This is a genomic window from Flavobacterium sp. GT3R68 (assembly GCF_007109225.1).
Classification (GTDB): Bacteria; Bacteroidota; Bacteroidia; order Flavobacteriales; family Flavobacteriaceae; genus Flavobacterium.
In genome coordinates, this window is sequence record NZ_VJZK01000002.1 from 1 (window position 1) to 115,343 (window position 115,343).

The 115,343-nt window shown below is 37.8% G+C and carries 99 protein-coding genes, 3 tRNA genes and 1 pseudogene (1 of these 103 running past the window's edge); 58 read left to right on the plus strand and 45 right to left on the minus strand.

Going from position 1 to position 115,343, the window contains the following annotated elements; genetic code table 11:
- Window positions 1-4,826, minus strand: a pseudogene (locus FNW07_RS04345) (hypothetical protein); the annotation flags it as partial.
- Between the two features lie 160 nt (window positions 4,827-4,986).
- Here FNW07_RS04345 and folE point away from each other — a divergent pair.
- The 6 genes from folE (at window position 4,987) to FNW07_RS04375 (ending at window position 10,286) form a co-directional block, all read left to right on the plus strand.
- A complete protein-coding gene (folE, locus tag FNW07_RS04350) occupies window positions 4,987-5,658 on the plus strand; it encodes a GTP cyclohydrolase I FolE (RefSeq protein WP_126743748.1) in 672 nt (223 codons plus the stop codon).
- A gap of 127 nt (window positions 5,659-5,785) precedes the next feature.
- On the plus strand, window positions 5,786-7,261 hold the full coding sequence (gene cysS, locus FNW07_RS04355) for a cysteine--tRNA ligase (RefSeq protein WP_126743749.1): 1,476 nt from the start codon (window positions 5,786-5,788) through the stop codon (window positions 7,259-7,261).
- A gap of 84 nt (window positions 7,262-7,345) precedes the next feature.
- On the plus strand, window positions 7,346-7,600 hold the full coding sequence (yidD, locus tag FNW07_RS04360) for a membrane protein insertion efficiency factor YidD (RefSeq protein ID WP_126743838.1): 255 nt from the start codon (window positions 7,346-7,348) through the stop codon (window positions 7,598-7,600).
- A 79-nt stretch (window positions 7,601-7,679) separates the two neighbouring features.
- Window positions 7,680-8,588, plus strand: coding sequence for a prolipoprotein diacylglyceryl transferase (lgt, locus tag FNW07_RS04365; RefSeq protein WP_126743750.1), 909 nt, complete (start codon window positions 7,680-7,682; stop codon window positions 8,586-8,588).
- A 204-nt stretch (window positions 8,589-8,792) separates the two neighbouring features.
- The gene (locus FNW07_RS04370) at window positions 8,793-9,686 is read left to right on the plus strand and encodes a DUF808 domain-containing protein (RefSeq protein ID WP_126743751.1); all 894 of its coding nucleotides are present in this window, start codon (window positions 8,793-8,795) and stop codon (window positions 9,684-9,686) included.
- 222 nt (window positions 9,687-9,908) lie between these two features.
- Window positions 9,909-10,286, plus strand: coding sequence for a hypothetical protein (locus FNW07_RS04375; protein WP_126743752.1), 378 nt, complete (start codon window positions 9,909-9,911; stop codon window positions 10,284-10,286).
- 134 nt (window positions 10,287-10,420) lie between these two features.
- Here FNW07_RS04375 and secDF read toward each other — a convergent pair whose 3' ends face one another.
- The 7 genes from secDF to FNW07_RS04410 form a co-directional block, all read right to left on the minus strand.
- Entirely contained in the window at window positions 10,421-13,411 is a 2,991-nt protein-coding gene (secDF, locus tag FNW07_RS04380; RefSeq protein WP_126743753.1) for a protein translocase subunit SecDF, read from the minus strand.
- Window positions 13,412-13,636: 225 nt separating this feature from the next.
- Window positions 13,637-14,572, minus strand: coding sequence for a malate dehydrogenase (locus FNW07_RS04385; RefSeq protein WP_126743754.1), 936 nt, complete (start codon window positions 14,570-14,572; stop codon window positions 13,637-13,639).
- 49 nt (window positions 14,573-14,621) lie between these two features.
- The gene (gene gyrB / locus FNW07_RS04390) at window positions 14,622-16,562 is read right to left on the minus strand and encodes a DNA topoisomerase (ATP-hydrolyzing) subunit B (RefSeq protein ID WP_126743755.1); all 1,941 of its coding nucleotides are present in this window, start codon (window positions 16,560-16,562) and stop codon (window positions 14,622-14,624) included.
- Window positions 16,563-16,748: 186 nt separating this feature from the next.
- Window positions 16,749-18,365 (minus strand): asparagine synthase B, encoded by a 1,617-nt coding sequence (asnB, locus tag FNW07_RS04395; protein WP_126743756.1) that lies wholly within the window; start codon window positions 18,363-18,365, stop codon window positions 16,749-16,751.
- 174 nt (window positions 18,366-18,539) lie between these two features.
- The gene (locus tag FNW07_RS04400) at window positions 18,540-18,989 is read right to left on the minus strand and encodes a hypothetical protein (RefSeq protein ID WP_126743757.1); all 450 of its coding nucleotides are present in this window, start codon (window positions 18,987-18,989) and stop codon (window positions 18,540-18,542) included.
- A gap of 72 nt (window positions 18,990-19,061) precedes the next feature.
- Entirely contained in the window at window positions 19,062-20,816 is a 1,755-nt protein-coding gene (locus FNW07_RS04405) for a TonB-dependent receptor (RefSeq protein WP_126743758.1), read from the minus strand.
- 38 nt (window positions 20,817-20,854) lie between these two features.
- Window positions 20,855-23,869, minus strand: coding sequence for a tetratricopeptide repeat protein (locus FNW07_RS04410; RefSeq protein ID WP_126743759.1), 3,015 nt, complete (start codon window positions 23,867-23,869; stop codon window positions 20,855-20,857).
- A gap of 175 nt (window positions 23,870-24,044) precedes the next feature.
- Here FNW07_RS04410 and FNW07_RS04415 point away from each other — a divergent pair, with 175 nt between their 5' ends.
- A complete protein-coding gene (locus tag FNW07_RS04415) occupies window positions 24,045-24,728 on the plus strand; it encodes a cell division ATP-binding protein FtsE (protein WP_126743760.1) in 684 nt (227 codons plus the stop codon).
- Window positions 24,729-24,762: 34 nt separating this feature from the next.
- On the opposite strand, the gene FNW07_RS04420 is transcribed toward FNW07_RS04415, so the two are convergent.
- Both FNW07_RS04420 and FNW07_RS04425 read right to left on the minus strand, forming a co-directional pair.
- Complete coding sequence (locus FNW07_RS04420; protein WP_126743761.1) at window positions 24,763-25,575, minus strand: 2OG-Fe(II) oxygenase; 813 nt, start codon at window positions 25,573-25,575, stop codon at window positions 24,763-24,765.
- A complete protein-coding gene (locus FNW07_RS04425) occupies window positions 25,568-26,698 on the minus strand; it encodes a hypothetical protein (protein ID WP_126743762.1) in 1,131 nt (376 codons plus the stop codon). Before FNW07_RS04425 ends, FNW07_RS04420 begins: the two co-directional genes overlap by 8 nt.
- Window positions 26,699-26,772: 74 nt before the next feature.
- On the opposite strand from FNW07_RS04425, the gene FNW07_RS04430 reads away from it, so the two are divergent.
- On the plus strand, window positions 26,773-27,636 hold the full coding sequence (locus tag FNW07_RS04430) for a hypothetical protein (RefSeq protein ID WP_126743763.1): 864 nt from the start codon (window positions 26,773-26,775) through the stop codon (window positions 27,634-27,636).
- Between the two features lies 1 nt (window position 27,637).
- A complete protein-coding gene (locus tag FNW07_RS04435; protein ID WP_126743764.1) occupies window positions 27,638-28,582 on the plus strand; it encodes a glycosyltransferase family A protein in 945 nt (314 codons plus the stop codon).
- Here the strand turns inward: FNW07_RS04435 and FNW07_RS04440 are convergent.
- Window positions 28,575-28,973: an FdtA/QdtA family cupin domain-containing protein gene (locus FNW07_RS04440; protein WP_126743765.1), complete on the minus strand. Its 399-nt coding sequence runs from the start codon at window positions 28,971-28,973 to the stop codon at window positions 28,575-28,577. The two genes, FNW07_RS04435 and FNW07_RS04440, sit on opposite strands and share 8 nt — an antisense overlap.
- 4 nt (window positions 28,974-28,977) lie before the next feature.
- A complete protein-coding gene (locus FNW07_RS04445) occupies window positions 28,978-30,078 on the minus strand; it encodes a glycosyltransferase (protein ID WP_158626843.1) in 1,101 nt (366 codons plus the stop codon).
- Window positions 30,079-30,115: 37 nt separating this feature from the next.
- Here FNW07_RS04445 and FNW07_RS04450 point away from each other — a divergent pair, with 37 nt between their 5' ends.
- A complete protein-coding gene (locus FNW07_RS04450) occupies window positions 30,116-31,255 on the plus strand; it encodes a glycosyltransferase (protein WP_126743767.1) in 1,140 nt (379 codons plus the stop codon).
- On the opposite strand, the gene FNW07_RS04455 is transcribed toward FNW07_RS04450, so the two are convergent.
- Genes FNW07_RS04455 through FNW07_RS04470 form a run of 4 tightly spaced genes read right to left on the minus strand, consistent with a single transcriptional unit; the run spans window position 31,248 to window position 35,165 of the window.
- Window positions 31,248-32,510 (minus strand): O-antigen translocase, encoded by a 1,263-nt coding sequence (locus tag FNW07_RS04455; protein ID WP_158626844.1) that lies wholly within the window; start codon window positions 32,508-32,510, stop codon window positions 31,248-31,250. The two genes, FNW07_RS04450 and FNW07_RS04455, sit on opposite strands and share 8 nt — an antisense overlap.
- A gap of 11 nt (window positions 32,511-32,521) precedes the next feature.
- Window positions 32,522-33,091, minus strand: a complete 570-nt coding sequence (locus tag FNW07_RS04460; RefSeq protein ID WP_126743769.1) for an acyltransferase — start codon at window positions 33,089-33,091, stop codon at window positions 32,522-32,524.
- Entirely contained in the window at window positions 33,091-34,191 is a 1,101-nt protein-coding gene (locus FNW07_RS04465) for a DegT/DnrJ/EryC1/StrS aminotransferase family protein (RefSeq protein WP_126743770.1), read from the minus strand. The genes FNW07_RS04460 and FNW07_RS04465 overlap by 1 nt, the downstream gene beginning before the upstream one ends.
- Complete coding sequence (locus FNW07_RS04470) at window positions 34,188-35,165, minus strand: GNAT family N-acetyltransferase (protein WP_126743771.1); 978 nt, start codon at window positions 35,163-35,165, stop codon at window positions 34,188-34,190. Before FNW07_RS04470 ends, FNW07_RS04465 begins: the two co-directional genes overlap by 4 nt.
- 254 nt (window positions 35,166-35,419) lie before the next feature.
- On the opposite strand from FNW07_RS04470, the gene FNW07_RS04475 reads away from it, so the two are divergent.
- A complete protein-coding gene (locus FNW07_RS04475) occupies window positions 35,420-37,096 on the plus strand; it encodes a gliding motility-associated C-terminal domain-containing protein (protein ID WP_255512726.1) in 1,677 nt (558 codons plus the stop codon).
- Between the two features lie 15 nt (window positions 37,097-37,111).
- On the opposite strand, the gene FNW07_RS04480 is transcribed toward FNW07_RS04475, so the two are convergent.
- On the minus strand, window positions 37,112-37,705 hold the full coding sequence (locus FNW07_RS04480) for a trimeric intracellular cation channel family protein (RefSeq protein ID WP_126743773.1): 594 nt from the start codon (window positions 37,703-37,705) through the stop codon (window positions 37,112-37,114).
- The gene (locus FNW07_RS04485; RefSeq protein WP_126743774.1) at window positions 37,705-38,448 is read right to left on the minus strand and encodes an RDD family protein; all 744 of its coding nucleotides are present in this window, start codon (window positions 38,446-38,448) and stop codon (window positions 37,705-37,707) included. The genes FNW07_RS04480 and FNW07_RS04485 overlap by 1 nt, the downstream gene beginning before the upstream one ends.
- A 21-nt stretch (window positions 38,449-38,469) precedes the next feature.
- Here FNW07_RS04485 and FNW07_RS04490 point away from each other — a divergent pair, with 21 nt between their 5' ends.
- The 18 genes from FNW07_RS04490 (at window position 38,470) to FNW07_RS04575 (ending at window position 61,865) form a co-directional block, all read left to right on the plus strand.
- Window positions 38,470-39,432 carry a stage II sporulation protein M gene (locus tag FNW07_RS04490; protein ID WP_126743775.1) on the plus strand — a complete coding sequence of 321 codons (963 nt, stop codon included), beginning with the start codon at window positions 38,470-38,472 and terminating at the stop codon, window positions 39,430-39,432.
- Window positions 39,433-40,188, plus strand: a complete 756-nt coding sequence (locus FNW07_RS04495) for a DUF4129 domain-containing protein (RefSeq protein ID WP_126743776.1) — start codon at window positions 39,433-39,435, stop codon at window positions 40,186-40,188. It begins immediately after the preceding gene.
- Window positions 40,181-41,371 (plus strand): DUF4350 domain-containing protein, encoded by a 1,191-nt coding sequence (locus FNW07_RS04500; protein ID WP_126743777.1) that lies wholly within the window; start codon window positions 40,181-40,183, stop codon window positions 41,369-41,371. The genes FNW07_RS04495 and FNW07_RS04500 overlap by 8 nt, the downstream gene beginning before the upstream one ends.
- Before the next feature lie 16 nt (window positions 41,372-41,387).
- The gene (locus FNW07_RS04505; protein WP_126743778.1) at window positions 41,388-42,395 is read left to right on the plus strand and encodes a MoxR family ATPase; all 1,008 of its coding nucleotides are present in this window, start codon (window positions 41,388-41,390) and stop codon (window positions 42,393-42,395) included.
- Window positions 42,396-42,417: 22 nt separating this feature from the next.
- Window positions 42,418-43,749, plus strand: a complete 1,332-nt coding sequence (locus FNW07_RS04510; protein ID WP_126743779.1) for a DUF58 domain-containing protein — start codon at window positions 42,418-42,420, stop codon at window positions 43,747-43,749.
- 74 nt (window positions 43,750-43,823) lie between these two features.
- Complete coding sequence (locus tag FNW07_RS04515) at window positions 43,824-44,609, plus strand: RNA methyltransferase (protein ID WP_126743780.1); 786 nt, start codon at window positions 43,824-43,826, stop codon at window positions 44,607-44,609.
- A gap of 116 nt (window positions 44,610-44,725) precedes the next feature.
- Window positions 44,726-46,945, plus strand: a complete 2,220-nt coding sequence (locus FNW07_RS04520) for a bifunctional (p)ppGpp synthetase/guanosine-3',5'-bis(diphosphate) 3'-pyrophosphohydrolase (protein WP_126743781.1) — start codon at window positions 44,726-44,728, stop codon at window positions 46,943-46,945.
- 123 nt (window positions 46,946-47,068) lie between these two features.
- On the plus strand, window positions 47,069-47,545 hold the full coding sequence (locus tag FNW07_RS04525; RefSeq protein WP_126743782.1) for a Fur family transcriptional regulator: 477 nt from the start codon (window positions 47,069-47,071) through the stop codon (window positions 47,543-47,545).
- 32 nt (window positions 47,546-47,577) lie between these two features.
- The gene (locus FNW07_RS04530; RefSeq protein ID WP_126743783.1) at window positions 47,578-48,849 is read left to right on the plus strand and encodes an adenylosuccinate synthase; all 1,272 of its coding nucleotides are present in this window, start codon (window positions 47,578-47,580) and stop codon (window positions 48,847-48,849) included.
- A gap of 66 nt (window positions 48,850-48,915) precedes the next feature.
- On the plus strand, window positions 48,916-50,055 hold the full coding sequence (gene nhaA / locus FNW07_RS04535) for a Na+/H+ antiporter NhaA (protein ID WP_126743784.1): 1,140 nt from the start codon (window positions 48,916-48,918) through the stop codon (window positions 50,053-50,055).
- An 85-nt stretch (window positions 50,056-50,140) separates the two neighbouring features.
- A complete protein-coding gene (locus tag FNW07_RS04540) occupies window positions 50,141-51,793 on the plus strand; it encodes an OstA-like protein (protein ID WP_126743785.1) in 1,653 nt (550 codons plus the stop codon).
- 11 nt (window positions 51,794-51,804) lie between these two features.
- Window positions 51,805-52,992, plus strand: coding sequence for an aspartate aminotransferase family protein (locus FNW07_RS04545; protein ID WP_126743786.1), 1,188 nt, complete (start codon window positions 51,805-51,807; stop codon window positions 52,990-52,992).
- 317 nt (window positions 52,993-53,309) lie between these two features.
- The gene (locus FNW07_RS04550) at window positions 53,310-54,704 is read left to right on the plus strand and encodes a tetratricopeptide repeat protein (protein WP_126743787.1); all 1,395 of its coding nucleotides are present in this window, start codon (window positions 53,310-53,312) and stop codon (window positions 54,702-54,704) included.
- Between the two features lie 69 nt (window positions 54,705-54,773).
- Window positions 54,774-55,523: a shikimate dehydrogenase gene (locus FNW07_RS04555; protein WP_126743788.1), complete on the plus strand. Its 750-nt coding sequence runs from the start codon at window positions 54,774-54,776 to the stop codon at window positions 55,521-55,523.
- 144 nt (window positions 55,524-55,667) lie between these two features.
- Window positions 55,668-57,650: a DUF349 domain-containing protein gene (locus tag FNW07_RS04560; protein ID WP_126743789.1), complete on the plus strand. Its 1,983-nt coding sequence runs from the start codon at window positions 55,668-55,670 to the stop codon at window positions 57,648-57,650.
- A 136-nt stretch (window positions 57,651-57,786) separates the two neighbouring features.
- Window positions 57,787-59,151 carry an oxygen-independent coproporphyrinogen III oxidase gene (hemN, locus tag FNW07_RS04565; protein WP_126743790.1) on the plus strand — a complete coding sequence of 455 codons (1,365 nt, stop codon included), beginning with the start codon at window positions 57,787-57,789 and terminating at the stop codon, window positions 59,149-59,151.
- An 89-nt stretch (window positions 59,152-59,240) separates the two neighbouring features.
- Entirely contained in the window at window positions 59,241-59,921 is a 681-nt protein-coding gene (locus FNW07_RS04570; RefSeq protein WP_126743791.1) for a Crp/Fnr family transcriptional regulator, read from the plus strand.
- A 129-nt stretch (window positions 59,922-60,050) separates the two neighbouring features.
- Window positions 60,051-61,865: a hypothetical protein gene (locus FNW07_RS04575; RefSeq protein WP_126743792.1), complete on the plus strand. Its 1,815-nt coding sequence runs from the start codon at window positions 60,051-60,053 to the stop codon at window positions 61,863-61,865.
- A 51-nt stretch (window positions 61,866-61,916) separates the two neighbouring features.
- On the opposite strand, the gene FNW07_RS04580 is transcribed toward FNW07_RS04575, so the two are convergent.
- The 4 genes from FNW07_RS04580 to def all read right to left on the minus strand — a co-directional run bounded on the left by FNW07_RS04580 (window position 61,917) and on the right by def (window position 65,314).
- Window positions 61,917-63,362: an APC family permease gene (locus tag FNW07_RS04580; protein WP_126743793.1), complete on the minus strand. Its 1,446-nt coding sequence runs from the start codon at window positions 63,360-63,362 to the stop codon at window positions 61,917-61,919.
- A gap of 30 nt (window positions 63,363-63,392) precedes the next feature.
- The gene (mazG, locus tag FNW07_RS04585) at window positions 63,393-64,166 is read right to left on the minus strand and encodes a nucleoside triphosphate pyrophosphohydrolase (RefSeq protein ID WP_126743794.1); all 774 of its coding nucleotides are present in this window, start codon (window positions 64,164-64,166) and stop codon (window positions 63,393-63,395) included.
- Window positions 64,167-64,248: 82 nt separating this feature from the next.
- The gene (locus FNW07_RS04590) at window positions 64,249-64,686 is read right to left on the minus strand and encodes a DUF5606 domain-containing protein (protein ID WP_126743795.1); all 438 of its coding nucleotides are present in this window, start codon (window positions 64,684-64,686) and stop codon (window positions 64,249-64,251) included.
- 40 nt (window positions 64,687-64,726) lie between these two features.
- Window positions 64,727-65,314, minus strand: coding sequence for a peptide deformylase (gene def / locus FNW07_RS04595; RefSeq protein ID WP_126743796.1), 588 nt, complete (start codon window positions 65,312-65,314; stop codon window positions 64,727-64,729).
- Between the two features lie 194 nt (window positions 65,315-65,508).
- Between def and FNW07_RS04600 the strand changes: the two genes are divergently transcribed.
- Window positions 65,509-67,719, plus strand: coding sequence for an FUSC family membrane protein (locus FNW07_RS04600; RefSeq protein WP_126743797.1), 2,211 nt, complete (start codon window positions 65,509-65,511; stop codon window positions 67,717-67,719).
- 4 nt (window positions 67,720-67,723) lie between these two features.
- Here FNW07_RS04600 and FNW07_RS04605 read toward each other — a convergent pair whose 3' ends face one another.
- The 3 genes from FNW07_RS04605 to FNW07_RS04615 all read right to left on the minus strand — a co-directional run bounded on the left by FNW07_RS04605 (window position 67,724) and on the right by FNW07_RS04615 (window position 70,454).
- Window positions 67,724-69,220, minus strand: a complete 1,497-nt coding sequence (locus FNW07_RS04605; RefSeq protein WP_126743798.1) for a malate:quinone oxidoreductase — start codon at window positions 69,218-69,220, stop codon at window positions 67,724-67,726.
- A gap of 62 nt (window positions 69,221-69,282) precedes the next feature.
- Window positions 69,283-69,699 carry a Holliday junction resolvase RuvX gene (ruvX, locus tag FNW07_RS04610; protein WP_126743799.1) on the minus strand — a complete coding sequence of 139 codons (417 nt, stop codon included), beginning with the start codon at window positions 69,697-69,699 and terminating at the stop codon, window positions 69,283-69,285.
- Window positions 69,700-69,710: 11 nt separating this feature from the next.
- A complete protein-coding gene (locus FNW07_RS04615; protein WP_126743800.1) occupies window positions 69,711-70,454 on the minus strand; it encodes a class I SAM-dependent methyltransferase in 744 nt (247 codons plus the stop codon).
- Between the two features lie 116 nt (window positions 70,455-70,570).
- On the opposite strand from FNW07_RS04615, the gene FNW07_RS04620 reads away from it, so the two are divergent.
- Window positions 70,571-70,924 carry a hypothetical protein gene (locus tag FNW07_RS04620; RefSeq protein ID WP_126743801.1) on the plus strand — a complete coding sequence of 118 codons (354 nt, stop codon included), beginning with the start codon at window positions 70,571-70,573 and terminating at the stop codon, window positions 70,922-70,924.
- A 4-nt stretch (window positions 70,925-70,928) separates the two neighbouring features.
- On the opposite strand, the gene FNW07_RS04625 is transcribed toward FNW07_RS04620, so the two are convergent.
- The gene (locus FNW07_RS04625) at window positions 70,929-72,200 is read right to left on the minus strand and encodes an acyltransferase family protein (protein ID WP_126743802.1); all 1,272 of its coding nucleotides are present in this window, start codon (window positions 72,198-72,200) and stop codon (window positions 70,929-70,931) included.
- 315 nt (window positions 72,201-72,515) lie between these two features.
- On the opposite strand from FNW07_RS04625, the gene FNW07_RS04630 reads away from it, so the two are divergent.
- Window positions 72,516-73,331 (plus strand): 2,3,4,5-tetrahydropyridine-2,6-dicarboxylate N-succinyltransferase, encoded by an 816-nt coding sequence (locus tag FNW07_RS04630; protein WP_126743839.1) that lies wholly within the window; start codon window positions 72,516-72,518, stop codon window positions 73,329-73,331.
- A 75-nt stretch (window positions 73,332-73,406) separates the two neighbouring features.
- Here the strand turns inward: FNW07_RS04630 and FNW07_RS04635 are convergent, their stop codons facing one another.
- Complete coding sequence (locus FNW07_RS04635; protein WP_126743840.1) at window positions 73,407-74,159, minus strand: glycosyltransferase family 2 protein; 753 nt, start codon at window positions 74,157-74,159, stop codon at window positions 73,407-73,409.
- Window positions 74,160-74,287: 128 nt separating this feature from the next.
- On the opposite strand from FNW07_RS04635, the gene FNW07_RS04640 reads away from it, so the two are divergent.
- Window positions 74,288-75,367 carry a glycosyltransferase family 9 protein gene (locus FNW07_RS04640; protein WP_126743803.1) on the plus strand — a complete coding sequence of 360 codons (1,080 nt, stop codon included), beginning with the start codon at window positions 74,288-74,290 and terminating at the stop codon, window positions 75,365-75,367.
- On the opposite strand, the gene FNW07_RS04645 is transcribed toward FNW07_RS04640, so the two are convergent.
- The 3 genes from FNW07_RS04645 to FNW07_RS04655 all read right to left on the minus strand — a co-directional run bounded on the left by FNW07_RS04645 (window position 75,364) and on the right by FNW07_RS04655 (window position 77,869).
- On the minus strand, window positions 75,364-76,176 hold the full coding sequence (locus FNW07_RS04645; protein WP_126743804.1) for a glycosyltransferase family 2 protein: 813 nt from the start codon (window positions 76,174-76,176) through the stop codon (window positions 75,364-75,366). The genes FNW07_RS04640 and FNW07_RS04645 overlap by 4 nt on opposite strands.
- 62 nt (window positions 76,177-76,238) lie before the next feature.
- The gene (locus FNW07_RS04650; protein ID WP_126743805.1) at window positions 76,239-77,000 is read right to left on the minus strand and encodes a lipopolysaccharide kinase InaA family protein; all 762 of its coding nucleotides are present in this window, start codon (window positions 76,998-77,000) and stop codon (window positions 76,239-76,241) included.
- Window positions 77,001-77,014: 14 nt separating this feature from the next.
- The gene (locus FNW07_RS04655; RefSeq protein ID WP_126743806.1) at window positions 77,015-77,869 is read right to left on the minus strand and encodes a hypothetical protein; all 855 of its coding nucleotides are present in this window, start codon (window positions 77,867-77,869) and stop codon (window positions 77,015-77,017) included.
- 59 nt (window positions 77,870-77,928) lie between these two features.
- On the opposite strand from FNW07_RS04655, the gene FNW07_RS04660 reads away from it, so the two are divergent.
- Together FNW07_RS04660 and FNW07_RS04665 are read left to right on the plus strand one after the other, a co-directional pair.
- Window positions 77,929-78,726: a glycosyltransferase family 2 protein gene (locus FNW07_RS04660; RefSeq protein ID WP_126743807.1), complete on the plus strand. Its 798-nt coding sequence runs from the start codon at window positions 77,929-77,931 to the stop codon at window positions 78,724-78,726.
- Window positions 78,727-79,650, plus strand: a complete 924-nt coding sequence (locus FNW07_RS04665; protein WP_126743808.1) for a glycosyltransferase family 2 protein — start codon at window positions 78,727-78,729, stop codon at window positions 79,648-79,650. It abuts the gene before it with no gap.
- Window positions 79,651-79,658: 8 nt separating this feature from the next.
- On the opposite strand, the gene FNW07_RS04670 is transcribed toward FNW07_RS04665, so the two are convergent.
- A complete protein-coding gene (locus FNW07_RS04670) occupies window positions 79,659-80,624 on the minus strand; it encodes a glycosyltransferase (RefSeq protein WP_126743809.1) in 966 nt (321 codons plus the stop codon).
- 156 nt (window positions 80,625-80,780) lie between these two features.
- Here FNW07_RS04670 and FNW07_RS04675 point away from each other — a divergent pair, with 156 nt between their 5' ends.
- The 5 genes from FNW07_RS04675 to FNW07_RS04695 are packed head-to-tail and all read left to right on the plus strand — an operon-like array spanning window position 80,781 to window position 85,066.
- Complete coding sequence (locus FNW07_RS04675; protein WP_126743810.1) at window positions 80,781-81,341, plus strand: L-threonylcarbamoyladenylate synthase; 561 nt, start codon at window positions 80,781-80,783, stop codon at window positions 81,339-81,341.
- 36 nt (window positions 81,342-81,377) lie between these two features.
- The gene (locus tag FNW07_RS04680; protein WP_126743811.1) at window positions 81,378-81,761 is read left to right on the plus strand and encodes a GxxExxY protein; all 384 of its coding nucleotides are present in this window, start codon (window positions 81,378-81,380) and stop codon (window positions 81,759-81,761) included.
- Between the two features lie 23 nt (window positions 81,762-81,784).
- Window positions 81,785-83,203, plus strand: a complete 1,419-nt coding sequence (locus tag FNW07_RS04685) for a CCA tRNA nucleotidyltransferase (RefSeq protein ID WP_126743812.1) — start codon at window positions 81,785-81,787, stop codon at window positions 83,201-83,203.
- Between the two features lie 12 nt (window positions 83,204-83,215).
- Window positions 83,216-84,238 (plus strand): COX15/CtaA family protein, encoded by a 1,023-nt coding sequence (locus FNW07_RS04690; RefSeq protein WP_185964618.1) that lies wholly within the window; start codon window positions 83,216-83,218, stop codon window positions 84,236-84,238.
- A gap of 54 nt (window positions 84,239-84,292) precedes the next feature.
- Window positions 84,293-85,066: a CDP-alcohol phosphatidyltransferase family protein gene (locus FNW07_RS04695; RefSeq protein WP_126743814.1), complete on the plus strand. Its 774-nt coding sequence runs from the start codon at window positions 84,293-84,295 to the stop codon at window positions 85,064-85,066.
- A 93-nt stretch (window positions 85,067-85,159) separates the two neighbouring features.
- Here the strand turns inward: FNW07_RS04695 and FNW07_RS04700 are convergent, their stop codons facing one another.
- The 8 genes from FNW07_RS04700 to FNW07_RS04735 form a co-directional block, all read right to left on the minus strand.
- Window positions 85,160-85,915 (minus strand): LytTR family DNA-binding domain-containing protein, encoded by a 756-nt coding sequence (locus tag FNW07_RS04700; RefSeq protein ID WP_126743815.1) that lies wholly within the window; start codon window positions 85,913-85,915, stop codon window positions 85,160-85,162.
- A 40-nt stretch (window positions 85,916-85,955) separates the two neighbouring features.
- Window positions 85,956-87,443 (minus strand): glycosyltransferase family 39 protein, encoded by a 1,488-nt coding sequence (locus FNW07_RS04705; RefSeq protein WP_126743816.1) that lies wholly within the window; start codon window positions 87,441-87,443, stop codon window positions 85,956-85,958.
- A 95-nt stretch (window positions 87,444-87,538) separates the two neighbouring features.
- Window positions 87,539-87,895, minus strand: a complete 357-nt coding sequence (locus tag FNW07_RS04710) for a 2TM domain-containing protein (protein ID WP_370511490.1) — start codon at window positions 87,893-87,895, stop codon at window positions 87,539-87,541.
- Between the two features lie 70 nt (window positions 87,896-87,965).
- On the minus strand, window positions 87,966-88,313 hold the full coding sequence (locus FNW07_RS04715) for a 2TM domain-containing protein (protein ID WP_126743817.1): 348 nt from the start codon (window positions 88,311-88,313) through the stop codon (window positions 87,966-87,968).
- Window positions 88,314-88,348: 35 nt separating this feature from the next.
- Window positions 88,349-88,654: a 2TM domain-containing protein gene (locus FNW07_RS04720; protein WP_126743818.1), complete on the minus strand. Its 306-nt coding sequence runs from the start codon at window positions 88,652-88,654 to the stop codon at window positions 88,349-88,351.
- A gap of 2 nt (window positions 88,655-88,656) precedes the next feature.
- Window positions 88,657-89,985: a 2TM domain-containing protein gene (locus tag FNW07_RS04725; protein ID WP_126743819.1), complete on the minus strand. Its 1,329-nt coding sequence runs from the start codon at window positions 89,983-89,985 to the stop codon at window positions 88,657-88,659.
- Window positions 89,986-90,056: 71 nt separating this feature from the next.
- Window positions 90,057-90,704: a hypothetical protein gene (locus tag FNW07_RS04730; protein ID WP_126743820.1), complete on the minus strand. Its 648-nt coding sequence runs from the start codon at window positions 90,702-90,704 to the stop codon at window positions 90,057-90,059.
- Between the two features lie 130 nt (window positions 90,705-90,834).
- Entirely contained in the window at window positions 90,835-92,988 is a 2,154-nt protein-coding gene (locus FNW07_RS04735; RefSeq protein ID WP_126743841.1) for a carboxypeptidase-like regulatory domain-containing protein, read from the minus strand.
- Between the two features lie 192 nt (window positions 92,989-93,180).
- Here FNW07_RS04735 and FNW07_RS04740 point away from each other — a divergent pair, with 192 nt between their 5' ends.
- The 16 genes from FNW07_RS04740 (at window position 93,181) to FNW07_RS04815 (ending at window position 108,980) form a co-directional block, all read left to right on the plus strand.
- Window positions 93,181-93,636 (plus strand): YciI family protein, encoded by a 456-nt coding sequence (locus FNW07_RS04740; RefSeq protein ID WP_126743821.1) that lies wholly within the window; start codon window positions 93,181-93,183, stop codon window positions 93,634-93,636.
- A gap of 301 nt (window positions 93,637-93,937) precedes the next feature.
- Entirely contained in the window at window positions 93,938-94,648 is a 711-nt protein-coding gene (locus FNW07_RS04745) for an alpha/beta fold hydrolase (RefSeq protein ID WP_221931744.1), read from the plus strand.
- A gap of 3 nt (window positions 94,649-94,651) precedes the next feature.
- Window positions 94,652-95,002, plus strand: a complete 351-nt coding sequence (locus tag FNW07_RS04750) for an MmcQ/YjbR family DNA-binding protein (RefSeq protein ID WP_126743823.1) — start codon at window positions 94,652-94,654, stop codon at window positions 95,000-95,002.
- A gap of 259 nt (window positions 95,003-95,261) precedes the next feature.
- Window positions 95,262-96,425, plus strand: a complete 1,164-nt coding sequence (locus FNW07_RS04755) for a T9SS type A sorting domain-containing protein (RefSeq protein WP_126743824.1) — start codon at window positions 95,262-95,264, stop codon at window positions 96,423-96,425.
- A 264-nt stretch (window positions 96,426-96,689) separates the two neighbouring features.
- Window positions 96,690-97,085, plus strand: a complete 396-nt coding sequence (locus FNW07_RS04760; RefSeq protein WP_126743825.1) for a hypothetical protein — start codon at window positions 96,690-96,692, stop codon at window positions 97,083-97,085.
- 63 nt (window positions 97,086-97,148) lie between these two features.
- The gene (locus tag FNW07_RS04765) at window positions 97,149-97,409 is read left to right on the plus strand and encodes a hypothetical protein (protein ID WP_126743826.1); all 261 of its coding nucleotides are present in this window, start codon (window positions 97,149-97,151) and stop codon (window positions 97,407-97,409) included.
- A 1-nt stretch (window position 97,410) separates the two neighbouring features.
- Window positions 97,411-97,800, plus strand: a complete 390-nt coding sequence (locus FNW07_RS04770; protein ID WP_126743827.1) for a VOC family protein — start codon at window positions 97,411-97,413, stop codon at window positions 97,798-97,800.
- A 114-nt stretch (window positions 97,801-97,914) separates the two neighbouring features.
- Window positions 97,915-98,523, plus strand: coding sequence for an HPP family protein (locus tag FNW07_RS04775; protein ID WP_126743828.1), 609 nt, complete (start codon window positions 97,915-97,917; stop codon window positions 98,521-98,523).
- Between the two features lie 97 nt (window positions 98,524-98,620).
- Window positions 98,621-99,163 carry a hypothetical protein gene (locus FNW07_RS04780; protein WP_126743829.1) on the plus strand — a complete coding sequence of 181 codons (543 nt, stop codon included), beginning with the start codon at window positions 98,621-98,623 and terminating at the stop codon, window positions 99,161-99,163.
- Window positions 99,164-99,251: 88 nt separating this feature from the next.
- Window positions 99,252-100,310: a nucleoid-associated protein gene (locus FNW07_RS04785; protein WP_126743830.1), complete on the plus strand. Its 1,059-nt coding sequence runs from the start codon at window positions 99,252-99,254 to the stop codon at window positions 100,308-100,310.
- 222 nt (window positions 100,311-100,532) lie between these two features.
- A complete protein-coding gene (locus FNW07_RS04790; RefSeq protein WP_126743831.1) occupies window positions 100,533-100,772 on the plus strand; it encodes a hypothetical protein in 240 nt (79 codons plus the stop codon).
- A 97-nt stretch (window positions 100,773-100,869) separates the two neighbouring features.
- Window positions 100,870-101,766 carry an ABC transporter ATP-binding protein gene (locus tag FNW07_RS04795; protein ID WP_126743832.1) on the plus strand — a complete coding sequence of 299 codons (897 nt, stop codon included), beginning with the start codon at window positions 100,870-100,872 and terminating at the stop codon, window positions 101,764-101,766.
- A 21-nt stretch (window positions 101,767-101,787) separates the two neighbouring features.
- The gene (locus tag FNW07_RS04800) at window positions 101,788-102,627 is read left to right on the plus strand and encodes an ABC transporter permease (protein WP_126743833.1); all 840 of its coding nucleotides are present in this window, start codon (window positions 101,788-101,790) and stop codon (window positions 102,625-102,627) included.
- A 16-nt stretch (window positions 102,628-102,643) separates the two neighbouring features.
- The gene (locus tag FNW07_RS04805) at window positions 102,644-104,947 is read left to right on the plus strand and encodes a T9SS type B sorting domain-containing protein (protein WP_126743834.1); all 2,304 of its coding nucleotides are present in this window, start codon (window positions 102,644-102,646) and stop codon (window positions 104,945-104,947) included.
- Between the two features lie 30 nt (window positions 104,948-104,977).
- Complete coding sequence (locus tag FNW07_RS04810) at window positions 104,978-108,373, plus strand: T9SS type B sorting domain-containing protein (protein WP_126743835.1); 3,396 nt, start codon at window positions 104,978-104,980, stop codon at window positions 108,371-108,373.
- 52 nt (window positions 108,374-108,425) lie between these two features.
- Entirely contained in the window at window positions 108,426-108,980 is a 555-nt protein-coding gene (locus FNW07_RS04815; RefSeq protein ID WP_126743836.1) for a hypothetical protein, read from the plus strand.
- 103 nt (window positions 108,981-109,083) lie between these two features.
- Here FNW07_RS04815 and typA read toward each other — a convergent pair whose 3' ends face one another.
- The 6 genes from typA to proS all read right to left on the minus strand — a co-directional run bounded on the left by typA (window position 109,084) and on the right by proS (window position 113,375).
- Entirely contained in the window at window positions 109,084-110,880 is a 1,797-nt protein-coding gene (typA, locus tag FNW07_RS04820; RefSeq protein WP_144265611.1) for a translational GTPase TypA, read from the minus strand.
- Between the two features lie 218 nt (window positions 110,881-111,098).
- A complete protein-coding gene (gene rpsT, locus FNW07_RS04825) occupies window positions 111,099-111,350 on the minus strand; it encodes a 30S ribosomal protein S20 (RefSeq protein WP_144265612.1) in 252 nt (83 codons plus the stop codon).
- Window positions 111,351-111,508: 158 nt separating this feature from the next.
- Window positions 111,509-111,580: transfer RNA gene (locus tag FNW07_RS04830), tRNA-Glu, on the minus strand.
- A gap of 46 nt (window positions 111,581-111,626) precedes the next feature.
- Window positions 111,627-111,698 (minus strand) — tRNA-Glu (locus tag FNW07_RS04835).
- A 48-nt stretch (window positions 111,699-111,746) separates the two neighbouring features.
- A tRNA-Glu gene (locus tag FNW07_RS04840) sits at window positions 111,747-111,818 on the minus strand.
- A 78-nt stretch (window positions 111,819-111,896) separates the two neighbouring features.
- The gene (proS, locus tag FNW07_RS04845; protein ID WP_126745206.1) at window positions 111,897-113,375 is read right to left on the minus strand and encodes a proline--tRNA ligase; all 1,479 of its coding nucleotides are present in this window, start codon (window positions 113,373-113,375) and stop codon (window positions 111,897-111,899) included.
- Between the two features lie 99 nt (window positions 113,376-113,474).
- Between proS and FNW07_RS04850 the strand changes: the two genes are divergently transcribed.
- Window positions 113,475-114,431 (plus strand): hypothetical protein, encoded by a 957-nt coding sequence (locus FNW07_RS04850; RefSeq protein WP_126745205.1) that lies wholly within the window; start codon window positions 113,475-113,477, stop codon window positions 114,429-114,431.
- A gap of 83 nt (window positions 114,432-114,514) precedes the next feature.
- Window positions 114,515-115,343: the 5' portion of an OmpP1/FadL family transporter gene (locus FNW07_RS04855; RefSeq protein WP_126745204.1), read on the plus strand. It continues 665 nt past the right edge of the window; 829 of the gene's 1,494 nt are visible here — the first part of the coding sequence; it begins with the start codon at window positions 114,515-114,517; the stop codon falls past the right edge of the window.

Consider the following 115,343-nt stretch of genomic DNA (forward strand, 5'->3'; position numbering starts at 1 on the left):
GAACCTCCTGCAATTTGATTGCTCGCACTCTCCAGATCGAATACAGAGAAACCATCGCTGTTCGGATCACAAACTTCCAGTGGCCTAGGTATTACAGCGGTTGGGCCCTGGGTTACGTTCAACACCAATGAAGTAGTATCATAACATCCTGTGGTGCTATTCTCTACCCTTACATATACTGTTTGCGGATTACTGGTATTGGTATATGGAATGGATAGAGGGTTCACGCCATTTTGCGCTTCCGCTAAAGTCTCATAATAGCGCACTATAACATTTGGTGCACCTGCCGAGATCGACCCGTCATTGTCGGACAGAGTGAATTCAGTTAAGTTTGACGCACCATTGCTGCACTCATTCATTGGGCTTGGGGCAACTACCGTTGGCAATGAATTGACAACCAAAAGGAATGAACTTACAGAGAAGCATCCTGTGGTGGTGTTTTCCAATCTGATCCATATTTGCTGGGGAGTACTTGTATTGGGATAAAGCACTGTTGTATCAATTGGACCTGTTGCAGTTTGCGCATCCGATTGTGTGGTATAATAGGTAACCGATACTCCCGTTTGTCCATTTATTATCTCGCCAGTCTTGGTTGGCAAATCAAAGTTCTCTACTCCAACTGCAGGATTACTGGCATCACATAATTCATAATTACTGATAAAAGAATTTGGGATTGGGCTTGGATTCACTACTAACTGAAGTTGCGTGAATGAAGGACATTGTGGGGCCGCACTGTCAAATACTCGCACATATATCGTTTGGGTGTTCGGATTGATATTCAGATAAGGACCTGCGGGTATTTGGGCACTGGTAGGGGTTTCATGGTACGTCACGCTAAGACCAGGTTGCCCGGCAGTAATCTCATTGTCTTTAGTGGATAATAAAAAACTGGCAAATCCATCATTATTATCATCACAAGCCGGTAAAGGCGTTGGATCTGTAATTGTTGGGGCGCTCACAACCGATACCGTTGCGCTTCCGCTTTGGTTTTGAGAACAGGTCAGTGTTCCCGCGGTCGTGGCTACACTTACTAAGTTATAAACCGTCTGAAGCGTTAAGTTTCCGGTAGCTATTATCGAGTTTCCAGATCCATCTAAAGTGGTTGTGAGGTTTGATCCATTATTGATAGTATAGGTAACAACTGCATTTGGAGTTCCATTGAAAGTAATACTGGTACCGCTGCCTGAACATACGGTCGTCGTCACTGCGGATATACTTACTGTCGGTAGTGGGTTCACCGTAACGCTTCCTGGCGCGCTCCCGCTGGTACAGTTTGTTGTCGTATTGGTAATAATCACATTGTAGATACCTGCTACCGGAGTAGTGAAACTCGCCACATCACCAGGGGCAGTCGCTCCTGCAGGTACACTCCAAGCATAAGAATAGGCACCCGCAGTTCCAGGGGTAGCCGTTACTGTCGCACTCGTGCCCGCACAGATCACAGGGCTGTTTACGGTGACCGTTGGTAAAGGGTTTATCGTAACTGTTCCTGATGCGCTATCGCTGATACAGGCGGTGGCCGTATTGGTGATAATTACACTATAATTTCCGGCAGTTGTTGTGGTGAAACTTGCCACATCGCCAGGGACGCTAGCTCCTGATGGTACACTCCAGGCATAGGAATAGGTACCCGCAGTTCCAGGGTTAGCCGTTACTGTCGCACTGGCTCCTGCACAAATCACAGGGCTGTTCACCGTGACCGTTGGTAATGGGTTTACCGTCACTGTTCCTGGCGCACTCGCGCTGACACAATTGTTGGTGGTATTGGTGATGACAACACTGTAAGTTCCGGCAATCTGAGTGATGAAACTCCCCACATCGCCGGGGGCGCTCGCTCCTGTTGGTACATTCCACGCATAGGAATAGGCTCCAGGGGTTCCAGGGGTAGCCGTTACTGTCGCATTCGCGCCAGCACAAACCACAGGGCTGTTCACCGTGACCGTCGGTAATGGGCTTATCGTCACTGTTCCTGGCGCGCTCGCGCTGATACAGTTTGTGGCCGTATTGGTAATGATAACACTATAATTTCCTGCAGTTGTTGTGGTGAAACTTGCTACATCACCAGGGGCTGTCGCTCCTGCCGGTACATTCCACGCATAGGAATAGGCTCCAGGGGTTCCAGGGGTAGCCGTTACCGTAGCGCTGGCTCCGGAACAAACCACAGGACTGTTCACCGATACCGTTGGTAATGGATTTACCGTCACCAAAAAACTACCTTCATCTGTACAAACCGGCGTAGTATTACTTTGGACGAAAACAAAAATTTGCTGAGTAGTCGTTATTGCTGTAAGTTCCGGTATCATTGTTGCCAGATTTCCGCCTGTAGCCGAATGATAACTGCTTCCAGTTGGAAGATAGGGAAGAATGTATTGGCCACATACCGAAACATCGCTAACCACCGGTGGAGCTACAGGTGGTAAAGGTATTAAATTGAATTGTTTTACACGGGTACATGCCGCACCATTTATATCTACGATACTCATATAAATCGTTTGTCCTGAGCTATTAAAAGCTGTAGGATTTGGTATTGGATTTGACTCAGCTTGTGCTTCACTATAAGACAAATGATAATTTATTATATAATCCGCAGGATTTAAACTTCCTCCAAGGACAATGCCCGTATTAGTTGTCAAATCAAAGGTAGCATCACATTGTGTTTTATCTACCGGAGCATTGGTTAAGTCGTTTGCGACTACTACCGTAACATTTTTTTTAATCACTTCTGGCGCACCAGCACACCTGCTATAAACAGCTTGAGCAGTATAAGTTGTCGTTACCGTCGGAGTTACGGTAATATTGGTATTCGTACTTATTGGCGTAGCTCCTTGCAACCATTGGAACGTTACCGCTGAAGGTCCCGACGGTGTAAAACGCCAGGCCTCATTAGTAGCTGACCAGTTTCCGGTATTTCTGCCAGGGGGTGCATACGCCAGGGTTCCGGCAGCATTCTGAATACCGATAAGTCCAACACCGCCCTGCCACGGATTACAAGGTGTCCTGTTTTGCACATAGACTTCAATTATATTGGATATTTCATAAAGTACCATTTGATAGTTTTGTAAACCCACGCCTTGATTACAATTATATTGGCCCAGACGATAAAAATTTACTATTAATTTTCGACACGGTGCATTTCCATACAGAACATAATTTATAGATACTCCAGCGGGAGATGGCCCCAACAAAGGATTGGTGTCCTGTAAAACGCCATAAATAGAATTCTTCCATGGAAAGCCCGGATTGGGTATGGATTGGTTAAATGACCACCCTGAAGTTCCATTTGGGATAACATTTGCAAAAGTGATCAGCCCGTTAGACCCGACATTGGCTTTCGTATAGTTAACACCAAAAAAACAGAAATCAAATGGCAAAGTGATATTTGGTGACCAAACATCGTCCGTATTTACAGAAATAGGAACCCAATTTGGAGGAGTAGGATTAGTTGGATCAGGGTCAATAAATGCAGCCTGGGGACAATATGGGATAGAGGTTACAGTATATTGCGTTGTCGTTCCCAAATCCTGAAATGATGCGGAAAGATCTCTTGATTCTCCAACATTACAGATTTTAGCTGGTTGGAGTAAATTGACATTCCCCGCTAAAACTGTAGCGCAGCCGTTTGTCTTTACCTCTGCCTGCGCGCTGCCGGTCAAATTAACCATACATCCGGTAGGGACACTACTGATTGATTGTAATGTGAAGGTCGTCGTAGTTTGAATTACCGGCGTCGCAAAAGTTGCTACCCCCGAAGCACCTATAGCTACATTAGTGCCCACGCCACTTGATGACAGAATAGAAACAGTTGTATTTGGTGTACCGGTAACAGTCATCGTGGCACTGTATCCAGCACAAACGATAGCTCCTGAAATGGTGGCCGTAGGAAGCGCGATGACGTTAATGGTTTTTGTTAAATTCGGATTATTGAAACATAAAAGACCCGCGCTTTGAACCCCCACCAAATTATATGTAATAGGTCCTAAAGCCGAAGTGTTTATATTTATACTTATACTATTCCCTATAATAGTGGTTACAGTTTGGCTTGCACCCCCATTAATATTATAAGTAAAAGTGTACGGTGCAACACCATTAGCTCCTGTGAAGGTTAACATCGCCGACCCACTATTTAAACAAGCAGAAGCAGCGCCAGTCATAGTTGCAGTAGGCGAAATTACCTTGACCTCTGCACTCATAGAAACAGCATTTGCACAAGTTCCGCTCTGAACACCTATTAAATTATAAGTAAATGTACCTAAGACTGAAGTAGGAGCATTTACAGTAACACTGTTACCTGAAGTGGTCGTGATACTTTGGTTTGCACCACCATTAATGTTGTAAATAAATGTATAAGGTGCTGTGCCGTTATTCCCTGTGAAAGTTATTACCGGAGCAGCTCCGTTTAAACAAGCTGTCGCATTGCCACTAACAAAGCCTGTGGGTGCCAAAGGTTGTGCTATAACTACACCCGTAACCGATACCGTTTGACTCGCACTATCTGTAATTGATAAATTATAAGTTCCCGGAGAAAGATTTATAAATATACCCGTCGCATTAGTAGCCGAACTGGTTCCTGAAATTGAATAGGATAAATAAGGAGCCGTTCCCCCTGATCCTGTGATTACAAAACTTCCGTCACTTGTATTGTAACACGAAGGATTAGTTCGAACATAATTAAGCACTAAAGGGGCTCTTAACCTCTTATCTGCAGCTGGTCCGTTAAAACCGACGCCTATTTCTGCACGCTTAAAAACTCCATTGGTAATAAGATTTTCAGCATTTAGGTTATCACAAAATAAACTTAAAAGTAACAGTAGGTAAATCTTTTTCATTATGGGCGTAAATTTAAGCTGGGAAAATTACATAAATATACTGTAAATTTATCGTAAAATTAAAAATTTAACACCGGCATATAATCCTATTGTAATATTAATTACCTTTGCAACACGAATACAACACCTATCATAACACCTATTCATAACACCAAAATTAATGACAAATAGCAACGATTTTCAAGACGAAATTGGAGATAACCATATCGCAACTAACGCGAAAAACCCAGTAAGGAATGATGCATTTGATATTTCTGACGAACAAAAAATTGAGCGCATCAAGAAAGACGTTGAGAACATTCTGAATACTCTTGGAATGGATTTGACTGACGACAGTATGAAAGGAACGCCGAATCGAGTTGCCAAGATGTTTGTCAAAGAAATTTTTGGAGGTCTTAACCCAGCCAAAAAACCAAGTTCTTCTACTTTCGACAATAACTACAAGTATGGAGAAATGCTGGTAGAAAAAAACATCACTCTTTATTCTACCTGTGAACACCATTTACTTCCTATTATTGGTAAAGCGCATGTTGCTTATATTTCCAATGGTAGAGTTATCGGTCTTTCTAAAATGAACCGATTGGTAGAATTTTATGCCAAAAGACCTCAGGTTCAGGAACGATTGACGATGCAGATCGTACAGGAACTTCAAAATGCTCTTGGTACCGAAGATGTAGCCTGCGTAATTGATGCGAAACATCTGTGCGTGAATTCAAGGGGAATAAAAGATATTGAAAGCAGCACCGTTACTTCTGAATTTGGAGGTAAATTTAAAAACGAACAGACACGCAGAGAATTCTTGGATTATATTAAATTAGACACCAAGTTCTAAAACAAAAGGAATTCCAGCTAGCCCTGATAGCAGCGGTATCCCACACTTTTTCAGTGTGGATATAGCGAATAGCAGGAATCAGCTCCTGATTGCCACGTTCCTCGCAATGACTAACAAAATACTATTTATGCCATTATTCAAAACCCAAACCCTAAAAATATACAATTCTCTTTCGGGAGAAAAAGAAGTTTTCACGCCAATCCATGAAGGAAATGTGGGAATGTATGTTTGCGGCCCTACGGTTTACAGCAATGTGCATTTGGGAAATGTGCGGACATTTATGTCTTTTGACGTAATTTTCAGATACCTGAAACATTTGGGATACAAAGTGCGTTATGTGCGAAACATTACCGATGTGGGTCATATTGTGGATGATGTGGATGAAGGGGAAGATAAAATTGCCAAAAAAGCCCGTGTTGAACAGTTGGAACCGATGGAAATTGTACAACGTTATACGGTAGATTTTCATCACATTCTTAAGGAATTTAATTTTTTATCCCCAAGTATCGAGCCAACTGCGACCGGTCATATCATTGAACAGATAGAGATTGTTAAGAAAATCATCGACAACGGTATCGGTTATGAGGCGAATGGTTCGGTTTATTTTGATGTGGTAAAATTTAATGAGACCAATCATTACGGGAAATTAAGCGGTCGGAACATTGAAGACATGCTGGCCAATACCCGTGATCTTGACGGACAATCAGACAAACGAAATTCACAGGATTTTGCCCTTTGGAAGAAAGCAGAACCACAACATATTATGCGCTGGCCTTCGCCCTGGAGTGAGGGATTTCCAGGCTGGCATTTGGAATGTACGGCTATGAGCACTAAATATTTAGGCAATCATTTTGATATTCACGGTGGTGGGATGGATTTGAAATTCCCACATCATGAATGTGAAATTGCCCAAAATGAAGCTTGTACCGGTCAGACTCCCGTAAATTATTGGATGCATGCCAACATGCTTACGCTGAATGGCAAGAAAATGGCCAAGTCAACCGGAAATAATATTTTGCCCGGGGAAATCCTTTCCGGTGAAAACGATATATTGAGTAAGGCATTCTCGCCGAGCGTGACCCGATTTTTTATGCTGCAGGCCCATTACAGAAGTATCCTTGATTTTTCTGATGATGCGATTGTTGCTGCAGAGAAAGGACATAACCGTTTGATGGAAGCCATGCAAGGGCTACTTGAAATTGAAGCAGGGGCTGCTTCTACTTTAGATATTGAGACCTGGAAAAAAGCCTGTTACGATGCAATGAATGACGATTTCAACAGTCCGATTTTAATAGCACATTTGTTTGAAGGCGTTCGTTATATCAATTTACTAAAAGACAATTCGGCCACACTATCTGCAGCGGATTTAAAAGTTTTCACAGCTACAATGCAGGCGTTTGTATTTGATGTGTTGGGCCTTTTGGAAAAAGAAAATGAGAACCAAAACGGAAAACTGGAAGGTGTCGTTAATATGCTTATCGGCATGCGAAATGAGGCAAGAGCCAATAAAGATTTTGCGATGTCGGACCAGATTCGGGATCAATTGATTACTTTGGGCATTCAGCTAAAAGATGGTAAAGAAGGAACTTCCTTTTCGCTATGATTTCATTGTTAAGAGCTGCGTTATACCAGAATTTAAATCTTTTGCGTTTTGACTTTTAAACAAATAACCATATTTCCATTAGTAATGCTTGTCCGTTTTTACCAGACAGCCATCTCCCCTTTTACGCCTTCCGCGTGTCGGTTTGAACCAACCTGTTCTACCTATATGATACAGGCACTGCAGAAACATGGACTGTTCTATGGAGGGTTTCTCGCCATCAAACGGATCTTAAGCTGTCATCCTTGGGGAAAAACCGGTTATGACCCTGTTCCAACCTCACGCCAACCCTCTCCAAAGGAAAGGGAGGCAGAAGCTAAGAAATGCAGTCATAAACATTAACTTCAATTTGTGCTACAGTTCTGTAGTAAATTTTCTATTTTTACCCTATCGTTGTTTAATAACATAACACCCGCTTATCATGGTTTGGAATCCTTCAGAAGGTATAGATTTAGGTTTTTTTGTAGTTCGGTATTACAGTTTGATGTTTGTGGTGGCCTTTGGATTGGGCTGGTACATCATGAAAAAAATATTTGAACGTGAGAACGAGCCTATCGAAAAATTAGATTCGTTGTTTATATGGACTGTTGTGGCTACTTTACTCGGAGCCCGATTAGGACATGTATTTTTTTACGATTGGGAATATTTCAGAAACCATTTGGGTGAGATTTTATTGCCGTTCCGATTTTCGCCGGAATTTGAATTCACCGGTTTCCAGGGACTTGCCAGTCACGGTGCAGCCATTGGAATCATCCTTGCGATGTACTTTTTTAGTAAAAACGTTATGAAAAGACCGCTGTTATGGGTATTGGACCGGGTTGTTATACCGGTTGCCAGCGGCGCTATATTTGTCCGGTTAGGGAACTTCTTTAATTCTGAAATTGTAGGTAAACAAACGGATTCTGCCTTTGGCGTAAAGTTCATCAGAGATCATTTCAGTCCACGTGATGCCGTTAACGCCACTAAAATAGCCAATCCAAACGAAGCCTATCATGCGATTGCCACCAACCCGCAATATGCTGATTTGCTTCAGATGGTCCCAGCCAAACATCCGGCGCAATTATATGAAGCACTTTGTTATGTCTTTGTATTTGCCATTTTATTTTACCTCTATTGGAAAACCAATGCCAGAAACAAAAAAGGATACCTTTTGGGAGTATTTTTAGTATTGTTATGGAGCGTTCGATTTGTAGTGGAGTTCGTAAAGGAAAGCCAGGGTGGTTTTGAAAGCAATTTAGGCCTTTTTACCACTGGACAGTGGCTAAGCATACCTTTTATCATTATAGGGTTATTTTTCATCTTTAAAGCCAGGAAAATGATTCAGGTATAGTGTTTAGAAACCCTTTATATTATAAAAATAAAACCACTTCTTTAAGGAGTGGTTTTATTTTTCGTGGGCAGTGATTTCACGCTACAAAATCAGTTTTACAAATTGAGTAAAAAAAAGATTAAATTCGTATAAATAAAAAATCCAAATTCGTTGGTATAAATTTGTAACAATTTTAAAATTGAAGCAGTTTCTAAAACAATCAAAATGGCATCAGGTTTTTTCGCACTATTAGATGATATCGCAGCAATTATGGATGATGTTGCAGTAATGAGTAAAGTTGCAGCAAAAAAAACGGCTGGTATTTTAGGCGATGATTTAGCCGTAAATGCCGAAAAGGCTTCCGGATTTATTTCGTCAAGAGAACTTCCCGTATTGTGGGCAATTGCAAAAGGTTCCTTCATCAATAAAGTAATCATATTACCCATCGCATTTCTGCTAAGCGCATTTTTACCTGGGGCTGTTGTAATCATCTTGGTACTTGGAGGACTTTATTTAGCCTATGAAGGTGTCGAAAAAATATATGAATACTTCTTTCCTCATGAGCATCCACAAAACAAAATTTCAATGGAACCGCTGACCGAAGAAGAAATTTTAACTTTTGAAAAGGGAAAAATAAAATCAGCAATAGTAACTGATTTTATTTTATCAGTAGAGATCGTAATTATTGCATTGGGCACCGTTACCGGAAAACCCATTTCATCCCAGATTATCGTTATTTCCATCATTGCAACCATAGCAACCGTGGGCGTTTACGGCATTGTAGCCCTAATTGTCAGAATGGACGAAGTAGGTTTAAAACTGATTCAACACAGTCCCAAAGAACGTAGTTTCACAAAAACCTTGGGCAATATTCTGGTACAAGCGTTGCCAAAGGTCATAAAAAGTTTATCGGTTATAGGTACTATCGCCCTGATATTAGTGGCTGGCGGAATATTTGTACATAATATCCGTTTTTTACATGATGTATTCCCCCAATTACCCTCCATCGTTACAGAATTTTGTATCGGACTTATAATTGGAGTACTTGTTTTGGGAATCGTAAACCTGTTCAAAAAGATAATTGGAAAAAGTAAGCAAACGAAAATTCGCACACCTTAGCTGCATAAATATTTAAAAACTATGAAACATAAGTCGAAAGTCTGGTGTTTTTTTTATGCCGTACCATTATTTAGGAGCAACACATTTGTTGTTTTTCATTACGGCTTTTTTATGCAAACAATTAGTATTATTTACCATAATACAGTGGTGGCACAATCACAAACTTAACCCAAAACTGACTGTTTACTTTGCATATGGTTTACCTTTAAGAAAAGTAAAATTATGTCAGATAAAAACAAGAAGCAGTTTGGTGTTTGGATGGATTCGCATAATGCGACCATCGTAGGGAAAGAAGATAATGATAATGGCGAATTTATCATTATTGGACACGTAAATAATGCAGGACCGGATAGTAATTCCAGTGAGAAAACGTCCAACAATCAGGAGATCGGCCTAACTCAGAAGTACTTCAAGGAAATCGCCAGTAAAATGCCAAATATTGATGAAATCCACATTACCGGAACAGGACAGATCCAAGAGCAGTTCATGAAGTTTCTGGCGGAAACCCCACAATATAAAAACGCATCAGCAACCGAAAGTACTTCCAATAAAATGAGCGATGAAAATCTTGCAAGTTTTATTATGAAACATTTCAATTAATAATTTGCATATAATCACTAAAGACCGTTGATCATGTCAACGGTCTTTTTTATTAGAACAACTAACCAGTTCGCTTGTAGGCAAAAAAAAAGCCCGATTTACATCGGGCATTTTTTATATATGATTAGCAGTAATTATGCTGCAGTATTGTGCTCTTCTTCAATTCTTTTGTGTTCTGCATCAGAGATGGTATCCACAAGAACCGGAGTTGCAATAAATAATGAAGAGTAAGTTCCTACTACAATACCTATTAACATCGCAAAGATAAATCCTCTGATAGATTCACCACCGAAGATGAACATAATCAACAATACTAATATCATCGTTAATGATGTATTGATGGTTCTTGACATGGTAGAGTTAATCGATTTATTTACAATTTGATTAAAACTTCCTTTTTCTTTACCACCCAAGTATTCACGAACCCTGTCAAATACAATTACGGTATCATTCATAGAGTATCCGATTACGGTTAGGATCGCCGCGATAAAGTGCTGATCGATTTCCATTCCGAATGGCATGTATTTCCATAACAAAGAGTAAATCCCTAATACAAAGATAACGTCATGCGCTACCGCTGCAATCGCACCTAAGCTGTATTGCCATTTTCTGAAACTTATGAATAAGTAAAGACATACAATTAACATCGCACCAATAACAGCCCAATACGAGTTTGTCTTGATATCATCCGCTACTGTTGGCCCTACTTTTGAAGCTTGAAGAATTCCATATTGCTTGCCATCAGCACTGTTTACAAATTTCTCATAAGTCATATCTGCAGAGAAATGTCTCTTCAGGTTAGCAAACAAAATCTTGTTTATTTCAAGATCAGCTTCAGATCCTGATTGTTCAACTTTATATTTAGTAGTAATTTTTAACTGATTGTCTTTACCAAAGATTTTAACTTCAGCACTTCCGTCAAAAGCTTTTACTAATTCATGTTTCACCATTTCGGCAGAAACCGGTTTTTCAAAACGTACCTGGAAAGTTCTTCCTCCAACGAAATCTACACCTTGATTCAGTCCGTTAGTAGATAATGAAATAATACTTGCAATAACTACGAAACTTGAGAATGCATACGTCCATTTTTTGGCCCCCAAGAAATCATAATGGAAATTCGTGAAGAAGTTTTTAGAAAACTTAGTTACGAAAGTTAATTTATTTCCTCTGCTAACACTCCAGTCCAATAAGATTCTGGTAATGAAAATAGAAGTAAACAATGATGTTACGATACCAATTAATAAGGTAGTAGCAAAACCTTGGATTGGTCCTGTACCAAAAATCAATAAAACGGCTCCTGTCAAAACGTGTGTTACGTTGGCATCCACAATAGAACGCATCGCACCTTTCCAACCGAAGGAAGCATTAATGGCTTCATCGATATTTTTTCCGGCGCGTAATTCCTCTTTTGCCCTTTCATAGATAATGATATTCGCATCGACGGCAGTTCCCATTGTTAAAACGATACCGGCAATACCTGGCAAAGTCAATACAGCACCTAAGCTTGCTAAAATACCAAATAAGAATAAAAGGTTGACAGCCAAAGCGATGTTTGCATACAAACCAGCTTTACCGTAGTACACCATCATCCAAAGCGATACGATCAATAATCCAATAATTGCAGAAGTAGTTCCGTTATCAATAGCTTCCTGACCTAAGGATGGCCCTACCACTTCTGATTGTACAATTTCTGCAGAAGCAGGTAATTTACCCGCTCTTAATACGTTTGCTAAATCTTTAGTTTCTGTTACATCAAAAACACCTGAGATTTCAGATCTTCCACCAGAAATTGGTCCGCTGGACACTCCCGGAGCTGAATATACCACATCATCCAAAACGATAGCAATGTTGCTTTTTTGAGTAAATGCCCTTCCGGTTAATTCTTCCCAAGCTTTTGCTCCCTGACCGCTCATTTGCATCGTTACCGATGGTTTCCCTAATTGGTCAAATGAATCTTTTGCATCAGTTACAACCCCACCGCTCATAGCGGCCTGATTGTCTCTGTTTCCTTTTAAGGCATACAGTTCAACTGTTTCAACTTCTTTTTTAGTTTTCTCATCTGTAGTCACAGAAGGTTTACCCCATACAAATTTGGCGTAACGCTGATCAGCAGCCAATAATGCTCTGATATCCTGTCTTTTTAAATACCCGTTGATTGCTGCTGTATCTTTTGGAGCTACAACACCTAAAACCGGTCCGCCACCCTGAGCGACGAATTTTTCCAATAATGGACCTAAATCTTTTGATGAAGCAGCAGCTGTACTGTCTTGTGATTTATCTGTTAATAAGTTACTAAGTGAATCCGATACTGGTTTTGCAGTTTCTTTTACAGCAGAAGCTGATTTTTCAGTTACTTTCAACGCATTGTTAGCAGCCATTAAGAAATTACCAACTTCGTCAATTTTATATGTTTCCCAAAATTCCAATTGGGCAGTACTTTGTAATAATTTTTTAATACGATCTACATCTTTCGCACCTGGAAGTTCCACTAAGATTCTACCAGATTCTCCAATTTTTTGGATGTTTGGTTGTGTTACCCCAAATTTATCGATACGTTTTCTTAATACTTCAAAAGCACTACCGATAGACTCATCAACTTTTCTTCTGATTACTTTTTTAACCTCATTATCAGACATTTTGAAGTTCACTTCATCCCCTAATATTTTATTAGAGAAAACATCCGGTGAAGCTAATTTCAATGACCCGGCTGAAGCCTTGTCAAATTCGTCGAAAAATGCGTCTAAATAATCCTGGTTTCCTGTTCTGTTTTTAGTAGCTTCAGTTAAAGCCTGATTGAAGACAGGGTTTTTAGAGTTGTTCGCTAAGCCTTTAACGATATCTTTTACAGAAATTTGAAGCTGTACGTTAATACCGCCTTCCAAGTCAAGACCTTTATTGATTTTTTTGTCTTTTACTTCATTATAAGTAAAGTCAGTAAATCCAAGATTAAATACTTTTTCTTTCCCGATGGAATCTAAATATTTTAATTCTTTGTTTGAATCTCCCTTTGCAAATGATTTTGCATCACTTTCTACTTTTTGAGAAACGAAAGTGAAAGAAAGTTGGTAAATACTTACCAATGCAAATAAAATTGCGAAAAATTTAATAAGTCCTCTATTCTGCATTATTACTAAAATTAATTAATTTTTGTTTCTGTATTTTGTCAAAATCATCAATAAACATCTCAAGCTCTTCATTTTACTTAAAAATAAAAAAAAAATTGAGACATCATCATTTTTTTCAACCGAGCAAATATATAATTTACCAAAAGATTAACCAATTTATTTATTGATTAATCTCAAAAAAAAGACTGCAAAGTTTGCAGTCTTCTTTATATATTGTTTAAAAGCTTACGCTAAAACCGATTTCAGGTCAGCATTCATATTGCGTACTGCATCTGCACTTTTTGCAAACAACGCTTTCTCATTCTCATTCAGGTCGATAGTCAGAATTTCTTCGATACCATTTTTCCCAATGATACATGGTACACCGATGCAAATATCATTTTGTCCATATTCACCATCTAACATAACCGAACAGGCAATCATTTTCTTTTGGTCATTCAAAATACTATCTACCAAATAAGCCACAGAAGCACCGGGTGCGTACCATGCTGAAGTTCCTAAAAGACCTGTCAATGTTGCTCCACCTACCATCGTATCAGCAGCTACTTTGTCCAATTCCGTTTGTGAAAGAAATTCCGAAACCGGAATACCATTATAAGAAGCCAAACGCGTTAATGGAATCATAGTCGTATCACCATGTCCTCCGATAACCATAGCAGAAATATCATTTGATGGTTTATCCAATGCTTTTGAAAGGTAGAATTTAAAGCGAGAACTGTCTAATGCCCCACCCATTCCGATAATTCTGTTTTTTGGCAAACCTGTTGACTTTAAAGCCAGGTAAGTCATCGTATCCATAGGATTCGAAACTACCACTACAATAGTATCTGGAGAGTGAACCAATACATTTTCGACCACTGTTTTCACAATCCCGGCATTGATTCCGATTAATTCTTCACGTGTCATTCCCGGTTTTCTAGGAATTCCAGATGTAATTACAACCACATCGCTGTTAGCTGTTTTAGAATAATCATTCGTAATTCCGGTAACTTTGGTATTGAATCCAGTATTGGTAGCGCATTGCATGATATCCATCGCTTTACCTTCGGCAAAACCTTCCTTAATATCTAATAATACCACTTCACTTGCAATCCCTCTGTATGAAATTGCGTCTGCACAGGTGGCACCTACATTCCCAGCACCTACTATTGTAACTTTCATATTAATATTTTATTTGTTGGTTGATTTCATTTTATAATTATGCGCAATATTATGCATCAATATTAGCATATACGGCATTCTTCTCGATAAATTCTCTACGTGGTGGCACCTCATCACCCATTAACATTGAGAAAACGCGATCTGCTTCCGCTAAGCTATCAATGGTTACCTGACGTAAAGTTCTGAAACTCGGATCCATTGTAGTTTCCCATAATTGTTCCGCATTCATCTCTCCAAGACCTTTATAACGCTGAATAGCGGCACTTCCGCCCATTCTTTCATTAGCCTGGTCACGCTGAACATCATTCCACGCATATTCCTTTTTATTTCCTTTTTTCACTAAATACAAAGGTGGCGCAGCGATATATACGTGTCCTTCCTCGATTAATTCTTTCATGAAACGAAAGAAGAACGTTAAAATCAAAGTAGAAATGTGGCTACCATCGACATCGGCATCACACATAATAATCACTTTATGGTATCTTAGTTTTTCTATGTTCAATGCTTTACTGTCTTCGGCAGTACCTATGGTTACTCCAAGAGCTGTAAATATATTTCTGATCTCTTCGTTTTCAAAAACTTTATGAACCATTGCTTTTTCCACATTCAGAATCTTACCACGCAATGGTAAAATCGCCTGAAATGCTCTGTCACGGCCTTGTTTTGCCGTTCCACCCGCCGAATCTCCCTCGACAAGATATACTTCACATTTAGCCGGATCCTGTTCCGAACAATCTGATAATTTTCCAGGTAATCCACCACCACCCATAACAGTTTTACGCTGCACCATTTCACGTGCTTTCTTCGCTGCATGACGGGCCTGAGCTGCAAGAATTACTTTTTGAACGATGATTCGGGCATCATTTGGATTTTCTTCCAAATAAGCTTCAATCATATCACCAACCGCTTGACTTACCGGCGAAACAACTTCTCTGTTACCTAATTTGGTTTTGGTTTGTCCCTCAAATTGAGGTTCGGCCACTTTTACCGAAATAATCGCTGTTAATCCCTCGCGGAAGTCATCCCCGGCAATTTCAAACTTCAGCTTATCCAACATTCCGGAAGCATCTGCATATTTCTTTAAAGATCTGGTAAGACCAGTTCTGAAACCCTGCAAGTGTGTTCCTCCCTCGTGGGTATTGATATTATTTACATAAGAAAAAATATTCTCGGTATAACTGGTGTTGTAAATTAACGCCACCTCAACCGGAATTTCTCCTTTTTCAGAATCCATCGAAATTACGTGAGAGATAATAGGCTCGCGGTTCCCATCCAGATAACGGATATATTCTTTCAGACCTTCATCAGAATGGAAAATTTCAGAAATGAAATTCCCGTCCTTATCCAATTCTCTTTTATCGGTAAAAGTAATTGTGATTCCTTTGTTCAGGAACGAAAGTTCACGCATACGAGCTGACAAGGTATCATAAGAAAACTCGGTCGTTTGTGTAAAAATAGTATTATCAGGATAAAAAGTAACAATCGTTCCTCTTTTATCGGTAGTTCCAATTTGTTTTACAGGATAAAGTGCTTTTCCTCTTTCATATTCCTGCTCATATACTTTACCGTCTCTGTGAACCGTAGCTCTCAAATGATTGGACAATGCATTCACAACAGAAACCCCGACACCGTGCAATCCTCCGGAAACTTTATAGGAATCCTTATCAAATTTACCACCGGCACCAATTTTGGTCATTACAACCTCCAGCGCCGAAACGCCTTCTTTTTTGTGCATATCAACCGGGATTCCACGTCCGTTATCCTCAACAGATACAGAACCATCCTCATTTATATCAACCCGAATGGTGTCACAATGACCACCCATCGCCTCATCGATAGAGTTATCCACCACCTCATAAACCAAGTGATGCAAACCTCTTACCCCTACATCTCCAATATACATCGAAGGACGCATCCTTACGTGCTCCATTCCTTCTAACGCCTGAATACTATCTGCTGAATAATTATTCTTCTTGATATCTTCGCTCATATAAATTTATTCTAAAAAATGTAATTTTTCTCTAACAGGCAAATATATAAAAACGAGAATGATTAACTACGGAAAACACTATATTTAGGAGTGAAGTTATTAACATTTTGTTGATTAATTCAAACAAAAAAACGCTCCCCTCACAGCGAACGTTTTTTCACAACAACCGGCACACTATCCATCAGTTTATGCCGTAATGTTGGCTTTTGCAATTTCTACATCAGCCTGAAGGTGAGCGGCATTGGCCCTACCGCTTGGGTCTTGGTTTTCCTGCCATTTTGGAATCCATTTTCGCACGGTCTGAGCCGCACTTAGTTGTGGGTAATATTTATGAAAAATGGCTCTGTAATAATAGGCTTCTTTCGTTGTTGGCGTATTGTACTGAAATATTTCACCAGCCGCTTCCAGCTGCGCATCAGTCACTTGCATCGTACAGTATTCGATTAACTGGTCAATCCAATTATATCCTACTCCATCCGAAAACTGTTCTTTTTGTCTCCACAATACCTCTTTTGGTAAATACGGTTGTTCCGGGGTATCGAACGCTTTTCGAAGGATGTATTTTTCAATCCCTTCGTACGTTTTAGGCTGTTTTTCTTCCGGCTTAATCTGCATGGACATTTCAAGAAATGCTTTGTCTAAAAACGGTACTCTGGCTTCCAATCCGTGCGCCATGGTTGATTTATCTGCCCGCAATAAATCGGCAGTAAATAACTTCTGAACTCTTTCAATGGTTTCTTTCTGGAATTCCTCCGTGGAAGGTGCGTTCCTGAAATACAGATACCCGCCAAATATTTCATCAGCTCCTTCACCTGACAATACTACTTTTATACCTTTTTCAGCAATGGCTTTTGATAAAAAATACATCGGTGTACTTGCTCTTACCGATGTCACATCATATGTCTCCAGATGCCAGATTAATTTATCCAGGATTTCAATTCCCTGTTCGATGCTAAAATGGATTTCGTGGTGTTCTGTCCCTAAAAATTCGGCTACTTTTCTTGCTGCGGCAGCATCCGGTGCATTTTCATCCAAACCTATCGAAAACGAATGCAGCTTTTTACCGCTTTCGGACAATAATCTGGAAGCGATCGACGATGTCAAAGACGAATCCAGCCCTCCTGATAACAAAACGCCAATGGGCACATCACTCATTAATCTTTTTCGGGTAGCTTCAGTCAAAGTTTCCCGTATTAAGTCCAAATCCAGTTCCTGAAGGGCTTTCGTATGATCTTCATAAACGGGCGTGTAATATTTTACAAAACCTGTTTTCTGTGTATAAAAATGTCCCGGGGGAAAAGTCGAAAAAGTCTGGCATTGATCGGCAATAGGTTTCATTTCTGAAGCAAAATAGATACGTCCTCTTTCATCAAGTCCGTAGTACATCGGCTTCACTCCCATTGGGTCCCGACCGGCAATGTAATCATCCCCATTGATAACGACGAATGCAAAATCGCCATCCAATTTATCACAGAAATCATAACCGAATTCCTCATACAGATGAACGATTACCTCCGAATCCGATTTGGTTCTGAAAGTATGGTGATTCAAAACCGTATCCCGCAATTCCTGATGGTTGTAGATTTCGCCATTATGAACCACGTAGGCATTTTTAGACCCTTTGATAGGCTGGCGCCCGGAATGTAAATCGATTATTGATAAACGCTCATGGCTAAGGATATGTCCATTTTCGGTAATAAGCATATCACTTTCATCGGGGCCGCGATGCGACATTCTTTTAGAAAGTGTTTTGGCTGTTTTTTCATTTTTTCCTTTTCCTATAATGGCTAAAATCCCACACATACATGTTCTGCTTTAAAAGATTACTATATAGCAAAGATGTGGTTTTACCTTTTCATCGGAAAGCATAAATAGTAATTTGGTTTATATCTATAACCAAAAGTGTAGTTTTATAAGTAAACAGAAATTTAAAAGAAGTAAAACAAAGAGATTAGGTTACATTTCATAAGAAAGCATTTAGGAAATACTTTCAATCAGATACTTTGTGGTATTGATTTCAAAAGAAAATCCAACTTCTGTACCCATTAATTTATTTCCCAAAGGAGATTGAGGTGATAAAGCAATCACATTGATTCCGTCAATATTGATTTTGGGCAAAGCAAGACTAACATATAAATAGATACCATTGGCCTGAACCAGACTTCCCAGAGCAATTTTATTTGAAGCACTTGCTGGGTCAATTTTATCCAAAACTGCTTTTTGGTCTATTGCTTCCTTAAGTTTATGATTGAGTTTTTCCTGCTCGATATGCATCATCGACAAAGCCGTTTCATGCTTGTCTCCTGCCGAACCTTTGGAATCGTTTTTCGAATCTTCGGTAAGTGAAGCAATCATGTCCCGAAAGACATCAATTTTGTCCTGAACTTGTTGCAAATAGTATTGGTGTATCTTTTGTTTGAATGTCATGTTTTTATAGCTAAAAAAGAAACCTATAAGAATTGCTCCTACAGGTTCTCTTTACAAAATTATTATTTTTTATTAGAAATTAAATTTATAACTCGCTCCTACCAAGAATTGGAAGCCCTGAACCGGATAATTCATCCATTTTTCATAGCTTTGATTAGCAATGTTGTTCAATTTTAAGAATCCTGTCAGTCTTTCATTGTATTTAAATCCCAGATGAGCATTGGCATCAAAATAGCCTTTTAAGGTTGTTGGCGTTATCGGCACAAGCGGAAGGATATCCGTGTTCATCTGCATATCTTTTCTTTCGCCTACATAAAACACATTCACACCGGCATACCATTTTTTGGTGATGTTCACATCTAAACTGGAAGCCAATTTTATCTCCGGCAAGTTCCAAGCTTCTTCCTGGAAATCATTTTTATAACTATTGAAAGTTCCGTTGATCCCAAAAGAAACATTTTTAGAGAAATCCGCTTTCAGTTCGCCATAAAAACTCATGGTTTTCATATCATCATACACTACATCAAACGAATTTCCGAATCCATAATCTTCATTTGCCGGGTTTTCAGAATAGTTGTGACTTTTGAATAAGGCTTTGTTTTTTTCACTCTTATAAGACCCGCGAAGATTATAGCTGACACTATTAGCCAATTTTCCTTTTAAACCTGCAAAAACATCATATTGTTTGTCGGTTGGTGCAATGTTTAATGTTGGCGATACGAATGGATTTTCATTGGTGAAATCACGATATGAGTTTTGCTCCAGGCCTCCTTCTGCTCCAGCATAAAAAATCATCAGATTCCCCACCACTTTCAAAGAGGCATTAATCTGCGGATAAATGAAAAAATTATTTTCTTTACGTTCCATATCCAGACTATAAAAAATAGCTGCGCCCAGATTTACAGACCAGTCATTTTTGTTCATGACGATACTCGGGTGGACACCCAAATTCGTATAACCATATTTTAGCGCCGTTGCTTCCGAATAATCTTTTTCGAAGGAACCGCCCAAATAATCGGCGATGAAATTCATTTTTATTTTTTCTTCCATCACATCAAATTGAAATGAAGGCTTAACATAAAACCTGTTTTCAGCAGAGCCGCGGTCATCCCAAAAACGGTTGTATTTCATACTCGCTTCACTGAAAACACTTTCTGTAAAATTTAATTTGGTACCTGCATAAAAATTATGAAACATATGTTGCGGGTCGATACTGTCAATTAATGCGTTCCTGTCTTCAGGTATCAGGCTTGCGCCAAAATCAACGGGCAATCCATACCAATTATACACCTGATTTTGGTACCCTAAGTCGACAGTCCATGACAATTTCTGCTGCTGATTTCCATAAGTCAAATCCAGAGAAGTATTATAGAATTTATCATCCAATTCTACATCTTTAATTCCGCCTTGAGAAGAAAGATGACGAAGGTTTCCGCCCACATATTCATTACCACTGATATTTTCGGTTACAAAAAGTTCCGCGTTTACGGTCGCATAATTTCCAAAACCTAATGTCGCGTAGTTCTTGAATATTTTTTCTTCAGGAGATTTATCCACATTCGCTGCTCTTCCTTTAGAAGGTGTAAAAGTCGAAGCTACCGGAAAAGAGAAAATATTGTATTTGATTACTTCTTTCTTGGTGTTGTCCTCATCTTCCAAAGAAGGCGTTTCCTTTACTTTAAATGCATCCGATATGGTCGGCGTATACGGTTTTACCACGTTGACTACTTCCGTCCCGATGTTTTCATCTTTCTTTTGGGCCCAAGTGATCTGCAAACCTGCAAGCAATAGTATGAACGTTATTTTATATTGGATCTTAAATGTCATATGATGGAATTTAATAATGAGAAAAATAAAATCTCTAATTAGTTTTGAATAGACGAATTTGTTTTGGACTCTTCTGACTTGATTTTATCCAATTCCTTTTGGGCTTCTTCCACAACATCGGGATAAGCTGAGAAATTCTTGATTACACTTTCCAAGATGTAAGTTGCCTGAAAACTGTCTTTCAATCCGTAGAAATTTTTTGCCATTACGACCAAACCTTTGGCACCGAAATATTTGTATCCGGAATAATCTTTGGTTAATTTTTGAACTGCCGTATTGGAAGCTTCATATTTTCCGTCTTTATTTTTAAAATAAGCATCATAATAGAGCGCTTCAGCAGCCAGTTCCCCTTTGGCAATCATTAATAATTTGGCATAAGCAGTTCGTGCTTTTGTCTCGTCATTCGATTTGATAGCGGAACGGGCAACAATAATCTGCGCATCACTTTTTACTTTATCATCTGTTTTAGGATTGGCCAGAACCTTATCGGCATAGACCACAGCATTTGGATAATCTTTTAGTTCGTAATATGATTTCATCAGATTTGCTTGTGCAAAAGTAACGTTCTGCGGGAAATCCGCTTCGGTTTCCAAGCGTTTCAGAACCGGAATAGCTTTTTGTGAATTATCAGCTTTCAAATGGATCTGTGCCAAACGCACCAATGACTGCTCGGTAAATTCGTTTCTGGGTTTTGCAATGACAAACTCATAATTGGGAACCGAATTGCTTTCCAATCCGTCCGCATAATACGATTGTGCCAAGTAGAAATTGGCTTTCAAAGCATGAATCCCGTTTGGAAATTTAGAAACATACCCGCTAAAAGCTGATATGGATTGTTTGGTATTGTTCTGCAGGTATTGTTTTTCAGCTGCCTCATAGGTATCATTATCCAGATCGGCGTCCGAAACCTCAACGAAATCCAATGTTCTTACCCAATTCGCATATTCATCCACTCTTCCGTTGTCTACATATATAATACGTGCGGTCGCAACTGCTTCCAATGCTTCCGGGGATTTAGGATAATCGGCAGCAACTTTTTTAAATTTGGATAAAGCCAAGTCGTCTTTTTCACCATTATAATAAATCAATCCCTGGCGTAAAATCGCTTTTGAAGCATACGAACCGCTTTTGAATTCACGGATTAATTGATCATATGTTTGGATGGCCAAATCATTTTTCTTTTCGGTTACATACGTATTTCCAAGTTCAAACAACGCATCATCACGGTATTGTGATTTTGGATATAGGGTAACGAACTTATTCAGATCTTCTATTTTCTTATCATTTTTGGCAACAAAACCATAACTGATTGCTTTTTGGAATTGCGCATAATCAGCATCGACACTTCGCAGTTCGATCGCTTTATTGTAGGCATCCATTGCCGGCCAGTACTTTGTAGTTACAAAGCGGCTGTCCCCCAATCGCAGATAGGAATCATTCAGACGGATTTTGTCATCTTTCACCAAATCAATGTGTTTCTGGAAATAATCCCCCGCCTGATCGTATTCCTTTTGCTTGAAATAACTGTACGCAATATTGTAATTGATGTTTTTAAATTCAGGAGTGTTTTTTGCTTCAGCGTACCCCGTGAACTGTTTAAAACTCAACAAAGCCTCATTGAAATTATCCAGCACATATTCGGTTTCCCCTTTCCAAAAGGTAGCCCGGGCAGTAAATTTCGCATCTTTCGGTTCCGCGATTGATTTTTTGAACATCGCCAGTGCTTCCTGGTAACTACCATCGGTATACAATTCCAATCCTCTGTAAAAAGTTACTTTCTGATACACGGCGCGATTGGCAAAGTTTTTATTCTTTTCCAATAATTCCAATGCGCCTTTATAGTTTTTGGACGTAATAAAGGAATTGATCAATAGCGTTTCAATTTCGGTTTTACTTGGTGAATTAGGATATTTTTCGAGGAAAGAAGACAATACATCCGGAACACTCTGATAGGAGTTTCCGATTTCATAACTTAGTTTGGCGTAATTCAAATGGGCATCTTCCTGGATCTTTGCATCAAAAGACATCTCGGAAGCATTTTTGAACGCATTTAAGGCCTGTTGTTTTTTGTCGGTTTTCAGATAACTTTCCCCTAAGTGATAATAGGCATTTTGGGCAACGAAATCGTTTCCGGTGATAATTTTACTAAACTGCGCAATGGCATTTTCAAAATCATTCTGCTTGTAATAGGCATATCCTAATTGATAGAAATCGGTGTTGCTCCAGCGTCCTTTTTTACCTTTGTATTCCTTTAAATAAGGGATTGCCTTGTCGTATTGTTTAAGGTTGAAATAACTTTCACCGATAATTTTATTCAGTTCTGATTTTTCCAAAGCATTGGATTTTGGCATTGCCGCCAGACCCAAATCAATCGCTTTTTGGAAATTCCCCAATTTGAAATTCATATCTGCCTGAAAATAGGACAGCTTCTCTTTGTATTTCTCTTCACCGGCAACCTCATCAAAATACTTGGTCGCCTTTTTATAATCGTCGCCTTCATACGCCATAAAACCAAGATAATACTTGGCTTGTGAACCATAGGTCGGTGAATTCAATACTTTGTTGAAATACGGAGTGGCTTCTTTCTTTTGGTTGGAACTAAAAAAAGCATAACCTTTCTGAAAATTGAACTTGTCAATATCGTCATTACTCAGCGTACTTTCATCCACTTTATCAAAATACTGCAGTGCCTGAGGGTATTTTCCCTGCTCAAAATAATAATGCGCCACTTCAATATAAGCTTGATTTTGCTTGGTACTGGTAGGATAATCGGATACAAAACTTTCCATTTTGGCATCGGCATTGGCCTGATTCAGTCGAATGGCACAATTGGCGCTGTAGTAGGCACAATCAGATTGCACTTCTGTGTTTTTGGATTCCGATTTTACCTTTTCGAAAATAATCTGCGCAGATTGGTATTGGTTGTTGTTGTATAAAGCGAGTGCTCTGTCGTAATCTTCTAAATCATGAGTGTGAATCGCCGATTTTTGTGCTGACATGGTCGTTACTCCAATAAAAAATAACCATAATAATAACCAAGACTGTTTGCGCATAGTTGTTCTGTTTTAGTAGATTCAAATATATCATATTCTGTAGTGTATAACGGCGCACTTTTGGTTTTTATTATGAACATAATAGTAAACAAATGGAAAAATTCTTATAATTGATAATTGTCAATTGCAATTCGGGTAAATCTTATTACTTTTACCCGATAAACAAATTTCAGATATGTCACAGCCAGTCCTATTTTTAAGAAATGTAACGATTTACCAGGAAAATAAAGTCATTTTATCCAACATTAACTTGGAGGTTAACCATGGTGAATTCATTTATATTATCGGAAAAACAGGTTCTGGAAAAAGTAGTTTTATGAAAACGCTTTATGCGGATTTGCCTTTGACAGAAGGACAGGCCAGCATAGTGGATTTTGATTTGGCAGCCTTGAAAGAGAGTAATATTCCATATTTGAGAAGAAAAATCGGGATTGTATTTCAGGATTTTAAATTACTACCGGACCGAAGCGTGAATGAGAACATGCTTTTTGTATTGAAAGCCACCGGATGGACTGACAAAGCTGAAATGCAGGTGAAAATTGATGAAGTTCTGGACAAGGTCGACATGAAAATATTTGCTTCAAAAATGCCGCATCAATTATCAGGAGGAGAACAACAGCGTGTGGCGATTGCCCGCGCGTTATTGAATGACCCGGAACTGATTCTTGCTGATGAACCTACCGGAAACCTGGATCCACAAACCAGTGCCGAAGTATTGGAAGTACTACGAAAAATCAATGCGAACGGGAAAACGGTTATTATGGCTACCCATGATTATGCGCTATTGATGAAATTCCCATCGAAGACTTTGAAGTGTGAGGATAATACCATTTTTGAGGTAGTACAGAGAACGGTTTAAATTAGGTCTGAAGTTTTAGCAGATAAACATTCAGTTATTTTTTATAAACATGAGGATTTTCTTTTATTCCTTTTGTGAATACCTTGCGTACAATCATTCTGAGCCAAGCGTCCATCTGCAAAACCATATCCGTGATTTTATGCTCCGGTCGCCCCCGAAATGAAGTCACATGAAAATTATCAGATGCCAATAAAGCCGTTTTGGAAAAATAATAATTAGAAATGCACCGACGGAAACCGGCGTAGGTTACCGGCGATACCGAATGCAAGGACTGGTTGTGAGTTGCCATAATAACCAATCGGTTAAACTTACTGTGAATTGTAATTTGTTTATTTTTTATCCCATTTGGCCAGAGCTCCAGATTCCCACCGTTTTCTTCTTCCCAATCTGGTGTCACATAATACAGTAAATTTAAAACCCGCCAACGTTCCCTGTCTTTGTCATGAGAATTATCCAAATGCGGATTCAGGTATTGTTTTTTCCCCATCATAGAAATACCCCCAGCATATAGAAATTCATCCGCCATAGGATTTTGTATGTCGCAAATTTCTCCAATAAGATTCACTATTTTATCATCCTGAAAAGCATAAATAATCTCTTCCAGTAGAGGATGATACGAATTCATTTGGGCGCTCACATACTTCGTTTCCCTAATATTTTTCTTTAAAACCATTTCTTCAGGTTTGGGAAAAACTTCATGGATTTTGGCTGCCAATTCATTTGGTAGTAAATCATCAATAAAAAAATACCCAATAGCCTCTTTGGATTTTGTAAATTCTGCTTTATAATATCCTTTTCTTTGATTAATTTTTTTTAAAATCAAAAGTGAAATTGCTGTTCTATCCATTTTCCTGAAATATTATATTTGCAATCGACTTCGCATTGGTCTGGTCGTTGAGAATTCGGTTCAAAACATTGATTTTATTTTCTAAATCTAAATATGGCTGGTTTTTTAACTGATTTATTAAATCAATAAATTCGGACTCTGTTTCTGCAATATGACATAAATTTTGAACATCTTTATCATCAACAATATTGGCGTTAATAATGCAAAAGCGACTCTTATAAAGCGAATTGATTAATTTTAATTTTGTCCCCGATTGCTGAAAAGAAAGCATGACATTCATATGGGCATCTACCAATAATTTGTGTAAATGATCCTGGTTTTTGATTGAAATATAAGAAACATTTGGGGCTTGCCTTATCTGTTTTTCTACATAACCATCACCACAACCGGAAGCGATAACCAGGTTATAATCCGGTATTTTTTTAAATACTTTAATCAGGAAATCCACAGCCCTTTTATTATCCGACATTCGTAAATCGCCATGATACAAAGCATAATTTCCAAATGGGGAAAGTTCTGATACAGTCTCATTTCCATGAAAAACAGGAATATAAAATGATTCCTTAAAATTCTGCATTACATAGTCGTTCTCGAAATGAGAAAGTGTAATGATAGTATCAAATTTACGCATGACTTTTTCATACTTCCTGTATTTCCTGCCTTCTAAACCGAATATGAATTTTCTAAATAGCGATTTTTCACTATTTGAAATACCGCCGAAGTAATTGTGTTCAATGTTGTGCAAGCGTAGGACCTTAGTATGATTTTCAAGCTGGTCCGCATTTACTAAATAGGAGGTTTTTAAACCTTCAAACAGAATTGGTGCAGCTGATTTTTTAAGATTCGCCAGAAGCTGTTCATTATTTCTCGTCGCTACGGATAAAGGTTTTTTATCAAAAATTAAAAAAGGATTAACCAATGTTTTATAAAAATAAACCTTTGTGGTAATCGCTTCTAATTCCGGAAATTGCTTTGGAATATTTGAGACAAAGCAATGCAGGTATATTTCAACACCTAATTCGTGTAATGCCTTTACCTTATAAAAAACATCAATAACGCCTCCATAAACCGGAGGAAAAGGATTGTCGAAACTGATGATATGCAGTGTTTTTTGTTTGGTCATAATAAGACTCAAAAATACTCCTTTTTGAATTTAATATAAGAAAAATAAAGTATTTTTGAAGAAAATAAAACGTGATGCTGAAAGAAGTTTTAAAAAATTTCCTGAAAAAATATTTTTACATTCTGAGAATCTGGGACAAACTTTCTCCCGCTGTTCAGATATCACAAGTTCAACAATTTCAGTATTACCAAAACTGTAAACGGAATAATACACTTCCCCTATTTAAAGATACCGGATTTAAGGTTTTTTCCCAATTTGAAGAGGATGGAAAATTGCTTTTCATATTTTCTGTTGTTGGAATGGGGTCCAAAACTTTTGTTGATTTAGGCTCACATGATGGTGTTAACAGTAATTGCGCCAATCTGAGTATTCATTTTGGCTGGAAAGGATTGTTCGTTGACGGAGATAAGAAAGTAATCGAGAGAGGCCAGCATTTTTATAAAAGATACCCAGATCCATGGTGCTACAAACCTAAATTCCTGCATAGTTTCATTACCGCAGAAAATGTAAATGACATTATTAGAAACGAAAATATCACAGGCGAAATCGAACTGCTATCCATTGATATCGACGGAAATGATTACTGGATTTGGAAAGCATTAGAAATTATCCAGCCAAAAGTCGTTATCATTGAGAGTCAGGTTGCCTTTGGAAACCATAACTTAATTGTTCCTTATGACGGAAAATTACCGGCAAATGTAAAAACGGACTACTACAGTGGTGCATCTAATTCTGCCTTATATAATCTGGCAAAAATAAAAGGCTATCGTTTGGTGGGTTCCAATGAATATGGAAATAATCTCTTTTTTATTAAGAACGGAATTGCCGAAAATGAGATTCCGGAAGTCACCGTTGAATCTACTTTGAATCATCCTTTTGCAACTGAAAAATTACTTGGCGCCGAACTTTTAGGGAAACTAACCTTCACCCAGGAATAATATGCCGTTTTTCTCAATAGTCATTCCGCTGTACAATAAAGAAACGTTTGTGGAAAACACTTTAAAAAGTATTTTATCGCAGTCATTCTCTGACTATGAAATCATTATTATTGACGATTGCTCTACTGACGGAAGTTTAGCGATTGCAAAAAAGTTCGAAGATGAGAAAATCCGGATTATTAAACATTCAATCAACAAAGGACTTTCTGCTTCCCGAAATACAGGAATCGAGCACGCAAAAGCAGATTATATTGCTTTCCTAGATGCCGATGACCTTTGGAAGCCTTTCTTTTTGGAAAAAATATCTGAATTGATTCAGAAGTTTCCGAATGCCGGAATGTATGGAACGGATTATGAAGAGTTTTATTCAGAGGATCTTGTTTTAGATACTCAAAAGAATCTCGAAGGCTTTAAGAAAAATGAAATGAAAATTGTTGATGATTTTTTTATTTCGAATTCCCATCAGCTGATTTTCTGTTTCAGCAGTGTTGTCATTAAAAAAGAAGTGTTCAAAGCGGTTGGTCTTTTTGATGAATCCATTACTTTGGGCGAGGATGTAGATTTCAATATTCGTGCAAATTTTGAGTATCCCCTTGCCTATTACAATGGGGTTTGTGCGCGATACACTATTTTCTCGGAGAACCAGATTACCAACTCCAATATCAATACTAAGACCATTACCGATTTCAATAAATATGAAATCCTAGCGAAGAAAAAACCTTCGGTCAAACAGTATCTTGATGTGAACAGGTACTTTCTTGCGATGGATTATAAAGTAGCCGGAAACAAATCCGTTTACAGGAAAATGGCATCGGAAATAGATCAAAATAACCTCAGTAAAAAACAAGTAGTATTGCTTAAAGCTCCCATTCTTTTTGTAAAATGGGTTCGAAAAATAAAACAATTATTTTTACAAAAAGGCGTGCGGTTAACCAGTTTTAGCTGATTTTCATAAAACGAAGAAATGCATCAAATTCCCTGATGTAATCGGCTTCGTTAAAAACATCCGAAGCAACAACCAGACAAACGGCACCGGACGAAAAATTTTCCAGTTCCCGCCATACATTTGACTTAATCAACAATCCTTTATCTGGTTTGTTTAACCTCACGATCTGTTCTTCGTTTCCATCCTTCAGCACGACATCAAAACTTCCCGAAAGTGGAATTAACAATTCCCACTGCTCCTTATGGGCATGTCCTCCGCGTTTGGCATTGCTGGGAACATCGAAGAGATAATACACCCTTTTAATATCAAAAGGAACGATATTATTTTCAATTACGGCAATATTACCGCGGGTATCTTCTATTTTAGGGATTGTGATAATTTCTATGTTCATAAAGCTAACTTACGTTAATTTTCAAATAATCCAACCATTGCTTTCCTATTTTATCCAATGAAAAAGATTCGACACTTTGACTGGCGTTGGCTTTGCAATGGTGATACAGCTCGTGGTCTTCTGCCAATAAATCCATAGCTTCGGTAAGTTTGATAAAGTTTTGATCTTCAACCAAAAGACCATTTTCCCGATCTCTAATAATTTCGCTTGGACCCGTAAAACAATCGAAAGAAACTACCGGCGTTCCGACAGATAGACATTCAATCAACACATTTGGAAAGCCTTCATTTTTACTGCATAATGCCAAAAAAAGGGCATTCTTATAATATGGAAATGGATTTGCAACAAAACCTCCGAATTCCACCCAGTCATCCATACCTAATTGGGATACCAGATTGATGTACTTTTCTTTATTCTTCCCTTCGCCTAACAGAAGGAGTTTGATATTATTATCGCGCAAGCGGGACTTTGAATAAGCGACGATCAGTTTGTCAAATTGCTTGATGTCATCCATCCGGCCTACCGCCAGAATATAATTTTTACCGGCAACTTCATTCTGATTTACTAATCCATTAATAGCTTTAAAATCTATCGGATTATAAATACAGTCGACTTTTTTGGCTAAATCTCTTTTGAGAATAGCTTTTCTAATCGCTTCAGAAACCGTCACGCAAGTTCTGTTTTTGTATATCAAACGGGATAAAAAGGCTGATTTAGGGAAATAATATTCCAACAAGCCATGATGGACCGTATAAATGGTGTTTTTTGGATAGACTGTTTTGGAAAGCAGGAATTCCAATATAAAATTCTGCCGCATTCTGAAGTCAATCACAATATCAAATCGATTTTGCCTGATAAACTTCCTCATGACAAAAAACCGCTTTAGTTTTCTGGTAATAAAAAAAGAATTGGGTTTTACTTTTCCCAAATTCATTAATGTCCCGGCATAATCATAAGTAACCCAATCGGTAAAAATGACGCTGTGAACCTCTAAACCTGCCTTTTGAAAATAAATCGACAATAAAGCATGTACTTTTTCAGCACCACCGCCGGACAAGCAGTCACTTACCAAGGCAATTTTATACTTCCGATTTTGTTTTATCATTATTGTTTGGTTATTTTCGTAACAAATATAAACATTCATGCGGATTTTACTTCTTGGCGAATACAGTCGTTTGCATAATTCCCTGAAAGAAGGCCTGGTTCATCTGGGGCATGAAGTGGTGATTGTTGGAAATGGCGATGGGTTCAAGGATTATCCGGTCGATTTCAACATTGATGCCAAATGGTCCAAATCCAAACTGATCAATATTCCACGACAGCTCATTTATCGATTGTTCAAATATGATTTCGCGAAATTGGAGTACGGCATCCGTTTTTATTTTTTACTTCCAAAGCTTACAAACTTCGATATTGTTCAACTGATTAGTGAGACGCCGTTCCAGACTAATTTAAAACTGGAGCTTTCTCTTTTGAAGAAAATCAAAGCCCAGAATCGAAAATTATTTACACTTTCTTCAGGCGCTGATACGATGTTTCTTCAGGCTTTACTGGATAAAAGATTCCGATATTCAATGCTGGATCCGTATCTGAATGACCATTCGTTATTTGAAGAGTATCGTCATCTGTTACAGTATTCGGATAAAAACCATAAAAAACACCATGCGCAGGTTTATGCATTAATTGATGGTGTAATTGCCACCGATATCGATTATGTTATTCCGCTGCAAGGAAATCCAAAGTTCTTGGGATTGGTTCCAAATCCTATAAATGTGGACAAAATCCCATATACATCATCTGTTATTTCAGATAAAATCGTCATATTTCATGGTATCAACCGATGGAATTACCATAAGAAAGGCAACGGCATTTTTGAAGAAGCATTAGCTATTATTAAGGCGAAATTTCCGGATAACGTAATAATCACAACTGTAGAGAATGTTCCCTATAGACAATACATTAAATGCTACGATGACGCTCATATTTTAATGGATCAGGTCTATGCTTATGATCAGGGATACAATGCCTTGGAAGCGATGGCGAAAGGAAAAGTGGTTTTTACCGGTGCCGAAAAAGAATTCATGAATCACTATCATCTAATTGATCGGGTGGCAATAAATGCAATACCCGATGTGAATGAAATTGTACAAGAATTGACATTTCTGATTGAAAATCCTGAAGAGATTGCTGCTATTGGAAAACGAGCACGAGCCTTTGTGGAAAAAGAACATGATTATATTAAAATAGCAGAGAAGTATCTGATGGTTTGGAAAGCTACTTAACGGATTTAAACATTTTTCTAAACATCATTAGGATTAATGCAAATGAAATTAAATTAGCAAAGAAATAAGCTTGTAAAGCACCTTCAAAAGAGAACAATCTTACTAAATAAAAGGAAAGAAAGAAATAAGAGAAATTGAAAACTATTTCAATTATAAAATATTTTTTCATCATAGTCTTAACTAAAATTTGGAAACCAAAAGCTAATGTCAACATCCTGAAAAAATCGCCTAAAAGCTGCCAGATTAAAACATTTTCCATCTTTGAAAATTCGTCCGTAAAAGCTACATGAAGAATAATCCCTTTAAATAAAAATATTGCAATTAACATAATTAAAAATAAAGGAACAAAGACTTTAATGTACGATTTCAATTCTTCTTTAAATTCAGTTTCCGTATTCAAAGACGCTAATTTCGGCATATAGTACAAGGACAGCCCTGAATTGACAATGATCATATAAAAACCCGATAATCTGTTTACAGCATCCCAAATTCCCGCCTCTTCTATTGAATATTCTTTAACGATAATGTTTCGGATCAACATCAGTGTTAATGGTCCTAAAACAGCACTCAACAAAGCCATTACAGAAAATTTCTTTATAACATTCAGATAATTTTTATCAATGATCTTTTGCAAATCAAAGCGGAAGTAACTTTTATCCTTTCGTATAAATAAAAAAGTTACTATTAACATTATGAATTCTCCAAAAGCAATGGATAAAAGCCCTCCATAAATATGTTGTTTCCAAATTAAAAAGGCTGTTAAACCAAAAATTAAAACATTGGAAATAATTTGAATGAAAATAATTTTTTTAAATTTTTCTAATCCGTTATAAATAGCAATCCAAAAAGTATTAATGATTATTAAAGGCAATAACAACGCTAAAACCTGTATAGGAATTACAAATCCATCATCGAAAAATAAAAACTCGGAAATAGGTCTTGAAAAAAATAAAACCAATAACCCCAAAAGCATGGAAATGATTAAAAATACCCAAAAAAAAGTCGAATAAATAATGGACAATTCTTTCTTGTCATTTTTATTTTCAACAAATAATTTCACAGCAGAATTATTTATTCCTAAAGTAGCCATCGATTTTAGCATGGTTGAGAAATTTCTGAAACTTCCCAAAAAAGCCATTCCTGAAGTACCCAAAAATATTGAAACGATCTTAGTTGAAATTATTCCTAAAATAAAACTCACCGCAACTGATATAGAGTTTAGTGATAATACTTTTAGTAATGTATTTTGTTTCAATATTTTCAATATTATAAATTTCGAATTACTACAGCGGGGTTTCCTGCGGCAATTACATTTTCCGGAATACTTTTAGTCACAACAGAACCATATCCAATTACTGAATTTTTCCCGATTGTAACCCCTTTTAATATTGAGACGTTAGAACCTAAAAACACATTTTCATGAATATGAACTTCATCTGTTTTAGGATTTCCACTATTTCTTTTATCAAAGGCTAAGTGATGACCGTCGTTATCAATTATAGAACAATTTACCCCAATTAAAACATGATCACCGATAGTAATTTTAGAAAAAGCTACAACTGAAAAAGCGTTATTGATTGCTACATTATTACCAATAATAATTTCACTATATTCTTCTCTGGCTTCAAAATAAGTATAATGAGAATAATAATTTGGCGAAGTACTAACTCCTATCTGAACATTGTTCCCAAATGTAATTTTTCCTTTTCCAGTCAACAATAACGGATGATAGGAGTTTGGAAGTCCAGAAACTCTTTTACAATCGGACAACCATTGGTACTTTTTAATTCGGAAAGTGACGAAACAAAAAATTTTTATTCTATCGATAATACTCATTAATATGCATTTAAGATTTTTATAACAAAATCGACTTCGTCCATCATCATTACCGGGCTTATAGGAATACTAATTACTTCGCGGTGAATTTTCTCGGTAATTGGAAAGGACAATTTATTCCAAGCAGATAGAGCATTTTGCTTATGCGGGGGAATTGGGTAATGGATCAAAGTTTCTATTCCGCTTTCTTTCAAATAATGCTGTAAATTATCTCTATTTTCTGTTCGAATTACAAACAAATGAAAAACATGATGGGATCCGCCATTAAATTCAGGAAGGACAATTTTTGGATTCACAATTTCACTCAGATAGCGATTTGCGATTACTTTTCTTTTTTCATTGTCCAAATATAAATCCGGCAATTTGACATTCAAAAAAGCAGCCTGAATCTCATCCAAACGACTGTTAAATCCTATAAATTCATTGTGGTATTTTGCTTCCGAGCCATAATTCCGAAGCGAAGCTACCAGCTGTGCCAATGCATCGTCATTAGTTGTCACAGCACCGCCATCACCCAAAGCACCTAAATTTTTTCCCGGATAAAAGCTGAAACCTGAAGCGTCGCTAAGATTCCCAGCTTTAAAACCTTGCGTATTTTGTGCTCCATGTGCCTGAGCGGCATCTTCGATAAGCAGCAGATTATTTTTTTTGGTAATGGATGAAATCGCACTCATGTCGGCAAGTTGCCCATAAAGGTGCACTGCCAAAATCGCTTTGGTCCTGGTTGTTATGGATGCCGCAATTAAATTCGGATCAATGTTATATGATTCTAATTTTGGCTCGACCAAAACCGGGACCAAATCCGCCTGAAGAATCGCTAAAATACTGGCTATATATGTGTTCGCAGGAACGATGATTTCATCTCCTTTTTCCAACCTTCCTAATTGAATGTAAGCTTTAAAAATAAGAGTCAGCGCATCCAGCCCGTTCCCAACTCCGATACAATGTCTGCTTCCGCAAAAGTCTGCAAAATTCTCCTCAAACAATGTTACTTCCTTACCCAAAATATACCAGCCTTTATCCATCACTTCTTTCAGTTTCTGCTGAAAAAATTCCTCATACGGCTTATTGATTTTATGTATATCTAAAAATCGTATCATATAATTACAGTATCTAATTTGGAGAAATTAGCAGTTTCAACTTCATAAAAATCGTGAACAATCGTGCTGGCGCCATAACTTTCTTTCCAAAAAACCAAACCTTCATTTAGTTTCCGTCCCAGTTCTTCATTTGAAATCCCGAAATCAAAAAAACGCTTGTCCTTAAACACATCAGTAATCAGATGATTGTATAAAAAATCCAGAGAACCCAATTCATTTTTATTGCCCTGACCGGAAATATATTGCGGATGTGCTACATTCTTTGACACAAAAACGGTAGTTCCTGCTACGATTTTATCGTTGTGATAGACATTGAAATGCCGGATATTCTCAGGGAAAGTCTTTCGCAAATTTTCAATTTCGCTAATAGTGTGAACCGGATTCACCTGATGTTTATTCGCTAAATTGGGAATCAATATTTCTTTCCAGAATGGTTTTAAATCGGCCTCTTCTTTTACGATCAGCGAATTTTTTATTCCATGACGGATACTTTCTTTTCTTGTTTTCGAAAAAGCCAATTTGTTTCGCAAATCCAAAACCGACAAGGAATCTCGCCGTATTAATTTGGCTTCCGCCAAAAAAAGAGCATACTCGAGTTCTTCTGCTGGTTTGTCGTGATAAATCGACGGCATGGTTTTGATGTGGATTTTTGTCTTTTTATTTTCATGCAAAAAAGATAAAATAGCCCGGAAAACCGAAATAACAATCGTCAGTTTCGCCTTTTCGTGGTATATCAGTCCACCATACGTCAAGCCCTGATGCGAGAAAATTTCATTGCCACTGCAATTTGCGGGAAATACGGCTATCCATTTTTCACCTTCGGTAACCACTAACGAATAGTCCTCAAAACGATCCTTATGATACTCCATAAAATCACGGTTAAATAAAAATGTGGCATTTTTGGCATTGCTGACGAAAGCATTCCAATTACTGTAATCATTCGTATTGTATCGATTTATGGTGTACTTTTTCAAGATTGGATTTTAACATTGGAAAATTAAACAATTATTCGGTACCAATATTATTTTTTTAGAAATTTAGATTTACAAAAAATAAATGAGTATTTTTAAATCCATATAACTCGAAACCAGTGGTACAAAAATTACGATTCCTCTTTTTTGTCCTTTTTTTAAGCCTGGCCACTACGGTCTCTGGCCAGGATATTTCGTTATATCAGCAATTTAATGGACGGTATGATTTCGTTTTTTTTGGCAATACTTTAAACCAAATGGAAAATGGCCTTGGTGGTGACTGTACAATTAACACCGGTTCTTCAGCAACATTGAATTTAAATCCGGGCGATGTCATTGAAAAGGCCTACCTGTATTGGGCAGGTTCCGGCACCGGAGATTTTGATGTCAAATTAAATACTGAACAAATTATTGCCGAACGGACCTTTGCGGTTACCCAAAGCACATCGGGTTTACCATTTTTCAGTGCTTTTGCGGATGTGACCCAAAAGGTTCAGCTAGCTCACGATTCCGGAAATATGAATTATGATTTCAGCGATTTGGATCTTACGGCAGTAATCGGGAATTATTGTGGAAATGCAACCAACTTTGGAGGTTGGGCAATTATTGTGGTTTATAAAAATCCTTCACTGCCCTTAAACCAGCTGAATGTATATGATGGACTGCAATATGTTCCCGACAGCATCAACATTACGCTTTCCAACCTGAATGTTATTGACAATGTCGATGCCAAAATAGGATTTTTAGCCTGGGAAGGTGATCAATTTCTGAGTATTGACGAAACCTTGCGAATCAATGGAAATCCTATTGGTAATCCGCCGTTAAATCCAGTCAATAATGCCTTCAACGGAACCAATAGTTTTACGGGATCCACCACGCTATACAATATGGATTTGGACGTGTATAATGTCCAAAACAATATTAATATTGGAGATACTTCGGCACTTATCCAGCTTTCGTCGGGCAGAGATTTCGTGATGATCAACTCGATAGTCACGAAATTCAACAGTCAGCTGCCTGATGCAACAGTTGTTATTGACAATGTTGGCAATTATCAGTGTGATTCCCGTGAAATTACGGTGGATTATACTGTTTTCAACGTCAACAGTACGGATCCGCTTCCTGCATCAACACCAATTGCAGTCTATGCGGACGGTATTTTGATAAAAATGCTGAATACTTCCGTAATACTGGACGTCGGCGAAAGCGAAATTGGTCAAATCATATTACTGATTCCAGATGGTATTCCTCTCAATTTTGATTTGCAGTTTGTAGTCGATGACAATGGTACCGGCGTTGGGATTGTTACTGAACTCAATGAAAACAACAATTCCGATTCCAGTCCTGTTTCGTTATGGGTTTCACCAACATTTAATGTATTGGAGAATAAAGAAGGCTGTAATTTAGGTTTCGGCCGGGCAGTTTTTGATTTTTCAGCTTATGAAGGCGCAGTAAAAATCGACCAAACCGATGTGGTTCGATTTTACACCACTCTTGAAGATGCCGAAAATGAAGTCAACCCTATTTTAAATCCGACAAATTTCACAGTATTTTCAACCCCGGTTCCAATTTTCGTACGTATTGACAACGAACATTGCTTTAGCATTACCTCTTTTTTATTAATTGTAAAAAATTGTCCGCCCGTAGTTTACAATTTTGTTTCAGCAGATAATGATTCCCAAGGTTATAATAATAGCTTTCATGTTGATGGATTATATACTATTTTCCTGAACTTCAAAACTTCAATCTACAACCGCTGGGGCGTTTTAGTCTGGACGGGCGACCACAGTGCGCCGGAATGGGACGGATATGCCTCCAAAGGACTTGTCTTAGACAATAATCAGATGCCGGCCGGAACGTATTATTATGTCATAGAATTAAATGACCCCGAGAATCCAAAGCCCCTGACAGGCTTTTTGTATTTGACCAGATAGTCCAGAAGTTTTACTTTAGAATGCAGGTAAATACCACTTGTATTTTACGGCCAATAATCTCAGGATGATGATAACAAGCGAGGTAATCAGATACAAAACATCATTGTCAAAATTCAATTGTTTTAAGGTAAAAAAGACAACTCCGCCGATAATGCAAATCGTCGCGTAAATCTCCTTGCGGAATATCACCGGGATTTCAGTACATAAAATATCGCGGATTTCACCCCCAAAACAAGCGGTCATGGTGCCTAAGGCTACGCAAATTACCGGATGCAGCTGAATACTGATTCCTATCTCCAGACCCACCAAGGTAAAAACACCTAATCCTATCGTATCAAACAGGAACAGCGAAGTGCGGAATTTATCCAGTTTTTTCCTGAAAAGTAACGCCAGGAAAAACCCAATCAATATTACATAGACATAATTCAAATCGCGCATCCATCCTACTGGTGTGCGTCCGACCATGACATCACGAAGGGTTCCGCCTCCAACGGCAGTTACAAAAGCAATGATAAACACCCCGAACGGATCCATTTTTTTATTCATTGCGGTCAAAACGCCGGAAATCGCAAATGCCATTGTGCCTAAAATGTCTAACAGATAAAACATTACATGTTCTGGGTATAAAAATTATAGTCTTTTAAAATGGTCCTGATAAATTCAACGTCAGTCGCGGATCGGTTTTTTATTCCGGTAACGGATTCAATCTTATCCCGCAATTTTTTGACTGTATCATAATCGCCTTTGGCACGGGCACGCTGAAAGTTATCTTTAATAATTCGCATGTCATTATCAGAAAGTTTAATCACTAAGGGATAAACAGGTACGTATTCACTACCGATTTCTTCAAGAATCGTACTGTTAATGGTAACATTACTTTTTAAAGTTATTACCGCTGTTCCAGCAGTCATATCACCCAAACGTTGATTTTTTTTATTAGAGATCACCGTAATTAGCCCTATTAATCCATACATCATGGTGATATCAATCAGCCTGAAAAACCAACGTATCAGATAATCTCCGAAACTTGCCTGATATCCGTCAATTTTAACCACTTTAATTTTGATTATTTTTTTACCAAAACTTTGTCCTTCAAAAAGGCTTTCCAGAGTAATAGAGTAAATCATTATTGGAAAAAAAAACAAAAGTATTATAGCCATTACGGACCATTGATCCATACCATTCATTGCCCCGTTGATGCCAATCCAGTAGAAAAAAACCCCGTAAACTATTAGGCAGTAAGAAATTTTAATCGCCAAATCGATGAAATAGGCTGCTAATCGTTCTCCAACCGAAGCAGCCGTGAAATTTATATTGACATTTTGTGTCGTATTTATCGATAATTCTGACATATTTTATATTTTAGCCATCCCATGAGAGAAGTTGCCTTCATTAAACAAAATAAAGAAAAATGGCTTGCCTTTGAAGCAGCAATTTTCGGTAAAGCTAAAAAAAATCCTGATGAAATGGCCGATTTGTACATTCATTTGGTCAATGATTTAGCATACGCGCAATCTTATTATCCTAAAAGCAAGACAGTTGTCTACTTAAATTATTTAGCATCACAAATATATCAGAAGATTTACAAGACAAAAAGGGCTGAAACCAATCGTCTTTCCTTTTTCTTTAAAACCGAAGTTCCGCTGATTGTTTATCAATATCGCCGCTATTTGTTGTATGCATTCGTTTTATTTTTTGCCACCGTGGCGTTAGGCGTGATTTCCGCTAAATATGACAACAATTTCGTCCGACTGATTTTAGGGGATAACTATGTCAATCAGACTTTACAAAATATAAAAGATGGAAATCCGGTCGCTGTTTATAAATCCGGAAGCAATTGGGGAAGTTTTATAGGCATTACCACAAACAATTTGTATGTCGGCGCACGATGTTATATCTACGGCATCTTTGGTGGAGTTGGTACTTTTTACATTTTTTTACAAAATTCGCTCATGTTGGGGTCGTTCCAATATTTCTTTTTCGAACAAGGGGTTTTCTGGCAAAGTGTCCGCGGAATCTGGATTCACGGTTCGATGGAAATATTTGCCATTGTAATAGAATCAGCCGCCGGATTTATTCTTGGGGCATCGATATTATTTCCCAAAACATATTCAAGGATGAATTCATTTAAAATTGGATTCAAAAACAGTCTGAAGATTTTTTTGAGCACCTTTCCTTTTACAATAGCGGCAGGATTCCTCGAGGGTTTTATTACCCGATATTCCATTGACATGCCCAATTGGCTCAGCAGTCTGATTATTTTATCTACCTTGGCGGCTATCTCGTTTTACTACTTGGTATATCCATTTATTGTTAACAAAAAACAAGCCCGGTAAGTGAACAGACTCCTAATAATCCTTCTCTTTTTCTGTTATTCGCACATTGACGCGCAGGATACTTTGGCTACAGCCAAAAATGAAATTACGACACAAGTGAATGTAATTGCCATTGATACCAGCGGCATCGAGCTTCAGTCATTCCCTAAAGATTTCAAGAAAAAATACACGGACTCTGCTTTTATTTATGAATATAAAACACCTGAAAAAAATGCCTGGGACCGTTTCAAGGAATGGTTAGCTAATATTATCAGAAGCATATTTAATTTAGGCAGTGATCACATCTCAATGGGATTTGTAGAAATATTATTGAAAGTAATTGCCGGGCTGATCGTAATTTTTGTTATTTATTTAATCGTCAAAGCAATCCTGAATAAAGAAGGAAAATGGATTTTCTCCAGAAATTCCAAGAAATTAATCAATTACGACGAAATAGAGAAAAACCTGCATTTGGTGGATTTCGAGAAATTGATTGCAAAGACTTTACAATCCGGAGAAAGAAGGTTAAGCATCCGATACTATTATCTTTGGTTACTGAAAAAAATGGCCGAAAAACATTTGATTGTATGGGACATCGAAAAGACCAATTCGGATTATCTCTATGAAATCAATAGCCAGGCCAAAAAAGACGAATTTGCCTATCTCTCCTATCTCTATAATTACATTTGGTACGGCGAATTTGATATGGATGAGGAAACCTTCACCAAAGCAAAAAAATCTTTCGAAAGCAGCATAAAATTACTTAGCAATGAATAGAACCGTCAAAATATACATTTCGATTTTGGTGCTGGTACTCATTGTTATTTTTGCAATCGATTATGACAAACCCAAACCAATTGACTGGAGGCCATCCTATTCCATCATGGATAAGATTCCGTTGGGATTGTATGTCTTCAATGAAGAAATGGATGCTCTTCTCAAAAACCAGAAAATCCACAAACTGAATGTGACGCCGTACGAGTATTTTTCGCCGCTATACGATTACGACACTTTGGTGAATGATTATAAAACAAAAGGTGCTTTCCTGAATATTTCAGAGTTCTCGGAGGTTGACGATCAATCTATTAAGGAGATTTGTTATTTTGTCAGCCATGGAAATAATGCTTTTTTAAGCGCCAAAATATTTCCGAGTGAACTATTGGACAGCCTGAAAATAAAAATGGATTCTGAATACAAAATGAGCGACAGTATATTTAATTGGACTGCCAATTCTCATTTGGGAAGCCAGAAATACAAAATGACGGAAGGTGCCGGTAATAATTATTTTTCAAAAATAGACACATTAAACACTACGGTTTTAGGGTTTCAAAATGGAGACAGCACACGGGTTAATTTTATAAAAGTAAATTTCAATAACGGTGCTTTTTATCTTCATACACAGCCTGCCGCTTTTACCAATTTTCATTTACTGAAAAGCAATCACCACCAATACGCCGAAAAAGTATTATCCTATATTCCAAAAGGTGATGTTTACTGGTATAGCAAAAGTGAAACGATTTCCCAATCCCCAATGCGCTATGTATTGAGTCAGCCTGCGCTGAAATGGGCCTGGTACACATTTTTGGGCGGAATGCTGATCTTTATGGTTTTTAATGCCAAACGAAAACAGCGCATTGTCCCAGTAAATACTCCATTATCCAACACTACAGTCGATTTTACAAAAACCATCGGTAATTTATACTATCAGGAAGGCGATCACGACAATATCATTGACAAGAAAATCATTTATTTCCTTGAAAAAATCAGAAATGAATACCTGATGGATACCAACCGATTGGATAATGATTTTGTAAAGAAATTGCATCAGAAATCAGGCAAAGATCTATTGGATATACAGAAAGCCGTTGCCTTGATTAATGCCTATCGCAAAAGCAGGCATGGCAGCCTAGAAGAAGATTTGATCCAAATCAATAATGCCATTGAAAAAATTATAAATTAGCACAAAATAATACATTATGGAAGAGCTTAATATTGAAGAAACTGTCACAGAAAACGTAAATTTTCAGACCCGGATAAATCTGGAACCGCTTTTGGTAAGTATCAACGCCATCAAGCAGGAACTCGGAACTGTAATTGTGGGCCAGCATAAGATGATTGATCAATTGTTGGTTGCCATACTCTCAAACGGACATGTGTTGCTGGAAGGTGTCCCGGGCGTAGCAAAAACCATTACGGCAAAATTATTATCCAAAACCTTAAATATTGGTTTTAGCAGAATTCAATTCACACCGGATCTGATGCCATCCGATATTTTAGGAACTTCCATTTATGATTTGAAAAAATCCGAATTCGAATTCAAAAAAGGACCTATTTTTTCAAATTTGATTCTTATCGACGAAATCAACCGTGCCCCTGCAAAAACCCAGGCGGCGCTTTTTGAAGTAATGGAAGAGCGCCAAATCACCATTGATGGTTCACAGTATATCCTGGACGCGCCTTTTTTGGTTATTGCCACTCAGAACCCAATTGAACAGGAAGGAACGTACCGTTTACCGGAAGCCCAATTGGATCGTTTTTTATTTAAAATTTCTATTGACTATCCGAAATTGGATGAGGAAATTGCCATCATACAAAGGGAACATCTTCTGCAGAACCATGGAAAATTGGAAAACATCAAAACCATACTTTCTTCTGTGGAAATTCAACAATATCAGGCATTGGTAAAGCAAATTATCGTAGAACCGCAGTTGGTTGAATACATTGCCAAAATAGTCATCAATACCCGTGAAAACACATTTCTATATCTTGGCGCATCGCCTCGTGCGTCCATTGCAATATTGAACGCAGCAAAAGGATTCGCAGCTATTCGTGGCCGTGATTTTGTCACTCCCGAAGATATTAAGGAAGCGGCCATCCCGGTATTGCAACATCGCGTTATCGTAACTCCCGAACGTGAAATGGAAGGCATTACGAGCAGCGAAATCATCAAACAAATTCTGGAAACGGTTGAAATACCAAGATAATTTCCAATAAAAAAAGTAACCTTTGAATTTTTTCAAGAAATTATATCTCAATAATTTATTTTTCTATGCGCTGGGATGCATCATAGTCTTGTTTGTATGCGCTTTTATTTTTCCCGCTCTATTTAATGCGACCTGGCTTGTAGTATTAGGTCTGATGACATTTTTAGGTATTGATATACTGCTGTTGTTTATCGCTAAAAACGGGATTGATGCCACGCGGATCACCCCTGAAAAATTATCCAATGGAGATGAAAACCAGATTCGCATCACTGTCGAAAATCAGTATTCCTTTCCAATAGGAATACGTATTATTGACGAGATTCCGTTTCAGTTTCAAGTGCGTAATTTTGAAATTAATCGGAACCTGAAAGCCTCATCGGAAGATACCATCGAATATCATTTGCGCCCAACAGAGCGAGGCGAATATTCCTTTGGCAACCTGAACATTTACGTTGCATCCCCATTACGGTTGGTTTCCAGGCGGTACACGTTCGGCAAAGATCAAATAGTGCCAACCTATCCTTCTTATATTCAATTACGGAAATATGACCTGTTGGCGTTTTCCCATAATTTGATGCAATATGGCGTAAAAAAAATCCGCCGCATTGGTCACACGATGGAGTTTGAACAGATTAAAGAATATGTGGCCGGGGACGATATCAGAACCTTAAACTGGAAAGCGACCGCCAAGAAAAACGCGCTGATGGTCAATCAGTTTCAGGACGAAAAATCACAATCGGTATACATGATTATTGACAAGGGCCGTGTCATGAAAATGCCGTTCAATGGGTTGAGCTTATTGGATTATGCCATCAATGCAACACTTGTACTGTCGAATGTGATTCTGAAAAAACAGGATAAGGCCGGGATGTTTTCCTTCTCCAAAAAAGTGGAAAACAGGGTTGTGGCCGAGAAACGTTCTTCACAGATGCAGAAAATTTTGGAAAGCCTCTACAACATCAAAACCGATTTTTTCGAAAGTGATTTCAGTCGTTTGTATGTCGATATCAAAAAGAATATCAATCAGCGGAGCCTTATCATTTTATATACCAATTTTGAAACTCTGGACGGATTGCATCGTCAATTGCCCTATTTAAAAGGTATTGCAAAAAACCATTTGTTGGTCGTCGTTTTCTTCAATAACACCGAACTCAATGCAATTATCCATAAAAAAGCGGACAATATCCAGGAAGTATATGATAAGGTTATTGCCGAAAAATTTGCTTTCGAAAAAAGACTCATTGTAAGTGAACTGAAGAAATACGGTATCTATTCGGTATTGACACAACCTGAAAACCTGACATTGGACACCATCAATAAGTACATTGAAATCAAAGCCAGGGGAATTCTTTAATTTGAGTATTTTTCAATTTCACAGCAGGAAAATAGATAACCTTTGTAACTTTGGCACTTTAAATTTTCTTTTTAATGAAACAGATTACTTCGCTCCAAAACCCTTTTATCAAATCCTTGGTACTCTTGCAGGAAAAAGCAAAAGCCAGAAAGCAGTCAGGTACATTTCTGATTGAAGGCCAAAGAGAAATCACACTTGCCATCAAAGGCGGATATGAAGTGGAAACAATCCTGTTTTATCCTGAAATCTGTTCGGAATCGGAAGCCAGAAAATTATCTGGCAATGCCGAACTGATTGAAATCAACAAAGAAGTTTTTGAAAAACTTGCCTATCGCGATACTACGGAAGGCATCATCGGAATTGCAAATAGCAAAAAATTTCAGTTATCCGATTTAAAATTAAGCAATAATCCATTAATCCTGATTGCCGAAGCACCCGAAAAACCAGGCAATATTGGTGCTTTACTGCGGACTGCTGATGCCGCCAATCTCGACGCGGTGATTATTGCCAATCCAAAAGGAGATTTATTCAATCCAAATGTAGTGCGCTCCAGTGTGGGATGTTTGTTTACCAATCAGATTGCCACCGGAAGTACACCAGAAATAATAGCGTTTTTAAAAGAAAAGAAAATCAACTTTTACTGCGCTACTTTACAAAATTCTACTTCCTATCATACTCAGGATTATACCACGCCAACTGCATTGGTCGTGGGTACAGAAGCTTCGGGTTTAACCCAGGAATGGAGGGATGAAGCGACACAAAACATCATTATTCCGATGCAGGGCGAAATCGATTCGATGAATGTTTCGGTAGCCGCCGCGATATTAATTTTTGAAGCGAAAAGACAGAGGGGATTTTAATTTTAAAAAAACTTTCGATAAAATGCACCCAAATGAACTCGAAGACTATCGAGAGTGATAATCTTCTTGCACATCTCGTTTGTTATGCTTATTTTTAGATTTAGAACTTTGGAATTATGGTAGAGATTGATATTGAGAAAGAGAACAAGGCAATTGCTCAGGAATATAAAGAATTACTTAGGATCAGTTACCAAACCTTAACTGCAGACGATAAAAAACTGATTCGTAAAGCATTTGACGTAGCGGTGGATGCCCATCAGGAACAACGCAGAAAATCAGGCGAAGCTTATATTTTTCATCCTATTGCCGTGGCAAAAATTGTCGCTTCCGAAATTGGCCTTGGTGCCACCGGAATCGCCGCGGCCTTACTGCATGATGTTGTTGAAGATACCGAAATTACAATTCAGGATATAGAGCGCCTTTTCAATCCGAAACTGGCCCAACTCGTGGAAGGCCTGACTAAAATTGCGCAGGTTCAAAAAGACATGAACATCTCGATGCAGGCTGAAAACTTCCGCAAGATGTTGTTGACACTGAATGATGATGTGCGTGTGATTCTGATAAAACTGGCCGACCGTCTGCACAATATGCAAACGATGGAATCTATGGCGGAACACAAACAGACCAAAATTGCGTCGGAAACTTTATATATTTATGCTCCCCTAGCCCATCGTTTGGGACTTTACAATATTAAAACTAAGTTGGAAGATTTGGGTTTAAAATACACCGAACCTTCCGTTTACAACGATATTGTCAGTAAAATAAAAGAAACCAAAGAAGAACAGGACGAATACATCAAAAACATTTCAGATGTCCTGAAAAAATCAATGGATGCGGAAGGAGTCGAATATATCATTAAGGGCCGACCAAAATCTATTTATTCCATCCGCAGGAAAATGCAGGCGCAAAACGTCAGTTTTGATGAAGTCTATGATAAATTTGCGCTTCGTATCGTTTATAAATCGACTCCGCACGATGAGAAATTCATTGCATGGAAAATATATTCGATTGTAACCGACCATTACCGACCAAGCCCAAGTCGTTTACGCGACTGGATTTCTTCTCCAAAATCAACCGGATATGAAGCCCTCCACATTACCGTTATGGGGCCAAAAGGCCGTTGGGTAGAAATTCAGGTACGAAGTGAACGAATGGATGAAATTGCCGAAAAAGGTTATGCTGCCCATTATAAATACAAACAAGGTGCCAACGAAGAAAGCGGACTGGACGTTTGGCTGAATCTGTTGAAGGAAGCGCTTGAAAATCAGGAAACCAATGCGGTCGATTTTGTGGAAGATTTCAAGATGAATCTGTATGCCAAAGAAATCTTTGTCTTTACTCCAAAAGGGGAAATCAAATCCCTGCCAAAAGGCGCAACGTCACTCGATTTTGCTTTTAGTATTCACTCTGCAATCGGCGTCCGGACGCGTGGGACCCGTGTCAACGGACGACTGGTACCATTAAATCATGAACTGAAAAGTGGCGACCAAGTGGAAGTTATTACCTCGGCCAATCAACGGCCTACTTCCCACTGGCTGGATTATGTGACCACCTCAAGAGCCAAAAATAAAATACGCAGTGTCCTTAACGAAAATACCAAAAAGACTGCGGAGGACGGAAAAGAAATACTGACCCGAAAACTGCGCCATCTGAAGGTAACTTTAAACGAAAATACCGTAAATGAACTGGTGAATTTTTTCAAACTGAAAACAAGTCTGGATTTGTTTTACAGGGTTGGGATTGGTTCTATTGAAAATCAGCAATTAAAGGAATTTGCTGCGTTGAAAAGCAATTCTTTCATGAATTTCTTTAAAAACAAGATCAAAAGAACACCGAGCCATCAGCAGGATCAGATTCACAAGGAAGAACTTAGCAGTAATTATGACATGCTTGTTTTTGGCATCGACCAGGACAAACTGGATTATAAGCTATCGAGCTGCTGTAACCCAATTCCCGGAGATGATGTTTTCGGATTTGTGACCATTAACGAAGGAATCAAGGTCCACAAGAAAGATTGCCCAAATGCCATCAGCATGCAATCCAATTATGCATACCGGATTATTCTGGCGAGATGGATTGATTCGTCCCAACAAGAATTCAAAGCCATTCTGGATATCACCGGAATGGATACTTTAGGTCTTACGAACGAATTGACGAAAGTGATTTCGAATAATATGAGCGTGAATATCCAGAGTATTTCCTTGAGTGGTGAAGCCGGAATCTTTAACGGTCAGGTAGCTGTTATTGTACCAAACAACACTATTTTGAAAAAATTGATTGACAACATCCGGAAAATTGACGGCATTGATAAGGTAACCAGGGTTTATAAAAATTAAAGCTAAAATCAGCTAAGGTCTTAAAAGCGAAAATTATACGTTGAAAATATTTTGGAAAACTTATTTCTGCGTCTTGTCTTTTTGACTTTCGCCTTTAATACAATTTCATTATCTTTGCCGGATATGACACTAATATCCGTTGATAACAGCAAAAACCAGGAGATTGTAAAAAATGTATTTACAATGTACCTGGAAAATAAAGGACATCGCAAAACGCCTGAACGCTATGCTATTCTTCAGGAAATCTACGAAAGCGAAGAGCATTTTGATATAGAAAATCTGTATATCAAAATGAAAAACAAGAACTACCGTGTCAGTAGGGCGACGCTTTACAATACTATCGAATTACTTTTGGACTGCGCATTGGTCCGCAAACACCAATTTGGACAAAATCAGGCACATTACGAAAAATCGTATTTTGATAAGCAGCACGATCACATCATCATGACCGATACGGGTGAAGTAATCGAATTCTGTGATCCAAGGATCCAGATTATCAAAAAAACGATTGAAGAGATATTCGATATCGATATCCACAATCACTCCCTATATCTTTACGGAAGTAAAAAAATACCAAAAACAGACAACGACAATCAATAACAAAACAACTAACTACAAATACAACTAACAGAATGACCGTAGATTTATTATTAGGATTACAGTGGGGCGATGAAGGTAAAGGAAAAATTGTTGACGTTCTTACATCAAAATATGACATTATAGCGCGTTTTCAGGGTGGACCAAATGCCGGGCATACTTTGGAATTTGACGGAATCAAACACGTTTTGAGAACCATCCCTTCCGGAATTTTCCACGAAAACTCCATCAACATTATTGGAAACGGAGTGGTGATAGACCCGGTCGTTTTTCAGAAAGAAATCGAAGGTTTGGAAAAATTTAATTTAGACATCAAAAACAAATTAATCATTTCCAGAAAAGCACACTTAATTTTACCGACTCACCGTTTGCTTGATGCGGCTTCTGAAGCTTCAAAGGGAAAGGCTAAAATTGGTTCTACCCTAAAAGGAATTGGTCCAACATATATGGACAAAACCGGTAGAAACGGAATCCGTGTGGGCGATATCGAATTGGAAGATTTTAAGGAAAGATACCGTTCTTTGGCTGACAAGCATGAGGCGATGATTAAATTTTACGATGTGGCCATTCAGTATAATCTGAAGGAATTGGAAGTGGAGTTTTTCGAAGCTATTGAGGATTTGAAAAAACTAACTTTTATTGATAGCGAAGAATATCTACATCAGGCGCAAAAAGCAGGAAAATCAATATTATGTGAAGGAGCTCAAGGTTCGCTTCTGGATGTTGATTTTGGTACCTATCCATTTGTAACTTCATCAAACACTACTGCCGCCGGAGCTTGTACCGGATTGGGAATTGCCCCAAATAAAATCAAGGAAGTATACGGAATTTTCAAAGCCTACGTTACCCGGGTTGGCAGCGGGCCTTTCCCAACGGAAGATTTTGAAGAAGCAGGTGCCACTATGGCAAAAATCGGAAACGAATTTGGTTCTGTTACCGGAAGACAAAGACGTTGCGGATGGTTGGATTTGGTTGCATTGAAATATGCGGTTCAGGTTAACGGCGTAACACAGTTAATGATGATGAAGGGCGATGTTTTATCCGGATTTGAAACCTTAAAAGTATGTACGGACTACAGTTATAAAGGAAAAACTATTGCACACTTTCCATACAATATCGAACCAGAAAATGTAACGCCCATCTATAAAGAATTCAAAGGATGGAAAGCCGATTTAACCGGAATGACCACCTACGATGAATTGCCAAAGGAATTGAAAGAATATATTGATTTTATTGAATCTGAAGTGGAAGTTCCTATCAAAATCGTTTCTGTTGGACCAGACAGAAAACAAACGATCATGAAATAAATTACCGAAACGCTTTGAGAAATCAAGGCGTTTTTTTCATCATAAAATTACATTTTAAAAATACACATGAGGCTAACCAGATTATTTACTGAATTCTTTGAAAGCGAAAAAGCAGGCGGACTTATATTAGTTTTCGTAACACTGCTTTCCCTGGTTTTGGCGAATTCTGACTGGCAGACCTCTTATCTGGAAATTTGGCAATTTGAATTTCAGGGACACAGCGTGGTTCATTGGATTAACGATGGGTTGATGACTATTTTCTTCCTGCTTATCGGGTTAGAATTGGAACGGGAAATCTATCAAGGCGAATTGTCAAAAATAAAAAATGCAGCCTTACCGTTATTCGGAGCTTTGGGCGGTATGCTGGTTCCGGCTGCACTCTTTTTGATTTTTAATTTCGGAACTGCTACGCAATCGGGAGCGGGAATTCCGATGGCAACAGACATAGCATTTGCGATTGGGATTTTATCATTATTGGGAAAGCGCGTTCCGATTTCGCTAAAAATATTCCTGACTGCTCTGGCCGTAATAGACGATCTGGGTGCCATTCTCGTAATTGCTATTTTCTATACTTCTTCCATTTCGTTTGTGAATCTAGCGATAGCATTCGGTATCATGGGGTTCTTATTTATTTTGAACCGAAAAAAAGTAAATAACGTGCTCCCCTATTTGATTGGCGGAATTTTCATGTGGTATTTCATGCTGCATTCCGGAATTCACGCCACCATAACCGGAGTTTTATTGGCTTTTGTCATTCCGTTTGGGGATGGAAGCAAAAGATCCATATCCTACCAGATACAACATTGCTTGCATAAACCTGTGGCTTTCTTCATTTTACCGCTTTTTGCGATAGCGAATACTTGCCTGGTAATAGACAGCGGTTGGCAGGAGGGTTTGCAACATTCAAACAGCATCGGAATTCTCGTTGGACTGGTAATCGGGAAACCGCTGGGAATATGGCTCTTTTCATTTTTTGGATGCGCGTTGGGGCTTTGCCATTTACCTCTCGGATTGAAATGGAAAAACATTGTTGGCGCCGGACTTTTGGGCGGAATTGGTTTTACGATGTCCATCTTTATAACCTTACTCGCGTTTGAAGATTCAGATGTAATCAATAATTCGAAAATCGCTATCTTGTTGGCTTCATCAATAGCAGCTATTCTTGGTTTTGTTACGTTGAAACTCACCTTGAAAAACCAAATATAAATCCTGCTTTTTCCAACTTATAAATAATTCATAATTAAGAGCATCCTTGTTTCCTTTTTCTTAAATTTGGCAAAAAATACATCCATTGAAGAAGCAACTTTTTTTTATCACATTTTGCCTGATACTATTTAGTTTCAATACTGTTTTTGCTCAAAAGCCAAATAAAATTGAAGTTATAAATGCAGATCATTCGGACATTAACCAAGTTGAATTGCCTGACGCGGTTTTACTGACTGGAAATGTGCAAGTTAAACACGATGGTGCTATACTGACATGTAACAAAGCGTATTATTTTCAGAAGGAAAACTATTTAAAAGCTTTCGGGAATGTGCATATCATCCAGGGCGATACCCTTACGATGAGCAGTAAATATGCCGAATACAACGGTGAAAACAAGCAGGCTTTCGCTACCGGAAATGTTATCCTGCAATCCCCGGAAATGTCCATGGTAACCGATACATTAAACTTCGACAGAAACAGTCAGGAGGCTTATTACACTACAGGTGCGACCATTACCAATAAAGGAAATACGCTCAATAGTAAATCGGGTAAATATTACGTAAACCAAAAGAAATATCAATTCCTGACCGCTGTAGTAATTACCACTCCGGACAATGTCATTAAATCAAATCATTTGGATTATTACACCAATTCGGGGCATTCCTATCTTTTAGGCCCATCGACGATTATTGGAAAGGAGAATAAGATTTATACCGAAAACGGTTTTTATGACACTAAAAAAGATGTTGCACGACTGGAACGGAATTCCAATATCCGATACAACAATCTCCTCATTAAAGCCGACAGTTTGTTTTACAATAAAAAAACAGGTTTCGCCAGAGGTGTCAACAATGTAAAAATAACCGATTCGATCAACAAGATTATTATTAAAGGACATTACGCAGAAATTTACAAGTTCAAGGATTCGATGTTTGTTACCAAACGTGCCCTTGCTGTCAGTATCGTCGAGAATGATTCGGTTTTTATGCACGCCAAAAAATTAATGGTGACTGGAAAAGAAGGAAACCGAATTATCAGGGGATTTAAAAATGCCCGGTTCTATAAAACGGATTTAAGCGGAAAATGTGACTCGATTCATTCCGACCAGAAAAAAGCCCTGACACAATTGATTGGAAAACCCATCCTTTGGAATTTCGACAATCAAATGACCGGTGACGTCATTCATCTCATCGGTAACAACCAGACTCAAAATCTCGATTCGCTGAAAGTGCTCAATAATGCCTTTATTGTTTCAAAAGATACTGTCGGAACCGGTTTTAACCAGGTTAAAGGCCAGAATCTGTACGGAAAATTTAAGGATAAATCACTTCAGGAAGTCGATATTGTCAAAAACACCGAAGTCATTTATTACATGCGAAACGACCAGCAGGAACTTATTGGTATCAATAAAAGTATCAGCAGCAAAATCAACCTGATGTTGGATAAAAATAAAGTGGATACGCTGACCCTTTTCGGTAATCCCGATGGAGATATATTCCCTGAAAAAGATTTGCCCGAAAATGCCCGAAAACTAAGAGGATTTATCTGGCGCGGTGATGAACGTATAATAACCAAATATGATATTTTCCCCGCTGAAGAAAATGAACTCAATGACAAAATAGTCAAGGAAAGCGCAGCCAAAAATGCCAAAGAAGATGTTCCGATGAAAGTATTAAAGGAAACTTTGGACTATGACAAAAATAACCCAAAGACAAAAATACCTGGGAAAATAGAATAACAGATTACTTAATGAACAACGATTTCCTAAAATACCAGGCGCAGACCTCTCCTTATCCCCTTGGAATGGAAGTTTCACACGCCATTGGCACTTATATTTACGACACCAATAATAAAAAATACCTTGACTTTGTAGCAGGAGTTTCCGCGTGTACACTTGGACACCAGCATCCACGGGTGAACAATGCAATTAAAGATCAGTTAGATAAATATTCGCACGTGATGGTGTATGGCGAATATTCCCAAAATCCTGCGGTTCAGTATTGCAAACTCCTAGCCTCTCACCTGCCATATCCTTTAGAGAAAACCTATTTGGTCAATTCCGGGACAGAAGCTACCGAAGGTGCCTTAAAATTAGCCCGAAGAGTCACCGGGCGCAGTCAATTGATTTCCTGCAATAATGCCTATCATGGCAATACAATGGGTTCGATGAGTGTGATGGGATTTGAGGAACGCAAACAGATTTTTCGTCCCTTAATTCCGGATGTGGAATTCATAACCTTCAATAACGAGGACGATTTACAAAAAATAACTACAAAAACAGCAGGGATAATTCTCGAAACCATCCAGGGCGGAGCAGGATTTATCCAACCACAAAATGATTTCCTTAAAAAAGTCAGGGAACGCTGCACCGAAATGGGTGCCCTGATGATTCTCGACGAAATCCAACCCGGCTTTGGAAGAACCGGAAAATTATTTGGTTTTCAGAACTACGATGTCGTTCCTGATATTGTGGTCATGGGAAAAGGAATGGGCGGCGGAATGCCTGTCGGTGCTTTTACCGCCTCGGCTGCGCACATGGATTTGTTAAGTGACAACCCGAAATTGGGCCACATCACTACCTTTGGCGGTCATCCTGTCATAGCGTCAGCCTGTCTTGCTACGTTGCAGGAAATTACCGAAACCAGCCTCATGCCTGATGCCTTGGATAAAGAAAAACTTTTCCGCACACTTTTGGTACATCCTTTGATACAAGAAGTTAGAGGAGAAGGATTAATGTTAGCCGCAATGACCGAAAGTGCAGTAATTACAAACACAGTAATTTTTAAATGCCAAGACAAAGGTTTAATATTATTCTGGTTGCTATTTGAAAGCTGTGCCATCAGGATTACACCGCCTCTAACGATTTCTGAAGAGGAGATTCGCGAAGGATGTGCGATTATCCTTGAGGCAATGGATGAAATACTGGACGGAAAGTAGGTTTTTTTGAAGCTGTTTCCAGCTATACGTTCCAAATGAAATTCACTGAACTCCTATGAAAATAAGAGCTAGGTGAAGTAATCTTTTTGGTTTTTAAGAAAAACCCAAAAAGGATTTCCTCTCCAAATACTGAAAAGTATTCACTGAACTCCTATTAAAAATAAAAGCAAAGTGAAGTAATCTGGGCTATATGCTTGACATTCAATGAAATTTGGTAAAATATTGTTAACTAAATTGTTCAAAACAAATCCCTTTTCCTCCCAAAACAAGAATTAAATCCTTAACTTTATTAAGGATAACATTAACACCTACTTATCATGCACCTGAACGACGAAGAAGAAGATTATAACTTATCCTTATCAAAGTTTGAATCTATGTTGAAAACCAACAAAGTTCTCTTCTTTGACTCCGAAGAATTTGAGGAGATCATCCTCCATTATTTGGACATGGGGAAAGCATCATTGGCAAAAAAAGCCTTGAAATTAGCCCTCGAACAACATCCTAAATCTACCGGTCTAAAACTGGTACAAGTAGAAATGTTGGTTTATGATGACAAGCTCGATGTAGCTGAAAAGCTATTGAATGAGTTGTATGCCATTGAACCTCACAATGAAGAGATTTATATCCAAAAAGCGAATATCTATTCCAAACGGGACAATCACGAAAAAGCGGTAGAGCTTTTGCAGACCGCCTTGAAATATACCGATGATTATGCCGATGTATATAATTTAATCGGAATGGAATACCTCTTTATGGACAATCTGGAAATGGCCAAAGAGAGCTTCATCAAATGCCTGGAAGAAGATACCGAGGACCAGGCGGCACTTTACAATGTTGTGTACTGTTTTGAATTTCTGGATCAAAACAAGGAAGCCATTGATTATCTGATGAAGTACATCGACAAGAATCCATACAGCGAAATCGCCTGGCACCAAATGGGACGATTGCATTACGGATTGAAGAATTATGAGCAAGCATTGCGTGCTTTTGATTACGCTACTCTTATTGATGAGGAGTTTTTAGGCGCTTTTATGGAAAAAGCCAAAACCTTCGAAAGACTAAAAAAATATGCGGAAGCTATTGAAAGTTACAACCGTACCATTGAACTCGACGATGCAACGTCTTATGCCCTGCTGAGAATCGGGAAATGTTATGAAAAATTAGGAAAGAAAGTCCTAGCCCTAAAATACTTCAATAAAACGGTTCATGAGGACCCATTATTGGACAAAGGTTGGATTGCCATTACTGATTTTTACGTGCGCCAGAAAAACTATCAAAAAGCACTATTGTTTGTCAATAAAGCGTTGAGTATCGACAACCAAAATCGGTTGTATTGGAAACGCTACGCCTCTATCAATAAAGAATTAAACTTCTTTGAGGAAGCCGAATTTGGTTACCGAAAAGCAGTTGAATTTGGGGATTACCAATTGGACACGTGGTTATTCTGGGTAGACATCCTGCAGTATTTGGGAGAATTCGACAGTGCTATTCAGACGTTATTACAGGCATCCGAATATTTCCCGGAAGAATACGAAATCGAATACCGCTTGGCCGGTCTTTATTTTATGAATTTTGACGACAAAAAAGGGAAATTCCATTTAAGTAACGGACTGCGTTTGAATTTCAAAAACAGAACCATCTTAGAAGAATTGTTTCCAGCTGTATGGGCCCGCAGAATGGTTCAAAATGCAATCAATAAGCATATTGAATAGCATGTCATTTATAAACATACCAACAAACCTAATCTAACCATTAGGTTTGTTTTTTTATATTACTCTTCTATGATAACTATCAATAATCAATATGGTTTGGTTGGGAAAAATATCAGTTATTCATTTTCCAAAGATTATTTTTCGAAGAAATTTGAAGACAATGATTTGACTGATTATTCATATGAAAATTTCGACATCCAGCATATAAATGAATTTCCTGAAATCCTAAAAAACAATCTTAACCTCAAGGGGTTGAATGTAACGATTCCGTACAAAGAAAGTATCATCCCGTTCTTGGATACATTATCCAATAAGGCATCAAAAATAGGTGCCATAAACACCATTAAATTCAACAAAAAAGGAAAACTGAAAGGATATAACACCGATTGTTTCGGTTTTCAAAAATCTTTACAGCCTTTGCTTCAGCCGCATCACAAAAAAGCCTTGATCCTGGGAACTGGCGGAGCATCAAAGGCAGTCGCTTTTGCATTGGAACAAATGGGAATTCTATACACATTCGTTTCCCGGGAAGCGACCGAAAATTCTATCGATTACAATCGCATTAATGCCACGACGTTTGATAATTATCAGATCATCATCAACTGCACGCCATTGGGCACCAGTCCAAATATTACAGAATGTCCCGATATTCCGTATGATTATTTTACAGCCGGACACATTGCTTTCGACCTGATATATAATCCTTCTGAAACGTTGTTTCTACAAAAAGCCAAAAGTAGCGGTGCCATTACGAAAAATGGACACGAAATGCTTATTTTTCAGGCAGAAAAGGCGTGGAAAATATGGAATAAAGGATGATTAAAACTTACATAAATTCCTATAAAACTAAAAATCAAATACTGTTTAACTGAATAATCGTTTAAATGGCGGATTTTCTTTGAATTTTGTCGTGGCTTTATTATCTTTCGACCTCAAATAATATGAACCTTAAACATTTATAAAATGTTAGAAGAAAAGAATGATAACCTGCAAGATGCAGATGGAAGTGTAGATAATAATCCGCAAGAGGCGGTTATGACAGAGAATCAGGAAGTTGCAGAAGCTCGTGAAGAGAATGATAATGTGATTGAACTTTCACCTGAAGAATTAGCTGATGACACATTAATCGTTGAGAATGATCACGAGATGGCTACTAATGCCATTGCCGATTCCAATGCAGAAGAAAGCGAAGACGAGACCCTGAAAGATCGCCACGAAATCCCAATGCTGAATTACGAAACTTTGTCGATGGACGAGTTGGTAGCCGAATTGGAGAAATTGACAACTGTTGAAAAAGTAATGTCTGTTAAAGACCATGTGGAGGAAATTAAAGCTGCATTCCTTTCAAAATACAATCATTTTATTGAAGAAAAAAAGGATGAATTCATTGCCGAAAACCCGGACACCACTGAAGAATTCCATTATCATTTGCCATTAAAGTCAAGATTTGACCAATTATATTCTGTTTTCAAAGACAAAAAAAACACCCATTTCAAAAGCCTTCAGACCAATCTTAAATCCAACCTGGAAACCCGCTTGGCTATTGTTGAAGAGCTGAAAGAACTTATCAATCCACAGGAAAACATTAAAGACACCTTAAAAACCTTTAATGAATTGAGAGAACGCTGGAAAAATGCGGGATCGATTCCTAAAGATAAATACAACCACGTTTGGAATAATTACCATTTTCATGTAGAAAATTTTTATGATTACCTGCATTTGGACCGAGAAGCCCGTGATTTGGATTTCAAGCACAATTTAGAGCAGAAACAAAAAATCGTTGCCCGAGTAGAAGAATTGGTTAACGAAGCAGATGTCAATAAAGCATTCCGGGAATTGCAGGATTTACACCGTATCTGGAAAGAAGATATCGGACCGGTTTCAAGAGAACACCGTGAAGAAATCTGGAATAAATTCAGTGACCTGACCAAACAAATGCATGATAAGCGTGAGACTTTGTATGAAAAACAAAGAGAGAATGAAGTTGAAAATTTAGCAAGCAAGCAGGACATCATTGCCCAGATTGAAGTTTTGGCTCAGGAAAAAGTGGCTGTCCATGCGCAATGGCAAGGCCAGATTGAAAAAGTGGAGGCTTTAAGAACCGCTTTCTTTAACGCCGGAAAAGTACCTAGCGAAGTAAACGAAGAAACCTGGGCAGCATTCAAAACTGCCGTTCGTAATTTTAATACTTTCAAAAATTCGTTTTACAAGGATATAAAAAAAGAGCAACAGGACAATCTAAATAAAAAGATGGAATTGGTTACCAAAGCGAAAGCGCTTCAGGAAAGCGACGACTTTACCGCCACAACTCCAATAATGAAACAAATTCAGGAAGAATGGAAACAAGTCGGTCACGTTCCGAGAAAATATTCAGATAAAATCTGGAAAGAGTTCAAAGAAGCCTGTAATCATTATTTTGATAAGCTAAAAGCCCAAAAATCGGAAGCAAATGATGAGGAAGTAGAAGCTTTTGATAAAAAGAAAGCCTATTTGGAAACTTTGAGAGAATTTCAATTGACCGGTGAGCACAAAGAAGATCTTGATGCTATTAAATTACATATTGAAACATGGAAAAGCTTTGGCAAAGTGCCTTTCTCCAGAAGACATATCGAAGGTAAATTCAACAAAATCCTTGATGCCCTTTTTGAAAAATTAAGCCTAAGCAAAAAGGACAGCGAAATGATGCGTTTCGCCAACAGGATGGATCAATTGTCGGGTATGGATGATAGCCGCAAACTGGAGAACGAGAAAATCTTTCTGATGCGAAAGATTGATGAAGTACAGAGTGAAATTTTCCAATTGGAAAACAATATTCAGTTTTTTGCCAATGCCAAAAAAGACAATCCGATGGTACTGGAAGTAAAAAAGAACATCGAAAGACACAGAGAAAGCCTGGATCTCTGGAAAGAAAAATTAAAACAGGTCAGAAACCTAAAACAAGCATAACATCAAACTTTATTACATAAAAAACCTCATTCGAACTGAATGAGGTTTTTTTATGCCTCGAAATTATAGTATGATAATTATCATTTTAGTCTTTCTCAAGTTGAATTACTTTTGACTTTAAGAAAAATATCTTTCTATGAAAACTTCCCTTCTTCAAAAATACAATGTCCCTGGCCCAAGATATACCAGTTATCCAACCGTTCCCTATTGGAATGATAAAGATTTCAATCACCAAAATTGGATAGATACCCTTAAAAAATCATTTACAGAAAGCAATTCTGAAGAAGGTATAAGTCTTTATATCCACCTCCCTTTTTGTGAAAGCTTGTGCACTTTCTGTGGCTGCAATAAGCGCATCACAAAAAATCACGACATGGAACATCCTTATATTGATGCGGTTTTAAAAGAATGGGACTTGTACTGCAATATATTGGGAGTCAAACCAAAAATTAAGGAAATTCATCTTGGTGGAGGAACGCCTACTTTTTTTTCCATTCAAAATTTAGAGAAATTAATCCATGGCATCTTTAAATATGCCGATAAAGCCAAAAACTCCGAATTTAGTTTTGAAGGTCATCCCAATAGTACGACTTATCAACATTTGCAAAAACTGTACGATTTAGGTTTCCGAAGAGTGAGTTTTGGTGTTCAGGATTATTCTGAAAAAATACAAAAAGCGATTCATCGTATCCAGCCTTTTCATAATGTGGCAAAAGTTACTTTTTGGGCAAAAGAAATCGGTTACACTTCTATTGGACATGATATTATCTACGGATTGCCATTTCAGGAAATCGAAAATATTATAGATACTATCGAAAAAACAAAATCATTACAGCCTGACAGGCTTGCCTTTTACAGCTATGCACATGTGCCGTGGATCAAGGGAAACGGACAGCGTGGCTTCAAAGATGAGGATATCCCGAAAGACAAAGAGAAACGAATGTTGTACGAAATCGGAAAACAATTGCTGTCAAAAAACGGATACGTGGAAATAGGAATGGATCATTTTGCTTTGAAAAGTGATAGTTTATTTCACTCTTTTCAAAATTCGGAATTACATCGGAATTTTATGGGCTATAGTGCATCCAAAACACAATTGATGATTGGTCTGGGCGTTTCTTCCATAAGTGACAGCTGGTATAGTTTTGCCCAAAATGTGAAGAAATTAGAGGATTATTATGAATTGTTGGAAAAGAATGAATTACCTGTTTTCAGGGGACACTTATTAACTGTTGAAGACCTCATCATCAGAAAACACATTCTGAATCTAATGTGCCAGTTTGAAACTTCATGGAAAAACAAATCCGCCTATTTCGAGGAACTTCCGGAAGTTTTAGTTCAACTGCAGGAAATGGAAAGCGACGGATTAATTAGGATTGAAAACGACACTATTCGGGTTACAGAAGCCGGAAAAGCATTTGTTCGGAATATTTGTATGGCATTTGATTTACGTTTAAAGCGGAGAGCCCCGGAAACAGAGTTGTTTTCAATGACGATTTAAACAAAAATTGAACAACATGATACGTTAAAAAATATGATATTTGTCGCATTAATACCTTACTTTACAAGGCCAATCAACACTTTTTTATCATGAGCAAGTGCGAACAATGTATCGTCAGAGAATTTACCTCACTGAAAGCACTCAAAAAAGACGAACTTTTAAAACTAAACGATTGCAAAATTTCTCATATCATCAAAAAAGGCGAAGTCATTTTTGAAGAGGGTGAAAACGTAAATGGAATTTACTGCATTAAAGAAGGAATTTGTAAGCTTACAAAATTGAGCCCCAACGGTAAAGACCATATTGTAAAACTGGTTTCTAAAGGAGAATTATTAGGCCAACGCTCTATGATTAGCGATGAACCAGCGAATTTAAGTGCTATAGCTCTTGAAGATATGCGCGTTTGCTTTATTCCGAAGACGGAAATGATGAATTTCTTTGATAAAAATAATCATTTTTCAATGAATGTGATGAAAACCATTTGCGGAGACCTTAAAGATGCTGATGATCTTATGGTGGATATGGCGCAGAAAAGCGTAAAAGTAAGACTGGCAATTTTGTTAATTTATTTGCATGATACTTTTGGCGAGAATGAAGACGGAAACTTAAAAATCCAACTTTCCAGAGACGAATTAGCAAGTATGATTGGCACTGCAACCGAAAGCTGTATCCGTCTGTTGTCCGATTTTAATAAATTGGGGGTAATTCAATTGACCGGAAAAAAAATTATCATAAAAGATCTTTCTAAATTAACAAAGATGAACGTATAGTATTTTGCAGCCTTTCAAAATACTTTAGAACCTCCTGAAAAAAACGCACAAATAAAAAAGGTATGATAAATATCATTTTTTAGAGAATACACTCCCGTTACTTTTGTTGTTGTTAAAAATAATCTAAATATGACACCAATAAAATCACCACATACTTTTCATATCCCTGTAATGGGTCTTTCTTACACTATAGATAGCCCGATCCGGGTTGCTAAATATGGAATTTCTTCCGTAATTTCAATTATAGATGATGACCTGATTGAGAAAATGAATGCTTTTTACAGCAAAAAATTCAACTATCCTTATCACGAAATCACTCAAAAGATACATGATTATCGTGCAAAACGAATCACATCCTATTTGAATCTGGTGGATATAATCGTAAAAGAAAAATTCGGACGTTTTAAAACAGAGTTGTCCGAAAGTAAAACTTCATTAGAACAATATGTTGCTATGCTGCCCACTAAATCGGGAATAAAGCAAAAATTGCAAGACATATTGGACAACGGTTATTCCTTTAAAGATCAAGTTGTACGTTTTATGGAAGAAAATCTTTACCCCGGCGAAATCGATGTGAATATAATGACTAAAGTCGATAAGGATAATTTTGACAAAAACGAACAATTGCCCATTGAATTCAATGATGCGCATGCCTCCCTGCGTGGTTTCGCCAACAGTACCCTTTCTTCATCGGTAGTTCTTTCTGCAGGAATGAATCCCAGGTTATATAGTTATTTTGAAAATTTTGATGATTTTTTTCCTGATGCGGAAAACCACTTAAAAAAGAAAATTATAATAAAAGTCAGTGATTATCGTTCTGCCATGATTCAGGGTAATTTCCTTGCCAAAAAAGGGCTTTGGGTTTCAGAATATCGAATTGAATCCGGCTTAAACTGTGGTGGCCATGCCTTTGCGACAGAAGGTTTTTTATTGGGTCCGATCATGGAAGAATTCAAACAAAAAAAAGGCCAATTGATTCAGGAAGCACACGTTTTGATGGTTAAAGCACTAAAACAAAAAGGAATGCCAGTACCCGACCTACCATTAGCTTTAAAAATCACCGTTCAGGGTGGCGTAGGGACCTCCGAAGAACACGAATTTTTATTAAACCATTACGAGGCTGATTCTGTTGGATGGGGATCACCATTTTTACTGGTTCCTGAGGCTACATCTTTAGATGATGACACCCGCGCGTTATTAGCAAATGCAAAAGAAGACGATTTCTATACCAGTAATATTTCGCCACTTGGCGTGCCGTTTAATACTGTCAAAGGAACTACAAATGATATATGGAAACAAAAACGCATTGACCAAAATAAAGCAGGAAGTTCTTGTCCAAAAAAATTCCTGGCATTAAGTAAAGAATTTTCTAATAAAGGAATGTGCACGGCATCCAAAAAATACCAGGATATAAAACTAGAGGAATTAAACCAGCAAAAAGATAGCTTAACTGAAGTCGATTTTCAAAAAAACCGGGAAAAAATTACCGAAAAATCCTGCCTTTGTGTCGGATTGGCCAATGCTTCCCTTATAGAAAACAACCTCCCTATAAAAGGAGAATCTCAAGGCGTGGTAATCTGCCCAGGTCCGAATCTGGCTTATTTTAATCAGATCATAACCTTATCGGATATGGTAAAACATATTTACGGCAATGCTAATGTATTACCGGTTGGTTATCGTCCCAATATGTTTTTAAAAGAACTGCAAATGTATGTGGATTACTTTAAAGGTCAGATTTCTGCAGCTTCCGCTGAAAGTCCGGCTGTACAATTAAAAAAATTACAGGCATTCAAATGCAATCTAATCGACGGAATTACCTATTATAAAAAATTATTATCTGAAACTCCCTTTTTTGAACACACAAAAAATCAAATTCAATCCCAGCTTCAATACCATAATACTATATTGAATACGATTCTGATTCCTGAAAAAGTATTGGCATAAAAAAACGGTCTGAATCTTCAGACCGTTTTTTTTTATAATTATTTTCAAATGCTACTTCTTATTCATAAACAAGTAATACACCGGAATTCCAAGAGCCACAATACCCAATCCCAATCCGGTATTAGACGTATCGTAGATTAATAATGTTACACAGATTGCAGTGGTAACAATGATATAGATAGCGGGTACAATGGGATAACCAAAAGCTTTATAAGGTCTATCTGCTTCAGGTTCTTTTTTACGAAGGATAAAAACACCAATAATCGTCAAAATATAAAAAAGTAAGGATGCGAAGGTGGCGTAGGTCAATAAATCCCCGAATTTCCCTGAAATACATAATATAGAAGCCCAAAGACACTGCACCCATAAGGCTTTGGCTGGAACTTGGTTTTTATTGAGTTCCGTTGCCTGTTTGAAAAAGAGTCCGTCTTTAGCCATCGCAAAAAACAATCGCCCACCAGAAAGGATTAATCCGCTGTTACATCCAAAGGTCGAAACCATGATTAATGCTGCCATGACAAAAACGCCCACATTGCCCATAATGACGCTTGCGGCCGCCGCTCCCACCCTGTCGTTACTGGCAAACATGATTCCGTTTCCGGCCACATCGACAGTATTGGGATTTCCATGCATGGGTAATAAAGCCAAATAGGCAAGATTTGCCAAAATATAGATTATCGTTACAATCAGTGTTCCCAGAAACAAACTGCGGGGAATATTTTTTTTAGGTTCTTTTATTTCGCCTGCGATAAAGGTAACATTATTCCAGGCATCACTCGAAAACAGCGAATTAATTATTGTTGCTCCGGCTGCTCCCAAGATTGCCATTCCGGCGAGTTTCGTAACAGTTATTGTCCCGTCGGGATTAAGCACAGTTCTGCTTGCATCCCACATATTGGTAAAGTTATCCGTAAATACTTCCGTTTGCAAACCAACGTACAAACCCAGAATTATCAATGCAAAAAGCGCCAACAGTTTAGCCGAGGTAAATATCAACTGTACGGTCTTCCCGCTTTTTACCCCTTGATTATTGACGAATGTTAGCAATACAATACTGACGATTGCGAGAATCTTTTTGTTTGAAAAAACGAAATCAGTGCCCACGGTAAATAAGTCCTGATCTAATATTGGAAATAAAATAGCTGCATAATTAGCAAAAGTAACCGCAACAGCAGCAATCACTCCCGTTTGGATTACCGTAAAAACGGTCCATCCGTATAGAAAAGAAATGAGTCTGCCATAAGCTCTTTGAATATATACGAATTGTCCGCCGGCTTTCGGCATCATTCCGGCCAATTCGCCATAACTTAATGCGGCCGCGACGGTAATAATACCGGTAATTAACCAAATTACAATCAACCAGCCTGCAGAGCCAATATCACGGGCCATTGCAGAAGTTACAATAAAAATACCGGAGCCAATCATGGATCCCGCTACCAAACTTGTGGCGTCTATCAATCCTAGGGAACGTTTTAATTCGGTTTTATTTTCCTGCATACAATAATGAATTAGGGTGTGTAAATTATGTTATATTTTCTTGGCTTCATTCCAAAAAACATCCATTTCTGCCAAAGTCATGTCCATTAAAGGTTTCCCCAATTCGCCTGCCTTGCTTTCTAAATACTGAAATCGTTTGATAAATTTCTTGTTGGTCCGCTCTAAAGCATCTTCGGGGTTTACATTTAAAAAACGGGCATAATTTATCATTGAAAATAAAACATCGCCAAATTCAGACTCAATTTTATCCTGATTACCGGCTTCGACCTCAACTTGTAATTCCAGTAATTCTTCCTGGACTTTATCCCAAACCTGATGTGGCTCTTCCCAATCAAACCCCACGCCTTTTACTTTATCTTGGATACGACTGGCTTTTACCAATGCCGGCAGACTTTTCGGAACCCCTTCCAATACCGATGTCTTACCTTCTTTCAGTTTCAGTTTTTCCCAGTTCTGCTTTACTTCTTCCTCATCTTTCACAATAGTATCGCTGTAAATATGGGGATGACGGTGAATCAGTTTATCGCAGATTTCATTGCAGACATCTGCGATGTCGAAATCATTGGTCTCGCTGCCTATTTTTGCATAAAAAACAATGTGTAGTAATAAATCCCCTAATTCCTTTTTGACTTCATTCAAATCATTATCCAAAATGGCATCTCCCAATTCATAGGTTTCTTCAATGGTGAGATGGCGTAAACTCTGTAAAGTCTGTTTCATGTCCCAAGGGCACTTTTCACGAAGATCATCCATAATGTTCAATAATCGTTCGAAAGCCTGCAGTTGATTTTGTCTGGAATTCATAGTAATGGGTTTTGGTAAAAATAAGAAATCCTGTCACGAAAAATATCGCAACAGGATTTAAATTATAAATAAGTGATTTTTATTATTTTTCAGTAGAAGCAACTTCTTCTTTTGCACTTTCTTCTTTAACAGGAACTTCTTTCGAAACCATACCTTTTGCCTGAAGCATATTGTACCAGTTCAAAACTTTCTTGATATCTGATGGATACACACGATCCTGATCGTAATCAGGAAGGATTTCCTTAAAATAAGCAGTTAATTTTGCATTATCTTCTTTATGAGATAAAGCGGGCCCGTTATCTTCCTTGATAGCGATATTTCTCATTACTTCTGCTAAAGGTTTCTCTTCGCTTTCCGTATACATCGAAATTTCAGACAACAAACTAACATTACTTTTCAGACCCACGGTGATTTTTTTACCATCCAATAAAGATTCAGCAACAAAACCGGAACGTGTTTGAACTTTTAATGCGTAAAGACCCGGTTTCCCAGAAATGGCTAATATTTTTTCTAAATTCATTTTAAAAATTATTTATATTGAAATTAATTTATTTTTATACTTATCTGCCTTTTTTGGCTACAAATTTCATTTTATACTCCGGACGCGTTTTGCCTTCCATGATGTTTTGAAGTTTCTTCTGAATCAAACGCTTTTTCAGCGATGATATTCTGTCGGTGAACAAAATTCCTTCAATATGATCGTATTCATGCTGAATCACTCTCGCAATCAGGCCATCATACACTTCCGTTTTTTTGTTGAAATCCGCATCAAAATACTCAATGGTAATTTTTTCATGTCTGTAAACGTCTTCCCGTACTTCAGGAATACTTAAACAGCCTTCATTAAAACCCCATTCTTCTCCTTCTTCCTTCAGCATTTTAGCATTGATAAAGGTTTGCTTGAAACCCTTCAATTGTTCCTGCTCTTCTTTTGGCAAATCTTCATCTTCTCCAAAAGGAGTTGTATCCACCACAAACAAACGAATGGAAAGACCTACCTGCTCGGCAGCCAATCCCACACCATAGGCATTATACATCGTATCGTACATGTTGGCAATCACTTCCTTCAAATTTGGATGTTCTGGAGTAATCTCCTCACCTATTTTTCTCAAAACAGGATCTCCGTATCCTATAATTGGTAAAATCATTTTCGCTTTTTGTATATATCTCCGTGCATTCCGGGAAGTTTTCCCTAATGTGGATGGCAAAAATAGTGAAAAAATATACATTGGATTGGTCCAAACAAATAATTAGCATATTTTTATAATTTTGTCATAAATGATACGGTTCCACGCATAAAATAAATCATACAATTCTTACCTTTGTAAGGAATCCGTTGACTATGATTTATCAAATCCGAAGATTTATCGACAGCACTAATTTTGCCAATGCAATGAAGGTTACCATTGCGGCGGTAATTCCTGTTATTGTGTTTTCTTATTGGAACCATTTTAATATTGGATTTACAATAGCGTTGGGCGCATTACTGACCTTTCCAAGTGATATTTCGAGTAACTTAAGACATAAAATCAACGGGGTTCTGGTCGCTTCATTAATCGTTTCGGGAAGTGCTTTGGTGGTGAGCCTCGCCTATCCCAATCCCTATATTTTTTATCCGGTTTTGGGTCTCCTGATTTTTTGGCTGGCAATGATTTCTGTATATGGACATCGGGCCACTTTGGTATCTTTTTCAGGACTGCTTTCTGTTTCGCTGGTTTTCAGCCAAATTTATTCTGGTACCGAATTGCTGCAACATTGTGGATTAATGTTGATTGGTGGCCTATTTTATCTGGTAGTTTCATTACTCCTTCATTATATCCAACCGAACCGTTACGTTGAATTACAGATTGCCGAATGCATCCAATTGACCTCTAAATATTTAAAATTACGAGGTGATTTATGGAAAGCGGACAGTAACAAAACCTCCATTATTGAAAAGCAATTGCACCTGCAGGTCGAACTGAATACCATTCATGAAAATTTAAGGGAAGTGCTTATCGGAAACCGCAGCAGTTCAGGCACATCCAATCAAACCCGGAAAATGCTCATTGTTTTTATTTCCCTTGTGGAAATCTTGGAACTGGCATTATCCACTTCTTTTGATCATGATAAACTGCATAGAAAATTCAGCAGTCATCCAAAGGTTCTGAAAACCTATCAAAAATTGGCTTATAATTTGGCTACCACGTTAAAACAGTTATCCCAAAGCATTGAAAACAGAACCAAATATGTTTCTGCACATAAATTATTAAAGGATTTAAATGCTTTGGAATTGGCCATCACTGACTATGAAAATTCATTAAGCAAAAAGGAGGCTTCTGAAGGTGTTTTCATGCTGACCACAATGCTGCAGTATGCCGAAAAGCAAGTCGAAAAAATCAAGATTGTGGAACGGGCTTTTACTTTGGCGACGACTTCACAGGATTTCAAAGGTAAAGACAAGGATCTGGAAAAATTCCTGACACCTCAATATTATCCGCTAGGTACTTTACTGGAGAATCTCAGTTTTTCATCAACGATATTTCGACATTCGGTACGATTAACGGTAACGATTCTAATTGGGTTTATTATTGGTAAAATCCTTCCTTTCCAAAATGTGTATTGGATTTTACTGACGATTGTTGTTATTATGCGCCCGGGTTACGGATTAACAAAGCAACGGTCTTTCCATCGAATTTTCGGAACCATTTTGGGCGGACTAATCGCTTTCGGAATCCTTTTGGTGTTGCACAATACTACTGTGATTACTATTTTGGCAATCATCGCCATGATTTTAGGATTTTCTTTTACCCAGATAAATTACAAAGTTGGCGCGACTTTCGTAACTATTTATGTGGTCTTTATTTATGGGATATTGACGCCCAATGTGGCTGATGTGGTTCAGTACCGAATATTGGATACTTTGGTGGGAGCCGCACTAGCGTTTGTTACCAATTTTTTTTTATGGCCTTCCTGGGAATTTATGAATATCCCGGTTTATTTGGAAAAATCGATTGAAGCCAATCGTAATTACTTAAAAGAAATATCGGTTTTCTATAATAAAAAAGGAGACGTTCCGACCTCTTATAAATTAGCCCGTAAACATGCTTTTATCGAAATTGGGAATTTAATGGCCTCGTTTCAAAGAATGCTGCAAGAGCCCAAATCGAAACAAAAACAAGTCCGCCCCGTATACAAATTAGCAGTACTCAACCATTCCCTGTTATCATCATCCGCTTCGATGGGAACTTATATTCAGTCTCATAAAACCACATCGGCATCTGAAGCATTTAATGTTGTTGTGAATGCGGTTATTAAAAACCTCGATAATGCGATTGCGATTTTAAAAGATGAGATTAAGGAGTCTAACAGAGCATCTGAGGATTATGTGGCAATGCGCTTTACCGAATTGAAAAATATCCGGGCGAAAGAATTAAAAGAGGCTGATTCTTTGGATGAAGAAGCATTCCAAATGAAAATGCAGGAAGCCCAACTGGTCATTGAACAATTGATTTGGTTAACTAATCTTTCTGAAAACATTTTAAAAACCACAAAAGCATTAAAGATTACATAAACCTTTAATTAGTCAATTTTAAAACGCTTGCGGTTTCTTTTCTTATTTCATCGGAAAGCGCAGGATTGTCATTGAGTTTCTGTCCATATGACGGAATCATTTCTTTTAGTTTTGACTGCCATTCCGGAGTATTTATTTTATCCTTGAAGCACCGTTGCAATAAATCCATCATAATAGAAGTCGCGGTTGAAGCTCCGGGGGAAGCTCCCAGTAAAACCGCAAGTGAACCGTCTGCTTTGGTAACTACTTCCGTTCCGAATTCCAGGACTCCGCCACCATCTACATCTTTTTTGATGACCTGGACACGTTGTCCTGCAGTTTCCAATTCCCAATCTTCCATAACGGCGGTCGGCACATATTCGCGTAAGGCTTCCATCCGTTCCTCGGGAGACTGGCGTACCTGATCAATCAAATATTTGGTTAGTGGCAGATTATTAAATCCGGCTGAAAGCATCGGAATTAAATTATCAGCCTGAATGGAAAGCGGTAAATCCATATAGGACCCGTGCTTGAGGAATTTTGTTGTAAATCCTGCATAAGGTCCAAAAAGCAACGCCTTCTCCCCTTTTATCATGCGGCTGTCAATATGTGGAACCGACATCGGCGGCGCTCCCACAGAAGCCTTTCCGTATACTTTCGTAAAATGTTTGGCTATAATCTTTGGATTAGTACATTTGAGCCATTGCCCGCTCACCGGAAAACCGCCAAAACCTTCTCCTTCCGGAATATTCGCTTTTTCCAATAAGGGTAACGAACCACCACCGGCACCGATGAATACAAAATCAGTCCGGATCTTTTTATTTTCTTTTAATTCCAAATCCTTAATGATGATACTCCATTGACCATTTTCACGTTGTTTCAGTTTTCGGACTTCGTGATTGAAATACAAGGTCACGCCATCCTGTTTCATCAAATGGCCGAACATGCTTCGGGTCAATTCCCCGAAATTCACATCGGTACCGACAGGCATGAAGGTCGCCGCAAGTTTCTCTGCCTGATTCCGTCCCTCAATAACCAGTGGCATCCAGGATTTGAGCTGGTTATAATCGGTACTGAATTCCATTTTTTTGAAAAGATGGTTTGTATGTAATGCGTCATACCTCTTTTTCAGATAATTGACATTTTCTTCGCCCCAGACAAAACTCAAATGGGGAATGCTCTTGATGAAGTTTTCAGGTGAAGTGATTAAATTCTGCTGTACCAAATAACTCCAGAACTGTCTCGAAACTTCGAATGACTCCGCAATTTTAATAGCCTTACTGATATCAATGCTTCCGTCTTCAAATTGCGGGGTATAGTTGAGTTCGCAAAAGGCCGAATGCCCGGTTCCCGCATTGTTCCATGCATCAGAACTTTCGGCAGCGGCACTGTCTAAGCGTTCGTAGATTTCAATTTTTAAATCGGGTTGCAATTCTTTCAGGATAACTCCCAAAGTGGCGCTCATAATTCCGGCGCCTATAAGGACTATATCTGTTGTGGAGTGAAGTTTTAGATCTGCCATAACTGTGATTTATACTACAAAGATAGTTTGAAATTGTGATATGGTTTTACTAATTGTAGTTATTAAATCATCTTTCTGGTCAGATAATCCTGCAACATGATTGTTGCCGAAATCTCATCAATCAAAGCTTTGTTCTGACGCTGTTTCTTATTCAGTCCACTGTCAATCATCGTTTGGAAAGCCATTTTGGAAGTAAAACGCTCATCAACGCGAACGACTGGCATATCCGGAAAGAAACTACTGAATTTCTTCACGAACGCTTCAATGACCACAGCACTTTCTGATGGTTCTCCGTTCATTTGTTTGGGTTCCCCGATAAGGACTTTCGATACTCTTTCGTTGCTAAAATAGTCTTTCAGGAAATTAATGGTCGTAGCCGATGGAATGGTCGTTAGCCCAGAAGCAATAATCTGTAATTCGTCGGTAACGGCAATTCCGGTACGTTTTTGACCGTAGTCTATGGCAAGTATTCTTGGCATCTTATTTAATTTTAATAGTATTGTTTTAATTTTCCGATACGCAACAATAATGGGAACGATACTTTCCTATTTCCCAATTCCCATGAGTCTTTCAGTTCATCATGTATGATGTCAATCGGATTGTGATTGTTACTTTCGATATAATGCTGCGTGGCCGACCAGGTCCTGAGGTAACCAATCACTTGTTCGAAACTCCATGTGAAATCATTCTGGAATTTTTCTGTGTCGATTTCTTCCAGTGGAAATGGAATCGTTTCATAGTTTTCGTCAAGGTAAATCCGCTCCTTATCCCAATACGGGCCTACAATAGTATGATAATAATTTTGAATTATTTTATCAGAATGAGCATTCGTGGAAAATAACCCATAACCAAGCACCGCAAAATAGCCATCGGGTTTTAATATCCGGTAAATTTCTTTGTAGATATTATCAAAATCAAACCAATGAATCGCCTGGGCAACGGTAATCAAATCAAACTGTTGATTTTGGAAAGTAGTATTTTCTGCGGCTTCTTTTTTATATATAATATTGTCGGTGGCAATGGCATTACTGAGTTGGTTTTCACTGATATCTGTTGCATAAACTGTATCAAAATAACAGGAAAGCTTGTGGGCCACCTGACCATTCCCGGTTGCAATATCCAGTGCCACAGATTTATTTTCGACAAAAGAGACAATGTACGCTATCATTTCATCCGGATATTGCGGGCGGAATTGGGAATATTCGACAGCCAGTTTGGAAAAGATATCTTTCATTTCATTATTTATTTTCTTACTAATCACCTGATTTTAAGGTATTTTTAGCCTCTTTATTCAAAACTAATACTTTTTCTGATTGCACCTCCGTTACTATATTCCCAAATCTATATAAAATGAAATTTAAAAAACTGCTGCCGCTATTCGTAGCGCTATTGACTTTATGTGTTTCAGCACAGAACAAAACCTTCTCGTACAGTAAAATCCAAACCAGAAATGAAGTACAGGAATGGGGAGAAAAAGAAACCATTCAAAAACAAAACGTTTCGTTCTCCGCCGATAAAATCAATTTGAATATTGATAAAAAGTACTGTCTTACTATTATTTCCAAAACACATTTGCCTGACAAAAGCATCATTTATCTTTGCAAAGATGAAAAATCAAATCCTGTAACGGTAACGCTCATCAGGAATACGAAAATGTATCTGTACAGCAAAAGCAAACGTTTTTTAATCAATTTCGATAGTTGATTGCTTAAACCTTGACAATGATATTCTTTTTGTACAGAATATAAAGTATCAAGGACCACATGACGACATTTGCAATGGCAAAAGTTACTGATGCCGACTTAGGTTCACTGAAATAAGGCACAATGCAATGGCTGTAAAAATAATCCTGAATGGTGATCTGTTTGTCTGCTATTTCAGGGTTTTTTATTTCGACCGCATGCAATATTTTAGAGACAATACCGGAAAAGAAGAATACAATCATCGGATTTACTCCCCAAATAAGGAACAGTTTTGCCCACTTTTTATAATGAGCGACATCAATGACATAATATAGAAACGCTAAAGTCAGCATTGCAATTCCGGACGTGTATAAAACGTATGAACTGGACCATAGGTTTTTATTCAGGGGAAACATCATATTCCAAAGCAAACCCAGAATTATAAGGATTGTTCCAGTTTCGGTCATCCTTTTTATGATTTTCATTGATAACATCGGACTATTTAATAATTGACCCACGAGCAGTCCGGAAATCGCACTGGCAATTGTAGGCAATGTACTCAGGATGCCTTCGGGATCCCAAGTTACCGTATATACCCAAAGATGTCCCGTCAGCACTGTATTGTCCAGCCAGGCGGCAAGATTGGTATTGACAATGAAATTTGCGGGACCAATTCCGGGAACGGGAACCAAAGCCATTAAACCCCAATAACCCAATAACAATAGTATCGCCGTCAGCAGCTGTGTTTTTTGTGTTGTTTTTAAATAGAGTAAAGCAGTAAAAAAATAGACAATTCCGATGCGTTGTAAAACCCCCGGAATCCTTACGTCGCTAAAGGTTTTTATTCCGCTGTAAGCCAAACCGATTAATACCCCAAAAATAACAACCACTAGCCAGGTCTTAACTTTTAGACTGAAATTACCCATCAGTGCGTAAGCCACAAGTCCCGTGATAGCCAATCTGCATAATAATAACGGGATTCCTTCCCAACCAAACAGCTCGATTTTACTAAAAAAATTAAAGAATAAGCCGAGGCAGAAAATTCGAAGTGAACGCACGATGATTTTATTGAGAACATTACTGTCCCATATTTTGGTTGGCATCGCAAAAGGAACTGCGGCGCCCATGGCGAAAATAAAAAAAGGAAAAACTAAATCGGCCGGGGTGCAGCCATTCCATTCGGCGTGAGCCAAAGGTTTGTAAATGGCGGACCAATTTCCGGGATTATTGACGATAACCATAAATAAAACAGTAATTCCCCTAAATACATCCAGCGAAATCAGTCGTTCCTTAATCATGGTTTCTTTGTTTTGGTTAATACGAAATATAACAAAGCTAGTAAAATAAGTGTTTATTTTGGAAATAAGTTTTTGCTCAAATTTCTTCTGGTTCCCAAAATTCATTTATTAGCCCCGATTACTTCACTATACTTTTATTTTTATAGGAGTTCAGTGAATTTCATTTGCGCCGGTATCCTCGAGCGCAGCGGAGAGATAAAGGCAATAGCGGGACAACAGTTGATTGAAAAACTAATGCCACAGCTCCGAAAAAACACAACTTTCGACTTTTGGCTATTGCCTAAAAAAGTTATCTTTGTTCAAAATTTAAACTTTATGGACGCTTTACAAACCACTATAGAACAAGCCTGGGACAACCGCGCTTTGTTGCAGGAAGAAAAAACAACGACGGCAATCCGACACGTAATTGATTTGCTGGACGCAGGAACTTTGCGTGTGGCGGAACCAACGGCCGATGGCTGGAAGGTAAACGAGTGGGTGAAGAAAGCGGTGGTTTTGTATTTTCCGATTCAGAAAATGGAAACGATGGAAGTGGGTATTTTTGAGTACCATGATAAAATTCCGTTGAAACGAGGATATGCCGAAAAAGGTATCCGCGTGGTTCCTCATGCGGTGGCACGACATGGCGCTTATATTTCAAAAGGCGTGATTTTGATGCCGAGTTATGTGAACATCGGAGCGTATGTGGACGAAGGAACGATGGTGGATACCTGGGCAACCGTGGGCAGCTGTGCGCAGATTGGAAAACATGTGCATTTGAGCGGGGGTGTTGGAATTGGCGGCGTTTTGGAACCGTTACAGGCAGCTCCGGTGATTATTGAAGATGGTGCTTTTATTGGTTCCCGTTGTATCGTTGTTGAAGGCGTTCATGTAGGTAAAGAAGCGGTTTTGGGCGCGAATGTGTGTCTGACAGCCTCAACCAAAATTATTGATGTGACCGGCGATACGCCAAAGGAAATGAAAGGATTTGTTCCGGCCCGTTCGGTAGTGATTCCCGGAAGTTATACGAAGAAGTTTGCTGCAGGGGAATTCCAAGTGCCATGTGCCTTGATTATCGGGACACGTAAAGCGTCAACAGATTTAAAGACCTCGCTGAATGACGCCTTGAGAGAATATGATGTAGCGGTTTAGAATCTAAACTGTTTGTATATAAAAAAAGCCTTGTCAATATGACAAGGCTTTTTATTTTTGGTATTTTGAAAACTATTATTGTTTGTTCTTCTGTTGGATTTTGAGTAGTTTGGCATATTTCATATACGAGAAAAAGCCTTGAATAATCGAAATGGACAAACCGTCAAGACCGTTCAGAAAGCCTTTCTTAAAAAAGAAGCATCTCAAAAAAGCTACTTTCCCGTTAAGGATTGGCTTGAACCAGGTAATTCTTTTTCCCTGGTCGTACAATTGCTGTGCATGCCAGCCGGAGTATTGATTCTTTTTGGTAATAATCTGGTCCAACGAATCCCAGCCATAATGCAATATATGAACCGAAACACGCGTTTCATTTTGCGTAATAATTTTTTGATGTACAATCGATTCAGACGGATGCGCGGTCTGCTTGTTAAAAAAACGGACTTTATGATCGGGGTACCAGCCTGCGAAATCAATCAGCTTGTCGCCCAGAAAGTTTTTTATCCGGAAACTGAACGCATCATAGCCTCCTTCCAGGTATTTCCCCTGCAGAATGAACTCTTCAGCATCTTTATCCAGAAATTCGTCGGCATCGAGATTTAATATCCAGTCATTTTTACAATATGGTAATCCGTGCGTACGTTGCGGTCCATCGCCCAAAAAAGGCTGTGAAATAACAATGGCTCCTTTTTCCTTGGCAATTTCTACCGTTCGGTCCTTGCTCAGCGAATCCACTACAATCACTTCGTCACAAACTTTGAAAAGCGCATCGATACACTTGCCAATCATTTTTTCTTCATTGAAAGAAATCACCAAACCGCTAATTGCCATTGTAGAATTGAATTTATTGAAATGCAAAAATAGGACTTTTACAGCAAATTTTTCCCTTATTTCAATTTTGCATCTTGAGCTTCCTGAAATACTTTGTAATTTAGCGCATCGAAATAAATTGGGAATCCATGAAAATATTAGTCATACAGCAGAAAAGAATTGGGGATGTATTAACCAGTACGATTTTGAGCAACAACCTTAAAAAGTTTTATCCGGATGCTGCAATTGATTATATGTGTTATCCAAATTGTGTGGATGTTTTGTTGCAGAATCCCAATATTAACGAGATCATTGTTCTGAAACAGGATGTTAGAAAATCCTATCCTCAATTAATGAAGTTCATTTCGGGCATCCGAAAAAGAAAATATGATGTCGTGATTGATGCCTACAGTAAATTGGAAACCAATCTGATTACGCTATTTTCCGGTGCCAAATATAAAATTTCTTATGATAAAGGGTATTCCAATCTGTTTTACAACCATACTTTGAAACGATTGAAGAACGGTACAAAATCAGAATTGGGACTTGCAATCGATAACCGACTGATGCTTTTAAAACCTTTGATTAAAGAACCGATTACCGACTATAAACCGAAAGTCTTTTTGACAGAAGCTGAAATCGAGGAAGCTAAAAAATTATTGGCAAGATTTGGTATTCAGGAAGAAACAAAGCCTTTAGTGATGTTTGGTATTTTAGGAAGCGAATGGTACAAAACGTATCCTTTGGACAAAATGGCAAAAATCATTGATTTCACCGTCGAACAACTCAATGCCGATATCATTTTCAATTATATTCCGTCACAAAAAGAAGATGCGTTAAAAATCTATAATTTTTGTAAAACCGAAACCCAGAAAAACATTCACTTTGACTTGTACAGCGAAGGATTACGACCATTTTTGGCGTTGCTTTCGCAATGTTCGATGCTGATTGGCAATGAAGGTGGTTCGGTAAATATGGCCAAAGCGCTAAGCGTTCCTACGTTTTCACTTTTTTCTCCATCTGTAGATAAGGAAACGTGGCAGATTTTTGAAAACGAAAAGGAGAATCTTTCCATTCACCTGAAAGACTTAAAACCGGAAATTTACGAGCAGCACGACGAGAAATACATCAAGGAGCATACTTTCAAATACTTTGATGAATATCCTCTGGAGTTAATCCTGGAAAAATTAAAACAATATTTTAGGGATTTGGGCTTTTTGAAAAGCTAAAGAGTGTCAATCCCGTTTTCAATCTTAACGATTTTATTCTTTTTATTGTAGCTTCTGATGGCGTTGTTTTTCTGCCAGATTTCAGGGCTTGAATATCCTCTGGCGTGATCCAGATGCAGGCAGATGGCACTATAGCGGATTTGTTTGGAAAGCAATCCGTTGTTGAATAAACGTTCTCCCAATTCCCTGTCCAGTCCGCCGTATTTCATTTCGTGATTGAATCCGTTCACTGCAATAATATCGCTTTTGAATCCCGAAGAATTATGACCGTTCCACGAACGTTTGGTTGGGGTTATCCAATTCATGAAACGGGCAAACAATTTGCTTTCTGTTAATTTACTGCTTTTGAAATTCGTCTTAAATCCATTGGTTTTCAACCAGCTTAGGTGAAAACAATTTTGGGTGTTAATGTCTTCCTCCGAAATGAGTTCAGAAATGGTCATCGATAATTTGAAATAGCCACCCGAAAGGAAATAGCCTTTTTCCTGAAATTTTAAATGCGTGGCCACAAAATCTTTTCTCGGAATGCAATCCCCGTCAGTAAAAAGAAGGTACTCGGAATGTGATTCTAAAATAGCTCGGTTTAAGATTTGTGATTTCTGAAAACCACGATCTTCCTGATAAACGTGTACTATCGGATGTTTGAAGTGGGATTTAAAATCAGTCAGTAATTCCTTGGTTTTAGATGTAGAACCATCATCGGCAATTACGATTTCAAAATCAGTTTCGGTCTGGACGCTAAATCCAATGAGGACTTTTCGCAACCATTCTTCTGCATTATACGTCGTAATAATTACTGAAACTTTCATCTGATATTATCTAGTTTCATTGAAACTATTGAGAAGTGAAAAATACATTTTTTTCAGAAATATTACTTCCAAAACTTCAATTTCTTTTTTAATCTTTTCTTTCTGTAAAAACGATGTTGAAAATGAGTGGTCATTTTCCACAGTGTCTGAAAAATAAGTCCTTCCGGCTCTCCGGAGACTTTAGCATATTCGTTACTCATTACGGCTACCATTTCCTTGTGTGGTGTAAGTCGGCATAAGTTTTTCATCCGAACATCGAAAGGCATCGTCTTATGAAATTGCATGCGGTTCAAATCCACCAAAAAGAATTCATAGTTTCCAGAAATCGTTTTTTTAATTAACGTATTGCCGGGAGAATGATCCATAAATTCGATTCCCTTTTGATGCAAAGTATATGAGAAACGGGTAAACTGGCGCAAAATAGTGTCACGATCCGGATAATCCGGAATTTCCACTAATTCCCTATAGGTCAGGTGACATTTCAGATGTTCGCTGACATAGTAGCTGTCTTTGAGTCCCGCCAAAGTGGAATTTTCAAAATAAGCAATGGGTTCCGGTGTTCCGATGCCGTTTTCAAGCAGAATATTGGCATATTCAAATGAGCGTCGGGCCTTTGATTTTCTGAAATATTTGTAAGCAACTTTGTTAATCAGATTCGGAATTTTGAACGATTTGATATTAATAGTTTTTCCGTGGACTTCAAAAAGTTTGATTTTATTTCTTTTACCATCTCCAAACAAGTTGCCTTCAGTCTGGAAATTGGCTATCAGATCCATAACTGCTTTTTGTGGCACCAAAGGGTTTCGCTTAAAGTGGAATGTCATATTTTTTGAATAAATTATTTTGAAAAGAAGAACTCCTTAAACTTGTTACGGCCTTCATCCGTTTTGAGGTATTTTGGGAAATTATAATCTCCGTTCATTATTTCGAACTCCAGGTCACGTCCAAAAAGGTCTTTCCCGTTTTGGATTAATTCCAAAATATTTTTTTCGTCTTTGTATTCTTCCAAATTATATTCAGTGTGTGCGAATGCTTCCAATTTTGCAATAATCTTCTTAACGCCACCGATATAGGTAAAATGCCACCCTGCATTTGGAATGATTTTATACACTTCTCCCCTTCTTTTGGTTCGCATAATAATCTTGCGGATTTTAGACGGCGTTTTTTTCAACAGTTTATATGGCAACACTGCGGTACTATGCCATATTCCGTTTTTAGCTTCCTCTTTTGTCATGTTACTTCCTCCGTCGAAAATGAGTTTGTTGTTGAGGAAATACATGAACATGTCCATTTTCAGCCCATAGATTTCATGAACACCTTTTGATACTAATTTTTTAATGACAGCTGCATCCGGAATTTCATCAAGATCAGAGATTAAAATAATATCATCCGGTTTGCAATTGACCAATCCTTTAAGAATCGAGTCTCTTTGGAAGATTTCTAATTTCCAAGAGGAAAATCGGTTAATGATTGGTATAAATAATGGATATTTAGTGATTTTCACATGGATAATCTTATGAAGGAATTTGGAAAACCGTTCTTTATTTTCTTCAAAAACAAATGGCTTTGGGAGATTTTGATGCGTCCTGTCAGCTTCAACCAACACAAATTTGTCAACTACATCATTCAGTTCATTAAGTCTAATTTCTAAGATGTCTAATTCATTGAAGAAAGGAAAGCAATCATAAACCATGGAGAATATTTTTCACAAATATAAAAAATAATATTAACTTGCCTCATTAATCAAAAACTATGGAAAAACTACCTTCGTGTTCATTGGTAACGCCCACTTATAATTGGCCTGAAGCATTAGAATTGTTATTATTCAGTGCAATGAATCAGACGGTTTTACCAAACGAAGTGCTAATTGCAGATGATGGTTCGAGAGAAGATACCAAGCAGTTAATCGAACATTTTCAAAAGAGATTCCCCGTCCCGTTAATTCATATTTGGCATGAAGATATTAAAAACCGGAAGCCAAAAATCATGAATGCCGCTATTGCCGCAGCCAAATACGATTACATTATCGAAATTGACGGTGATATTATCATGAACAGGCATTTTGTCGAAGACCATTTGACATTTGCTGATAAAGGACTTTACTTATTTGGTTCAAGAGTAAACATCCAAAAGCAAATTCTACCGGATCTGTTTTCCAGAAAAATAATCCACTTCAATTTCTTTTCGAAAGGCATTAAAAAACGAGGCCGAACATTACGATTTCCTTTTTTGATGAAGTTTGCCAAAATTGTGGATAAACGTTCTTCTAAACTAAGAGGCTGCAATATGTCTTTCTGGAGATCGGATTTTATCAAAATCAATGGTTTCAATGAATCGTTGGTCGGTTGGGGAATTGATGATTCAGAAATGATTCAGCGTCTTCATAACCTCGGGATAAAGGGTAAACGCCTTAAAAATGCCGGAATTGCGTATCATATCTATCACAAGGAACAATCCAAAAGCCATATCGAAATCAACAACGAAATCGAGAGAGAAACCACTGAAAAGAAACTGACCTTTATTGAAAAAGGCATCAATCAATACTTATAAATGTTTGACATAGCCGTAATTTTAATCAATTATAATTCAAGCGAACACACGATTAACTGTATTCGTTCGATCATTGAAAAAACCTCAAAAAACCTTCGCTATCAAATTATCATCACCGATAATTGCTCTGAAAAAGAAGACTACCTGAAACTCAAATCTTTTTGTGATACTGATACCATTCCCAATTTGCAATTACACCGTAACCATATCAACACTGGATTTGGCGGAGGAAATATGTACGGTGCGCAATATGCGAATGCTTATTATCTGGCGTTCATAAACAATGATACTTTATTGATTAACGATTGTTTGTCCATTCTTAAGACCACTTTAGATGCTAATCCGGAAATCGGAATTGCCGGCGCGCAGGCATTCAAGGAAAATGGCGATTTTATGATTTCGCTGGACCATTTTGCTTCACCGGCAAGAGAAATCATCGGAAGGAAATTTTTAGAAATCACAAATCCGAAAAAATACCCAAAACGTAAAAAAAGATATACGGAACCGGTACAGGTAAATTTTGTTCCCGGCAGTTTTATGTTTGTCAGGGCGACAGATTTCAATGCCATCGGTGGTTTTGATACGAACATTTTCCTGTATTATGAGGAAACCGATTTGTGCATCCGATTGGCCAATCAATCCAAGTTTGCCTATTTGGTGCCGGAAGCAGAATTCATTCATTTCCATGGTGCCAGTACAGAACGTTCTTTAGCTATCAAAAAGGAATTAAAAATCTCGTTGTTGTACATTATGAGAAAGCATTACGGATATTTTGGACACAAAATAGTATTGCTGTTCCTTACGGTGAAATACTTTTTTAGCAATATTTTCAAACCTAAAAACTGGCCTTTATTCGTCCTGTTTTTGACTGGGGCGCCATTGTCCAAATCATTAAAAATGAAACAACGCATCGTACATTTATAATTGGATGATTATCCGTCTATAAAAACGGTTTTAAATTTTTCCATTACTTTTTGAGGTCCAAATTCTTGCGAATACGCATCCCAATCCGCATTTGGATTCGGGGCAAAATTTTCCAGAATAGCAGTCAGGTCGTTCTTGTCTTTGTATATAATGGCCTTATCTCCCAAAATATCGATATGTGATTTTTCTTCAGAATCTGCCCAGGTAATAATAGGTTTATTGGAAACCGAAAATTCTCCAATCGCTATTCCAAAACTCTCACCTTGTTTTCTGGCGTGGAGATATGCATCACAGGTATTAATGAATTTTGATTTATAGATGTCATCAATATTCGTTGGTAAAAAGATAACGTTTAAATAAGGCCTGAAAATGTTTTTGAAAACAAACGAATTGGTCCCCAAAAACACAAAATAGATGTCTTTTCTTTTTCTGGAAATTTGCTTTATTACTTTTTTTACGAATTTCAAATCAAAGGTTTTATCACCGCCGTGACGCCCAAAAACAATAGCATCTTCCGGAATATTCAATTCTTTGCGAAGGTTCAGATCGGTTTTCTCCACATGAATCATATGCGGAACGAAAGGCGACTTCCCTCCTGTCATTTCCTCTGAAAGCCATTCGGACACATACGCGTAGACATCACCGTGCGGCTCATAATATTTAAAAACGGTATGTATGGCTGTTTTACAGTTGGAAACCTCAATGCCGTCTTTTTTTCCTGCCTTTATCGCATAAAAAAGGTCCGCTTTTTCCTTCTTCACAATTTTCTCCAATTCCTTTGGGTCATTATATCCGATAACTTTGAATCTTTTTTTGAAACGCTCGACAGCCAAATCGAAATTTTGCTTGTTGTTTTTATTGTAAAGAATAACAGATTCGTTCTTTAAAATCTCTTCATTGAAAAGCGCATAATTATAAACCGCATTCGAGGTGCCGCGATAGGACAATTGGTTTTCGTGAAAAATGATTTTCATATTAAAGGGTTTTGAAATTATCAACCAAATTATAGAACGGCAAATATAAACTTTGTTTTTCGGAAATTAATGTCAAATCATTATTCAGAGGCTAATTTCATATTTGTTATCTTTGCCCTCGTGTTCGGCACAAAACGAACTTCAATACCAAATATAATGAATCAGGAAATCCATAACGCCTACGAAGTCATCAGGGAAGGCGGCATCATTCTCTATCCAACGGATACCGTTTGGGGTATTGGCTGTGACGCCACAAATCCGGAAGCGGTAGCCAAAATCTACAAATTGAAACAGCGGGCCGAAACCCAAAGTATGATTGTGCTGATGAATGGCGAAAAAATGATGTACAATGTTTTCAAGGAAATTCCGGAAACAGCATGGCAAATTATTGATTTATCCGAAAAACCGACGACCCTGATTTTGGATCAGCCGCGTAATGTGGCGCCGAATTTAATCGCAGCCGATAATACTTTAGGAATCCGAATTGTGAAGGAGCCGTTTTGCTTCAAATTAATGGAAAAGATGAGAAAGCCATTGGTCTCTACATCAGCAAATATATCCGGTCAGCCGACCCCGAAAAGTTTTAAAGAAATTAGTCCGGAGATTATAAAAGGTGTTGACTATGTTGTAAATTTGCACCACGATAAAATTGGAGGAAACCCATCTACAATTATTAAATTGACGAATGACAATCAGGTAAAAGTCATTCGGAAATAGTTTTTACCGCAAATTCGCGAATTATTTCTAGCTTTTATGGAAGAATATATTTATAAAGATGAAAATTACACAATAGTAGGGATTCTATTTGAAGTGCATAAAAATCTCGGAAAAGGTTTTTCTGAAATAGTCTATAAAGATGCTATTGAATATGAATTGCAACAACAAAACATTTCATATCAACGAGAAAAAGAGTTTTCTGTTAATCATAAAGAGACCACTTTAAAACATAAATTTTATGCAGACTTTGTAGTTTATGATAAAATTATTCTCGAAATAAAAACCGTCGATTGTTTCAATAACAGCCATTATAACCAATGTTTAAATTATTTAAAAGTCTCTAAAAACAAATTGGCAATACTTGCTAATTTCAATTTAGTCTCTTTAGAATACAAACGCATCATAAGTTCAAAAAATTAATTTGCGAATTTGCGGTAAAAATTATGAATTACAAATCAGCCTTACATAATAAAATTTTTGAAGTCATTTCACAAGCCAGCAAAGAGCTGAACATCGAAAGCTACGTCATTGGCGGTTTTGTCAGGGATTTGCTCTTAAAAAGAGGCAACAAAAAAGATATCGATATTGTTGCTGTCGGCAGCGGAATCGAATTGGCCTTAAAAGTTTCCGAATTGCTTCCCAAAAAACCAAAAGTACAGGTTTTCAAAACGTATGGAACAGCAATGTTGCGTTTTGAAGATACCGAAATCGAGTTTGTAGGAGCCCGAAAAGAATCGTATCATTTCGAAAGCCGGAATCCGGTAGTTGAAAACGGAACTTTGGAAGACGACCAGAATCGCAGGGATTTCACCATCAATGCGTTGGCGTTATCATTAAATCCGAACAATTTTGGCGATTTGTCCGATCCTTTTAACGGACTTGCCGATTTGGAAAATAAAATTATCAAAACCCCGCTTGACCCCGATATTACGTATTCGGATGATCCGTTACGAATGATGCGCGCCATCCGTTTTGCGAATCAGCTGCATTTTGAAATTGATCAAAAATCACTGGACTCGATTGCAAAAAACAAGGAAAGGATTAATATTATTTCCGGAGAACGTATTGTGGATGAACTGAATAAAATCCTTTTGACCGAAACCCCCTCCGTTGGATTTTTGCTGTTGTACAAAACCGGTCTTTTAGACATTATCCTGCCCGAATTGACTGCCTTGAATCAGGTCGAAGAAATTGAAGGACATACCCATAAAAACAACTTCTATCATACTTTGGAAGTAGTTGACAATATTTCTCCAAATACTAATGATGTCTGGCTTCGATGGGCCGCATTGTTGCACGATATCGGGAAAGCACCGACCAAGCGTTTTAACAAAAAGCAAGGCTGGACTTTTCACGGACACGAGTTTCTAGGTGGTAAAATGGCGAAAAAAATATTCGAACGCCTGCACATGCCTTTGAACCAAAAAATGAAATTTGTACAAAAAATGGTCACGATGAGTTCCCGTCCGATTGTATTATCTCAGGATACGGTTACGGATTCTGCTGTGCGTCGTTTGGTGTTTGACGCCGGAGAGGATGTGGAAGATCTAATGACATTATGTGAAGCGGATATTACCACTAAAAACCCGACTAAATTCAAGAAATACCATCAGAATTTTGAAATCGTCCGCAAGAAAATCGTGGAAGTTGAAGAGCGTGATCAGGTCCGTAATTTTCAGCCGCCTATTACCGGCGAGGAAATCATGGAAATCTTTAACCTGAAGCCATCCCGTGAAATCGGTGTACTGAAAGAAGCTATTAAAGAAGCAATTTTAGAAGGCGAAATCCCGAATGAGTATGATGCCGCGTATGAATTTATGATGAAAAGAGCCGGTAAACTAGGGCTCACAAGTGTAAAGTAAACTATTCTTCACGTGATGAAAAAAGATAAATCTGTAATTATTTGGTTGCTATCCGGTTGTGTTTTATTGTTTATGATGGTTGTTGTGGGTGGAATTACCCGATTGACCAACTCCGGGCTTTCGATGACCGACTGGCATTTGGTTACCGATACGTTCCCTCCCTTAACAGATGCAAAATGGGAAAAAGCTTTTGAACAATATAAAAAGTTTCCAGAATATCAAAAAATCAACATCCATAATGATTTTACGTTAAGTGATTATAAATTCATATACTTCTGGGAATGGTTTCACCGTTTCATCGGAAGAATCATCGGATTGGTATTTGTAGTTCCTTTTGTCTATTTCCTTATTAAGAAAAGACTTTCTGCAGCTACGATTAAAAAGTGCGCCATCTTATTGGGAATGGGCGCTTTTCAGGGATTTTTAGGATGGTTTATGGTTAGAAGCGGACTGATTGACAATCCGGATGTGAGCCATTTCAGATTATCATTGCATTTGACTTTTGCGTTTATCACCTTTGCTTACACCCTTTGGGTTGCGTTGGACCTGATTTATCCGGAAAGAGTTGCCATAGAAAATTCATTACGCACCATTGCAAGGGTTTCATTGGTATTTTTATTGATACAGATTATTTACGGAGGGTTTGTTGCGGGTTTAAATGCCGGTTTAATCCACAATCATTGGCCCTTGATGAGCGATGGTCAATTTATCCATGAAAGCGTATTCCTCGAGCAGGATAATTGGTTTTTAAGCTTCACAGAAGGCAAAAGTGGTGTCCAGTTTATCCATAGAACATTAGCCTATGTGGTTGTAGGATTTATTGCTTACTTATATTTTAAAAGCCGAGAATTCACTTTGACGAAAGTACAAAAGAACGGAATCCACATCCTTTTGGCATTGGTGTTTGTTCAGTTTATTTTAGGGGTTTTCACCTTGTTGTACGGCGTTCCGTTGTGGTTGGGATTAGCGCATCAGATTAGTGCTTTCTTTCTACTATCAGCAATGACTTTCAATCTGCACCGATTATCAAAATAATCACTATTTTTACAAAAGACTATATTGTCGCATTTCCTTGTTCCAAGAACCTAAATGTCTAAACTTGCGGCTTCCGACAAATTTGTCGATTTATCAGATTATGGACGTCCATTAGCAATTTTATTTGCCAACCAATTAAAAAATACGCGGGTCACTCCTATTCATGTAACCTTTCTTTTTGGAATTTCGGGACTGATTGCACTCTACTGTATTTTACAAAATCACTACTTTTCGGCAGGCTTTTTTATCATATTAAAATCGATTATTGATGGTGCCGATGGAGAGCTGGCCCGAGTGAAAAACACACCTTCTTACACCGGGAGATACCTTGACAGTATTTTTGATATCATTCTCAATTTTTTGTTTTTGATGGCAATCTGTTATGTTTCGAAAACCTCTTTTTATATTACCCTATTTGCATTTTTCTGTATTCAGCTGCAGGGAACTTTGTATAATTATTACTATGTTATTTTAAGAAATAAATCTGTCGGAGGAGATTCTACCAGTAAAATTTTTGAGTACAAATCGCCCAAAGCATTGCCTGGAGAAAGTCAAAAATCAGTTGATTTTTTGTTTAAAATTTACACGATTGTTTATGGGGGTTTTGACAAAATAATTCACACTTTGGACAACGATGCCTACAAAGTAAAAACATTTCCAAATTGGTTTATGACATTACTTTCGATGTACGGATTGGGATTCCAATTATTGATTATCGCCGTCATGTTACCGATGAATTGGATTGAATACATCATTCCTTTTTTTATTGGATACTCCGTCCTCATTTTTGTTTTGATTGCCATCAGAAAGACGGTAATTAAGGCTTAAAAGTACCATAGAGATAATCTATGCAGTCTGCTTAAAAACTTAAATACGAATCACTTAAGACAATCTATGTAATTCATTAATTCAATTATAAAATTATCCAATCCAAGTCTTGAAATCAGACACTTTTTCCCTGCTTACGATAACCTCATCGTCGTTATAAGACGGCAAAATCACCTTCAATCGGGAGTTGCTGTACAAAACAATTTCCTTAATCGCCTTCAGCGGAATGAGGAATTTACGGCTTACGCGGAAGAAATCTTTCGGGTCCATTTCCTGTTCCAAAACTTCCAGAGTGCTTTCGATTAAGTAATTTCGGTTGTCAAAAGTATGAATATAAGTGCCCTTATTTTCGCTAAAAAAACATTCGATTTCATCGGTCTGAATCACTTTTAAATGCTGCCCTATCTTTACCGTAAATCGCTTTTTATAATTTTTCTCAAATGGGTTCGAAAGCATTTTTTTGATCTGGTCAAAATCCAACTGAAGGGATTCCTGTTTTGGCAAACGGGCTTTAAATTTGTTTATCGAAATTTCCAAATCATCCTCATCAATCGGTTTCAAAAGATAATCAATGCTGTTCAGTTTGAAAGCACGCAATGCATATTCATCATATGCGGTTGTGAAAATTACGGCACTTTTTATTTCGATTTTATCGAATATTTCAAATGATAATCCATCAGATAATTGGATGTCCAAAAAGATCAGATCGGGATGTTCATTTTTAGAAAACCAGTCCAAAGATTCTTCGACAGAATGAAGCATCACTTCCACTTCAATATTCAGTTTTTCGAGTTTTCTCTGCAACAGTCTTGCCGCTGGTTTTTCGTCTTCGATTATAATCGTGGTCATGGTTATTTTGATTTTTGGTTGCGGATGAAGTTTTATATTCTTAATCAAATACGTTTTTTTCTAACGTAGGCCAGATTTTTTTCAGATTGATTTTTGGCTTGCGACAAATGTATACCGGAATATTGTTCTCTTCGTCGATCGCATATTTATGGGTAATCATTTTAATCAGTATACGTTCTTCAAATACCTTATCAACAGATTCTTTTTCGTTACCAATACTGATGCAAATTGCATTATCGGTCTTTCCAGGTCCCCAGGTCCAAAAACTCCCGTGGGCACAAACTGGGTCGGGAAGCTGATAATTTTCCCCTAAAATCTTTATTGCGCCGGCTTCACCATAATTTTCGGCCCAGATCATGCAATGTTTTTTATCGTCATCCGGTAAAGATTGGTATAAACTATCCACTAACTTCACTTGCTCGTCCCATCCAAACATATCCGCATAATCATCATTAAGTTCGATGCGGCCATTTTTATCCGATTTTAAATCGGCAAATTCAACATACGACTCAATCGGTAAGACAGGAATTGCCTCAGGCAGAAAAGGCATCGCAATCAGCAAAACAGCAATTACCGCATAATTCCAATTCGGTTTAGTTTGCAGCCATTTTTCAATTTTAACCGCTCCTGCGGCAAATAACACGGGATAAATAGCGAAGAAGTAATAGCTTTTAGATTGCATGATCCACATAAGTGCAAATATGACCAACGTGGTGATGCCAATGGATTTGTATTTTTTTAAATCCTCATCCCTGAAATATGCTATCAATCCGATCATACTTAGGATAAAAGTAAAAGGATGCTTTATTTGGTCTATAACAAAATCATAAGGCCCAATTTCGTCCAACTGGCTTTCTTTCAGCTTTTGCAAATGCATGAACAGTGGAAAATGATGTTGATATTGCCAGAGGATATTCGGCAGGAAAATCACAAAGGCAATTGATACGGAAATATAAAGCCATTTATTCTTATAAACTGATGCTTTTTCATAGGATAATAATCCGGCTGCAATTCCGATTCCCCAGACTAGGATCGTGTATTTGTTCATCAGGCCCAAACCGGCTGCAATACCAAGAAAGACAAGAAATTTCGCGTGTTTGGTTTTGAAGTATTTTATTAAAAAGTAAAAACCCAAAGTCCAGAAAAACTGATCAAAAGCCACGGGTTGAAACAGCGTGTGGTTCCGAAAAAACGGAAGAAATGCTATTACAGCCACGCCTGCCAATAAAATTGCTTTGCCTTTGCCTCCTAATTCCTTTGCAATCAGACAACAAATCCAAAGAACACCAAGTCCTGCCAAAGTCGAAAAAAAACGAACACCCGATAATGAATATCCAAAAAACAGATGAGCGATTTTGCCGATTAAGGCTATAAACGGTGGGAATTCAAAATAACCCCAACTTAAATGTTCGCTTGTTGATAAATGAAGCAACTCATCGCGGTGAAAGCCATAATTTCGGTTTCCTATTAAATGGATTGCAAGTTTAACAAGGAGTAGTATACCAACGAGCGGATAATATTTTTTCAAGTGAGAGTGTTTTTTATTAATTTTTGATTTTGTACACAAAAATAGATGGTTTTTTAAACTAATCCTTACAAACATACATTGTCTTTTAACAATTTTCAGCGTATAAGGATACCAATTATTCCCATTTGTTGTCTTTCTCCTTGTCCATGAATTCTTTTATTTTGCGCTCTTCCCAATTGCTTCCAAAAAAAAAAAATATGACCAAAAACACTCAATCCATGTGCTGCTAATCCAATACCCCAGAAAAAGGCGGTAAAGAAATTTTCCATTTTGAAATAACTCTCCCCTGGATCCAGATTATTAATATTTACAAACACAATAAAAATATTAACACATAAATAGACGATTAAATGGGTATAAAACCCTTTCAGTCTTTTTACTTTTCTTTCTGCTGCGGCATATTTATCTTCGGGTTGATGTTCATCAAAATCCGATTTATATCTTCTTCCCATTTTGTCAATTATTAAGTGATATTAATTTAAAACTGTAACCGTAAGATTCTTAATTTTAAATCCAATTTCATTATTTCCAAGAATCTTTCTCTATGGTTTCTTTTTCCATAAATTCCTTCATTTTACGCTCTTCCCAATCTCTTCCAAAAAAATACAAATTCCCGAACACACTCAATCCATTTATTAAAAGTCCAATTCCCCAGAAAAATGCAGTATAGAAATTTTCCATTTTAAAATAACTTTCTCCTGGTGCTAAATCATCAAAATTTATAAATACAATAATGATATTAACACACAAATAGATCACTAAATGTGTATAAAATCCTTTCAGTCTTTTTACTTTTCTTTCTGCTGCTTCATATGCATTCTCGGGTTGATATTGGTATTTATCAAAATCCCAGCTTTGTCTGTTTCTCATTCTTTAATTATTTAGTGATTAACCTATATGTTGGATTATTTCCAAGAATCTTTTTGTTCTTTTTCTTTTTCCATAAATTCTTTCATTTTGCGTTCTTCCCAGTCTTTTCCCAGAAATGGCAAATAATTATAGACTTTCATTCCGTGAATCACCACTCCTATTCCCCAACCAATCATAGGCCAATAAAACCATAAATGCTCTGGCGATGTCACTAAATTTATAATTAAAAGCCCAATATTTACAACAAGATATGATGTTAAGTTCCCGTAGAATCCTTTGATGGCTTCCACTCTTTTTTTCGCTTTATTAAAGCGTTCTTCGTTTTGATAATTGCTTTCCATAATTATTTCCAATTTTGTTTTTTATCTTCCTTTTCCATGAATTCCTTAATTTTTCGCTCTTCCCAATTGCGGCCGTAACCAAAAACACCAAATCCGTGCATGATTAATCCGAATCCCCAACCAAACATGGGGAACCAAAACCATTGAAAAGAAGACGTTCGATAATTTATAAAAATTAATACCGGAATGACACAACAATAAGAGAGTAAACTACCGTAAAATCCTTTGAGGGCTTCCACTCTCTTTTTTGCTCTGTAATAAGCCGTATCGTCAGTTATTTTAATTGTTTCCATAATTTGTACTTGTTTGGTTAACATTGGCAAATAAACCGAGAACATCTCATCATTTTGATTGATGTTCACCTTGCGGTCTGTCAGAATTGCATATCGGCTGATGATATTTTGAAGTCCAACACCCTGTCGTTCCTGCAATACTTCTTTTTTCTGGTAATCATTTTCAACCACCAGATAGTCGCCTTTTTCATAAATCCGGATGTGCAAGGGTCTTTTTTCGCTGACTACATTGTGCTTTACGGTATTCTCCAGCAATAATTGCAAAGAAAGCGGCACTACTTTGGCTTCCGGATTGGAAATCGTTTCGGGCAATTCATAAAACAAACTGTTTTCAAAACGCATTTTCAGTAAGTTCATATAGGTCTTGGCAAACGTCAGTTCTTCTTCAACACTAACCAGATCTTTGTCTTTTTGCTCCAGAACATATCGGTAAATTTTAGACAGAGAGGTCGTAAACCGTTGTGCATTTTCAGGGTTTTCTTCAATCAATGAACTCAATACATTCAGGCTATTGAATAAGAAATGAGGATCAATTTGATTCTTAAGGCTTTCAAATTTAGCCGAAGCCGTTCCCGCTATTATTTTTTGTTCTTTGACTTTTTTGTCCTGCATCTGTTTGTAAAAATGCAAAGCATGAAATCCCAACAAAATGATGAAAGTGAAAACAGACGATTCTACATAATCAGAAGGACTTTCCTTTGCTAAAAAATTCGCCAATGTGTTTTTCTCTATAAGTACGTTTATAAATATCCGCAGCAAAAAAATCATCAATAATGAGACAAAAAAGGAACTGATAAATCCCACTACTATTCGTTTAAGAGAATAAATATTGCTTTTAAATATTTTATCCAAATACAAAAACAACAGGGCATTAACAGCATATAAAGCAGCACTATAGAGCATGCAATAAAGAAAATAAACGTATAACTGGGAGTTAAAAACTTTAGTTCCAACAGAAACAAATTCAATTAAAAGGGAGGTCAAAAAAATAGTTCCTCCAATAAATAAAGCTTTAATTAAATGCGGTTTTATAGACATTGTTCAATTTTTAAACAGTTAAAATTATACATTTAGTTTCTCTAAGGCATGATTTAGAAACAGACTTTTTTTTATTTACAGTTTTTCAATGTTTCCTGAGCTCTGTCCAATCCCCATTTTGGAGAGAAAGGAGTTTCAGGTTTAAATGTAGCAAAAAGACCGATGGCTCTTTCCACTTCTTTACAGCTAGGGGTGATGTCAGTTCCGAAATATTTGGCACCACCGATTTCAAATTCTGCTTTACAGAATACAACTCTTGGGTTGTTTGGTGCCAGCATTTGCGCTTTAGTATACAATTCCATCACTTTTCCTGATAATTTCATACCGTTGGTCATTGGGTCAAATGCGATCCATGCCGTGTGAATCATTGCCTGCATCACCAATAATTCTGCATTATTCGGGGTTTTTGCAATTTCTATATCTAATGCTGACTGTGCTTTTGTTAATAAGGCATTCACCGTTTCTTTATCGGTTGTTCTAAAAGCTGTTGTGGTATTCACCAATGCCACATAATAATTTGGCAACCAGCTGGTCGGTTCTGCTGCAGCAATTCTTTCAAACATCGCTGCTGCTTCTGCATTTTTCCCTTCACCCCAAAGTTTGAAAGCACTTCCCATTCCCTGTTCGAACTGCCCTGGAGCTTTTGGCGATTGTTTTGATTGTTGCGCTTGTGCGAAACTTGAAATTACAATTGCTAATACTAAAATTACTTTCTTCATGATTGTTTGTTTTAAAGTTTTGTTATTGTTTTAAGGTATTCTATTTTGATGAGACAAATTTATGATGGTTCTCAGCGGTTTAAAATTTATGTTGACTGAACTGTCGAAATTGATGGATGAAATGTGATTTTTAAAGATTATCCAATTGATTGGTCTTTTTATCGTTGCTGATTGTCCAAAAGAATCCTACGAAAAAGAATCGGTCGGCTGTCGGCGTCACTGCTTGTCGGTTGTAAACTCCATTTGAATCCGGAGCACTGGCATACTCATATCCGTAAATATTTTTAGACCCTAACACATTGGAAACCGAAAAATAAAGGATTTTTTGCTGCGACAACAAATATGCCCAACTCATGCTTAAGCTATTGTATGTTTTTGTTTTTCCATTCATGAACTGTGTTTCGTTCGGGTTATTGTAAGGTCGTCCGGTACTGAAACTGTTTGTAAAACTAACCTGGGACTTCCAGTCGTTGATCCAGTATTTGGTAACCAGCGACAAACTTTGGTCTGCAACAAAATGCGGCGTTACGGAAGTTGGATAATTTCTGTAATCCCTTTTGGTATCGATATACGAATAGGAAACCCAATATTCCAGATTTTTGATTGATTTCCCATCTCGCCAGAATAAATCCAGTCCTTTAGCATATCCTTTTCCGTTATTATTAAAGTTACTATCGAAAGACGGCATTTCTGAATCATATTTTACCAAATCACGGTACTCTTTAAAATACGCCTCTGCCCTGAAAGTCTGTCTATCTTTACTATATTGATAATTCAAAATATAATGCGACGCTTTTTCGCTGTCCAGATGATCCGCAAATTTCAGATAGTCTTGTTTTGGGGATTGGATAAAATCACCATAGGCAAATGAAAACTGGCCATTTTTTGATACTTTATAGGCTAAAGAAACTCTTGGAGAAACTACAGTTTCATCTAATAAGTCATTATTTGAAGCTCTTACGCCAAGTTTCGCCGCGAATTTTTTAGAGAAAAATATATCCGCTTCCGTGTATGCGGCAGAGATGTTTGCATCGTAACCACTTTGAAAAGACGGTCCCGAATATTCATTGTAGGTTTCATCAAATCTGGTACTGAAATAATCAGCTCCGAACGATACTTTTATTCTGTCTGAAAAGCTCTTTTTCAGTTTCAGTTTCAGATGGGAAGCGTTTTCGATATTTTTCACTCCATTCAAATCGATTGCGATATTATTCTCGCCATAACCATAACTCAATCCGGTTATAATCTGCCAGTTACTTCCAAATTTTCCTTTATACGAAGTATTGAAATAAAAATTATTGTTTTTCAGATTTACCCTTATTTTGTCCGGTCCATTTGGCGTTTGCTGATTAATATCAAAACGCGAAGCATCAAAAGCAGCATATATTTTTAATAAACCGCTTTCAAAATGATATCGGTATACACTCTCCCCTGCAAGTGACTGAAAGGGTCTGTTCCAATCCACTTTTTGCGGAATCGCCACCTGATATGGTGCCAAATCAATATAAGTTGCATTGAAACTGAACGAACTCTTTTGCCATTTTTGGGTATTACCCAAACCTAAACCAACTGTCATCAATGAAACGTCGGTTTTATTCTGGTCCGGATCATCTTGTGTATTCAATAACAATACGCTGGATAAGGCTTCTCCATACTCGGCTGAATAACCTCCTGTAGAAAAAGACATTCCACTAAATAAGAACGGAGAGAAACGCCCACGGGTCGGTAAATTACCAGTGCTTGCTCCATAAGGCTGTGCTACCCGGATTCCGTCCACATAGGTTTGTGTTTCATCGGCTTCACCTCCACGGACAAACAGTTTTCCGCTTTCCCCAACTGTCTGGGTTCCTGGTAAAGTCTGTAAAGCTGCCACGATATCTCCCGAAGAACCTGCAGTGGTGACGATATCAAGTGGTTTTAGTACCGAAACGCGGGCTTTGTCTCCGGCTTCAAAACTTCCGGCAGTGATGATTACCGCATCTAACGCGTTGACATTGTCTTTCAATCGGACGGTTTTGTTTTGAAAATTATCTGCGTCAATTACTGTTTTCGAAGTTTCAGAAAGCAGGAACGTCACTACCAATGTTTGTTTTCCTGTGGCTGATGTGGTAAAGCTGAAGTTACCATCGGCATCACTGTTTGCCCCGTCATAGGTACCGTCAATAAAAATGTTGGCTTCCGATATGGCGATTCCTTTTTCATTGACTACTTTACCGGAAATGGTGTTTTGCGAAAAAAGGGATACGGAGAATAAAAAAATAGCAACTGTAAATAGTAAATTCATCATGGCTTTTGTAACAGTTTGGTGTTTTTGTTGATTGGATTTCATTGTGTCTGTTTTGATGAGGCAAATATCTTACAGAAAATATCAATATAGAAATCCTTCTGACTGAACTGTCATTTTTATGGGATGAATTGTTTTTAGTTGCCATTTTATCAAAATACATTGCTATTTTTGGATTAAAATCCGAATCAAATGAAAAACATTTTCTTCCTCCTGATCGCCTTAAGTAGTTGCAATCTACTTTTTTCTCAAGTGAATCCTTCTTACGACGAAAAACTCGCCAAGGAATTAGGCGGTAACGATAACGGAATGAAGTCATATGTTTTCTGCCTGCTCAAAACAGGAAGCAATACGACAGCCACCACGGAAGAAAGAACCAAATACTTTGAAGGTCATATGGCCAATATCAACCGTTTGGCAAAAGAGGGGAAACTGATTGTTGCCGGTCCATTTATGAAAAATGACAAAAACTACCGCGGCATTTTCATCTTCAATGTCAGCACTGTTGAAGAAGCCCAAGCTTTAGTTGCGACCGATCCCGCCGTAAAAGCAAATATATTTGAAGCCGAACTTACGCCTTGGTTTTGCAGTGCCGCATTAATGGCAGTTCCTAAAACACACGATAAAATTATAAAAACTAAAATGTAATTATATAAACACCCGAGCTAGAATAGCGAACTGGCGAAGCAATCATCAAATCAATCAATCAAAATGAAAAAAATCAATTTCAATCATGTTCTGTTAGCAGTACTTTTACTTACTCCTTTTTTTTGTAATGCACAGGAAGGGCATCAAAAACTTTATTAATTCGAAGGCACTTATGACTTTGGCAATAACGAAAAATGACCCTCGGTATATTCGACGAATTCAACCACAGTTTGGTATACCTCAATTTAAAAACCCTGAAGCAAGGGGCCTTAATTCCAATCGACCTGCAAGCTTAACTGAATTGGCAGATGACGTTGTAGCCGCAGTTAACGCTGCAAAATCGAGTGCAAAAGTTGATGCTAAAAAAATAGGGATTTTAGGAAGCAGCCAGGGCGGTTGGGTCGGTTCTATGGTCGCAGCAAAATCAAAGGACGTTTCCTATTTGCTGATGCGTGTTGGTCCGGGTCAAAATGTTCTCGAAACGATTGCTCATGAATACGAAGGCGGTTTTATTGCCGAAGGTTTTTCGAAAGAAGAAATTGCTGAAATTATGCAAATGTATCGACAGCATTGGGCACTTGCCGCAAAAAACAAAACCTGGGAAGATGGAAACAACGTATTCTTAAGCTATCAGAACAAACCGTGGTATAAAAAAATATATACTGAACCAAGGGTAAAATCAGAAGCTTCAGCGAAATGGTGGACATGGCTAAGCAAAAACCTGTATGTGGACAGCTACGACTATTTGAAACAATTGAAAACAACACCCGTTTTATGGCAATTGGCCGAAAAAGACTGGAATGTCAATTCTCAAAAAAGCTATCCGCGCTTGGTGGAAGCTTTGACCAAAGCCGGAAATAAAGATTTCCGTGTAAACATACTTCCCAACATGGGACATAGTGGATTGGTGGTTAAAACGGGGCTGCCAAATGACGAATTCAGCTGGCAATATGCTGCAGGCTTTTGGGATACGATGGCAACTTGGTTAAAAGACAGGAAAATAGCAAAATAAAACATGAATATAGAAGAACTTCAAAAGCTTTGTAAATCATTGCCTCATGTCACCGAAGACATAAAATGGGGCAATGATTTATGTTTTTGCATTGGCGGGAAAATGTTTTGCGTAGCAGGGCTGAACCAATCACCAACCTCGGCTTCTTTCAAAGTCCTGGACGAAGAATTTGAAGAAATGAGCACCAAAGAAGGATTTATTCGGGCCCCTTACGTAGCACGTTATAAATGGGTTTTAGCAGAAGACATCACTATTTTATCAGCCAAAGAATGGCAGCATTATGTTACCCAATCCTATAATTTAGTAAAAGACAAACTGCCGGCGAAAATAAAAAAAGAATTAAATGTGGGTTAGTCCCAAGTATCTATTTTTACTCTTTTTTATTATTCTAACAAAAACCTAAAAGCCAATGGTTTGCCCCCAATATTCACTAAATTTGTGTAGGTGAATCTCCATTAAAAACAAGGTAGTTTTTATAACTTTTGATTAAAAACTGGTAAACAGTGCGACCCCAACGTAACTGTAGAAAAATGATATCAATAAAAGTGATATCTCCTTCACATTGGCATTTAGGCATTACTAAAGCCGGAGTCGTTAACTTAAAATTAGCGAAATGAAAACACAAATTACTTTACAATGGAGGAATATCCCCATCCTCAAAATTTTACTGGTATGGATATTATTTGTCTTTGTTGGACTTAATTCCTCTGCTCAAAATATCCAGAATACTCTCATTGAAAACTGGATAAACGGAAATTGGCAGAATTCTGCGCAATCTTTCAATACCTATGATGGCAGCAACTATCTGACGAATACTGTTAGTCAGTCCTGGGTAATACCTTCAGGACCTTGGGAAAATGCATTACAACTCAAATTCACCAATAATCCGGATGGTACAGTCAATCAAACCCTGGGACAAACGTGGGATATCGGAACCGGTACGTGGAATGATGCGCAAAGAATAACGTATACTTATAATGCAGCAAAAAAAATGCTGACAGGAGTTACCGAACTCTGGACAGGAGCCTGGCAAAACTTCCAAAGACAGACCAATACATATGATGGCAGCAATTACTTAACTAATACGGTATTCCAAAATTGGGATTTTATATCCAGTATATGGAAAAACTCCACACAGACAAGTTATGCCAATAATGCAAATGGAACCGTAAATCAAAGCGTAACCCAAACTTGGGATATCACCAATGTGTGGGTCAACAATGAGAGAACATCATACACCTATAATGCATCCAATAACGTACTGACAGCAGTTACTGAAATGTGGACCGGAACCAATTGGCTGAATGATAACAGACAAACCAATACTTACGGTGCCGGCGGTTTCATCACTAACGAATTATCCCAAATATGGAATGCCACGTCGAGTACATGGGTAAACCAAAGTCAATCTCTTTATACAAATAATGGTTCAGGCAAAACAACCCAAATCATTATCCAGTCTTGGGATATGGGTGCGAGTGTTTGGAATAATTCGCAAAGAATCACATTCAATTATACGTTGGGGATCTCTGAATGGATTAAGGAAAATGGAATTGCCTTATATCCTAATCCCGCCGAGGATCACATAAATCTGAAAACAAATGAGCTTCTACACGGAAGTGTATATTCTATAAACGATCAGACTGGAAGACAAATTCAAATGGGAACATTGAACCTTGAAACTACTGAAATGGATATCAGCAAGTTATCGCCAGGAGTTTACTACCTGAAAATCGGTTCATCGTCTAAACACGCAATCAAAATAATTAAAAAATAAAGTCCCGAAAGAATAGTATGCCATTCAGTATGGTCATCATGTTTGCCCAAAAACAGGAAGTAATGAGCGAAAGACCATATGGAAGGTAAAAGCAATGGATCAGAAAGCAAATTGTTTAAAGGTCCGGGGCAGCAGTAATATCGGTATTCCGCGGGATTTGAAGATTCGTCTACAAATCAAATGGTGGATTGTCCAGCCTTAAAACCAAAAAATAAAATAAATTTCTATATTTGTTACAAACAGTAAAAACTTAAATTAACCTAAATGATGAAACACGTCAGAGCATTCTTATTCCTAGCATTAATTTTTGCCGCAAACACGATTACAGCGCAGTCAGTTACCGAAAAATGGCCGGCGATGCACGAATTCCACGAAGTAATGTCACAGACTTTCCACCCTGCCGAAGAAGGAAATCTTGCACCTATCAAATCACGTTCAGAAGAAATGATGAAAAAAGCTGCCGCCATATTAAAATCGGATATTCCACAAGAATTCAGAACTGAGCCTGTTTTAGCAGAGGCTGAACGGTTGCAGCTCAAAAGTAAAGACCTGCACAACATGGTAATTACAAATACTCCTAATGAAGCAATAGTTAAGTTATTGACCGATATACATCTTACATTCCACAGAATTGTTGGACTTTGTTCAGATAAAAAATAAATTGAATAAGCCTGATCAAATTGATTAGGCTTTTCTTTTTTAAACCTTTCAAAAATCTAAAATATGCCGCATTTAATAGCCCGACTGCAAAATGTTCCGATTGAGACTATCAGAGAAATATTGGAACGTGACAAAGCATTTCACAACCAAAACAATATGTTCCTGGAGCATCTTTGGCAAAATGCCGATAACCAAAATGAAGTGCAGTTCCTTTTTAAAATTGATACTATTGAAGTAACCCGTACCTTAATCAATAAACTCCATTCAGAAGCATTAGCCCAGGACGCACACGCTAATTTACCCGAAATGACCTATTTGGAATAGTATGCTGCAAATCAATAAAATCCACCACATTGCCATTATTTGTTCCGACTATCAAGAATCCAAAGTTTTTTATACCGATATCTTAGGACTAACCATCATTCGGGAAATTTATCGGGAAGATAGACAATCGTTCAAACTTGACCTCGCATTAAATGGTGTTTATACTATCGAACTTTTCTCGTTTTTGAATCCTCCACAGCGCACTTCGAGACCTGAAGCTCGCGGACTACGTCATTTGGCATTTGAAGTCAATGGCATAGAAAAAACTGTAGCATTTCTTAGTTCCAAAAACATTATAGTAGAGTCGATCAGAACAGATGAAACCACACAAAAGCGGTTTACATTCATTGCAGATCCGGACGGTTTACCCATTGAATTTTATGAAAAATAAAACCACCATTTTCTTTCTGTTGAAATCTTTAATGAAATTACAAAATATACTGCCAAATTGATTTATCCGTTTACGGTATATACTTTCATTCCCAACATCGCAAAATAAGTAGATATGCCAATCGAGAAAATAAAGCGCGGTTACCGCAAAACCAGATATACGCTGTACAAGGAAACATTAATTGACGCCAATGAACATTTTTGGGCATTTTTGGGTTCTTTTGTTGGCATTGGAATCATTGCCTATCTTCAATCGCAAGTTTTGCCTCAAACGGACGTTGTGTATTTAATTGGTTCTTTCGGAGCATCCAGCGTATTGGTTTATGGAGTCATCCAGAGTCCTTTGGCGCAGCCGCGTAACCTTATCGGCGGCCATTTGGTTTCAGCCGTGATTGGGGTTACAGTCCAGCAATTTGCTCCGGAAATTCTTTGGATTACCGCACCATTGGCCGTTTCCCTTTCTATTGTGCTGATGCAAATCACTAAAACCCTCCATCCACCGGGCGGAGCTACTGCACTTATTGCTGTTATCGGATCTGCAGAAATCAAGAACCTGGGATATTGGTATGTACTATCGCCGGTGCTTACTGGGGCAGTTATTTTGCTGATTGTCGCATTAATCTTCAACAACATGACATCCAACAGAAGGTATCCTAACCACAAAAGATACCATCAAATTCGTAAACGAATAATGGATTCATTTCAAAAAAATCCTAAGCCATAAAAATCCATACGCAAAAATCTTATCAACAAATACCAAATCTGAAAACTATATCTAAAATTATATTTTACCTTTGCCCTTTCAACAAACAGGTTAAATTATGGTTTACAAATTTAGAGTGATTCTGGACGCGGAAGAGGATGTTTTTAGGGATATTGCAATACTTGACGACGATACTTTAGAGGATTTGCATAATGCAATTTTCAATGCCTTCGGTTTTGATGGTATGGAAGTGGCGTCTTTCTACACCTGTGATGAAACGTGGAATCAGGAAGAAGAAATTTCTCTTTTTGACACTGGCGATATTGTCGGGGACCAAAAAATAATGAGTGATTATAAATTATCTGAAATTTTAGATAAGCAAAATACCAAAATCATTTATGTTTACGACTTCATTAACATGTGGACATTCCTGGTAGAATTGGCAGCAGTCGAAGAACAGGTTGTTGGAAATACCTATCCTGAGACTATTTTTTCGCATGGAGAAATGCCCGATGAGGCCATGGAGAAAAACTTTGAAGCCGACATGCATGATGACATCTACGGCGAATTTGAAGATGATATCGATGAAGACGACTTAGATAATATGATGGACGGTGACGACAGTTTCGAAGATTTCGGATTTGAAGAGAATTGGAATTAAAATAATATAGTATCAAAATTGAGCCAAGATGAAAGACAAACGTTCTTTGATCTTGGTTTTTTATTCTAAATAATTTAAAAATTAAGACATGATCAATTTATACAATACCCACATAGACACTTTATCCATTCACCGAGTGGGGAACAAAAGCAGAAACGAGGCCATTTTTTTATCAGAAAAGCCTTTTAACCTGAATGATGAAATTGTGCCGTTGATGAAAGAATATTTCTTCAAACCTTTCCGTGAAAAAGAAGAAAACTATTTCCAATTCGCTCATGAAGTGGATTTGGATTACAATGATATGTTTAAATTTGCCTCTCAGATTTTTGACAATCCGGGAAGCCTGCACGAAGTTTCGAAACAAATCACCAAACATCTTTTTGAGCAATCCAATCATCCGCATATCAAAAACGGGGAAGTCTATGTGACGTACCTGACGAATGTGAATATTGACAATAATGTGGTGGACGCCATCGGGATATTTAAAAGTGAACTTCAGTCTGACTTTTTACAATTTGAAGAAAAAGGAACCGATCTGGAAATGATCCTGCAACAAGGAATTAACTTAAATAAATTGGACAAGGGATGCCTTATTTTTAACTATAAAAAAGAAGAAGGGTACAAAATCCTGACCGTAGACAGTAACCGTTACGATGCACGTTACTGGCTGGAGCATTTCCTTTCGGTAGATGCTTTTGAAGATGAGAACTTCATTACTAAAAAATACCTGAAATTCTGTCAAAGTTTCGCGAAAGACGTTGTTTTTCCTGCTGAAGATAAAAAAGAGGAAGTAATGTTTATGAACCGTTCGGTAAATTATTTTGCCAAAAATGACCAATTTGAAGAAACCAATTTCCTGAATGAAGTATTGGATAATCCTGACTTGATTCCGGAGTTTAAAAACTATAAAGTAGACAAAGGGGAAAAATACAGTATCGAGGATGTTACCTCCTTCCCTATAGCGAATGCCGCGGTTTCAGACGCCAGAAAATCAATAAAAAATGTTATCAATCTGGATACGCATATCCAAATCAAAATGGATTTCATCAATCCGGAAAGTGCTGAAAAATATGTGGAAAAAGGCTGGGATGAAGAAAAGCAGATGTATTATTATCTGGTGTACTTCAACAAAGAAGAAAAAAGCTAATTTTAGTTATAAATTCTGTCCGAAACCCTTTCCCGTAAATCAGGAAAGGTTTTTTTTATTTAGAACTGATTTTCGTAAACGACTGAGAGTAAACATGTTGAGTATTTAATGAATTGTAAGGTTATTTTACTGTTTTTCGAAAAAATGTGTATTTCATCGATTTTATTTGATATTTCATCGATCATTACATACATTTATACTTCATCTCAAAATAATTCGGTTATGAGCATCATCGAAATCAAAGACAAGCTACTGGCAAAAAATATTTTGTGCTCCCTTTTTGGCCACAAATTTATTATAACGCGAAATATCACCGGTCATTTTAAAGAGTATGAATGTGTTCACTGCCATTTAGAATTAACCAACGATGAAAAAGGGCATAAAATTTTCCTGACTCCAGAGCACCGGGAAATCAATGAAACCTTAATTTCATTTTATCAAAAAAGACATCCTGCTGCTTAAATTTGACGTCTACTGTACGCGAAAATAAACAAAATGATTTTTTACGGTAACAAATTCTTACCTTGTTCGTCCTAATATAAATCTAAAAAAGGACAACTTGCAAACCATACTTTCTATTCAAAACCTCCATAAACGTTTTGGCCTGATTCAGGCTGTAAAAAATGTTTCACTCGAAATTCATAAAGGCAACGTTTACGGAATCCTGGGTCCGAACGGAAGTGGAAAATCCACCACTTTGGGCATTGTGCTGAATGTGGTCAATAAAACTTCTGGCGATTACAGTTGGTTTGGCGGTTCCATGGAAACCCATGAAGCTTTGAAAAAAGTGGGCGCCATTATCGAAAGACCCAACTTCTACCCTTACATGACTGCGGAAGAAAACCTTAAACTGGTTTGTAAAATAAAAAACATCAATTATTCGAAAGTAGAGGAAAAACTCGGAGTCGTAGGATTATTGGAACGCAAGGACAGTAAATTCAGTACCTTTTCATTAGGAATGAAACAACGTTTGGCGATTGCATCCGCTTTGCTAAACGATCCTGAAATCCTTATTCTGGACGAACCTACAAACGGTTTGGACCCTCAGGGAATCCATCAAATCAGGGATATCATCCGATTAATCGCTTCCCAAGGAACGACTATCTTATTGGCTTCGCATCTTTTGGATGAAGTCGAAAAAGTATGTTCGCATGTTTTGGTACTGCGAAAAGGCGAAATTTTATATTCTGGACCCGTCGATGGTATGTCTTCAAACGAAGGCTTTTTTGAATTACAATCAGATGACATTGCTGCGTTAAAAACAGTTTTGAGTTCGCATCCCTCCGTTGAGAAAATCGTCCAGGAAGAAGACAAAATATGGGTTTATCTTCACGGACCCTTGGAAGCTTCTGCACTAAACCGATTCCTTGCGGAGAAAAACATCTATTTAAATCATTTGGTAAAACGTAAAAACAGCCTGGAAGAGCAATTTCTGGAACTGACCAATACTAAATAATCATCTCTCACATCAAACAAAATGAAAAGATTACTTTCTATAGAATTACAAAAAATTTGGAAAAATAAAGCCTCACGAGTATTAACTTTAAGCTATTTTATCCTTCTTTCCTTTATCGCATTAATTGCTTCCATTAAATTCAACATTGGAAGTTTCCAATTACATATCGCCGAACAGGGCATTTTCAATTTCCCTTACATTTGGCATTTCAATACTTATATTGCTGCTTTTTTGAAATTTTTTCTCGCCATTGTAATTGTTTCCATGATGGCGAATGAATACAGCTACGGCACCTTGAAACAAAACCTGATTGACGGAATGAGCAAACAGGAATTTATTCAATCCAAGTTTTTAACAGTTGTATTATTTGCTTTAGGATCCACCGTCTTTATTTTTTTTATGTCATTAATTTTAGGTTTTAGTTTTTCTTCTTATACCGAAGCGGGAATCATTTTCTCTGATTTGGAATATCTACTGGCCTATTTTGTGAAATTAGTGGGATTCTTTTCATTCTGTTTGTTTTTGGGAATTTTGGTAAAACGGTCCGCTTTTGCTCTTGGTTTTCTATTTGTATGGAATATCATTGAAGGGATAATGAAAGGAATACTTACGTTTAAAATCTTCCCGGACAGTACGATTGCTGCAAAGATTATGCAATTTATGCCGTTGGAATCAATGAGTAATCTGATCGTAGAACCTTTTACCCGCTTGTCTGTAATCAAAAAAATTGAAACTACTATCGGGGGTGCCGGAGTTGCAAAAGATTATGGTGTTCATATAACCGCCGTCCTTATCGTTTTGGCCTGGACTGTTATATTTATGTTAATGTCCTATAAATTACTTAAAAAACGAGATTTATAGTATCTTTGCCGATGCTATGAAATTCATAAAAGAATTACTTTTTACCCTTCTTGCATGCGGTTTTTCTGGAACCGCTTTAGCCCAGTATATTCAGGTTGACGATACCTATTCGGCACAACAGTTGGTTGAGGATGTTTTGATTGACAGTCCTTGTGCGAATGTTTCCAATTTTACGGTTACTGGCGATAATTTCAGTAGCGGTCAGCAAAGTTATGGTTTTTTCGATGCTACCGGAAGTAGCTTCCCTTTTACAAATGGTATCGTATTAAGTACTTCCAGGGCTAAAAGAACAGAAGGACCCAATTTTGATTTAATTGATGAAGGGTCCAATTCCTGGGCTGGGGATTCTGATTTAGATCGGGCCTTGGGAATTTCAGGAAGTGTCAACGCTACAATTTTGGAGTTTGATTTCACTCCATTGACCAGTCAAATCAGTTTTGATTATATATTTGCTTCCGAAGAATACCATGACAATGCACCTTGCCGGTATTCAGATGGTTTTGCCTTTTTACTAAAAGAAGCGGGCAGTTCCAATGTGTATCAAAATTTGGCTTTAGTTCCCAATACCACGACGCCTGTCAAAGTAACCTCGGTACATCCTCAAATCGATGGCAATACCGGCTGCCCGGCAATTAACGAGCAATATTTTGATGCCTTTAACGAAACTGAATATCCAACTAATTTTAATGGACAGACTGTAGTAATGACCGCAAAAGCAACGGTAATACCGGGAACAACCTATCATATCAAATTAGTTATTGCTGATGAAGGAAATGTTCGATACGATTCGGCCATATTCCTTGGTGGTGGTAGCTTTAAAGTCGGATCGGATTTGGGTCCTAATAGATTAGAAGCTACACAAAATCCTCTTTGTGCAGGTCAAACGTATACTCTCGACGCCAGGGAAACTGGTTCTAATACTTATAAATGGTTCAAAAATAACATCGAGATTCCCGGGGAAACCACTCCGCAGTATATAGTACAAGACGCTGGAGTCTACAATGTAGAAGTTACTTTGAATGGAACTACCTGTGTGGCAAAGGGAGAAGTAACTATAGAGTATGCCGCTTTGCCTGTTTTAACCAGCCCCGTTTCTTTGGTACAATGTGATGCTGATAATGACGGAATCACCACTTATAATCTGACCACAATCAACACAATAATTACAGGAAACACAAGTGATGTAGTTTATTATAAAACTTTGGGTAATGCTCAAGATGAAGTCAATCCAATTACTAATCCCTTAACGTATCAAAACACAAGTACCAATCAGCTTATCGCAAAAGTAAAAAATGCCTACGGTTGTGCCAATTATGCTACGGTTAATCTTCAGATTGCCAATAATACAATTGCCAATCAGGCGCCTGTTTCAAAATGTGATACCGACGGCCCGCAAGACGGTTTCACCGCATTTGATCTGACTGAAGTTAGCCCACAGGTTGTATCAGGGCTGCCTCCGGGACTGATAGTGAACTATTATTTGTCCGCCAACGATGCTGTTTTACAAATTAATCCTTTACCCAATACTTTTACTAATACCACTACCAACCAGCAGATTATTTATGCCCGAATTATTAATGGAGCTGATTGCTATGGAATTAAACCAATTACCTTAATAGTCAACACTTTTCTTCCCAACGATTTTGAAGACAAGGAAGTTTATCTATGTGATGGAAATTCAACAACACTATCGGTGGCAAGTGGTTTTTCTAATTACGAATGGAGCACAGGGGTTTCAGGGCCAAATGCAGTAAGCATTGCTGTCGCCAGTTCAGGAATTTATACCGTTATTGTAAAAAACAGCAATGGATGCTTTGCTACCAAAAAATTCATCGTAAAAGATTCGGGTATTGCGATTTTCACTTCCCTTCCAACTGTTAATGATTTTGCCGGGAGCCAAAATTCGGTTCTGGTCAATTATTCAGGTAGTGGCGATTATTATGAATTTTCGCTTGACGGAATTCGTTTTCAGGACAGTCCATTGTTTACCGATGTCCCAACAGGTGAATATTGGGTTTATATCAGGGACACGCATGGATGCGGAACTACTCCGCCGGTATTTATTACCGTATTGGATTATCCAAGATATTTCACGCCTAACGGTGATAGTTATAATGAAATTTGGGCAATTCCTTTTTTAAAATCCAACAGCATAATAACCATTTTTGACCGTTACGGCAAAATCATATATAGTTTTAATGGAACAACTGGTTGGAACGGAAAATTGAATTCACAGGACCTCCCTTCAACTGATTATTGGTTTGTTGTTTCATTGGAAAACGGAAGAATCGTCAAAGGACATTTTAGTCTTAAGAGATAATTCAATACATTTACGCTTTTTATCTTTTTTATGAAAATTAAATACATACTATTTTTACTGTTTCTTTCCACAAGTGCTTTTTGTCAAGGCGAAGCTTCCAATTGGTATTTTGGTCAACATGCGGGCATTTCCTTTAGCAGTGGATCCCCTGTAACTTTGACAGACATGCCGATGACCTCCAACAATCTAAGAACTAACGAGGGCTGCACTTCGATATCGGACAGCAATGGAAATTTGTTATTTTACACGGACGGAACAAAAGTATGGGACCGAAATCATGAGGTGATGTTTAATGGAAATGACCTACATGGTGATTCATCGAGTAGCCAATCGGCAATCATCGTTCCCAAACCAGACAGCCAGACCAAATATTATATTTTCACGGTGGATAGGCTTGGCACCAATTTCCATTATGGCTTACAATACTCCGAAGTGGATATGACCTTAAATGATGGTTTTGGCGATGTGACAACCAAAAACATCCGGTTATTAGATGAATGCAGCGAAAAAATTACCGCGGTCAAAAGTTTTGATTGTGCCGAAATATGGGTAATTACTTACTCTAGTCCAGGAGGTTTTACAGAAGGCAATTACAATACTTTCTTTAGTTATAAAATTACGCCAGCCGGAGTGCAAACCGTTCCTGTAGTATCCAGCACTCCTCTGGGGGGTATTGATGACCCGCGTGGCTATCTTAAAGTATCTGCAGACGGGACGAAAATAGCTATTGCCCATCAAGCCCAAATAGGGAACAGCTTGTTTTTGTATAATTTCAACAAACAGACAGGTGCAGTTACCAATCAGCAAAAGTTGATCATGAGTGACCCGACCCATCCCAATAACAAGCTAAATACACAACCCTATGGCATTGAGTTTTCGCTCAGTACCAATAAATTATACGTCACGTCATCAACTCCAGAGTTACAAACGTACTTATGGCAATTTGACTTACAGGCGGCCAACGCAGTAAAGTTAATTTCCTATCAAGGCAGTAATAGTTATAGGGGGGCTCTTCAAATGGCACCAGACGGTAAGATTTATAGAGCATTATGCGAAGAGTATACCGTTGGATCCAGATATTTGGGCGTCATCAACAATCCGGAAGCTGCTGGTATTGCCTGTAATTACCAGCATAATGCTATTGATTTAGATCCCAATAATGAGGGACGAAGATCAATGCAAGGACTGCCACCATTCATTCAGTCGCTATTTTTGACTAAAATTGATATCATCGCACCTGGCTCGGCCGGTTTGGATAATGATCTGGATTTATGTTACGGTGACACCTATCGTCTTAATGGTCCTGTTATAGCGGGAGCCACTTACAGTTGGTATGTAAACGGCGTATTGAAAACACCCTATAACATCAATTATCTTGATGTTGATATTGATGTCAGTTCATTAGTTATTTATAAACTCCTGATAGACAAAAATGACGGATCCTGCCCTATCGAAGGACAAGCGAGTGTGACTTATTATCCGTTGCCGACGGTAAATTCTCCCGTAACGTTAAAACAATGCGATACCGATACCGATGGGATTTCAGATTTTGATCTGACTGAAAAAAATAATTTTATTTCAGCAAATTCCGCTAACGAAACCTTTACCTATTACACTACTCCTACCGCAGCCAATGCCGAAACCAATGCAATACCCAATCCTACCGCTTATTCCAGCAGTAATTCAACTGTTTGGGTACGGGTTGAAAATGCAAATGGATGTTTTAGAACCGCACAGTTGGATTTAGTTGTTTCGGCAACACAAGTCCCAACTACATTTCATCCGATGCTTTATAAATGTGATGATTATCTGGATAGTGAGGGAAATGATACCGCCAATAATGATGACCGTGACGGAATAGCCACGTTTGATATGAGTACTGTCGCGACATCAATAATAGGTATACTTCCACCCCAAAACATCACTCCTTACACTATTAAATTTTACAAAAATGAGGCAGATTTTTCAGCTGAGATAAACGAAATCACCAATATTGACAATTATAGAAATATCGGGTATCCGAATATGCAGTTAATCTGGGTCCGTGTAGACAGTACAGTCGATAACGGATGTTATGGTTTTGCAAATGTAACCCTTACTGTGGAAGCATTGCCAACCGCATATCCGGTAACTATTGGCCGTGAGTGTGATGATAATCAGGATGGGAAGTTCCCATTCAACACGTCATCAATATTGCCCACATTATTAAATGGGCAGACCAATGTCACCGTTACTTATTTTAATCAGAACAATACTATTATCCCAACCGGAGGATCTAATCAACTGCCAAATCCTTTTAACACGGCCTCGCAAACCATTACCATCCGAGTGAGTAATAATAACACTTCGGTTTCATCCGGACCATGTTATGACGAAACTACATTGGAATTTATTGTAGATGCTTTACCTTTAGCAAATACGGTAGTAATTCCAGCTGAATGCGAAGACGATCTTGATCCTGCTACCGCCGACGGTCTGTATCCTTTCGACACCACGACGATAGAATCGAACATTTTGGGAAGTTTAACCGGGATGAATGTGTCCTATTTTGATCAAAATGGAAATCAGTTGCCACGTCCATTGCCAAACCCTTTTCTGACAGGAACACAGGATATAACCGTAACAGTGGAAAATCCATTGAACGCGACTTGCACCCTTCCCCCTACTGTATTGCGTTTTGTAGTGAATCCTCTTCCCAATATTGCTTTGGTACACAGAGAATTGGTTTGTTCACATCAGAGTACATTCTCCACCATTTTAGATGCCGGAATTCTGGACAATACACCTGCTTCAGCATATACCTACCAATGGTATTATGAAGGAAATATTTTGGCTTCCAAAACCAACCCGACATTGACAGTTACCGCAGAAGGAATTTACACTGTTAACGTTACCACTAACATGGGATGTAGCAGAACCAGAACTATTACAGTCGTTCACTCCAGCGGTGCTACTTTCTCTATACAATCAGTCGATTTATCGGATAATAATACCATTACTGTTACTTTGACAGCAGATAGTCTGGGGGATTATGTTTATAGCCTGAATCATCAAAATGCCTATCAAACTTCCAATGTTTTTACCAATGTCGCTCCCGGAATCTATACCGTATATGTTAAAGATTTAAATGGTTGCTATAACGACCCCCAAATCGCTTATGTGATAGGTGCTCCGCCATACTTTACACCAAACGGAGATGGAATAAACGATACGTGGAATGTAAAAGGGGTCAGCGCTCTTTATAATTACAACTCTACCATTTATATTTTTGACCGATACGGTAAACTCATCAAGCAACTAGGAACAACCGGCGAGGGTTGGAATGGTACATTTAATGGCCAGCTAATGCCTTCAACAGATTATTGGTATGCCATTTATCTGGAAGATGGACGGGTGATGAAAGGGCATTTTGCATTGAAACGATAAATATATTTTACACTGTATTCGGTTATCATTCTATAATCTTAAACATTGAAGTATGCGCAAAAGTTTACTAATTGGTCTGATTATAATTGGGACAATTTTAATGATTTACGGGCTAATCATTCGGGTCGGGATGCAAGGCTTTGTATTCGCGTGGGTACTGAATCTGATGTTGATGATGTGTGTTTATCTTTTTACCCAAACCCTAAAGCCTGCATTTAAATCTACCTATTACAACGAAAAAAAGTGGGAGAAGAAAGGGAAAATTTACGAATCATTAGGAGTGAATATTTTCAGAAAATTACTCGTCTTGATTGGTTGGGAAAAAATAAATAAAAAAAACAATCCTGTCAAAAAAAGTCTGGAGGCTTTAATCCATCTGGAATATGTCACCAAACAATCAGAATTGGGCCATCTGATTATATTTTTTATAGTGATCCCGTTTACCGTTTTCGTAACGGTTAAATATGGAATTGTTGAATCATTATGGCTTTTGATCTTAAATCTTGTATTGAATATTTACCCAATCATTTTACAACGCTACAACAGACCCCGATTAAAAAAGGCAATTAATATCTATAGATACCAGCAAGCCAAAATAAAAGCGTAAAACTATACTGCACATAGGAATCAAAACAAGTTCATCTTAAAAAAATTCCATAAAAAAAGCCATCCGACGCGTCGGATGGCTTTTTTAATATCAATAGATATAATTAGATTTTGAATCTTTTTCTATCAGTTTCTGTCAAATATATCTTTCTCAAACGAATAGATTTTGGAGTAACCTCAACATATTCATCTTTTTGAATGTACTCTAATGCTTCTTCCAATGAGAAAATAATCGGAGGGATAATCCTTGCTTTTTCATCATTTCCAGATGAACGAACATTCGATTGTTTTTTCTCTTTAGTTACGTTTACACACATATCATCACCACGAGAGTTTTCTCCAATCACCTGACCTTCGTAAATTTCGGCATTTGGTTCAACAAAAAACTTACCGCGATCTTGCAATTTATCGATAGAATAAGGAATGGCTTTTCCTTTTTCCATAGAAATCAATGAACCTTTGTTACGTCCGGCAATTTCTCCTTTGTAAGGTTCGTATCCTATAAAACGGTGTGCCATAATAGCTTCACCAGCAGTTGCAGTAAGTAATTGATTACGCAATCCAATAATTCCACGTGATGGAATATTAAATTTTACAATCATACGTTCACCTTTAGTTTCCATACTCAGCATTTCACCTTTACGCATAGTAACGAACTCAACCGCTCTTCCTGAAAGTGTTTCCGGTAAATCGATGGTCAATTCCTCAATTGGTTCACATTTTTTACCATCAATTTCCTTGATGATAACTTGTGGCTGACCGATTTGTAATTCGTACCCTTCTCTTCTCATTGTTTCAATAAGAACAGATAAGTGCAATACTCCACGACCAAAAACCATAAACTTATCAGCTGAATCAGTTTCACCCAATTTCATTGCTAAGTTTTTCTCTAATTCTTTTGTCAAACGATCTCTAATATGACGAGAAGTTACAAATTTACCCTCTTTACCAAAGAAAGGAGAGTCATTAATTGTAAACAACATACTCATCGTAGGTTCGTCGATATCGATTGTTTTCAAAGCTTCCGGGTTTTCAAAATCAGCGATAGTATCTCCAATTTCAAATCCTTCTACTCCAATAATTGCACAAATATCTCCAGCAATAACTTGTTCTACTTTTTTACGACCAAGTCCTTCAAAGGTATGTAATTCCTTGATACGTGATTTAGATATAGTTCCGTCTCTTTTTACTAATGAGATTGGCATCCCTTCATTCAAAACACCTCTTTCAAGACGACCGATAGCGATACGACCTGTAAAAGCTGAGAAATCTAAAGAAGTAATCAACATTTGTGGTGTTCCTTCAGATACTTTAGGAGCAGGTACATTTTCAATAACCATATCCAATAATGCTTCCACATTATCAGTTACGTTTTCCCAATGATCAGACATCCAGTTATTTTTAGCCGAACCATAAACGGTTGGAAAATCCAACTGCCATTCTTCAGCGCCTAATTCAAACATTAAGTCAAAAACTTTTTCGTGAACTTCTTCAGGAGTACAGTTTTCTTTATCAACCTTATTGATTACTACGCAAGGTTTCAAACCTAAATCGATCGCCTTTTGCAAAACGAAACGAGTTTGTGGCATTGGTCCTTCAAAAGCATCCACAAGCAAACAAACACCATCCGCCATATTCAATACACGCTCTACCTCACCACCAAAATCGGCGTGACCAGGAGTATCGATAATGTTGATTTTTGTTCCTTTGTAAACTACAGAAACATTTTTAGAAGTAATGGTAATACCTCTTTCGCGCTCTAAGTCGTTATTATCAAGGATTAAGTCACCTGTATTTTCGTTGTCACGAAATAATTGACAGTGATACATAATTTTATCAACCAAAGTTGTTTTACCGTGATCGACGTGGGCAATAATTGCAATGTTTCTAATAGATTCCATCTGATATTTTTAATGGGTGCAAAGGTACACTTTATTTTAACATAAAAAACATTAATTATTTCTACGGGAAGACTTTCCTTTATAATAGAGGTCTCGGAAAACAAACCTTAACAAAAATTTAATCACTGGAAGGGATTTTTCTTAACCAGAAACAATTTAATACAAAAAACTCCCATCGTTGTGATGGGAGTTTTTCTTATATTTCAGAACTTATCTAATTACAGTTTTGCAACGTGCTTAGTTAATTTAGATTTCAAGTTAGAAGCTTTGTTATCATGAATGATATTTTTCTTAGCTAATTTATCAATCATAGAAATTACACTTGATAATTTAGATGAAGCATCAGTTTTATCAGTAGCTATTCTTAATGCTTTGATTGCATTACGAGTAGTTTTATGTTGGTATCTGTTTAATACTCTTCTCTTTTCGTTACTTCTAATTCTCTTTAGAGCTGACTTATGATTTGCCATTTTATTTTATTTTTTTTTAATTGTAATAATTGTTATAAACTATATAGTTAAAAAAGAAAAACCTCCCACAATTGTTTAATCAATCACTTTGGTTTTAACTAATAAAACAACGATCGAGACACAACCTCTGTTTTATAAAACTCATTTACAACTAATTGTAGTCCGTAAGGGAATCGAACCCCTGTTACCAGGACGAAATCCTGGAGTCCTAACCCCTAGACGAACGGACCGTTATCGTTCTAAGTTTGGTAATCTATTCAATCTAAATTGAACTTGTAGCCCGTAGCGGAATCGAACCGCTCTTACATGGATGAAAACCATGCGTCCTAACCGATAGACGAACGGGCCATTTTCCCTCTGAGTTCGGGATGACTTTAACATGCAAAAGAAAAATTGTAGCCCGTAGCGGAATCGAACCGCTCTTACATGGATGAAAACCATGCGTCCTAACCGATAGACGAACGGGCCTTACTTCTCTAATGCGGATGCAAAAATACAACTATTTTTTATTCGCACAATAGCTGAGGTATATTTTTTTATATTTTTTTAATATGCCTTCGCAAAAAGCACTCTACCCACTGATGGTTTACCAGTAAACATACAGCTTCCGGCCTCTTCAATCCTGTCTAAAGCGATGCATCGGATGGTCGCTTTGGTCAATTCCTTGATTTTTTCTTCCGTTTCCGGAGTTCCATCCCAATGTGCTGCTATAAACCCTCCTTTTGTTTCCAAAATATTTTTAAATCCCTCAAAATCATTCACTTCAGTGATATGCGTATTTCTATAATCCAATGCTTTTTCAAATAAATCCTTTTGAATCTGCTCTAACAAATCATGAATATAAGTTGCTATTCCGTCTTTAGAAACGACTTCTTTTGTCAAAGTATCTCTTCTGGCCACTTCAAAAGTACCATTTTCCAAATCTTTTGGGCCCACGGCGATTCGTACAGGAACTCCTTTAAGTTCCCATTCCGCAAATTTAAATCCTGGTTTTTGGGTAGTCCTGTCATCGTATTTAACAGAAACCCCTAGATTTTTCAATGCTGCAATCAATATATTTACTTCAGATGTAATTTCAGCAAGTTGCTCATCTGTTTTATGAATCGGTACGATTACCACTTGAATCGGCGCCAAATTCGGTGGCAATACCAATCCCTGGTCATCTGAATGCGTCATTACCAAAGCACCCATCAAACGGGTCGAAACTCCCCACGATGTTCCCCAAACGTACTCTTGCTTTCCTTCGGCATTGGCAAATTTTACATCAAATGCTTTGGCAAAATTCTGTCCCAAGAAATGGGAAGTTCCTGCCTGCAATGCTTTTCCATCCTGCATTAATGCTTCAATACAATAGGTTTCTTCTGCTCCTGCAAAACGTTCGGTTTCGGTTTTCAGACCTTTGATTACCGGAATCGCCATGAAGTTTTCAGCGAAATCAGCATACACATTCATCATTTTTTCAGATTCTTCAATAGCTTCCTCTTTGGTAGCGTGAGCCGTATGACCTTCCTGCCATAAGAACTCAGCTGTTCTAAGGAATAAACGGGTTCTCATTTCCCAGCGCACCACATTTGCCCATTGATTGATCAATAATGGCAAATCACGGTACGATTGCACCCATCCTTTATAGGTAGACCAGATAATAGCCTCACTGGTAGGACGAACAATTAATTCTTCTTCCAGTTTCGCGTTAGGATCCACCATTAGTTTCCCCGGTTTATCCGGATCATTTTTTAATCTGTAGTGCGTTACGATTGCGCATTCTTTGGCAAATCCTTCGGCATTTTTTTCTTCGGCCTCAAACATACTTTTCGGTACGAATAATGGGAAATAGGCATTCTGATGACCTGTCTCTTTAAACATACGGTCTAATTCCGCCTGCATTTTCTCCCAAATCGCATAACCATATGGTTTGATGACCATACACCCTCTAACTCCTGAATTTTCGGCAAGATCTGCTTTTACAACCAACTCGTTATACCACTTTGAATAATCTTCTGCTCTTGTTGTTAAGTTCTTGCTCATATTGAATAGTTTGGCACAAAAATTGTTTTAATTTATTTAACTAAATAGTTCGGCAAAACTAACTATTTTTGTAATGACCAACAATAAAAATGCACAGATATGAAAACTTATTATTTTTCTTCAGCTAAATCAATTTCCATTTTTTCCATAATGGGGTTGTTAAGCGTTGTAATGGCTTCTTGTGGTTCCTATAAAAACAGTTCCTATTACGACCGTGACGGAATATATGGTGGTTCTGAAGTAAAAAAAGCGGATACTCAAACGCAACGCGCTGCTAATGAAAGCAGTCAATATAAAGATTATTTCAGTTCTCTCCAGAAAGATGAACCGGTGGAGGTTTTTACCGATGTAGAAAGCTACAATTCCAATGAAAGCGCCAATACTGCCACTGAAGGCGGTCATTCTGGTTGGGGAAATAATCCAGAACGTGTAACTGTAAATGTATATGATAGCGGTTGGGCATGGAATGGCTGGAACAACTATTTCTACGGTCCCAGCTATGGCTGGGGATGGAATATCGGATATAACAGCTGGTATGGCCCAAGTTTCGGGTGGGGATGGAATAATTACTGGTACGGACAAAGCTACTCTCCTTATTATGGATGGGGTTGGAACAATTACTACAATGGATACTACAACCCCTATTACTACGGATACGGATACAATAATCATTACACACATAATCATGGTGTTAGAGGCTATAGAAGTGACCGATACATGTCAGGAAACAGATACGAGTCAGGAAGAAGAACGGGTACACGAAATGCCAATTATACTCCTGGAAGAACAAGAACTACTGTCGGGGGAACAAGAACCTCAAATTATAATAATCCTCCAAGACGAAGCGAGACTCCAAGAAATTATAGCCCTAATCCCCGAACCAATACTTCGACACCTCGTAATTACACTCCAACAAGAACCGAAAATTCTACTCCAAGAAGCAGTCCAAGATCGGAATCACCAAATCCTAGAAACTATTCTTCAGGTTCTGGCTCCAATTCAGGTTCTGGGGGAAGCTACGGCGGCGGTCGATCAGGCGGTGGCGGAAGAAGATAATTTTATTAAATATATTTACCTATGTTTTTAACTTTTGAAGTTATTACATAGGTTTTTTTTTAAAACCATAACTTATTTCAAAAATGGAAAAATATTTAACTCTTATTATAGCAGCTTTATCGTTCACTGCTGTACAATCACAGGATATAACAGATGCTATGCGTTATGCGCAGGACAACACTAACGGTACTGCAAGATTCAGAGCGATGAGTGGCGCTTTTGGAGCGTTGGGCGGTGATTTCTCTGCATTAAATGTTAATCCCGCCGGATCTGCAGTTTTTAATAATAATCAGATCGGTCTTACTCTCAATAGCTACCATACCAAAAACGAATCGACTTATTTTGGCACGAAGAATTCAGAAAGCAATTTTACTTTAGACCTAAATCAGGCTGGTGCAGTGTTTGTTTTCAAAAATGATGATGAGAAAAGCGATTGGAAAAAATTTACTTTAGCCCTGAATTATGAGAATACCAACAAATACGACAATTCGTTATTCTATTCCGGAACAAACCCAACGAATTCGGTTGCGGACTATTTTTTATATTATGCAGAGGGGATTCCGTTAAGCGCTTTACAAAATTCCTATTATGATGAATTAAATCTTGGGGATCAGCAGGCTTTTTTAGGAGTTAACGGACATATTATCACACCTGTGGACCCTAATTCCGGTACTTATGAGAGTAACGTCCCTCCCGGCGGAAATTATTACCAGGAAAACTCTTTTGAATCTACCGGCTATAATGGCAAACTGGCTTTTAACGCCGCGGCTCAATATAAAGATAAGTTCTATTTTGGTTTGAATCTAAATACGCATTTTTCGGATTACCGACAAGCAACCCTTTTTCACGAAGACAATAACAACAGCACTACCGAGGGAGTACGAAGTCTGGACTTTGCAAATGAAGTATATA

Coding starts and splice junctions, on each gene's coding strand:
- FNW07_RS04600 (WP_126743797.1), top strand. CDS start 65,509: ATGATTTATCAAATCCGAAGATTTATCGACAGCACTAATTTTGCCAAT.
- FNW07_RS04485 (WP_126743774.1), bottom strand. CDS start 38,448: ATGTCAGAATTATCGATAAATACGACACAAAATGTCAATATAAATTTC.
- FNW07_RS04445 (WP_158626843.1), bottom strand. CDS start 30,078: ATGATAAAACAAAATCGGAAGTATAAAATTGCCTTGGTAAGTGACTGC.
- FNW07_RS04550 (WP_126743787.1), top strand. CDS start 53,310: ATGCACCTGAACGACGAAGAAGAAGATTATAACTTATCCTTATCAAAG.
- typA (WP_144265611.1), bottom strand. CDS start 110,880: ATGGAATCTATTAGAAACATTGCAATTATTGCCCACGTCGATCACGGT.
- FNW07_RS04590 (WP_126743795.1), bottom strand. CDS start 64,686: ATGAATTTAGAAAAAATATTAGCCATTTCTGGGAAACCGGGTCTTTAC.
- FNW07_RS04560 (WP_126743789.1), top strand. CDS start 55,668: ATGTTAGAAGAAAAGAATGATAACCTGCAAGATGCAGATGGAAGTGTA.
- folE (WP_126743748.1), top strand. CDS start 4,987: ATGACAAATAGCAACGATTTTCAAGACGAAATTGGAGATAACCATATC.
- FNW07_RS04785 (WP_126743830.1), top strand. CDS start 99,252: ATGATCAATTTATACAATACCCACATAGACACTTTATCCATTCACCGA.
- nhaA (WP_126743784.1), top strand. CDS start 48,916: ATGAGGCTAACCAGATTATTTACTGAATTCTTTGAAAGCGAAAAAGCA.
- FNW07_RS04630 (WP_126743839.1), top strand. CDS start 72,516: ATGGACGCTTTACAAACCACTATAGAACAAGCCTGGGACAACCGCGCT.
- FNW07_RS04660 (WP_126743807.1), top strand. CDS start 77,929: ATGGAAAAACTACCTTCGTGTTCATTGGTAACGCCCACTTATAATTGG.
- FNW07_RS04500 (WP_126743777.1), top strand. CDS start 40,181: ATGAATAGAACCGTCAAAATATACATTTCGATTTTGGTGCTGGTACTC.
- FNW07_RS04750 (WP_126743823.1), top strand. CDS start 94,652: ATGAATATAGAAGAACTTCAAAAGCTTTGTAAATCATTGCCTCATGTC.
- FNW07_RS04375 (WP_126743752.1), top strand. CDS start 9,909: ATGTCAGATAAAAACAAGAAGCAGTTTGGTGTTTGGATGGATTCGCAT.
- asnB (WP_126743756.1), bottom strand. CDS start 18,365: ATGTGTGGGATTTTAGCCATTATAGGAAAAGGAAAAAATGAAAAAACA.
- hemN (WP_126743790.1), top strand. CDS start 57,787: ATGAAAACTTCCCTTCTTCAAAAATACAATGTCCCTGGCCCAAGATAT.
- FNW07_RS04385 (WP_126743754.1), bottom strand. CDS start 14,572: ATGAAAGTTACAATAGTAGGTGCTGGGAATGTAGGTGCCACCTGTGCA.
- FNW07_RS04480 (WP_126743773.1), bottom strand. CDS start 37,705: ATGTTTTATCTGTTAGACATTTTAGGCACAATGGCATTTGCGATTTCC.
- mazG (WP_126743794.1), bottom strand. CDS start 64,166: ATGAATTCCAGACAAAATCAACTGCAGGCTTTCGAACGATTATTGAAC.
- FNW07_RS04530 (WP_126743783.1), top strand. CDS start 47,578: ATGACCGTAGATTTATTATTAGGATTACAGTGGGGCGATGAAGGTAAA.
- FNW07_RS04435 (WP_126743764.1), top strand. CDS start 27,638: ATGCCGTTTTTCTCAATAGTCATTCCGCTGTACAATAAAGAAACGTTT.
- FNW07_RS04545 (WP_126743786.1), top strand. CDS start 51,805: ATGAACAACGATTTCCTAAAATACCAGGCGCAGACCTCTCCTTATCCC.
- FNW07_RS04670 (WP_126743809.1), bottom strand. CDS start 80,624: ATGAAAATCATTTTTCACGAAAACCAATTGTCCTATCGCGGCACCTCG.
- FNW07_RS04370 (WP_126743751.1), top strand. CDS start 8,793: ATGGCATCAGGTTTTTTCGCACTATTAGATGATATCGCAGCAATTATG.
- FNW07_RS04525 (WP_126743782.1), top strand. CDS start 47,069: ATGACACTAATATCCGTTGATAACAGCAAAAACCAGGAGATTGTAAAA.
- FNW07_RS04850 (WP_126745205.1), top strand. CDS start 113,475: ATGAAAACTTATTATTTTTCTTCAGCTAAATCAATTTCCATTTTTTCC.
- lgt (WP_126743750.1), top strand. CDS start 7,680: ATGGTTTGGAATCCTTCAGAAGGTATAGATTTAGGTTTTTTTGTAGTT.
- FNW07_RS04650 (WP_126743805.1), bottom strand. CDS start 77,000: ATGACATTCCACTTTAAGCGAAACCCTTTGGTGCCACAAAAAGCAGTT.
- FNW07_RS04735 (WP_126743841.1), bottom strand. CDS start 92,988: ATGAATTTACTATTTACAGTTGCTATTTTTTTATTCTCCGTATCCCTT.
- FNW07_RS04715 (WP_126743817.1), bottom strand. CDS start 88,313: ATGAGAAACAGACAAAGCTGGGATTTTGATAAATACCAATATCAACCC.
- FNW07_RS04620 (WP_126743801.1), top strand. CDS start 70,571: ATGAAATTTAAAAAACTGCTGCCGCTATTCGTAGCGCTATTGACTTTA.
- FNW07_RS04720 (WP_126743818.1), bottom strand. CDS start 88,654: ATGGAAAGCAATTATCAAAACGAAGAACGCTTTAATAAAGCGAAAAAA.
- FNW07_RS04505 (WP_126743778.1), top strand. CDS start 41,388: ATGGAAGAGCTTAATATTGAAGAAACTGTCACAGAAAACGTAAATTTT.
- FNW07_RS04800 (WP_126743833.1), top strand. CDS start 101,788: ATGAAAAGATTACTTTCTATAGAATTACAAAAAATTTGGAAAAATAAA.
- FNW07_RS04645 (WP_126743804.1), bottom strand. CDS start 76,176: ATGAAAGTTTCAGTAATTATTACGACGTATAATGCAGAAGAATGGTTG.
- FNW07_RS04665 (WP_126743808.1), top strand. CDS start 78,727: ATGTTTGACATAGCCGTAATTTTAATCAATTATAATTCAAGCGAACAC.
- FNW07_RS04685 (WP_126743812.1), top strand. CDS start 81,785: ATGAATTACAAATCAGCCTTACATAATAAAATTTTTGAAGTCATTTCA.
- FNW07_RS04730 (WP_126743820.1), bottom strand. CDS start 90,704: ATGAAGAAAGTAATTTTAGTATTAGCAATTGTAATTTCAAGTTTCGCA.
- FNW07_RS04430 (WP_126743763.1), top strand. CDS start 26,773: ATGCTGAAAGAAGTTTTAAAAAATTTCCTGAAAAAATATTTTTACATT.
- FNW07_RS04805 (WP_126743834.1), top strand. CDS start 102,644: ATGAAATTCATAAAAGAATTACTTTTTACCCTTCTTGCATGCGGTTTT.
- FNW07_RS04425 (WP_126743762.1), bottom strand. CDS start 26,698: ATGACCAAACAAAAAACACTGCATATCATCAGTTTCGACAATCCTTTT.
- FNW07_RS04675 (WP_126743810.1), top strand. CDS start 80,781: ATGAATCAGGAAATCCATAACGCCTACGAAGTCATCAGGGAAGGCGGC.
- FNW07_RS04815 (WP_126743836.1), top strand. CDS start 108,426: ATGCGCAAAAGTTTACTAATTGGTCTGATTATAATTGGGACAATTTTA.
- FNW07_RS04570 (WP_126743791.1), top strand. CDS start 59,241: ATGAGCAAGTGCGAACAATGTATCGTCAGAGAATTTACCTCACTGAAA.
- FNW07_RS04465 (WP_126743770.1), bottom strand. CDS start 34,191: ATGATACGATTTTTAGATATACATAAAATCAATAAGCCGTATGAGGAA.
- FNW07_RS04580 (WP_126743793.1), bottom strand. CDS start 63,362: ATGCAGGAAAATAAAACCGAATTAAAACGTTCCCTAGGATTGATAGAC.
- FNW07_RS04700 (WP_126743815.1), bottom strand. CDS start 85,915: ATGACCACGATTATAATCGAAGACGAAAAACCAGCGGCAAGACTGTTG.
- FNW07_RS04405 (WP_126743758.1), bottom strand. CDS start 20,816: ATGACATTTAAGATCCAATATAAAATAACGTTCATACTATTGCTTGCA.
- FNW07_RS04760 (WP_126743825.1), top strand. CDS start 96,690: ATGATGAAACACGTCAGAGCATTCTTATTCCTAGCATTAATTTTTGCC.
- secDF (WP_126743753.1), bottom strand. CDS start 13,411: ATGCAGAATAGAGGACTTATTAAATTTTTCGCAATTTTATTTGCATTG.
- cysS (WP_126743749.1), top strand. CDS start 5,786: ATGCCATTATTCAAAACCCAAACCCTAAAAATATACAATTCTCTTTCG.
- FNW07_RS04400 (WP_126743757.1), bottom strand. CDS start 18,989: ATGACATTCAAACAAAAGATACACCAATACTATTTGCAACAAGTTCAG.
- FNW07_RS04415 (WP_126743760.1), top strand. CDS start 24,045: ATGTCACAGCCAGTCCTATTTTTAAGAAATGTAACGATTTACCAGGAA.
- FNW07_RS04635 (WP_126743840.1), bottom strand. CDS start 74,159: ATGGCAATTAGCGGTTTGGTGATTTCTTTCAATGAAGAAAAAATGATT.
- FNW07_RS04515 (WP_126743780.1), top strand. CDS start 43,824: ATGAAACAGATTACTTCGCTCCAAAACCCTTTTATCAAATCCTTGGTA.
- FNW07_RS04420 (WP_126743761.1), bottom strand. CDS start 25,575: ATGGATAGAACAGCAATTTCACTTTTGATTTTAAAAAAAATTAATCAA.
- FNW07_RS04695 (WP_126743814.1), top strand. CDS start 84,293: ATGTCTAAACTTGCGGCTTCCGACAAATTTGTCGATTTATCAGATTAT.
- FNW07_RS04775 (WP_126743828.1), top strand. CDS start 97,915: ATGCCAATCGAGAAAATAAAGCGCGGTTACCGCAAAACCAGATATACG.
- FNW07_RS04780 (WP_126743829.1), top strand. CDS start 98,621: ATGGTTTACAAATTTAGAGTGATTCTGGACGCGGAAGAGGATGTTTTT.
- FNW07_RS04460 (WP_126743769.1), bottom strand. CDS start 33,091: ATGAGTATTATCGATAGAATAAAAATTTTTTGTTTCGTCACTTTCCGA.
- rpsT (WP_144265612.1), bottom strand. CDS start 111,350: ATGGCAAATCATAAGTCAGCTCTAAAGAGAATTAGAAGTAACGAAAAG.
- FNW07_RS04625 (WP_126743802.1), bottom strand. CDS start 72,200: ATGATTAAGGAACGACTGATTTCGCTGGATGTATTTAGGGGAATTACT.
- FNW07_RS04440 (WP_126743765.1), bottom strand. CDS start 28,973: ATGAACATAGAAATTATCACAATCCCTAAAATAGAAGATACCCGCGGT.
- FNW07_RS04640 (WP_126743803.1), top strand. CDS start 74,288: ATGAAAATATTAGTCATACAGCAGAAAAGAATTGGGGATGTATTAACC.
- FNW07_RS04765 (WP_126743826.1), top strand. CDS start 97,149: ATGCCGCATTTAATAGCCCGACTGCAAAATGTTCCGATTGAGACTATC.
- FNW07_RS04410 (WP_126743759.1), bottom strand. CDS start 23,869: ATGCGCAAACAGTCTTGGTTATTATTATGGTTATTTTTTATTGGAGTA.
- ruvX (WP_126743799.1), bottom strand. CDS start 69,699: ATGCCAAGAATACTTGCCATAGACTACGGTCAAAAACGTACCGGAATT.
- FNW07_RS04475 (WP_255512726.1), top strand. CDS start 35,420: ATGGAAAATGGCCTTGGTGGTGACTGTACAATTAACACCGGTTCTTCA.
- FNW07_RS04605 (WP_126743798.1), bottom strand. CDS start 69,220: ATGGCAGATCTAAAACTTCACTCCACAACAGATATAGTCCTTATAGGC.
- FNW07_RS04680 (WP_126743811.1), top strand. CDS start 81,378: ATGGAAGAATATATTTATAAAGATGAAAATTACACAATAGTAGGGATT.
- FNW07_RS04770 (WP_126743827.1), top strand. CDS start 97,411: ATGCTGCAAATCAATAAAATCCACCACATTGCCATTATTTGTTCCGAC.
- FNW07_RS04710 (WP_370511490.1), bottom strand. CDS start 87,895: ATGGGAAGAAGATATAAATCGGATTTTGATGAACATCAACCCGAAGAT.
- FNW07_RS04555 (WP_126743788.1), top strand. CDS start 54,774: ATGATAACTATCAATAATCAATATGGTTTGGTTGGGAAAAATATCAGT.
- FNW07_RS04655 (WP_126743806.1), bottom strand. CDS start 77,869: ATGGTTTATGATTGCTTTCCTTTCTTCAATGAATTAGACATCTTAGAA.
- FNW07_RS04725 (WP_126743819.1), bottom strand. CDS start 89,985: ATGTCTATAAAACCGCATTTAATTAAAGCTTTATTTATTGGAGGAACT.
- FNW07_RS04740 (WP_126743821.1), top strand. CDS start 93,181: ATGAAAAACATTTTCTTCCTCCTGATCGCCTTAAGTAGTTGCAATCTA.
- def (WP_126743796.1), bottom strand. CDS start 65,314: ATGATTTTACCAATTATAGGATACGGAGATCCTGTTTTGAGAAAAATA.
- FNW07_RS04615 (WP_126743800.1), bottom strand. CDS start 70,454: ATGAAAGATATCTTTTCCAAACTGGCTGTCGAATATTCCCAATTCCGC.
- proS (WP_126745206.1), bottom strand. CDS start 113,375: ATGAGCAAGAACTTAACAACAAGAGCAGAAGATTATTCAAAGTGGTAT.
- FNW07_RS04520 (WP_126743781.1), top strand. CDS start 44,726: ATGGTAGAGATTGATATTGAGAAAGAGAACAAGGCAATTGCTCAGGAA.
- FNW07_RS04790 (WP_126743831.1), top strand. CDS start 100,533: ATGAGCATCATCGAAATCAAAGACAAGCTACTGGCAAAAAATATTTTG.
- FNW07_RS04575 (WP_126743792.1), top strand. CDS start 60,051: ATGACACCAATAAAATCACCACATACTTTTCATATCCCTGTAATGGGT.
- yidD (WP_126743838.1), top strand. CDS start 7,346: ATGCTTGTCCGTTTTTACCAGACAGCCATCTCCCCTTTTACGCCTTCC.
- FNW07_RS04810 (WP_126743835.1), top strand. CDS start 104,978: ATGAAAATTAAATACATACTATTTTTACTGTTTCTTTCCACAAGTGCT.
- FNW07_RS04450 (WP_126743767.1), top strand. CDS start 30,116: ATGCGGATTTTACTTCTTGGCGAATACAGTCGTTTGCATAATTCCCTG.
- gyrB (WP_126743755.1), bottom strand. CDS start 16,562: ATGAGCGAAGATATCAAGAAGAATAATTATTCAGCAGATAGTATTCAG.
- FNW07_RS04490 (WP_126743775.1), top strand. CDS start 38,470: ATGAGAGAAGTTGCCTTCATTAAACAAAATAAAGAAAAATGGCTTGCC.
- FNW07_RS04755 (WP_126743824.1), top strand. CDS start 95,262: ATGAAAACACAAATTACTTTACAATGGAGGAATATCCCCATCCTCAAA.